The sequence below is a fragment of the Streptomyces sp. NPDC046122 genome (assembly GCF_056429965.1).
Genome location: NZ_JBWKLQ010000005.1, coordinates 1 through 113,798, shown reverse-complemented (window position 1 = coordinate 113,798; position 113,798 = coordinate 1). Strand labels below are relative to the sequence as shown.

General features: G+C 71.6%; 102 protein-coding genes, 2 tRNA genes and 1 pseudogene (1 of these 105 running past the window's edge). 52 read left to right on the top strand and 53 right to left on the bottom strand.

What is annotated here, in order from left to right; translation table 11 throughout:
- Positions 1–1,766, top strand: the 3' portion of a protein-coding gene (locus AC07FK_RS16415) for a PTS fructose transporter subunit IIABC (protein WP_479105563.1). It extends 340 nt beyond the left edge of the window; 1,766 of the gene's 2,106 nt are visible here — the last part of the coding sequence; its start codon lies off the left edge, out of view; its stop codon occupies positions 1,764–1,766.
- 63 nt (positions 1,767–1,829) lie between these two features.
- Here AC07FK_RS16415 and AC07FK_RS16410 read toward each other — a convergent pair whose 3' ends face one another.
- Both AC07FK_RS16410 and AC07FK_RS16405 read right to left on the bottom strand, forming a co-directional pair.
- Positions 1,830–2,606 (bottom strand): DUF6227 family protein, encoded by a 777-nt coding sequence (locus AC07FK_RS16410; protein WP_479105562.1) that lies wholly within the window; start codon positions 2,604–2,606, stop codon positions 1,830–1,832.
- A gap of 144 nt (positions 2,607–2,750) precedes the next feature.
- Positions 2,751–3,848 carry a P1 family peptidase gene (locus AC07FK_RS16405; RefSeq protein WP_479105561.1) on the bottom strand — a complete coding sequence of 366 codons (1,098 nt, stop codon included), beginning with the start codon at positions 3,846–3,848 and terminating at the stop codon, positions 2,751–2,753.
- Between the two features lie 83 nt (positions 3,849–3,931).
- Between AC07FK_RS16405 and AC07FK_RS16400 the strand changes: the two genes are divergently transcribed.
- Positions 3,932–4,156, top strand: a complete 225-nt coding sequence (locus AC07FK_RS16400) for a hypothetical protein (RefSeq protein WP_479105560.1) — start codon at positions 3,932–3,934, stop codon at positions 4,154–4,156.
- Between the two features lie 10 nt (positions 4,157–4,166).
- On the opposite strand, the gene mscL is transcribed toward AC07FK_RS16400, so the two are convergent.
- The 6 genes from mscL to AC07FK_RS16370 form a co-directional block, all read right to left on the bottom strand.
- A complete protein-coding gene (gene mscL / locus AC07FK_RS16395) occupies positions 4,167–4,643 on the bottom strand; it encodes a large conductance mechanosensitive channel protein MscL (protein WP_479105559.1) in 477 nt (158 codons plus the stop codon).
- Positions 4,644–4,796: 153 nt separating this feature from the next.
- Complete coding sequence (locus tag AC07FK_RS16390; RefSeq protein WP_479105558.1) at positions 4,797–5,369, bottom strand: hypothetical protein; 573 nt, start codon at positions 5,367–5,369, stop codon at positions 4,797–4,799.
- A 152-nt stretch (positions 5,370–5,521) separates the two neighbouring features.
- Positions 5,522–6,373 (bottom strand): S-methyl-5'-thioadenosine phosphorylase, encoded by an 852-nt coding sequence (locus AC07FK_RS16385; protein ID WP_479105557.1) that lies wholly within the window; start codon positions 6,371–6,373, stop codon positions 5,522–5,524.
- Positions 6,374–6,453: 80 nt separating this feature from the next.
- The gene (locus tag AC07FK_RS16380) at positions 6,454–6,798 is read right to left on the bottom strand and encodes an FmdB family zinc ribbon protein (RefSeq protein WP_479105556.1); all 345 of its coding nucleotides are present in this window, start codon (positions 6,796–6,798) and stop codon (positions 6,454–6,456) included.
- A gap of 66 nt (positions 6,799–6,864) precedes the next feature.
- Positions 6,865–8,130 carry an MFS transporter gene (locus tag AC07FK_RS16375; RefSeq protein WP_479105555.1) on the bottom strand — a complete coding sequence of 422 codons (1,266 nt, stop codon included), beginning with the start codon at positions 8,128–8,130 and terminating at the stop codon, positions 6,865–6,867.
- 262 nt (positions 8,131–8,392) lie between these two features.
- Positions 8,393–9,898 (bottom strand): potassium/proton antiporter, encoded by a 1,506-nt coding sequence (locus AC07FK_RS16370; RefSeq protein WP_479105851.1) that lies wholly within the window; start codon positions 9,896–9,898, stop codon positions 8,393–8,395.
- Between the two features lie 212 nt (positions 9,899–10,110).
- Between AC07FK_RS16370 and AC07FK_RS16365 the strand changes: the two genes are divergently transcribed.
- Positions 10,111–12,957, top strand: a complete 2,847-nt coding sequence (locus AC07FK_RS16365; RefSeq protein WP_479105554.1) for a penicillin acylase family protein — start codon at positions 10,111–10,113, stop codon at positions 12,955–12,957.
- A 22-nt stretch (positions 12,958–12,979) separates the two neighbouring features.
- Here the strand turns inward: AC07FK_RS16365 and AC07FK_RS16360 are convergent, their stop codons facing one another.
- Complete coding sequence (locus AC07FK_RS16360) at positions 12,980–13,570, bottom strand: 5-formyltetrahydrofolate cyclo-ligase (RefSeq protein WP_479105553.1); 591 nt, start codon at positions 13,568–13,570, stop codon at positions 12,980–12,982.
- A gap of 86 nt (positions 13,571–13,656) precedes the next feature.
- On the opposite strand from AC07FK_RS16360, the gene galU reads away from it, so the two are divergent.
- The 7 genes from galU to AC07FK_RS16325 all read left to right on the top strand — a co-directional run bounded on the left by galU (position 13,657) and on the right by AC07FK_RS16325 (position 19,050).
- Entirely contained in the window at positions 13,657–14,559 is a 903-nt protein-coding gene (gene galU / locus AC07FK_RS16355) for a UTP--glucose-1-phosphate uridylyltransferase GalU (protein WP_479105552.1), read from the top strand.
- 5 nt (positions 14,560–14,564) lie between these two features.
- The gene (glp, locus tag AC07FK_RS16350; RefSeq protein WP_479105551.1) at positions 14,565–15,866 is read left to right on the top strand and encodes a molybdotransferase-like divisome protein Glp; all 1,302 of its coding nucleotides are present in this window, start codon (positions 14,565–14,567) and stop codon (positions 15,864–15,866) included.
- Between the two features lie 62 nt (positions 15,867–15,928).
- Entirely contained in the window at positions 15,929–16,408 is a 480-nt protein-coding gene (gene moaC, locus AC07FK_RS16345) for a cyclic pyranopterin monophosphate synthase MoaC (RefSeq protein WP_453405049.1), read from the top strand.
- Entirely contained in the window at positions 16,405–17,019 is a 615-nt protein-coding gene (locus AC07FK_RS16340; protein ID WP_479105550.1) for a MogA/MoaB family molybdenum cofactor biosynthesis protein, read from the top strand. The genes moaC and AC07FK_RS16340 overlap by 4 nt, the downstream gene beginning before the upstream one ends.
- Complete coding sequence (locus tag AC07FK_RS16335; RefSeq protein WP_479105850.1) at positions 17,016–17,639, top strand: GNAT family N-acetyltransferase; 624 nt, start codon at positions 17,016–17,018, stop codon at positions 17,637–17,639. The genes AC07FK_RS16340 and AC07FK_RS16335 overlap by 4 nt, the downstream gene beginning before the upstream one ends.
- A 164-nt stretch (positions 17,640–17,803) precedes the next feature.
- Positions 17,804–18,916 (top strand): divisome protein SepX/GlpR, encoded by a 1,113-nt coding sequence (gene sepX / locus AC07FK_RS16330; protein WP_479105549.1) that lies wholly within the window; start codon positions 17,804–17,806, stop codon positions 18,914–18,916.
- 60 nt (positions 18,917–18,976) lie between these two features.
- Positions 18,977–19,050, top strand: a tRNA-Ala gene (locus AC07FK_RS16325).
- Positions 19,051–19,179: 129 nt separating this feature from the next.
- On the opposite strand, the gene AC07FK_RS16320 is transcribed toward AC07FK_RS16325, so the two are convergent.
- The gene (locus AC07FK_RS16320) at positions 19,180–19,662 is read right to left on the bottom strand and encodes a GNAT family N-acetyltransferase (RefSeq protein WP_479105548.1); all 483 of its coding nucleotides are present in this window, start codon (positions 19,660–19,662) and stop codon (positions 19,180–19,182) included.
- 66 nt (positions 19,663–19,728) lie between these two features.
- Here AC07FK_RS16320 and AC07FK_RS16315 point away from each other — a divergent pair, with 66 nt between their 5' ends.
- Positions 19,729–20,538 (top strand): exodeoxyribonuclease III, encoded by an 810-nt coding sequence (locus tag AC07FK_RS16315; protein ID WP_479105547.1) that lies wholly within the window; start codon positions 19,729–19,731, stop codon positions 20,536–20,538.
- On the opposite strand, the gene AC07FK_RS16310 is transcribed toward AC07FK_RS16315, so the two are convergent.
- Positions 20,472–21,257 carry a MerR family transcriptional regulator gene (locus tag AC07FK_RS16310; protein ID WP_479105849.1) on the bottom strand — a complete coding sequence of 262 codons (786 nt, stop codon included), beginning with the start codon at positions 21,255–21,257 and terminating at the stop codon, positions 20,472–20,474. The genes AC07FK_RS16315 and AC07FK_RS16310 overlap by 67 nt on opposite strands.
- Before the next feature lie 164 nt (positions 21,258–21,421).
- Between AC07FK_RS16310 and AC07FK_RS16305 the strand changes: the two genes are divergently transcribed.
- The 4 genes from AC07FK_RS16305 (at position 21,422) to AC07FK_RS16290 (ending at position 25,271) form a co-directional block, all read left to right on the top strand.
- Complete coding sequence (locus AC07FK_RS16305) at positions 21,422–22,996, top strand: flavin-containing monooxygenase (RefSeq protein WP_479105546.1); 1,575 nt, start codon at positions 21,422–21,424, stop codon at positions 22,994–22,996.
- An 8-nt stretch (positions 22,997–23,004) separates the two neighbouring features.
- The gene (locus AC07FK_RS16300; RefSeq protein ID WP_479105848.1) at positions 23,005–23,943 is read left to right on the top strand and encodes an alpha/beta fold hydrolase; all 939 of its coding nucleotides are present in this window, start codon (positions 23,005–23,007) and stop codon (positions 23,941–23,943) included.
- Positions 23,940–24,821, top strand: coding sequence for an SDR family oxidoreductase (locus AC07FK_RS16295; RefSeq protein WP_453405042.1), 882 nt, complete (start codon positions 23,940–23,942; stop codon positions 24,819–24,821). Before AC07FK_RS16300 ends, AC07FK_RS16295 begins: the two co-directional genes overlap by 4 nt.
- A gap of 204 nt (positions 24,822–25,025) precedes the next feature.
- A complete protein-coding gene (locus tag AC07FK_RS16290; protein ID WP_479105545.1) occupies positions 25,026–25,271 on the top strand; it encodes a hypothetical protein in 246 nt (81 codons plus the stop codon).
- A 392-nt stretch (positions 25,272–25,663) separates the two neighbouring features.
- Here the strand turns inward: AC07FK_RS16290 and AC07FK_RS16285 are convergent, their stop codons facing one another.
- A complete protein-coding gene (locus AC07FK_RS16285; protein ID WP_479105544.1) occupies positions 25,664–29,170 on the bottom strand; it encodes a S41 family peptidase in 3,507 nt (1,168 codons plus the stop codon).
- 133 nt (positions 29,171–29,303) lie between these two features.
- Here AC07FK_RS16285 and AC07FK_RS16280 point away from each other — a divergent pair, with 133 nt between their 5' ends.
- The gene (locus tag AC07FK_RS16280) at positions 29,304–29,879 is read left to right on the top strand and encodes a TetR/AcrR family transcriptional regulator (protein ID WP_479105543.1); all 576 of its coding nucleotides are present in this window, start codon (positions 29,304–29,306) and stop codon (positions 29,877–29,879) included.
- A gap of 153 nt (positions 29,880–30,032) precedes the next feature.
- Positions 30,033–32,237 (top strand): MMPL family transporter, encoded by a 2,205-nt coding sequence (locus tag AC07FK_RS16275; protein ID WP_479105542.1) that lies wholly within the window; start codon positions 30,033–30,035, stop codon positions 32,235–32,237.
- 129 nt (positions 32,238–32,366) lie between these two features.
- On the opposite strand, the gene AC07FK_RS16270 is transcribed toward AC07FK_RS16275, so the two are convergent.
- Positions 32,367–32,750, bottom strand: coding sequence for an SsgA family sporulation/cell division regulator (locus AC07FK_RS16270; protein ID WP_479105541.1), 384 nt, complete (start codon positions 32,748–32,750; stop codon positions 32,367–32,369).
- Between the two features lie 157 nt (positions 32,751–32,907).
- Between AC07FK_RS16270 and AC07FK_RS16265 the strand changes: the two genes are divergently transcribed.
- The 4 genes from AC07FK_RS16265 to AC07FK_RS16250 all read left to right on the top strand — a co-directional run bounded on the left by AC07FK_RS16265 (position 32,908) and on the right by AC07FK_RS16250 (position 36,808).
- Positions 32,908–33,981, top strand: coding sequence for an energy-coupling factor ABC transporter permease (locus tag AC07FK_RS16265; protein ID WP_479105540.1), 1,074 nt, complete (start codon positions 32,908–32,910; stop codon positions 33,979–33,981).
- A gap of 1 nt (position 33,982) precedes the next feature.
- The gene (gene cbiQ, locus AC07FK_RS16260) at positions 33,983–34,744 is read left to right on the top strand and encodes a cobalt ECF transporter T component CbiQ (RefSeq protein WP_479105539.1); all 762 of its coding nucleotides are present in this window, start codon (positions 33,983–33,985) and stop codon (positions 34,742–34,744) included.
- Positions 34,741–35,496, top strand: coding sequence for an energy-coupling factor ABC transporter ATP-binding protein (locus AC07FK_RS16255; protein WP_479105538.1), 756 nt, complete (start codon positions 34,741–34,743; stop codon positions 35,494–35,496). The genes cbiQ and AC07FK_RS16255 overlap by 4 nt, the downstream gene beginning before the upstream one ends.
- Before the next feature lie 154 nt (positions 35,497–35,650).
- Complete coding sequence (locus AC07FK_RS16250; protein WP_479105847.1) at positions 35,651–36,808, top strand: serine hydrolase domain-containing protein; 1,158 nt, start codon at positions 35,651–35,653, stop codon at positions 36,806–36,808.
- 62 nt (positions 36,809–36,870) lie between these two features.
- On the opposite strand, the gene AC07FK_RS16245 is transcribed toward AC07FK_RS16250, so the two are convergent.
- From AC07FK_RS16245 to AC07FK_RS16175, 15 genes are all read right to left on the bottom strand, one after another.
- Positions 36,871–37,143 carry a hypothetical protein gene (locus AC07FK_RS16245; protein ID WP_479105537.1) on the bottom strand — a complete coding sequence of 91 codons (273 nt, stop codon included), beginning with the start codon at positions 37,141–37,143 and terminating at the stop codon, positions 36,871–36,873.
- Positions 37,144–37,504: 361 nt separating this feature from the next.
- Positions 37,505–39,136, bottom strand: coding sequence for a penicillin-binding transpeptidase domain-containing protein (locus tag AC07FK_RS16240; RefSeq protein ID WP_479105536.1), 1,632 nt, complete (start codon positions 39,134–39,136; stop codon positions 37,505–37,507).
- Positions 39,137–39,321: 185 nt separating this feature from the next.
- A complete protein-coding gene (locus AC07FK_RS16235) occupies positions 39,322–39,573 on the bottom strand; it encodes a DUF1049 domain-containing protein (RefSeq protein WP_479105535.1) in 252 nt (83 codons plus the stop codon).
- Positions 39,574–39,837: 264 nt separating this feature from the next.
- Positions 39,838–40,401 (bottom strand): hypothetical protein, encoded by a 564-nt coding sequence (locus AC07FK_RS16230; RefSeq protein WP_479105534.1) that lies wholly within the window; start codon positions 40,399–40,401, stop codon positions 39,838–39,840.
- 36 nt (positions 40,402–40,437) lie between these two features.
- Positions 40,438–41,685 (bottom strand): tyrosine-type recombinase/integrase, encoded by a 1,248-nt coding sequence (locus AC07FK_RS16225; RefSeq protein ID WP_479105533.1) that lies wholly within the window; start codon positions 41,683–41,685, stop codon positions 40,438–40,440.
- A gap of 71 nt (positions 41,686–41,756) precedes the next feature.
- Positions 41,757–41,999: a helix-turn-helix transcriptional regulator gene (locus tag AC07FK_RS16220; RefSeq protein ID WP_479105532.1), complete on the bottom strand. Its 243-nt coding sequence runs from the start codon at positions 41,997–41,999 to the stop codon at positions 41,757–41,759.
- Positions 42,000–42,434: 435 nt separating this feature from the next.
- A complete protein-coding gene (locus tag AC07FK_RS16215; protein WP_479105531.1) occupies positions 42,435–43,910 on the bottom strand; it encodes an ATP-binding protein in 1,476 nt (491 codons plus the stop codon).
- 2 nt (positions 43,911–43,912) lie between these two features.
- Positions 43,913–44,767 (bottom strand): bifunctional DNA primase/polymerase, encoded by an 855-nt coding sequence (locus AC07FK_RS16210; RefSeq protein ID WP_479105530.1) that lies wholly within the window; start codon positions 44,765–44,767, stop codon positions 43,913–43,915.
- A gap of 96 nt (positions 44,768–44,863) precedes the next feature.
- Positions 44,864–46,708: a P-loop NTPase family protein gene (locus AC07FK_RS16205; protein WP_479105529.1), complete on the bottom strand. Its 1,845-nt coding sequence runs from the start codon at positions 46,706–46,708 to the stop codon at positions 44,864–44,866.
- A gap of 368 nt (positions 46,709–47,076) precedes the next feature.
- Positions 47,077–47,385, bottom strand: a complete 309-nt coding sequence (locus AC07FK_RS16200) for a hypothetical protein (RefSeq protein ID WP_479105528.1) — start codon at positions 47,383–47,385, stop codon at positions 47,077–47,079.
- 16 nt (positions 47,386–47,401) lie between these two features.
- Entirely contained in the window at positions 47,402–47,743 is a 342-nt protein-coding gene (locus AC07FK_RS16195; RefSeq protein WP_479105527.1) for an RRQRL motif-containing zinc-binding protein, read from the bottom strand.
- Entirely contained in the window at positions 47,743–48,729 is a 987-nt protein-coding gene (locus tag AC07FK_RS16190; protein WP_479105526.1) for a DUF2637 domain-containing protein, read from the bottom strand. Before AC07FK_RS16190 ends, AC07FK_RS16195 begins: the two co-directional genes overlap by 1 nt.
- A complete protein-coding gene (locus AC07FK_RS16185; protein WP_479105525.1) occupies positions 48,726–49,259 on the bottom strand; it encodes a hypothetical protein in 534 nt (177 codons plus the stop codon). Before AC07FK_RS16185 ends, AC07FK_RS16190 begins: the two co-directional genes overlap by 4 nt.
- On the bottom strand, positions 49,256–49,525 hold the full coding sequence (locus AC07FK_RS16180; protein WP_479105524.1) for a DUF6284 family protein: 270 nt from the start codon (positions 49,523–49,525) through the stop codon (positions 49,256–49,258). The genes AC07FK_RS16185 and AC07FK_RS16180 overlap by 4 nt, the downstream gene beginning before the upstream one ends.
- Before the next feature lie 107 nt (positions 49,526–49,632).
- Positions 49,633–49,812: a hypothetical protein gene (locus AC07FK_RS16175; protein WP_479105523.1), complete on the bottom strand. Its 180-nt coding sequence runs from the start codon at positions 49,810–49,812 to the stop codon at positions 49,633–49,635.
- 534 nt (positions 49,813–50,346) lie between these two features.
- On the opposite strand from AC07FK_RS16175, the gene AC07FK_RS16170 reads away from it, so the two are divergent.
- Both AC07FK_RS16170 and AC07FK_RS16165 read left to right on the top strand, forming a co-directional pair.
- A complete protein-coding gene (locus AC07FK_RS16170) occupies positions 50,347–51,105 on the top strand; it encodes a helix-turn-helix domain-containing protein (RefSeq protein WP_479105522.1) in 759 nt (252 codons plus the stop codon).
- Between the two features lie 2 nt (positions 51,106–51,107).
- Positions 51,108–51,581 carry an NUDIX domain-containing protein gene (locus tag AC07FK_RS16165; protein ID WP_479105521.1) on the top strand — a complete coding sequence of 158 codons (474 nt, stop codon included), beginning with the start codon at positions 51,108–51,110 and terminating at the stop codon, positions 51,579–51,581.
- Here the strand turns inward: AC07FK_RS16165 and AC07FK_RS16160 are convergent.
- From AC07FK_RS16160 to AC07FK_RS16145, 4 genes are all read right to left on the bottom strand, one after another.
- Positions 51,569–52,138, bottom strand: a complete 570-nt coding sequence (locus AC07FK_RS16160; RefSeq protein WP_479105520.1) for an HD domain-containing protein — start codon at positions 52,136–52,138, stop codon at positions 51,569–51,571. The two genes, AC07FK_RS16165 and AC07FK_RS16160, sit on opposite strands and share 13 nt — an antisense overlap.
- Position 52,139: 1 nt before the next feature.
- Positions 52,140–52,523 (bottom strand): GntR family transcriptional regulator, encoded by a 384-nt coding sequence (locus AC07FK_RS16155; protein WP_479105846.1) that lies wholly within the window; start codon positions 52,521–52,523, stop codon positions 52,140–52,142.
- Between the two features lie 152 nt (positions 52,524–52,675).
- A complete protein-coding gene (locus AC07FK_RS16150) occupies positions 52,676–53,533 on the bottom strand; it encodes a restriction endonuclease (protein ID WP_479105519.1) in 858 nt (285 codons plus the stop codon).
- Positions 53,534–54,150: 617 nt separating this feature from the next.
- Entirely contained in the window at positions 54,151–55,878 is a 1,728-nt protein-coding gene (locus tag AC07FK_RS16145) for a dolichyl-phosphate-mannose--protein mannosyltransferase (protein ID WP_479105518.1), read from the bottom strand.
- 61 nt (positions 55,879–55,939) lie between these two features.
- On the opposite strand from AC07FK_RS16145, the gene rsmI reads away from it, so the two are divergent.
- From rsmI to AC07FK_RS16090, 11 genes are all read left to right on the top strand, one after another.
- Positions 55,940–56,869, top strand: coding sequence for a 16S rRNA (cytidine(1402)-2'-O)-methyltransferase (rsmI, locus tag AC07FK_RS16140; protein ID WP_479105517.1), 930 nt, complete (start codon positions 55,940–55,942; stop codon positions 56,867–56,869).
- A gap of 150 nt (positions 56,870–57,019) precedes the next feature.
- Positions 57,020–57,427, top strand: coding sequence for a hypothetical protein (locus AC07FK_RS16135; protein WP_479105516.1), 408 nt, complete (start codon positions 57,020–57,022; stop codon positions 57,425–57,427).
- Between the two features lie 70 nt (positions 57,428–57,497).
- Entirely contained in the window at positions 57,498–58,367 is an 870-nt protein-coding gene (locus AC07FK_RS16130) for a TatD family hydrolase (protein WP_479105515.1), read from the top strand.
- 264 nt (positions 58,368–58,631) lie between these two features.
- Entirely contained in the window at positions 58,632–59,897 is a 1,266-nt protein-coding gene (locus AC07FK_RS16125) for a ubiquitin-like domain-containing protein (protein WP_479105845.1), read from the top strand.
- Between the two features lie 201 nt (positions 59,898–60,098).
- Positions 60,099–60,986, top strand: a complete 888-nt coding sequence (gene rsmA, locus AC07FK_RS16120) for a 16S rRNA (adenine(1518)-N(6)/adenine(1519)-N(6))-dimethyltransferase RsmA (protein WP_479105514.1) — start codon at positions 60,099–60,101, stop codon at positions 60,984–60,986.
- The gene (locus tag AC07FK_RS16115) at positions 60,983–61,894 is read left to right on the top strand and encodes a 4-(cytidine 5'-diphospho)-2-C-methyl-D-erythritol kinase (RefSeq protein WP_479105513.1); all 912 of its coding nucleotides are present in this window, start codon (positions 60,983–60,985) and stop codon (positions 61,892–61,894) included. The genes rsmA and AC07FK_RS16115 overlap by 4 nt, the downstream gene beginning before the upstream one ends.
- A gap of 49 nt (positions 61,895–61,943) precedes the next feature.
- Positions 61,944–63,266, top strand: coding sequence for an acyltransferase family protein (locus AC07FK_RS16110; RefSeq protein WP_479105512.1), 1,323 nt, complete (start codon positions 61,944–61,946; stop codon positions 63,264–63,266).
- A 102-nt stretch (positions 63,267–63,368) separates the two neighbouring features.
- A complete protein-coding gene (locus AC07FK_RS16105; RefSeq protein ID WP_479105511.1) occupies positions 63,369–65,168 on the top strand; it encodes an ABC-F family ATP-binding cassette domain-containing protein in 1,800 nt (599 codons plus the stop codon).
- A 229-nt stretch (positions 65,169–65,397) separates the two neighbouring features.
- Positions 65,398–67,230, top strand: a complete 1,833-nt coding sequence (locus AC07FK_RS16100; RefSeq protein ID WP_479105510.1) for an outer membrane protein assembly factor BamB family protein — start codon at positions 65,398–65,400, stop codon at positions 67,228–67,230.
- Positions 67,231–67,298: 68 nt separating this feature from the next.
- Positions 67,299–69,047 (top strand): outer membrane protein assembly factor BamB family protein, encoded by a 1,749-nt coding sequence (locus AC07FK_RS16095; protein ID WP_479105509.1) that lies wholly within the window; start codon positions 67,299–67,301, stop codon positions 69,045–69,047.
- A 223-nt stretch (positions 69,048–69,270) separates the two neighbouring features.
- Positions 69,271–69,942, top strand: a complete 672-nt coding sequence (locus AC07FK_RS16090; RefSeq protein WP_479105508.1) for a response regulator transcription factor — start codon at positions 69,271–69,273, stop codon at positions 69,940–69,942.
- 51 nt (positions 69,943–69,993) lie between these two features.
- Here the strand turns inward: AC07FK_RS16090 and AC07FK_RS16085 are convergent, their stop codons facing one another.
- Both AC07FK_RS16085 and AC07FK_RS16080 read right to left on the bottom strand, forming a co-directional pair.
- Positions 69,994–70,272, bottom strand: a complete 279-nt coding sequence (locus AC07FK_RS16085) for a hypothetical protein (protein WP_479105507.1) — start codon at positions 70,270–70,272, stop codon at positions 69,994–69,996.
- A gap of 14 nt (positions 70,273–70,286) precedes the next feature.
- Complete coding sequence (locus tag AC07FK_RS16080; RefSeq protein WP_479105844.1) at positions 70,287–71,957, bottom strand: sodium:solute symporter family protein; 1,671 nt, start codon at positions 71,955–71,957, stop codon at positions 70,287–70,289.
- Positions 71,958–72,150: 193 nt separating this feature from the next.
- Here AC07FK_RS16080 and galT point away from each other — a divergent pair, with 193 nt between their 5' ends.
- The 3 genes from galT to galK are packed head-to-tail and all read left to right on the top strand — an operon-like array spanning position 72,151 to position 75,319.
- Positions 72,151–73,197: a galactose-1-phosphate uridylyltransferase gene (gene galT / locus AC07FK_RS16075; RefSeq protein WP_479105506.1), complete on the top strand. Its 1,047-nt coding sequence runs from the start codon at positions 72,151–72,153 to the stop codon at positions 73,195–73,197.
- Positions 73,194–74,165: a UDP-glucose 4-epimerase GalE gene (galE, locus tag AC07FK_RS16070; RefSeq protein ID WP_479105505.1), complete on the top strand. Its 972-nt coding sequence runs from the start codon at positions 73,194–73,196 to the stop codon at positions 74,163–74,165. The genes galT and galE overlap by 4 nt, the downstream gene beginning before the upstream one ends.
- Complete coding sequence (gene galK / locus AC07FK_RS16065) at positions 74,162–75,319, top strand: galactokinase (RefSeq protein ID WP_479105504.1); 1,158 nt, start codon at positions 74,162–74,164, stop codon at positions 75,317–75,319. The genes galE and galK overlap by 4 nt, the downstream gene beginning before the upstream one ends.
- 78 nt (positions 75,320–75,397) lie before the next feature.
- On the opposite strand, the gene AC07FK_RS16060 is transcribed toward galK, so the two are convergent.
- Positions 75,398–75,844, bottom strand: a complete 447-nt coding sequence (locus tag AC07FK_RS16060) for a GNAT family N-acetyltransferase (protein ID WP_479105503.1) — start codon at positions 75,842–75,844, stop codon at positions 75,398–75,400.
- A gap of 276 nt (positions 75,845–76,120) precedes the next feature.
- Here AC07FK_RS16060 and AC07FK_RS16055 point away from each other — a divergent pair, with 276 nt between their 5' ends.
- Entirely contained in the window at positions 76,121–76,888 is a 768-nt protein-coding gene (locus tag AC07FK_RS16055; RefSeq protein ID WP_479105502.1) for a response regulator transcription factor, read from the top strand.
- Here AC07FK_RS16055 and AC07FK_RS16050 read toward each other — a convergent pair.
- Entirely contained in the window at positions 76,847–77,344 is a 498-nt protein-coding gene (locus tag AC07FK_RS16050) for a MarR family winged helix-turn-helix transcriptional regulator (protein WP_479105501.1), read from the bottom strand. The genes AC07FK_RS16055 and AC07FK_RS16050 overlap by 42 nt on opposite strands.
- A gap of 89 nt (positions 77,345–77,433) precedes the next feature.
- Between AC07FK_RS16050 and AC07FK_RS16045 the strand changes: the two genes are divergently transcribed.
- The 6 genes from AC07FK_RS16045 (at position 77,434) to AC07FK_RS16020 (ending at position 82,252) form a co-directional block, all read left to right on the top strand.
- The gene (locus tag AC07FK_RS16045; protein WP_479105500.1) at positions 77,434–78,234 is read left to right on the top strand and encodes a trans-aconitate 2-methyltransferase; all 801 of its coding nucleotides are present in this window, start codon (positions 77,434–77,436) and stop codon (positions 78,232–78,234) included.
- 144 nt (positions 78,235–78,378) lie between these two features.
- Positions 78,379–78,570 carry a hypothetical protein gene (locus tag AC07FK_RS16040; RefSeq protein ID WP_453402978.1) on the top strand — a complete coding sequence of 64 codons (192 nt, stop codon included), beginning with the start codon at positions 78,379–78,381 and terminating at the stop codon, positions 78,568–78,570.
- 13 nt (positions 78,571–78,583) lie between these two features.
- A complete protein-coding gene (locus AC07FK_RS16035; RefSeq protein WP_479105499.1) occupies positions 78,584–79,291 on the top strand; it encodes a hypothetical protein in 708 nt (235 codons plus the stop codon).
- Entirely contained in the window at positions 79,288–80,244 is a 957-nt protein-coding gene (locus tag AC07FK_RS16030; RefSeq protein ID WP_479105498.1) for a DUF6895 family protein, read from the top strand. Before AC07FK_RS16035 ends, AC07FK_RS16030 begins: the two co-directional genes overlap by 4 nt.
- Positions 80,241–81,176, top strand: a complete 936-nt coding sequence (locus AC07FK_RS16025) for a DUF6895 family protein (RefSeq protein WP_479105497.1) — start codon at positions 80,241–80,243, stop codon at positions 81,174–81,176. The genes AC07FK_RS16030 and AC07FK_RS16025 overlap by 4 nt, the downstream gene beginning before the upstream one ends.
- Complete coding sequence (locus tag AC07FK_RS16020) at positions 81,173–82,252, top strand: serine hydrolase domain-containing protein (RefSeq protein ID WP_479105496.1); 1,080 nt, start codon at positions 81,173–81,175, stop codon at positions 82,250–82,252. The genes AC07FK_RS16025 and AC07FK_RS16020 overlap by 4 nt, the downstream gene beginning before the upstream one ends.
- Positions 82,253–82,294: 42 nt before the next feature.
- Here the strand turns inward: AC07FK_RS16020 and AC07FK_RS16015 are convergent, their stop codons facing one another.
- Complete coding sequence (locus AC07FK_RS16015; RefSeq protein ID WP_479105495.1) at positions 82,295–82,984, bottom strand: TetR family transcriptional regulator; 690 nt, start codon at positions 82,982–82,984, stop codon at positions 82,295–82,297.
- The gene (locus tag AC07FK_RS16010; protein WP_479105494.1) at positions 82,981–83,964 is read right to left on the bottom strand and encodes an acyl-CoA desaturase; all 984 of its coding nucleotides are present in this window, start codon (positions 83,962–83,964) and stop codon (positions 82,981–82,983) included. Before AC07FK_RS16010 ends, AC07FK_RS16015 begins: the two co-directional genes overlap by 4 nt.
- A 219-nt stretch (positions 83,965–84,183) precedes the next feature.
- Between AC07FK_RS16010 and ppc the strand changes: the two genes are divergently transcribed.
- Positions 84,184–86,910, top strand: coding sequence for a phosphoenolpyruvate carboxylase (ppc, locus tag AC07FK_RS16005; RefSeq protein ID WP_479105493.1), 2,727 nt, complete (start codon positions 84,184–84,186; stop codon positions 86,908–86,910).
- 109 nt (positions 86,911–87,019) lie between these two features.
- On the opposite strand, the gene AC07FK_RS16000 is transcribed toward ppc, so the two are convergent.
- From AC07FK_RS16000 to AC07FK_RS15970, 7 genes and pseudogenes are all read right to left on the bottom strand, one after another.
- The gene (locus AC07FK_RS16000) at positions 87,020–87,487 is read right to left on the bottom strand and encodes a hypothetical protein (RefSeq protein WP_479105492.1); all 468 of its coding nucleotides are present in this window, start codon (positions 87,485–87,487) and stop codon (positions 87,020–87,022) included.
- A 66-nt stretch (positions 87,488–87,553) separates the two neighbouring features.
- Complete coding sequence (gene pth, locus AC07FK_RS15995; RefSeq protein WP_479105491.1) at positions 87,554–88,144, bottom strand: aminoacyl-tRNA hydrolase; 591 nt, start codon at positions 88,142–88,144, stop codon at positions 87,554–87,556.
- 137 nt (positions 88,145–88,281) lie between these two features.
- Positions 88,282–88,866, bottom strand: a complete 585-nt coding sequence (locus AC07FK_RS15990) for a 50S ribosomal protein L25/general stress protein Ctc (RefSeq protein ID WP_479105490.1) — start codon at positions 88,864–88,866, stop codon at positions 88,282–88,284.
- Between the two features lie 185 nt (positions 88,867–89,051).
- Positions 89,052–90,029 carry a ribose-phosphate diphosphokinase gene (locus tag AC07FK_RS15985; RefSeq protein WP_138896327.1) on the bottom strand — a complete coding sequence of 326 codons (978 nt, stop codon included), beginning with the start codon at positions 90,027–90,029 and terminating at the stop codon, positions 89,052–89,054.
- A gap of 121 nt (positions 90,030–90,150) precedes the next feature.
- Complete coding sequence (gene glmU / locus AC07FK_RS15980) at positions 90,151–91,602, bottom strand: bifunctional UDP-N-acetylglucosamine diphosphorylase/glucosamine-1-phosphate N-acetyltransferase GlmU (protein ID WP_479105489.1); 1,452 nt, start codon at positions 91,600–91,602, stop codon at positions 90,151–90,153.
- Positions 91,603–91,711: 109 nt separating this feature from the next.
- Positions 91,712–91,783, bottom strand: a tRNA-Gln gene (locus AC07FK_RS15975).
- 26 nt (positions 91,784–91,809) lie between these two features.
- Positions 91,810–92,665: pseudogene (locus AC07FK_RS15970) on the bottom strand (helix-turn-helix domain-containing protein).
- Between the two features lie 156 nt (positions 92,666–92,821).
- Between AC07FK_RS15970 and AC07FK_RS15965 the strand changes: the two are divergent.
- Positions 92,822–94,153, top strand: coding sequence for a sensor histidine kinase (locus AC07FK_RS15965; protein ID WP_479105488.1), 1,332 nt, complete (start codon positions 92,822–92,824; stop codon positions 94,151–94,153).
- A 324-nt stretch (positions 94,154–94,477) separates the two neighbouring features.
- Here AC07FK_RS15965 and AC07FK_RS15960 read toward each other — a convergent pair whose 3' ends face one another.
- Together AC07FK_RS15960 and AC07FK_RS15955 are read right to left on the bottom strand one after the other, a co-directional pair.
- Positions 94,478–95,005 carry an SUKH-3 domain-containing protein gene (locus AC07FK_RS15960; protein WP_479105487.1) on the bottom strand — a complete coding sequence of 176 codons (528 nt, stop codon included), beginning with the start codon at positions 95,003–95,005 and terminating at the stop codon, positions 94,478–94,480.
- A 10-nt stretch (positions 95,006–95,015) separates the two neighbouring features.
- The gene (locus tag AC07FK_RS15955) at positions 95,016–95,615 is read right to left on the bottom strand and encodes a YwqJ-related putative deaminase (protein ID WP_479105486.1); all 600 of its coding nucleotides are present in this window, start codon (positions 95,613–95,615) and stop codon (positions 95,016–95,018) included.
- Between the two features lie 240 nt (positions 95,616–95,855).
- On the opposite strand from AC07FK_RS15955, the gene AC07FK_RS15950 reads away from it, so the two are divergent.
- From AC07FK_RS15950 to AC07FK_RS15940, 3 genes are all read left to right on the top strand, one after another.
- Positions 95,856–96,839 carry an HNH endonuclease gene (locus AC07FK_RS15950; RefSeq protein ID WP_479105485.1) on the top strand — a complete coding sequence of 328 codons (984 nt, stop codon included), beginning with the start codon at positions 95,856–95,858 and terminating at the stop codon, positions 96,837–96,839.
- A 7-nt stretch (positions 96,840–96,846) separates the two neighbouring features.
- Positions 96,847–99,756: an SUKH-4 family immunity protein gene (locus AC07FK_RS15945; RefSeq protein WP_479105484.1), complete on the top strand. Its 2,910-nt coding sequence runs from the start codon at positions 96,847–96,849 to the stop codon at positions 99,754–99,756.
- Positions 99,757–100,098: 342 nt separating this feature from the next.
- The gene (locus AC07FK_RS15940; RefSeq protein ID WP_479105483.1) at positions 100,099–100,992 is read left to right on the top strand and encodes a cellulose-binding protein; all 894 of its coding nucleotides are present in this window, start codon (positions 100,099–100,101) and stop codon (positions 100,990–100,992) included.
- A 294-nt stretch (positions 100,993–101,286) separates the two neighbouring features.
- Here AC07FK_RS15940 and AC07FK_RS15935 read toward each other — a convergent pair whose 3' ends face one another.
- From AC07FK_RS15935 to AC07FK_RS15920, 4 genes are all read right to left on the bottom strand, one after another.
- Positions 101,287–101,676: a thiol-disulfide oxidoreductase DCC family protein gene (locus AC07FK_RS15935; RefSeq protein WP_479105482.1), complete on the bottom strand. Its 390-nt coding sequence runs from the start codon at positions 101,674–101,676 to the stop codon at positions 101,287–101,289.
- Between the two features lie 34 nt (positions 101,677–101,710).
- Positions 101,711–103,339: a sodium/solute symporter gene (locus tag AC07FK_RS15930; protein WP_479105481.1), complete on the bottom strand. Its 1,629-nt coding sequence runs from the start codon at positions 103,337–103,339 to the stop codon at positions 101,711–101,713.
- Entirely contained in the window at positions 103,336–103,722 is a 387-nt protein-coding gene (locus AC07FK_RS15925; protein WP_479105480.1) for a DUF485 domain-containing protein, read from the bottom strand. Before AC07FK_RS15925 ends, AC07FK_RS15930 begins: the two co-directional genes overlap by 4 nt.
- Positions 103,723–103,943: 221 nt before the next feature.
- On the bottom strand, positions 103,944–105,575 hold the full coding sequence (locus tag AC07FK_RS15920; RefSeq protein WP_479105479.1) for an MFS transporter: 1,632 nt from the start codon (positions 105,573–105,575) through the stop codon (positions 103,944–103,946).
- 344 nt (positions 105,576–105,919) lie between these two features.
- Here AC07FK_RS15920 and AC07FK_RS15915 point away from each other — a divergent pair, with 344 nt between their 5' ends.
- The gene (locus tag AC07FK_RS15915) at positions 105,920–106,708 is read left to right on the top strand and encodes an ABC transporter ATP-binding protein (protein ID WP_453402955.1); all 789 of its coding nucleotides are present in this window, start codon (positions 105,920–105,922) and stop codon (positions 106,706–106,708) included.
- Positions 106,705–109,290 (top strand): ABC transporter permease, encoded by a 2,586-nt coding sequence (locus AC07FK_RS15910; protein ID WP_479105478.1) that lies wholly within the window; start codon positions 106,705–106,707, stop codon positions 109,288–109,290. Before AC07FK_RS15915 ends, AC07FK_RS15910 begins: the two co-directional genes overlap by 4 nt.
- A 78-nt stretch (positions 109,291–109,368) precedes the next feature.
- On the opposite strand, the gene AC07FK_RS15905 is transcribed toward AC07FK_RS15910, so the two are convergent.
- Both AC07FK_RS15905 and AC07FK_RS15900 read right to left on the bottom strand, forming a co-directional pair.
- On the bottom strand, positions 109,369–109,743 hold the full coding sequence (locus AC07FK_RS15905) for a type II toxin-antitoxin system VapC family toxin (protein WP_479105477.1): 375 nt from the start codon (positions 109,741–109,743) through the stop codon (positions 109,369–109,371).
- Positions 109,743–109,985, bottom strand: a complete 243-nt coding sequence (locus AC07FK_RS15900) for a type II toxin-antitoxin system Phd/YefM family antitoxin (RefSeq protein ID WP_479105476.1) — start codon at positions 109,983–109,985, stop codon at positions 109,743–109,745. Before AC07FK_RS15900 ends, AC07FK_RS15905 begins: the two co-directional genes overlap by 1 nt.
- Positions 109,986–110,182: 197 nt before the next feature.
- Between AC07FK_RS15900 and mfd the strand changes: the two genes are divergently transcribed.
- A complete protein-coding gene (mfd, locus tag AC07FK_RS15895) occupies positions 110,183–113,713 on the top strand; it encodes a transcription-repair coupling factor (RefSeq protein WP_479105475.1) in 3,531 nt (1,176 codons plus the stop codon).
- Positions 113,714–113,798 lie beyond the last annotated feature (85 nt).

Here is a 113,798-nt window from a genome sequence, read left to right as displayed (position 1 = left end):
TCTCGTCCCTGGCCCGCCACCTGATGGACCCCGACTTCACCGCCGCCCTGCGATCCGCCGGCACCCCGGCATCGGCAGCCGCCCTCATCAGCGGCGAGGACTCCCCGGCCGAACCCGCCGCGCCGCCGGGAGGGGACGTGCCGGGGCACTCCCCGCAGGGCGTCGAACGCAACCACCGGCTATCGACCGCAGCGGTGCCGGAAGGTTCGGCGCCCGAGGAGACGCCCGGGCGCGGCCCCGCCCCCGAAGCCCCCGCCTCCCCGGCCGCGACGGACCGCCGCACGACGGAATCCACCGCCGAACCCGCCGCCGCACCGTTCAGGATCGTCGCCGTGACGTCCTGCCCCACCGGCATCGCCCACACCTACATGGCAGCCGAGGCCCTGGAACGAGCGGCAGCCGGCACCACCGACCTGGCCGTGGAAACCCAGGGCTCGGCAAGCTTCACCCGCCTCGACCCCGCCGTGATCGCCGCCGCCGACGCCGTGATCTTCGCGCACGACGTCCCCGTACGCGACAAGGAGCGCTTCGCGGGCAAGCCGACGGTCGACGTGGGCGTGAAGGCGGCCGTCAACCGACCGGCCGAGCTCATAGCCGAAGCGCGAGCCAAGGCGGAACGCGGTGAGACGACCGAACCCGCGCGGACCGCACCGCTCGACGAGAAGGGCGAGCCCGGCGAGGGCTACGCCACCAAGCTCCGCACATGGCTGATGTCCGGCGTGAGTTACATGGTCCCGTTCGTGGCCGCGGGCGGCCTCCTCATCGCCCTGGGCTTCGCCATCGGCGGCTACGGGATCAACAAGGCCCCCTCCGTCGCGGAGCACTTCGCCTGGACGGACACCAGCAGCTGGGCCGCCCTGATGTTCCAGATCGGCGGCCTCGCCTTCGGTTTCCTGGTCCCCGTCCTGGCCGGTTACATCGCGTACGGCATGGCCGACAGGCCAGGACTCGTCCCCGGCTTCGTGGGCGGCGCGATCGCGGTGGCCGTCAACGCGGGCTTCCTCGGCGGCCTGGTCGCCGGCCTGGTCGCGGGCGCGGTGGTGACGGCGATCCAGAAGGTCCGGGTCCCGACCGCTCTGCGCGGCATCATGCCGGTCGTGGCGATCCCGCTGATCTCCTCGATCGCGGTCGGCTTCCTGATGTTCCTGGTGATCGGCGAGCCGCTCGCGAAGCTGCAGAGCGCGCTCACCGACTGGCTGTCCGGCCTCTCCGGCGCCAACGCGGTCATTCTCGGCGTGGTCCTCGGCCTGATGATGGCGTTCGACCTGGGCGGCCCGCTCAACAAGGTGGCGTACGCCTTCGCCGTCGGCGGTCTGGCCGACCCCAACGAGGGCAGTCTGAAGGTCATGGCCGCCGTCATGGCGGCCGGTATGGTCCCGCCGCTCGCGATGGCCCTGGCGACGACCGTACGGAGCAGGGTCTTCACCAGGACGGAGCGCGAGAACGGCAAGGCGGCCTGGGTGCTGGGCGCCTCGTTCATCACCGAGGGCGCGATTCCGTTCGCGGCGGCGGACCCGCTGCGCGTGATCCCGTCCGCGATGGCCGGCGGGGCGGTGACGGGCGCCCTGTCGATGGCCTTCGAGTGCACCCTGCGCGCCCCGCACGGCGGCATCTTCGTGGTGCCGCTGATCGGCAACCCGTTCCTCTACCTGGTGGCGGTCGTCGCCGGTACGGCGGTCAGCACGACCCTGGTCGTACTCCTCAAGGGCCTGCGCAAGCCGGCGCCGCGACGCGAGACCAGCACCGAGCTGACCCCGGCGGCCTGACCCCGCAGCCCGGCGCCCGAACCGACGCCGCGCGGCACCGCACCCCGCACCCCGCCGCGCGGCTCACCGGACGCGCGCCCGGAGCTCCATCGCCTCCCGGGCCGCCCGCTCCGTCGCGTACACCTCGCACATGTGGCGGCCGTCCGGCGTGGCCGTGTGCTCGACCTCCCAGAGGCTGACCTCGCAGCCGTCCCGCAGCAGGAACGCGTGCTCGTACAGCGTGAAGCCGGCGTCCCGGCCCTCCGGGCCGCACTGGCGGCCGAACGCCTGGGTGATCTGGTGGGCGACGGCCGTGGCCAGCCGGAGCCCGGCGTCCGGCCCCGGCCGGTCCGTGTTCTCGGCCCGGCGCAGGACCCGGCGCGCGTGATCCGCCGAGTTGTCCGGGACGAAGATGCGTGGGGCGGCGGCCGGCCGCGCGGCCATGAGCGCGGCGAGGATCTCCAGGTCGGCGTCGAGCCCCGCGTCACCGCCCTGCGGATCGCGCCCGTCCGCGTCGGCCCCGGCCGAACCGGGCGCACCGCCGCCCGGGCGCGCCAGCCGGGACGCCGCCAGCCGGGCCTCGGCGGCGTCGGTGTAGAGCTCGTGCTGTGTGGTGCCGTCGCGGCCCGCGTTGTGCGTCAGCTCCCACAGGACGAGTGAACTGCCGTCGGACAGCAGGAAGGCGTGCTTGAACGTCTCGCGGTGCAGCCCCGCGCTGTGGTGCGAGGAGTGCAGCGACGTGCTGTGCGCCAGCGCGGTCTCGAGCCGCTCCACAGCGGCGTCGGGCAGGTCGAACGAGTTGAGTGCGCGCCCCAGGAGTCGCTCGAGGTGCTCCTCGGTTGTCTCGTACGGATCGCTCAAGGGTCTCTCCAGGCCGTCGCCGCTTGTTACTTGCCGAGTGCTCAACGTAGCCCCTGGGTCTGACAACGTCGCCGGGGTTGAGCAAAACGAAGGGGGCGCACCCGAGGTTCCCGCGCCCGGTGGTCAACTCCCCGCGGCGGTACGTCAGTAGAGGTCCCGGTACGCCGGGTAAACACCGCCCGCCCCGTCGACTCCTTCCGCCGCCAGCACCGCTTTCACCACCGCCCGCGTCAGCGTGTCGGCCCCCGCCGCCAGCACCTCGTTGAGGGCAGCGGCCTCCGCGTGCACCGCGAACGCCGGCTCCGCCGAGCCACCCGCCGGCGTCCTCGCCCCGGTGGAAAGGGCGAAGACGGTGTCCCCGTCGCTGAGCAGATGCACGGGGCGCACGGCCCGCGCGAGCCCGTCGTGCGCCGTCCCGGCAAGCTTCTGCGCCTGGGCGCGCGTCAGCGCGGCGTCGGTGGCGACGACGGCCAGCGTGGTGTTCAGCGGGGGACGGGCGGAGCTCGCCGCGCGCCGCAGCGTCGCCGCCCGCGCGTCGGCCAGCCTCAGCCGCGCCGCCGCGTGCACCTCCCGCGGCGGATAGGCGACCCGCCCCTGGAAGGAACTCCCGTACAGGGCACCCGTCAGCGGATCGACGACCGAACCGGCGGCGTTGACCACCACGAGCGCCCCCACGGTCACTCCCGAGTCGAGTACGACGGAGGCCGTGCCGACGCCCGCCTTCAGGTCCCCCGCCACCGCCCCTGTGCCCGCGCCCACCCCGCCCTGCGCCACGGACGCCCCGACGCCGGTACGGGCGGCGTCCTCCACGGCGGCCCGCCCCGTCGCGGCGTCCGGCCTGGCCCGCCAGTCGCCGCCGCGCCCCAGGTCGAAGAGGCAGGCGGCCGGAACGACCGGCACCACTTGCGCCGGGTCGGGCCCGACCCGGAATCCCCGGCCCCGCTCCTCCAGCCAGGCCATCACGCCGGACGCGGCGTCGAGACCGTACGCGCTGCCGCCCGTCAGCACGATCGCGTCGACGCGCTGCACCAGATTGCGGGGGTCGAGGGCGTCGGTCTCCCGGGTGCCCGGCCCGCCGCCCCGGACGTCCACGGCGGCCACCGCCCCGCCCTCCGGCGCCAGTACGACGGTGGTGCCGCTGAGCGCCCGCTCACCCGGCACCCGCGCGTGACCCACCCGCAGTCCGGCCACATCGGTCAGGGCGTCGGCCCTCGTCCGGTCTCCCACGATCTGGTCTCCCATCAGGTCTGCGTATCACGCCGGATCCGCCGGGGCCCAGAGGCGGCCGGGCGCACAGGACCGGCATTCCGCCGTACGCTGGAGGTATGAGCACCGCCCCCGCCCACGGACCGCGAGACCCGGAGCCGACGTCCGGACAGAAGGCCGAGAGCACGCCGCGGCCGAAGCCGGCGCTGGACTTCGGCGATCCGCTGGACCAGCAATCGGCGGACGACACGGACCGGGGGTGGGGCGAGCGGCCTCCCGGCAGTGGTGGCGGCGCGGCCGACCTCGCCCGGTTCCTGGACGAGAAGCCGCCGCACCACCTCTGAGCGACCCGGGCTACGGCGTCTTGTCGTGGCCCGAGCCGCGCTGCGCGACCAGGGCGTCCCTGATCTCCTTCAGCAGCTCGATCTCGGTGACCTCCATGATCTCCACGGTGGCGTCCTTCGCCTTGTCCCGGGCGGCCCGCCGTGCCAGGTACTTGGCCATGGGCAGCACCATGAGGAAGTAGACGACCGCGGCGGTGATCAGGAAACTGAGGACCGCGCTGAGGACCAGCCCCCAGTTGATGGGGATGCCCTGCATCACGCCGTTCCCGTCGGGCTTGCACGGCTGCTTCAGGCAGGAGCTGTACTTCTCCAGATCCTGCGTGCCGAACGCGCCGACCAGCGGGTTGATCACGCCCTTCACGATCGAGTTCACGACGTTGGTGAACGCCGCGCCGATGACCACCGCGACAGCCAGGTCGATCACATTGCCGCGCATCAGGAAGGCCTTGAAGCCCGCCAGAACGCTCTGCTTCTTCTCCTCGCTCACGGATGAGCCTCTTCTCGCATGTACCGGGGGCGGAGCAAACAGTTCCGAAACCTACGGCAGCAGGTGACCGCCCTGTCCAATCCCCGCTCCCGCACCGGTGACCTGACAGCTCCTCAGTTCTAGCGGGCGCGTCCGCCGCCCGCGCGGGCCGGGTCAGCACAGCGTCACCGCCAAGAGGGAGGTCGCGCCCACACCGGCCAGCGCGGCGGCTGTGGCGCGCGGCACGGACAGCACCACCAGCGCCCCGCCGCCCTCGCCCCCCGGGCCCCCGCCCGCTTTCGGCACGTCGGCCACCCGCGCACCGGCGGCCACCACGCGGGCGTCCGGAGCCTGCCCGCCCGGCATCGTCGGGCCGGCCGCCGCGGCGATCACGTCGACCCGGTCGCCCCGGCGCAGCAGGCGTACGGTCTCCGCGTCCGCGATGCGCACCGGAGCGGACACCATCTCCACCGCCGGGCGCTCCCGCCGCGGCGCCCGCACTTCGTCGGCCTGCTCCCGCGCCTGTGCCGCCCCGCCCGTGCGCCCCGCGTCGCGCGCCCCCGAGGCTGCCAGCGCGGCGGCGGTCATCGCGAGCCCGGCCGCCATCGCCCGCCTCCTGCGGCGTACCGCACGCCGGAGCCGGTGCCTGCCGCCGCGCACCCGCAGCGGCGCGAAGTCGGGCACACCGTAGGGACCCGGCCCGGCGTCGGGCGCCGGGGGAGCGGGGACGTAGGGGTAGAGGGACACGGCGACCACCGCCTGGCACGAGGATGTCGACGGGAGTCCCGTCCGGACGCTCCTCACGATCCCCGGCCGGCCTGCATCCCGCCGGGCCCTGTGGGCAACCCGCGCACTGTGGACAACTCGGTCACCCACCCCCGTCGCGGCGCCCCCACGGGCTACGGCAGCGCGATCCCCGTGTCCAGGCCGTCCAGCGCGTGCGAGCACAGGCAGTCGCGCGTCCCGTTCTCCGGCAGCTCCGCCACCGCGTCGAAGAGCACCTCGCGCAGCCGGCCCACGTTCGCCGCGAACACGCGCAGCACCTCCTCGTGGGAGACGCCCTCGCCCGCCTCCGCCCCGGCGTCCAGGTCGGTGACCAGCGCCAGCGACGTGTAGCAGAGCCCCAGTTCCCGCGCGAGAATCGCCTCCGGATGCCCGGTCATGCCGACCACCGACCAGCCCGCGGCCGCGTGCCACCGCGACTCGGCCCGCGTCGAGAACCGCGGGCCCTCCACGACGACCAGCGTCCCGCCGTCCACCGGCTCCCACGCGCGCCCGCGCGCCGCGGCCAGCGCGGCCCGGCGCCCCTCGGGGCAGTACGGGTCGGCGAAGGCCACGTGCACGACGTTCGGCAGCTTTCCGTCCACCGGCGTCTCGCCGTCGTAGAACGTCTGCGCGCGCGTCTTCGTACGGTCCACGAGCTGGTCCGGCACGAGCAGGGTCCCGGGCCCGTACTCGACCCGCAGCCCGCCCACCGCGCACGGCCCGAGCACCTGGCGCGCGCCGACGGAACGCAGCGCCCACAGGTTGGCGCGGTAGTTGATGCGGTGCGGCGGCAGGTGGTGGCCGCGCCCGTGGCGGGGGAGGAAGGCCACCCGTCGTCCCGCGATCTCGCCCAGGAAGAGCGAGTCGCTGGGCCTCCCGTACGGGGTGTCGACCTCGACCTCGGTCACGTCCTCCAGGAAGGAGTAGAAGCCGGAGCCGCCGATCACGCCGATCTCCGCGTCGGTCCCTGTGTTCGCGTTCGCCATGGCGGTCACAGTAGCCGGGGCGGGAAACGCCGAGGACCCCGCCGTCGGAAACGGCGGGGTCACCCGGGAAGGGCGGGGGCCTAGGCGGCCGTGGAGCTGCTGGAACCTGAAGACGCCGAAGAAGACGACGACGAGCTCGACGACGCGGCGGACTTCGAGTCGCCGCTCGACGACGACGAAGAGGACGCCGAGGACGACGTTCCGGCCGTCTTCGAGGACGACGTGGCCGGCGTGCTGCTCGACGAGGAGCCGCGGCTGTCGTTCCGGTAGAAACCGGATCCCTTGAAGACGATGCCGACCGCGGAGAACACCTTCTTCAGGCGTCCCTCACAGCTGGGGCACACGGTCAGTGCGTCATCGGTGAACTTCTGCACCGCCTCGAGGCCTTCGCCGCACTCGGTGCACTGGTACTGATAGGTCGGCACTTGCTCCTCCTGGCACTCTCACTCAATGAGTGCTAACGACAATCCATAGTGACGTATTCCGCTGGATCAGTCCACCGTCACAGGCACTCGGTGACTCATGCCACGTGCGGCGACCCGTCCGGGGGCCTTCGGTGCGAGCCGCGAACGCAGCGCCACCAGGGTGGCCAGGGCGAGCGCGGTGCCCGCCAGCGGCACGAGGAATCCCGCGCTCGCGCCGTTCGCGTCGGCCAGCCGTCCCGCGACCGTGACGCCCGCCGCCTGGCCCAGCGCGACCGCGCCGGTCAGCCAGGTGAACGCCTCGGTACGGGCCGAGGCCGGTACCAGCGCCTCGACCATGGTGTAGCCGGTGATCAGCGCGGGCGCGATGCACAGGCCGACCAGCAGCCCCAGACCGGCGAGCAGCGGCACGGAGTGCACTGCCCACAGTCCGGAAGTGGCCAGGGTCAGCGCGGCGTACCCGGCGATCAGACGGCGGCGGGGGCCCGTCTTCCACGCGATCGCGCCGCACACGATGCCGGCGAGCATGTTGCCCGCGGCGAACGTTCCGTACAGCAGCCCGTTCGCGCCCGGACTGCCGATCTCCTCGGAGAACGCGGTCAGCGAGACCTGCATTCCGCCGAAGACCGCTCCGATGCCGAGGAAGGCACCGGCGAGCACCCGTACGCCGGGCACGGAGAGCGCGGAGGCACGCGGTCCGTCGGACAGCGACAGGCGGCCCGCCCGCGGCTGCGTACCGCGCTGCACGGCGAAGAACAGGCCGCCGACCAGCGTGAGCACGGCCTCGGCGATCAGGCCGGCCGCCGGGTGGACACCGGTGCACAGCGCGGTCGCGAGAACGGGTCCCACGACGAAGGTGAACTCGTCCGTCACGGACTCGAAGGCCGCGGCGGTCGACATGAGGGGCGAACCCTCCAGCTTGGCGGCCCAGCGGGCCCGCACCATCGGACCGATCTGCGGAACGGACGCACCCGTCGGAACGGCCGCGGCGAACAGCGCCCACAGCGGCGCTCCGGAGAGCGCCAGCACCGTCAGGGTGACGACGGAAGCGGTGTGCACGAGAACGCCCGGAACGAGTACGGCGCTCTGGCCGAAACGGTCGGCCAGTTTGCCGCTCTGGGGCGCGAACAGTGCCATGGAGACGCCGGTGACGGCGGCGACGGCGCCCGCGCTGCCGTACGAACCGGTGGTGTGCTGCACCAGCAGCACGATGCCGATGGTCAGCATCGCGAAGGGCTGGCGTGCCAGGAACCCGGGTACCAGGTACGTCCAGGCTCCAGGGGTGCGGAGCAGCTGGCCGTAGCCGGGGCGGGTGGTGGTGACCGTGTCGGACACGGTCCTTGCCTTTCTGCCGCCTGGTGACGCTCCCCGTGCACGCGGTGTGTGCGTGCGGGAGCCGCCGAGAGCTGTCCTCTTGCGCAGGACCGGCGGTAGATACCAGGACACCCCCTGCGAAGGGGGCCGGCCGCCGTACGGTCGCGCCAGCTCTGCGTCAGGCAGAGTTGGTCGATCAGTAGACCTTCATGTTACAGGTCATCGCTCGGGGTGCACCTGTGATTGCGTACGGATTACGTCACACCGCCTGTGTTCACGGCGATCAGTGGCGGCTCCCGCCACCCGTGCCCAGCCACCCCGCGAGCTTGCCGCCGAGCGCGACCGCCCGCAGCCGCCGCTCGGTGGCGTCCCGTACCGGATCGGTCGTCACCACGAGCAGCTCGTCGCCGCGCCGCAGCACGGTCGTCGGCAGCGGTACGAAGCTGGTCCCGTCCCGCACGACCAGCGTGACCGCCGCGCCGTGCGGCAGACGCAGCTCGGCCACCTCCACGCCGTGCATCCGCGACTTCTCGGGGACGGCCACCGACAGCAGATGCCCGCGCAGCCGCTCCAGGGGCGCGGACTCGATGCCGAGGTCCGCCGCCTCGGAGGGGTCCTCGCCGAGTTTCAGCCACTTCGCCAGCCAGGGCAGGGTCGGCCCCTGGACGAGGGTGTAGACGACGACGAGGACGAAGACGATGTTGAAGACCCGGTCGCTGCCCTCGATGTCCGTCACCAGCGGGATGGTCGCCAGGATGATCGGCACCGCGCCGCGCAGCCCCGCCCAGGACATCAGGGCCTGCTCCTGCCACGGGATGCGGAACGGCAGCAGGCTGACCAGCACCTCCAGCGGCCGCGCCACCATCGTCAGCACCAGCCCCACCATCACGGCGGACCAGAAGTCGGCCAGCAGCTCGTGCGGCGTCACCAGCAGGCCGAGCAGGACGAACATCCCGATCTGCGCGATCCAGCCCAGCCCGTCGGCGAACCCGCGCGTGGCCGGCCAGTGCGGCAGTTTGGAGTTGCCGAGCACCACGGCGGCCAGATAGACGGCGAGGAACCCGCTGCCGTGCGCGATGGCTCCCGCCGCGTACGCCGACACCGCGATGGCCATGACGGCGATCGGGTACAGGCCGGACGCGGGAAGCGCCACACGCCGCAGCGCGTAGGCGCCGAGCCAGCCCATCGCGAGACCGATGCTCGCGCCGATCGCCAGTTCCAGGGCGATCTTGCCGACCAGGACGTACCAGTCGTCCACCGGACCGGCCGTCGAGAAGGCGACCACCAGGATCACGACGGGTGCGTCGTTGAAACCCGACTCCGCCTCCAGCACGCCCGTGATCCGGGAGGGAAGCGGCACCTTGCGCAGGACGGAGAAGACCGCGGCGGCGTCCGTGGACGAGACGACCGCGCCGATGATGAGGGACTGGCGCCAGTCGAGACCGACGAGGTAGTGCGCCCCCGCGGCCGTGACGCCCACGCTGACCGCGACGCCGACGGTCGACAGCACGACCGCCATGGGCAACGCGGGTCGGACTTCCTTCCACTTCGTGCCGAGACCGCCCTCGGCCAGGATCACCACGAGGGCGGCATAGCCGATCACCTGCGTCAGTTCGGCGTTGTCGAACTTGACGTCGAAGAAGCCGTCCTGCCCTATGGCGATCCCGATCCCGAGGTACAGCAGCAGGCTGGGGAGCCCGCTGCGGGACGAGATGCGGACGGCCGCGACGGCGATGAGCAGGACGAGCGAGCAGATGAGCAGCAGTTCGTTGAGCTGGTGGACAGTCAGCGGCCGTTCCTTCCCGGGCACGCCTGCCGGATCGTTCCTCCGGCGGCCGGTACTTCGTTACCTTACCTAATCTTTAACGTTTTCTTGACGCCGATACGGCGCGGATATCCTTCGTACGATCGCCGTTGGCGGCACCGCGTCGGGGGCGCGGAAGCGCTGCGCCTATGGTTGCTCCAGCACCCAAGGACCACCCTGCCCCTCGAAGGACAGCGATGCCCGCCAACACCACCGCCTCTTCCGGCAAGAAGAAGAAGGGGCGTCGCGCCCGCCTGATCGTGATCGTGCTGGTGTTGGCCCTTGTCGCGGGTGTCGGCTACGGCGCGTTCTGGAGCATCAGCACGGTGCGCGCCTCCTTCCCGCAGACCACCGGGTCGATCGAGCTCGACGGTCTCTCGGGTCCCGTGGACGTCAAGCGTGACGACTTCGGCATCCCGCAGATCTACGCGGACACCGACGAAGACCTCTTCCGCGCCCAGGGCTTCGTCCAGGCGCAGGACCGCTTCTACGAGATGGACGTCCGCCGTCACATGACGTCGGGCCGGCTGTCCGAGATGTTCGGCGCGGACCAGGTCGACACCGACGAATTCCTGCGCACGCTCGGCTGGCGCCGCGTCGCGCAACAGGAGTACGACACCCAGCTGTCGCCGGAGACGAAGAAGAACCTCCAGGCGTACGCCGCCGGCGTCAACGCCTACCTCGAAGGGCGCGAGGGCAAGGACATCTCCGTCGAGTACGCCGCCCTCGGCTTCGTGAACGACTACAAGCCCGAGAAGTGGACGCCCGTCGACTCGGTGGCCTGGCTCAAGGCCATGGCCTGGGACCTGCGCGGCAACATGCAGGACGAGATCGACCGTTCGCTGATGACGAGCAGGCTGAACGCGAAGCAGATCAAGGAGCTGTACCCGGCCTACCCGTACGACCGGAACAAGACGGTCGTAGAGGAGGGCGCGGTCGACGAGACGGCGAAGAAGTACGACCCGAAGGCCACCGGCGCCTCCGGCACGGGCGACGGCACGGGCGACGGCACGGGCACCGGCACCGGCACCGGAACGGGCTCCGGAATCGGCAACGCGTCGGGCACCGGCAACGCGTCGGGCACCGGCAACGCGTCCGGCACCGGCACCGGCACCGGAGTCGGCGCGGGCACGGCCGCCGAGGGCGTCCAGAGCCAGCTGTCCGGCATCTCCGACGCCCTCGACGAGATCCCCGCGCTCTTCGGCCCGAACGGCAGCGGCATCGGCTCCAACTCCTGGGTCGTCTCCGGCCGCTACACGACGACCAAGAAGCCGCTGCTCGCCAACGACCCGCACCTCGCGCCGCAGTTGCCCTCGCTCTGGTACCAGATGGGCCTGCACTGCCGGAAGGTGTCCCCCACCTGCAAGTACGACGCGGCGGGCTACACCTTCTCCGGCATGCCCGGCGTGATAATCGGCCACAACCAGAGCATCGCCTGGGGCTTCACCAACCTGGGCGCCGACGTCACCGACCTCTACCTGGAGAAGGTCTCCGACGACGGCTACTTCTACGACGGCGCCACCAAGCCCTTCACGACCCGGGTGGAGACCATCAAGGTCGCCGGCGGCGGGTCGAAGAAGATCACCATCCGCTCCACCGGCAACGGCCCGCTGCTCTCCGACCGCAGTGGCGAACTCGGCAAGGTCGGCGAGAAGGCCCCGGTCGACAACGCCGCCCCCGACCGCGGTGACGGCTACGGGATCTCCCTCAAGTGGACCGCGCTGATGCCCGGCAAGTCCATGGACGCCGTGTTCGAGCTGAACCGCGCCACGGACTTCAAGAGCTTCCGCGCCGCCGCCGCCCACTTCGAGGTCCCGTCGCAGAACCTCATCTACGCCGACACCGCCGGCAACATCGGCTACCAGGCCCCGGGCCGCATCCCGGTCCGCGGCGCCGGCCACGACGGCACCCTGCCCGCCGCCGGATGGGACCCGCGTTCCCGCTGGAAGGGCTTCATCCCGCAGGACGAGCTGCCGTACGAGTACAACCCCGAGCGCGGCTACATCGTCACCGCCAACCAGGCCGTGATCGACAAGGAGAAGTACCCCTACCTCCTCACCGAGGACTGGGGCTACGGCGCCCGCAGCCAGCGGATCAACGACCTCATCGAGTCGAAGATCGCCGACGGCGGCCGGATCTCCACCGACGACATGCGCACCATGCAGATGGACAACAGCAGCGAGATCGCCAAGCTGCTCACGCCCCACCTGCTCAAGATCGACGTCTCGGACCCGAACGTCCGCGAGACGCAGAAGCTGCTCGAAGGCTGGGACTACACCCAGGAGCCCGACTCGGCGGCCGCCGCGTACTTCAACGCGGTCTGGCGCAACGTCCTCAAGCTCGCCTTCGCCAACAAGCTCCCCAAGGAGCTTCGGGTCAAGGGGCAGTGCCTCTCCGTCCGCCCCGCCGACAGCACGGGCCCGGTCGACGACCCGGACAAGCGGGTGCGCGAGTGCGGGCAGCGCGCCAAGGACTCCGCGCAGCCGGACGGCGGCGACCGCTGGTACGAGGTCGTCCGCACGATGCTCAAGGACGAGAAGAACGAGTGGTGGCAGGCGCCGGGCACCCGCCTGGACAAGCCGACCGACACCCGTGACGAGCTGCTCGGCCGCGCCCTGAAGGACGCCCGCTGGGAGCTGACGGCCAAGCTCGGCAAGGACGTCGACTCCTGGAGCTGGGGTCGCCTGCACCAGCTGGAGCTGAAGAACCAGACGCTCGGCACGAGCGGCCCCGGCCTCGTCCAGTCGCTGCTCAACCGCGGCCCCTGGAACCTGGGCGGCGGCGAGGCGGCGGTCAACGCCACCGGATGGAACGCGGCGGGCGGCTACGAGGTCATCTGGGTGCCGTCCATGCGGATGGTCGTGAACCTCAACGACCTCGACAAGTCCCGCTGGATCAACCTCACCGGCGCGTCGGGTCACGCGTACAGCTCGCACTACACCGACCAGACCGACATGTGGGCGAGGGGCGAGCTGTTCGACTGGCCGTTCAGCGACGAGGCGGTCGAGAAGAGCACCACCGACAAGCTGGTGCTCAGGCCGTAGGGGCGCGGGCGCCCGGCGGGTGTCAGGCCGTGAAGCGCCTGACCCCGCCCGGCGTCACCACGGCGCTCACGGGGTGGTCGTGCGGTTCCCTCGGAACCCGCGCGACCACCTCCGCGTCGTACAGCAGCACCACCAGGTGAGGCCGCGCGCCCGCCGCCTCCAGCCGGGCGAGCACCCGGTCGTACGAGCCGCCGCCGCGCCCGAGCCGCGTTCCGCGCCCGTCCACGGCCAGGCCGGGCAGCAGCACCGCGTCCGCCTCCAGGACGGCCCGTACGCCGAGCCGCGCGCCCCGCGGTTCCAGCAGCCCCAGCCGGGCGCGCTCCAGACGCTCCGCGCCCTCGTACCGCGCCCAGTCCAGATCGTTGTCCGGCAGGAGGACGGGAAGCAGCACCCGCACGCCCCGCGCGCGCAGCGCGTCCAGCAGCGCCCGGGTGCCGGGCTCGCTCCCGATCGACACGTACGCGGCGACCGTGCCGGCCTCCGCGAGCTCCGGCAGCTCCAGTGCCCGGTGGGCCAGAACCATTCCGGCCTTTTCGACGTCACTACTGGTCAACCGGGATCTCATGCCGAGGAGTTCTTTTCGCAACTCCGCCTTGTCAGGCTCTTCACACATCACCGTGGCTCCACAAAACGACTCGTATGAGAAATATTGCCCGGAGCCTCATCTTCCTCCCATACGCAACGGATATCGTTCTGACCATGACTCAGTCACACCCCGGGATCAGCAAGGCTGTCATCCCTGCCGCCGGCCTCGGCACCAGGTTCCTGCCGGCGACAAAGGCCACTCCAAAAGAGATGCTGCCTGTCGTCGACAAGCCGGCCATCCAGTACGTGGTCGAGGAGGCCGTGACCGCGGGGCTCTCCGACGTCCTCATGGTCACCGGCCGCAACAAGCGGCCCCTCGAGGACCACTTCGACCGCAACTACGAGCTGGAGTCGGCCCTCGGCCGCAAGGGCGACGCCGAACGTCTCGCCCGGGTGCAGGAGTCGAGCGACCTCGCCACCATGCACTACGTCCGCCAGGGTGACCCCAAGGGCCTCGGCCACGCCGTGCTGTGCGCCGCGCCGCACGTGGGCGACCAGCCCTTCGCGGTACTCCTCGGCGACGACCTCATCGACCCGCGCGACCCGCTGCTCTCCCGGATGATCGAGATCCAGGGGCAGTACGGCGGAAGCGTCGTCGCGCTGATGGAGGTCGACCCCTCCCAGATCCACCTGTACGGATCCGCGGCCGTCGCGCCGACCGCCGAGAGCGACGTCGTACGCGTCACCGGGCTGATCGAGAAGCCCGACGCCGCCGACGCTCCCAGCAACTACGCCATCATCGGCCGCTATGTGCTGGATCCGGCCGTTTTCGACATACTGCGCAAGACCGAGCCGGGCCGCGGCGGCGAGATCCAGCTCACCGACGCGCTCCAGCACCTGGCCGAGGACGAGAAGGCCGGGGGCCCCGTGCACGGCGTCGTCTTCAAGGGCCGCCGCTATGACACCGGCGACCGGGGCGACTATCTGCGTGCCATTGTGAGACTCGCATGCGAACGTGAGGACCTGGGGCCGGAGTTCCGGACCTGGCTTCGCAGTTACGTGACCGAGGAGATGTAGGCACCTTGAGCAGCACGATCTGGTCTGTCGACGAGCACCTTGAGGACATCCTCGCCGCGGTGAAGCCGCTCGAGCCCATCGAGCTGCAACTTCTCGACGCGCAGGGCTGCGTCCTCGTCGAGGACATCACGGTCCAGATCGCGCTGCCCCCCTTCGACAACAGCTCGATGGACGGATACGCGGTCCGTACGAGCGATGTCGCGGGCGCGAGCGAGGAGTTCCCCGCCGTCCTCACCGTCATTGGTGACGTGGCGGCGGGCAGCGGCGAGACGCTGAGCGTCGGCCCCGGCGAGGCCGCCCGCATCATGACCGGCGCCCCGCTGCCGCCGGGCGCCGAGGCCGTCGTCCCGGTCGAATGGACCGACGGGGGCACGGGCGGCGGACCGGCCGTCACGATGCGCGCCGCGAGCGGCGCCCCCGAGGGAGCGAGCGGCGAGGTCCGGGTCCACCGCCCCGTCGAGGCGCGGGCGCACGTCCGCGCGCGCGGCAGCGACGTCCAGGCCGGCGACCCGGCGCTGGCGGCCGGTACGGTCCTGGGTCCGCCCCAGATCGGCCTGCTCGCCGCGATCGGCCGCGCCACGGTCAGGGTCAGGCCCCGCCCCCGCGTCGTCGTCCTGTCGACCGGCAGCGAACTGGTGCAGCCCGGCGAGCGGTTGGCCGCCGGCCAGATCTTCGACTCCAACAGCTTCGCCCTGACCGCCGCCGCCCGGGACGCGGGCGCCATCGCCTACCGCGTCGGCGCGGTCACCGACGACGCCGACACGCTCCGCGCGACCATCGAGGACCAGCTGATCCGCGCCGACATGATCGTCACGACCGGCGGCGTCAGCGTCGGCGCGTACGACGTGGTCAAGGAAGCGCTGTCGTCCGTGGGGGACGGGGACGAGCCCGGCGGCGGCGTCGACTTCCGCAAGCTCGCCATGCAGCCCGGCAAGCCCCAGGGGTTCGGCTCCATCGGCCCCGAGCACACCCCCCTGCTCGCCCTCCCGGGCAACCCGGTCTCCTCGTACGTCTCCTTCGAGCTCTTCGTGCGCCCGGCGATCCGCGCCCTGATGGGCCTGAAGGACGTGCACCGCCCCACGGCCCGCGCCACGCTGAGCGCCGACAAGCCGCTGGCCTCGCCGTCCGGAAAGCGCCAGTTCCTGCGCGGGACCTACGACGCGCACACGGGCGCCGTCGCCCCCGTCGGCGGCACCGGGTCACACCTGGTCGCGGCTCTCGCCCACGCCGACGCCCTGATCGTCGTCCCGGAGGACACCACCGAGCTGGAGCCCGGCGCCGAGACCGACGTGGTCCTGCTCGGCTGACCGGGGCCGGGTGGGGGTAGCGTGTCTGCCCTCACAGGCCCTGACCGGGAGCGCCACACGTAATGAGTACGCACGATCGGCTCACGCACATCGACGAGGCGGGGGCTGCCCGCATGGTCGACGTCTCGGCGAAGGACGTCACCGCGCGCACCGCGCGCGCCACCGGACGCGTCCTTGTCGCGCCGCGCGTCGTCGAGCTGCTGCGCGGCGAGGGGGTCCCCAAGGGCGACGCCCTCGCCACCGCCCGCATCGCGGGCATCATGGGCGCCAAGCGCACGCCCGACCTGATCCCCCTCTGCCACCCGCTCGCCCTATCCGGCGTGAAGCTGGATCTCGCGGTGGCCGACGACGCCGTGGAGATCGCCGCCACCGTGCGGACGACGGACCGGACGGGCGTCGAGATGGAGGCGCTGACCGCGGTCACCGTCGCCGCGCTCACCGTGATCGACATGGTGAAGGCGGTCGACAAGGCCGCGGTCATCACCGACGTACGCGTCGAGGAGAAGACGGGCGGCAAGTCCGGCGACTGGAGCCGGTCATGAGCCCTCGTGGTGGAGAGGTCTACAGCCACAGCCACAGCCACGAGCCGGCGCCCGATGCCGGCGCCGCACCCGAAACGGCCGCCGCCGCGCCGGGTGAGCCGCGCCGCGCCCTCGTGGTGACGGCCTCCAACCGCGCCTCCGCCGGCGTCTACGAGGACCGGGGCGGACCGATCCTCGCCGAGGGCCTGCGCGGTCTGGGCTTCGCGGTCGAGGGCCCGCAGGTGGTGCCGGACGGCGACCCGGTGGAGCAGGCCCTGCGGGCCGGCGTCGCCGCCGCGTACGACGTCATCCTCACCACGGGCGGCACCGGCATCTCGCCGACCGACCGCACCCCCGAAGCCACCCGGCGCGTGCTGGACTACGACGTCCCGGGCATTCCCGAGGCGATCCGCGCCGAGGGGCTCGGAAAGGTCCCGACCGCCGCGCTCTCCCGTGGGCTGGCCGGCGTGGCGGGCCGGACCCTGATCGTGAACCTGCCGGGCTCCACCGGTGGCGTGTGGGACGGGCTGGCGGTCCTGGAACGCCTCCTGCCGCACGCCGTGGACCAGATCCGGGGCGCCGACCACCCCGGTTCCGGCTCCGGGTCCCCCCTGCCCGGGAGCCAGAGCTGAACGCTTCGTCCTGGCCCGTCGAGCTGGCCGACGGCGATGTCACCCTCCGCCCGATAAAGCTGCGCGACCAGTCCAGCTGGCGCGAGGTGAACCGGCGCAACCGGGAGTGGCTGCGCCCCTGGGAGGCGACCGTCCCGCCGCCCGCGCCGGCGGGCCCGGTGGCGCAGCGTCCCACGTACCGCCAGATGGTCCGCCACCTGCGGTCCGAGGCGAACGCGGGCCGGATGCTGCCCTTCGTCATCGAGTACCGGGGCCGGCTCGTCGGCCAGTTGACGGTCGCCGGGATCACCTGGGGGTCGATGTGCTCGGGGCACGTCGGTTACTGGGTGGACCGCGACGTGGCGGGCCGCGGGGTGATGCCCACGGCGGTCGCGCTCGCCGTCGACCACTGCTTCCGCACGGTCGGTCTGCACCGCATCGAGGTCTGCATTCGCCCCGAGAACACGCCCAGCCGCAGGGTCGTGGAGAAACTCGGATTCCGCCAGGAAGGGCTGCGCCCCCGATATCTCCACATCGACGGCGGGTGGCGTGACCATCTGGTCTACGCGCTCACGGCGGAGGAAGTGCCCGAGGGCATGCTGAACCGCTGGCACCAGGCACGACCTGGCACCGCGCCGTAATGAAATAGGTGTTCGAATTTCGTCGCCAGGTGACTGCAAAAGGGCGCACAAAGCAGCCTGTTGATCCGATCAGTCACAAAAAAGTTCGAGTTATCAGCCAGATCGTGCGACACACCGGCTCAATTGGCGGATGGGCTTGCGCGAACCCCTCTACGGTGTGGGGTGTGAGCAGCAGCGGCCTGATCTACGCAGTCATCGTCGGGGCCTGGGCCGCCTACTTGGTGCCGATGTGGCTCCGCAGGCAGGACGAGCTCAACGAAGCCCGTCCGACGGAACGCTTCAGCACCGCCATCCGGCTGCTGTCCGGACGGGCGGCAATGGAGCGCCGATACGCCAGGGAGCTCCAGGAACGCGCCGCGGGTGAGGCGGAGACCGACGTGGACCCGGACGCCGTCACGGATCGATTGAGTTCCGTCGACGTCCGGGCCTTCGCCGTGCCCCCGGCCCAGGCGGCCGAGCGCCCCGCCGTCCGGGAGGACGCGCGGGAGCAGGCGCGCGAGAGTGCCCGGGAGGGCGCGCGGGAGACCGCGAGGGCGCAACGGCGTGCGCGCGCAGCGAGCGCTGCCGCCGAACGCGCCCGGCGCTCGAAGGTTCTCGCGCGCCGTCGGCGCACCACCGTGATCCTCTTCCTCGCCTTCACTCTCGGCACGATCGTCGCGGCGGTCGGCGGGCTGCGGTTCCTCTGGGCCCCGGCCGTCCCCGCCGTGCTGCTGAGCACGTACATCGTGCATCTGCGGACCACCGAGCGGCGGCGTTTCGCCTTCACCATGGACCGGCGCAGGGCGGAGGCGGCGGCGCAGCGGCTGCGCGAGCGCCGTCCGCACCCGGGCCGTCGGCCGGTCTCCGCGGAGCCGGACGAGGAGCCTGTCGTACGCCCCGAACCCGAGCCGGCGCCCGCGGTCTCGCCGCAGGAGGCCGGCCGCCGCGCGCTGGTGGAGCAGACGGACCACGCGGAGTGGGTGGACCAGCAGCGCGAACGTGAGCGCGGCGCGGCCTGCGGCGAGAGCTGGGACCCGGTCCCGGTCCCGCTGCCGACGTACGTCACCGCCCCCGTGGCGCCGCGCGCCACCGGCAGCGTCGACTTCGGCGACCCGGGCACCTGGAGCTCCGCCCGCTCCAGCACGGCCGAGCCGACCCCCGCCCCCGAAGCGCCGCCCGTCGCCGACCCCGCTCAGGGCCGCCGGACGAACCCAGGCCGACGCGACCGGGGCCGTGGACGCACGCCGCTCTTCGACCAGTACGAGGACGGGGACCGGCCCCGGGCCGTCAACGAATGATCTTCGGAGAGCGGATTACCGAGCACCCCGATCGAGGTGCTAAAGTTTCACTCGTTGCAAGGGCCTGTGGCGCAGTCTGGTAGCGCACCTCGTTCGCATCGAGGGGGTCTGGGGTTCAAATCCCCACAGGTCCACCGCAGCTCAGAGCCCCAGTCGGAGAGATCCGGCTGGGGCTCTTTGGTGTGCCGTACCGCAAAGGCATCCGGGTGGCGTACGCCACAGAAGGCTCTTCGGTGGCGTACGCCACAGGGGCTGAGGGAGCGTCACAGCTCCAGCGGCTTGGCGAAGCAGCGGCTGTCCTCGTACTCGCGGAAGTGGCCGAACTTCGCGGTGGGGGCGTAACCGCTCGACACGTAGAGGGCGATGGCCTCCGGCTGCTGCGTGCCCGTCTCCAGCACCATCCGGGTGCGGCCGGCCGCGCGGGCGTCGTCCTCCAGGGCGGCGAGGATCCGGCGGGCCAGGCCGATGCCGCGGCTCTCGGGCCGGACGTACATGCGCTTGATCTCGGCGTCGCCGTCCGCGTACCCCTCGCCGTTCTCGTCCTGGGAACGCCAGGCGCCGGAGGCGACCGGGCGCTCCTCGGCGTCGTACGCGATGAGGAAGAGGCCCACCGGGGGGCGGAACATGGAGGGATCGAGCGGTGTCGTGTCGCCCTCGCCGTTGTAGCGCTGGATGTACTCCTGCTGCACTTCGGCATCGAGCTTCATCGCGTCGGGGTGGTCGTACGGGCGCGGATGTATATGCATGCGTATCAGCGTACTTCTATGCGGGTCCGGTGCCGGACGATTTCCCGGTGTCTGTATTGTGCCGGGATGCTCACTGTGACCTCCGTGAATGTTAACGGCCTGCGTGCCGCCGCCAAGAAGGGCTTTGTGCCCTGGTTGGCCGAAACCGACGCCGATGTGATCTGCCTCCAGGAGGTGCGGGCGGAGCCGCAGCAGCTCCCGGAGGAGGTCCGCGACCCGGACGGCTGGCACGTCGTGCACGCGCCGGCCGCGGCCAAGGGGCGGGCGGGCGTCTCGCTCTACACGCGGCGCGAGCCGGACCGGGTGCGGGTCGGATTCGGCAGCGCCGAGTTCGACGGGAGCGGGCGGTACGTCGAGGCGGACCTGCCGGGCGTCACGGTCGCCAGCCTGTACCTGCCCTCCGGTGAGGTCGGCACCGAGCGGCAGGACGAGAAGGTCCGGTTCATGGACGAGTTCCTGCCGTACCTGAAGGGCCTGAAGGAGAGCGCGGCCGCGGGCGGCCGTGAAGTGCTCGTCTGCGGCGACTGGAACATCGCCCACCAGGAGGCCGACCTCAGGAACTGGAAGGCCAACCGCAAGTCCTCCGGCTTCCTGCCGGAGGAGCGCGCCTGGCTGTCACGGGTGTTCGACGAGGCGGGATACGTCGACGTGGTGCGCGCGCTGCACCCCGGGCAGGAGGGGCCGTACACCTGGTGGTCGTACCGCGGGAAGGCCTTCGACAACGACTCGGGATGGCGTATCGACTACGCGGTGGCGACGCCGGGCCTCGCGGGCCGGGCGGCCAAGGCGTACGTCGAACGGGCGGCCAGTTATGACCTGCGCTGGTCGGACCACGCGCCGGTGACCGCGGTCTTCGGGCAGCCGCTCGGCGGCTGACCGCCGGAGTCGGGCGCGGGGGCGTCCTTCTCGGCCCTGAGCAGGCGGTCGAGCGCCATGGAGAGCTCGGCCTCGACGACGCTCTTGGCGAGGGGGCGCAGGCGTTCCAGGGCCGACTGGCGCCGGGCGGCCGCGCCGCCGCCGGCCGGTCCGCCCTCCGTCCGCGCCTCCTCCCCGGCGAGGTGGGAGCGGACCATGGCGGCGAAGATCTCCGCCATGGCCGTCGTGTGCTCACGCACCTCGCGGCCCGCCTGGAGCACGGCGGCCAGCGGCACCCCCTCGCGCACCAGGGCCGCCGACACGTCCAGCAGGCGGCGGCTGATGTGGACGATCTCCTCGCCGTCAGTGGCGAGATAACCGAGGTCGAGGGCGGCGGCGAGGTTCTCCGCGGTGACCTCGCCCGCGAAGTGGTCGGCGAGGTCCTCGGGCGTGAGCCGGACCGGCGTCTCCTCGGTCCAGGTGACGGGAGCGGCGTCCTCGCCCACGCCGAAGAGCTCGCCGACGCCGCGGCCGCTCTCGAAGGTGCTGGCGAGGTCCGCGATGCCGTTGAGGGTGTGGCCGCGCTCCAGCAGCGCCGCGATGGTGCGCAGCCGGGCCAGGTGGCGGTCGTCGTACCAGGCGATCCGGCCCTCGCGGCGCGGTGGCGGCAGCAGCTTGCGCTCGCGGTAGAAGCGCAGGGTGCGCACCGTGATGCCGGCCTTCCTGGCCAGCTCCTCCATGCGGTACTCGCGGGCTTCTGCGGCTTCGTCCACGTGGGAAGCCTATGTTCTACCGCCGGTAACTTTCTCCGGTCCGACCCCTACCCATGAGTACGGCCCTGCTCTACTCTCCAGATCGTGCCAGTGATTGCTGGCAGAGTCGTGGGAGCGCGGGAGGCGTCGGCATGGCCGAGCACGAGCACGTACGAGTGGCGGTGATCGGATCCGGATTCGGCGGCCTGGGCGCAGCCGTCCGGCTGCGCCGCGAGGGGATCACCGACTTCGTCGTCCTGGAGCGCGCCGACGCGGTGGGCGGCACCTGGCGCGACAACAGCTATCCGGGCTGCGCGTGCGACGTGCCGTCCCACCTGTACTCGTTCTCGTTCGCGCCCAACCCCGACTGGCCCCGCACCTTCTCCGGCCAGGAGCACATCAGGGCGTACCTGGAGCACGTCACCGACACCTTCGGGCTGCGGCCGCACATCCGGCTCGACCACGAAGTGAAGATGATGCGCTGGGACGGCGACGCGCTGCGCTGGGAGATCGAGACCGCGCGCGGGAAGCTGAGCGCCGACGTCGTGGTGTCCGCGACCGGGCCCCTGTCGGACCCTAAGGTCCCCGACGTCCCGGGGCTCGACGGCTTCCCCGGCAAGGTCTTCCACTCGGCGCGGTGGGACCACGACTACGACCTGCGCGGCAAGCGCGTCGCGATGATCGGCACGGGTGCCTCGGCGATCCAGATCGTGCCGTCGATCCAGCCCGATGTGGCGAAGCTGACTGTCTTCCAGCGGACCGCGCCGTGGGTCATGCCGCGCATGGACCGGACGATCACCGGGCCGGAGCGCTGGCTGCACCGGCAGCTGCCGTTCACCGCGAAGGCCCGGCGCGGACTGCTCTTCGGCATCAGGGAGTTGCAGGTCACCGCTTTCACCAAGCATCCCAACCAGCTGGGGGCCGTCGAGGCGCTCGCCAAGGCCAACATGGCCAAAGCGATCAAGGACCCGGAGCTGCGGGCCAAGCTGACGCCGTCGTACCGGATCGGCTGCAAGCGCATCCTGCTGTCCAGTTCGTACTACCCGGCGCTCGCGCAGCGCAATGTTGACGTGGTGGCCTCCGGGCTGAAGGAGGTGCGCGGGTCGACGGTCGTGGCGGCCGACGGGACGGAGGCCGAGGTCGACGCGATCGTCTTCGGCACGGGCTTCCACGTCACCGACATGCCGATCGCCGAACGCGTCGTCGGTGCGGACGGCATCACGCTCGCCGAGGCGTGGAAGGACGGGATGGAGTCGCTGCGCGGCGCGACCGCGGCCGGCTTCCCCAACTGGATGACGATCATCGGCCCCAACACGGGCCTGGGGAACAGCTCGATGATCCTGATGATCGAGTCCCAGCTCAACTACCTGGCCGACTACATGCGCCAGTTGCGGGTGCTGGGCGGCCGGGCGGCGCTCGCGGCGCGGCCGTCCGCCGTGCACGCGTGGAACCGGCGGGTGCAGGACCGGATGAAGCGGACCGTGTGGAACACGGGCGGCTGCGACAGCTGGTACCTGGACGCGAACGGACGCAACACGACGATCTGGCCCGGCACGCCGAGCGAGTTCCGGCGCGCGACGCGGGTGGTCAACCTCGCGGAGTACGAGGTCGTCCGCGCGGCGGCGGACGGCCCGGTGGTCGTCGCCGCCGGGGCCGGGGCCGGGGATACGGCCGGGACCGGTCACGGCGAGGGCGCCGCGACCGAGACCGCGGAGGCTGTCGCGTGAGCCGGCTGATGAAGGGCGCGGGTGAGCCGCTCATCGCCTCGCGCGAGCTGACCGCCGTCTCCGCCGACGGCTCGCGCCTGCATGTGGAGGTGTACGGCCCCGAAGGCGCCCCCGCGCTCGTCCTGGCGCACGGCTGGACCTGTTCGACGCTCTTCTGGTCGGCGCAGATACGCGAGCTGGTCGGCGCGGGCGATCACCGCGTCGTGGTCTACGACCAGCGGGGCCACGGGCGTTCGCCGGCGGTCGGGCGCGACGGCTACAGCACCGACGCGCTGGCCGACGACCTCGAAGCGGTGCTCGCCGCCGCGCTCGCGCCGGGCGAGCGGGCCGTCGTGGCCGGGCACTCCATGGGCGGCATGACGATCATGGCGGCCGCCGGGCGGCCCGGGTTCCGTGAGCACGCGGCGGCTGTTCTGCTGTGCAGCACGGGCAGTGCGCGGCTGGTCGCCGAGTCGCTCGTACTGCCGCTGCGCGCCGGGCGGCTGCGGACGCGGATCACGCGGGCGGTGCTGGGTGCGCGGGCGCCACTGGGGCCCGTCACGCCGCTGTCCATGAAGATCCTCAAGTACGCGACGATGGGGCCCGGGGCCTCGCCGGAGCGGGTGGCGCAGTGCGCCCGCATCGTCCACGCCTGTCCACGTGCGGCGCGGGTGGCCTGGTCGCACGTTCTGGGAGAGCTCGATCTCACCACGGGCATAGGGGAGTTGACCGTGCCCACCGCCGTCGTCGCGGGGACCGCCGACCGGCTGACGCCGCCCGTCCACGCCCGCGAGATCGAGGCCGCGCTGCCGCATTCGCTGGGGCTCACCGTGCTGACCGGGGTCGGGCACATGACGCCGGTGGAAGCGCCGGAGGCCGTCACGGCGAAGCTCCGGGAACTGGTCAGCACGTACGTCGCACTTCCGGCCGTGGTGGCCGACCAGGAAGAGAAGGAGCAGGCCGTATGAGCAGCAGGCAGAGCCTCGAAGGACAGGTCGCGGTCGTCACGGGTGCGGCGCGCGGAGTGGGCGAGCTGCTGGCCCGCAAGCTGTCGGCGCGCGGCGCGAAGGTGGCGCTGGTCGGCCTGGAGCCGGACGAGCTGAAGGCGGTGGCGGGCCGGCTCCACGCCGAGGCGCACTGGTGGCACGCCGACGTCACCGACCACGAGGCGATGGCGCGGGTCGCGCGGGAGGTGAAGGAGCGGTTCGGGAAGGTCGACATCGTCGTCGCCAACGCGGGCGTCGCCTCCGGTGGGCCGTTCGTGGACTCCGACCCGGTCGCCTGGCGGCGGGTCATCGAAGTCAACCTGATCGGCGGGGCGGTGACGGGACGGGCGTTCCTGCCGGTGCTCATGGAGAGCCGGGGGTACTTCCTGCAGATCGCGTCGCTGGCCGCGATCACCCCGGCGCCGATGATGACGGCGTACTGCGCGTCCAAGTCGGGCGTCGAGGCGTTCGCGCACTCGCTGCGGGCGGAGGTCGGGTACCGGGGTGTGCGGGTCGGCGTCGGATACCTGTCGTGGACCGACACCGACATGGTGCGGGGCGCGGACCGGGACGACGTGATGCGGGAGCTGCGGCAGCGGCTGCCGTGGCCCTCGAACCGGACGTACCCGCTCGGTCCGGCGGTGGACCGGATCGTGGCCGGGATAGAGCGGCGCTCGTCGCACGTGTACGCCCAGTGGTGGCTGCGGGGGATGCAGTCCGTACGGGGGTACCTGCCCGCGCTCATCGGGGTGGTGGGCCAGCGGGAGATGAAGCGGTTCGAGCCGCGGCTGGCGGGGGTTTCGACCGGGCTCGTGGGGGCGGGGGGCGAGGCGGACGAGAAGGCGCGGGCGGAGCGGTAGGGGGTGGGGGCGGCTTCGAGGCCGGCTCCCGGGGCGGGTCGGATTCGGGTCGGGGTGCGGCTTCGAGTTCGGCTCGGGGTGCGGCTTCGAGTTCGGCCGGAGTGATCGAAATGCGCTGAATGTCCGGTCGTGTCAGTCTGGTCGAGGTTCCACCGGGGGCGGAAACGTCCGCCCCCCCCGCACACCCCAATAGGAGCGACCCTCATGGGTATTGCAGACCAGTTCAAGGACAAGGCGCAGGAGCTCGCGGACCAGGCGAAGCAGGCCAAGCAGCGGAAGCAGGGCGACCAGGGCGCGCAGCGCGAGCCGGGCGACCGTGTTTCGCGCGGTGCGACGCCGGACGCGGCGTCGGAGCGGATGCGCCGGGCGCGGGAGGACCGCGACCTGGGCGTGGGCGAGGACACGCTCCTCGACGACGAGCGGGACGCGGGCCAGGAGCGTTACCGGTAACTGGTCTTGACGTGGGGCCGTGCAGCGCGGTTTCGCGCTGCACGGCCTCGCGGAGGGGAAGAGCGCACCCGGATCACCACGGGTGCGCTCTTTCGCGTGGCGGCGGTGGGTGGGTGGTGGCAGTGGGCGGCCCGCTGCGGGGGCCCGCGAGTGCGAGGGGCTTCGCCCGGCGCTCCCGTCCGCCCGCGCCGTGCCCCTGCCCCACACCGCCCGCGTGCTGGAGGGGGCGGCGAAAGCGCGGGTTTCCGTCGGGGTGCGAGCCGTTGGCGCGTGGCTGCTTCGTGCCGCTGGCCGCAGGCCGGTGCGCTGCGCCTGCCCGGTCTCCCCTCCGACGGCTGGGCGGGGTGGCCGACATGACGGGCGCGGCGTCGGCGGGTCGTCGCGCGAGCCGGTCAGGTGCTGCGCGGCGGCAGGGGCGGGCGGGTCTTGTCCGGGACGTCCGTGTAGGTCGGCGGCGTGGCCGCCGGGCGCTCCGCCAGCAGGTCCAGCGCCACCTGCACCGCGTCGCCGAGCTGTGCCTGGCGCCCCTCCGCCCAGTCCAGCGGCGTGCGCAGCACCGCGATGTCCGGCTCCACGCCGTGGTTCTCCACCGACCAGCCGTACGCGTCGAACCACGCCGCGTTCATCGGCACCGTGATCACCGTGCCGTCGCCCAGCGTGTGGCGGCCGGTCATGCCCACCACTCCGCCCCACGTGCGCTGTCCCACCACCGGCCCCAGGCCGAGCAGTTTGAACGCCGCCGTGATCATGTCGCCGTCCGACGACGTCGCCTCGTCGGCGAGCGCCACCACCGGCCCCCGGGGGCCGTTCGAGGCGTACGACACCGGGTCCGCGTTCCGCGTCAGGTCCCATCCGATGATCGTGCGGGTGAGTTTCTCGACGACCAGCTCGCTGATGTTGCCGCCCGCGTTGCCGCGCACGTCGACGATCAGGGCCGGGCGCGACACCTCCATCCGCAGGTCGCGGTTGAACTGCGCCCAGCCCGAGCCGCCCATGTCGGGGATGTGCAGGTAGCCGCACTTGCCGTCGCTCAACTCCCTCACCACCTCCCGGCGTTTGGCGACCCAGTCCTGGTAACGCAGGGGGCGCTCGTCGATCAGCGGGACGATCGCGACCCGGCGCGCCGGGCCGCCGCCCTCCGCCGGCCGGAACGTCAGCTCCACCGTCGTGCCCCCGGCCGCCGCCAGGAGGGGGTACGGGCCCGCCACCGGATCCACCGGCCGGCCGTCCACGTGCGTGAGGACCGCGCCCTCCCGGATGCCCGTACCGGCGAGCGGCGACCGTGCCTTGGAGTCGGACGACTCGCCGGGCAGGATGCGGCGTACCAGCCACTCCCCTTCGCGGCACACGAAGTTCGCGCCGAGCAGTCCCATGGCCCGCTGGTAGTGCGGCGGGCCCTCGTTGCGGCGCGCGGCGGCGACGTAGGCGTGCGAGGTGCCCAGCTCGCCCAGGACCTCACGCAGCAGGTCGGCGAACTCGTCGGGCGTGGCGACGCGTTCGAGCAGCGGACGGTACTGGTCGAGGATCGCGTCCCAGTCGATGCCGCCCATCCGCGGCTCCCAGAAGTACGCCCGCACGATGCGGCCCGCCTCCGCGTACGCCTGCCGCCACTGCGCCTCGGGGTCGACCTGGTGCAGGATGCGCCGCAGGTCCAGGTAGACCGTGCTGTCGCTGTCGCCGGACTCGGTGGCGGGGACGGCACGCAGCTCGCCCTCGTCCATGACCACCAGCCGTGAACCGTCGCCGCTGACCGTGAACCAGTCCAGGTGGTCGACGAGTTCCGTCTTGCGCGCCTTGGTGAGGTTGAAGTGTTCGAGGGTCGGGCGGCCCGACATGTCCGCCGGGTTGGCGAACGTCTCGCCGAGCGCCCCCGAGATGGGCCAGCGCAGCCAGACCAGTCCGCCGCCGGAGACGGGCTGCAGCCCCGAATACTTGCTCGCGGCCACCGGGAACGGCGTCACCCGGTTCGGCAGGCCCTCCACCTCGACCAGGACCGTCATGCCGTCGGTGCTCTCGCTCTCCTCGCCCTCCACCGGGTCGAGTCCGCCCGCCGCCGGCCGGCCCTCCGCGGACAGCGCGAAGGGCGACGGTGTCGCGGAGGAGAGCGGTACGAGGTAGGGGCGGCAGCCCAGGGGGAACGACAGGTCGCCGGTGTGGACGTCGTACACCGGGTCGAAGCCGCGCCAGGAGAGGAACGCCAGATAGCGGCCGTCGCTCGTGAAGACCGGGTTCTCGTCCTCGAAGCGGCCGTTGGTGACCTCGATGATGTGCTTCGTCTCGATCTTCGCCATCTTGATCTGGCGCAGGGTGCGGCCGATGCCGGGGTGCGACCAGGTCAGCCAGGCCCCGTCCGGGGAGAACGCCAGGTCGCGGACCGGGCCGTTGGTGGAGCGCGTCAGTTCGGTGACGTCGTCCGTCGCGTCCGCGTCGGCCGAGGCGTCGACGAGGAGCAGCCGGCCGTCGTGCGAGGCGATCGCGATGCGTTCGCCCTCCGGGTCCGACACCAGCTCGTGCACGCGCCCGAGCCTGCCGGAGGCCAGCCGTCGCCGCTCGCGGTCGCCGCTCGCGCGGGGCAGGTACGCGATCTCGATGGCGTCCTCGCCCTCGGCGTCCGTGATGTACGCGACCTGGCCGCCGCCGCCCAGCATCTGGGGCAGCCGGGCCCGTACGCCCGGGACGTCCGTGATCGTGCGGGCCGGGCCGTCGCGGTGGGTCAGCCAGTACAGGCTGCCCCGGACCACCACCGCGCTCGCGCGGCCCGTCGTGTCGACCGAGAGGCCGTCGACGTTGGCCGCCGCCGGGACGTGGTAGGCGCGCCGGCCCGCGCGGGGGCCGCCCAGGCGGACGTCCAGGCGGCGCGGTTTCGCACCGGGGGACAAGTCGTCCACCAGCCACAGGTCGCCCGCGCACTGGTAGACGACGCGGGCGCCGTCGCTGGAGGCGTGCCGGGCGTAGAACGCGTCGTGGTCGGTGTGGCGGCGCAGGTCGGTGCCGTCGTACGCGCAGGAGTAGAGGTTGCCGACGCCCTCGTGGTCCGAGAGGAACGCGATGCGTCCGTCGACGAACATCGGGCAGTCGAGGTGTCCGCCGATGTCCGGGAGCAGTTGCCGGCCGTGCAGCCACAGGCGGCCCGTCGCGCCGCCCCGGTAGCGCTTCCACGCGGCGGGCTCGTGCGGGGGCTTTCCGGTGAGCAGCAGCGTACGGCGCTCGCCCTCGACGTCCGCGACCGCGATGTCGGAGACCGGGCCCCAGGGCAGCTTGGAGCCTGGGCTGCCGTCCGTGGGAAGCGTGTACGCCCACGAGAAGTGCGAGAACGGCTGGCCGTGGGAGGCGACCGCGAGGATGTGCGCGGGGTGGTCTGGGCCGTCGGGGGTCCAGCCGCAGACGCGGGTGTCCAGCGAGCCCCAGTGGCTGAGCCTGCGGGCGGGGCCGCCGTCCACGGGGGCGAGGTGGACCTCGGGGTCCAGGCTGCGCCAGGTGGTGAACGCGATGTGGCGGCCGTCGGGGGAGAAGCGGGGGTGGGACACCTTCGTGCGGTCGACGGTGATGCGCCAGGCGCGGTCGGGCTGTTTGCCGGGCGGGACGACGGGGGCCAGCCAGAGGTCGTCCTCCGCGGCGAAGCACAGGAGGTCGCCGTGGAGGTGGGGGAACCGCAGGTAGGCGGCGCTGCCGTCGGGGACCTCCGGGTCGGTGCGGCGGGGGCCCGCGGGGGCTTCCGGGTCGGTGCCGCGCCGGGGCGTCTCCTCGGGCATCGAACGTTCGGCTACCGCTGCGTTTCCGTCGGGGTGGTTGCGTTCGACGCCCTGCGGGGAGCGCCCCGGCACGTCCCCTCCCGCCACGGTGGGCTGCTCGGCGGGCGTGGATTCTTGAGGGCCGACGGACCCGGGTGCGTCGCTCACCCCCCAATGCTTTCCCCGGGCCGTGGGCGCGGCAACTTGTGGCGCGGAACACCATCGAAACGGTTTCGTTTCGGTGAGGGCGGGCGTACCTTGGGTGTACGAAACCGTTTCGTTCGCTGGGAGGTGGGTCGGCATGGCACGCACGCGGCTCACGCCCGAGCGGGAGAGCGAGCTGTACGAGGCCGTACTGGACCTGTTGCGCGAGGTCGGCTACGACGCGGTCACCATGGACGCCGTCGCGGCCCGCACGCGGTCCAGCAAGGCCACCCTCTACCGCCAGTGGGGCAGCAAGCCGGAGCTCGTCGTCAGGGCCCTGCGGCACAACAAGCCCGTCAGTCTCGCGGACATCGACACCGGCACTCTGCGGGGCGATTTCCACGCACTGGTGGAGCGGACCGACGACTGTCAGATGGAACGGGACTCCGCGCTGATGCGGGGCCTCGCCCAGGCCGTGCACGAGAACCCGGATCTCCACCAGGCGCTGCGGGAGCTGCTCATCGCACCCGAGCTCACCGGGCTCGACGGCTTGCTGCGGCGTGCCGTCGACCGGGGGGAGATCCCCGCCGAGACCGCCGCCCTGCGGTACGTCCCGCACATGCTGGTCGGCGCCTTCGTCGCCCAGGAACTCATCGAGGGCCGGTCGCCCGACCGGGCCTTCCTCGCCGACTACATCGATGCCGTGGTGCTGCCCGCGCTGGGCGCCGCCTGATGGTCCCGGTGTAGTGCCCCACGCGGCGCCGCGGAGTCCCCGCCCGGCGTCCGTCCCCGTAGAAAACGCTCCACCTGACGCGTACCGCTCTCGTCGTCGGGCTGGTCACCCCTGCCCTGTACGTACCAACGACCTGACCGGGAGAACGCCCTCGTGGCCACTTTCCTCTACAAGATGGGCCGGTTCGCCTTCCGCCGCCGCCCCTTCGTCGCCCTCGCGTGGACAGTCCTGCTGGTGCTCGCCGGTCTCGGCGCCGCCTCCGCTTCCACCGCCACCTCCAGCTCGTTCTCCATACCGGGGACCGAAGCGCAGAAGGCGTTCGATCTGCTCGACGAGCGCTTCCCCGGCGCCGCCGCCGACGGCGCCACCGCCCGCGTGGTGTTCAAGGCTCCCGAAGGGGAGCGGATGACCGACGCCGGACACAAGGCCGAAGTGGAGAAGGTGGTCGCCGGGCTGCGGTCGGGTTCCGACCAGGTCGCCTCGGTCGTCGATCCGTACGCCGGCAAGGCCGTGAGCCGCGACGGCACGACGGCCTACACCCAGGTCTCGTACAAGGTCAGCGGCATGGAGCTGACCGACGGGACGCGGGACGCGCTCGTGGAAGCCGGTGACGAGGCCCGGGAGACCGGGCTGACCGTCGAGATCGGCGGTGACGCGCTGCAGGCCGTGCCGGAGACCGGTTCGGGGGAGATCATCGGCGTGGCGGTCGCCGCCGTCGTGCTGGTGATCACCTTCGGATCGCTCGTCGCGGCCGGGCTGCCGCTGCTCACCGCGATCATCGGGGTGGGGATCGGCGTCTCCACCATCACCGCGCTGGCGAACGTCCTGGACCTCGGCTCCACCACCTCGACGCTCGCGATGATGATCGGCCTCGCGGTCGGCATCGACTACGCGCTGTTCATCGTCTCCCGCTACCGGGCCGAGCTGGCCGAGGGGCGCGAGCCGGAGGACGCGGCCGGCCGGGCCGTGGGAACGGCCGGGTCCGCCGTCGTCTTCGCCGGCCTGACCGTGGTGATCGCGCTGGTCGGACTCGCCGTGGTCAACATCCCGATGCTGACGAAGATGGGCTTCGCCGCGGCCGGCACGGTCGTGATCGCCGTACTCATCGCCCTGACGCTGGTTCCCGCGCTGCTCGGATTCGCGGGCAAGAAGGTCTTCGGCCGCAAGGCCCGCAAGCGGCAGGGGCAGGCCGCCGAGGCCGGCAAGCCCAACATGGGGACGCGCTGGGCGCGCTTCGTGCTGCGCCGGCCGGTCGCCGTGCTGCTCACCGCCGTGGTCGGGCTGGGCGTCGTCGCCGTACCCGCCGCCTCGCTGGAGATGGGACTGCCCGACGACGGCTCCCAGCCGGTCAGCACCACGCAGCGCAAGGCGTACGACCTGCTGTCGGACGGCTTCGGGCCCGGCTTCAACGGGCCGCTGATGGTCGTCGTCGACGTGGCGGACGCCGAGCGGCCCAAGGACGCGGTCGGCCATGTCACCGACGTCGTCAAGAAGATGGACGGTGTCGCCGCCACCGTGCCCGGGCCGCTGAACAAGGCCGGCGACACGTCCGTCGTCACCGTCGTGCCCAAGGACCGGCCCAGCTCCGAGGGGACCGAGGATCTGGTGCGCTCCATCCGCGGGGCCGGCGCCGGCATCACGTCCGACACCGGGGCCGAGGTGCTGGTCACCGGGGCCACGGCCATGAACATCGACTTCTCGCAGAAGATGAACGACGCGCTGCTGCCGTATCTGGCGCTCGTAGTCGGGCTCGCGTTCCTGCTGCTGATGCTGGTGTTCCGCTCGGTCCTCGTACCGCTCAAGGCCGCTCTCGGCTTCCTGCTGTCCGTGGTGGCGGCGCTCGGCGCGGTCGTCGCGGTCTTCCAGTGGGGCTGGCTCGCGGACGTGGTGGGCGTCGAGCAGACCGGACCCGTGATGTCGATGATGCCGATCTTCATGGTGGGCGTCGTCTTCGGTCTCGCCATGGACTACGAGGTCTTCCTCGTCACCCGCATGCGGGAGGCGTACGTCCACGGGGAGCGCCCCGGGCAGGCGATCGTCACCGGCTTCCGGCACGGCGCGCGGGTCGTCACCGCCGCGGCCGTCATCATGATCGCCGTCTTCGCCGGGTTCATCGGATCGAGTGAGTCCATGGTCAAGATGATCGGCTTCGGGCTGGCCATCGCCGTCTTCTTCGACGCCTTCGTCGTGCGGATGGCCATCGTGCCCGCCGTGCTCGCGCTGCTCGGCAACAAGGCGTGGTGGCTGCCGCGCCGGCTGGACAAGGCGCTGCCGAACGTCGACGTCGAGGGCGAGCAGCTGCGCAAGGAGCTGGGCGACGACGACGCCGGGGCCGGGCGCGAGCTGGTGCGCGCCTAGGCGCCGAAGAGCTCCGGGGCCGCTCGACGAGCGGACGGCGGCCCCGGTCGCGCACCGGCTCGTGGGGACGGGACCCGGTGCGACGGTGAGGTCCCTCCGGCCGTGACGGCCGGAGGGACCTCACCGTTTTCAGTGGGCGGCCTCCGTGGTCACGGGTTCCTCGGCGGCGTGCGTGCGGCGCAGGAAGCGGAGCAGCGGCGCCCGGTCGAACTGGATCACGGCCATGCCCTGTTCCGAACGCAGCTCCATCACGGCCTGCACCCGGCCGCAGGGCCACACCCGTACATCGCCGCTGTCGGTTTCGGCCGGACGGGTCATGCCGGCCTCCAGCAGGGCGCGGGTGAAGACCCACTCGTTCTCGGCGCCGTCGGGCGAGACGTCCGGTGGGAAGACCAGGCGGACCACGAGCGGGTCCTCCTGCGGGTCGTATCGGAGGGCCACGGGGACGGCGTGCCGCTGGGGACCGTCCGTGACGAGGCAGGCCCGTGCGTGGTCCTCAATGGTCGGGGGCATCGGGCGGCTCCTAAGGTTCGGGGCTTATGTCCTCTAATGTCCCATATTTTGGGGCGTGCGCCCCGCTTCATTTGTGACCCGTGCGCTCTTGCGACCTGTTTGCAAGAAGGCACTATCATCGAACGGTTCATCACACCGCAGGAAGCGGAGCCTCCCCATGCATGTCCCCGACGGATTCATCGACACACCTGTCTCGGCTGTGGCGGGCGTCGCAGCCGTGGCGGCGGTCGCCGTCAGCCTGCGCGGAGCGCGCCGTGAGCTGGACGAGCGGACCGCCCCGCTCGCCGGGCTCGTCGCCGCGTTCATCTTCGCCGTGCAGATGCTGAACTTCCCCGTCGCGGCCGGCACCAGCGGGCATCTGCTCGGGGGCGCGCTGGCCGCGATACTCGTCGGCCCGTTCACCGGCGTGCTCTGCATCTCCGTCGTGCTGCTGATGCAGGGCATCCTCTTCGCCGACGGCGGGCTCACGGCGCTGGGCGTCAACATCACCGTCATGGGCGTCGTGACGGTGATCGTCGCGTACGTGCTCTTCCGCGGGCTCGTGAAGGTGCTGCCGCGCCGCCGCTCGTCGGTCACCGCCTCGGCGTTCGTCGCCGCGCTGGTCTCCGTTCCGGCCGCCGCCGCGGCCTTCACGCTGATCTACGCCGTCGGCGGGACGACGGACGTGCCGATCGGCAAGGTGCTGACCGCCATGGTCGGCGTGCACGTCCTCATCGGCATCGGCGAGGCCGCGATCACCGCGCTGACCGTGGGCGCCGTCATCGCCGTACGCCCCGACCTGGTGCACGGCGCGCGCGGGCTCTCCGCACCGCTCAAGCTGCTCGTCGGCGGCGAGCTGGTGGACGCGGCTCCCGCCGACGCCCCGGCTCCCGTCGCCGCCCGCTCCACCCGCACGGTGTGGGGCGCCGGACTGGCCTCCGCGCTCGTCCTGGCCGGAATCGTCTCGTTCTACGCCTCCGCCAGCCCCGACGGCCTGGAGAAGGTCGCCGCCGACCAGGGCATCGACCAGAAGGTAGAGGACCACGCCGCCGCCGACTCCCCGCTCGCCGACTACAGCGTCAGCGGCATCGGCGACGGCCGGATCTCCGGCGGCCTCGCGGGCGTCGTGGGCGTCGGCGCGACCGTCGCGGCCGGCAGCGGCGTCTTCTGGGCGGTACGGCGCCGGCGCGGGCAGGACCGGCCGGCCGCCGTCGTGACGCCGGCGCGCACCGAGGACAAGGAAACCGCCTGACATGGGCGCGGGCCACGCCCACAAGCTCTACCGGCACGGGCACTCGCCGGTCCACGCGCTGCCGCCGCACTGCAAGCTCGCCGCAGTCTTCTGCTTCGTCCTCGTCGTCGTCTCCACGCCGCGCGAGGCGATGTGGGCCTTCGGCCTGTACGCCGCGCTGCTCGCCGGCGTCGCGTACGCGGCCCGGGTGCCGGCCGGATACCTGCTCAAGCGGCTGCTCATCGAGGTGCCCTTCGTGGCGTTCGCCGTGCTGATGCCCTTCGTGGCCCAGGGGGAGCGGGTGGAGGTGCTCGGCATGTCGCTGAGCGTCTCGGGCCTGTGGGGCGCCTGGAACGTCCTGGCGAAGGGGACCCTCGGCGTCGCCGCGTCCGTCCTGCTCGCTTCGACGACCGAGCTGAGGTCGCTGCTGCTGGGGCTCCAGCGGCTGAAGCTGCCGCCGATGCTCGTGCAGATCGCGTCGTTCATGATCCGCTACGGCGACGTGATCACGGACGAGATGCGCCGGATGTCGATCGCCCGGCGCTCGCGCGGCTTCGAGGCGCGCGGCGTGCGGCACTGGGGCGTCCTGGGCAAGACGGCGGGTGCGCTGTTCATCCGCTCCTACGAGAGAGGCGAGCGGGTGCACCTGGCCATGGTCAGCAGGGGGTACACCGGCACCATGCCGGTGATCGACGAAGTGACCGCGACGCGGGCCCAGTGGTCCCGGGCGGCGGCCCTCCCGGTGTCGGCGCTGGCGGTCTGTCTGCTGGGATGGACGCTATGACCACCACCCTGTCTCTTGAGGTCAGCGGCCTCGCGTACGCCTATCCGGACGGCCACCAGGCACTCTTCGGCGTCGACCTGAACGTGGCGCGCGGCGAGCGCGTGGCGCTGCTCGGACCGAACGGCGCGGGCAAGACGACGCTCGTACTGCACCTCAACGGCATCCTCTCGGCGGGCGCCGGTTCCGTGACCGTCGCGGGGCTCCCCGTCGGCAGGCAGCACCTCGCGGAGATCCGCCGCCGGGTCGGCATCGTCTTCCAGGACCCCGACGACCAGCTCTTCATGCCGACGGTCCGCGAGGACGTCGCCTTCGGCCCCGCCGCGGCCGGGATGCGCGGCGCGGAGCTGGAGGCGTGCGTGACGGCCGCGCTGGAGCGGGTGGGCATGGCCGAGTACGCCGACCGGCCGCCGCACCACCTGTCATTCGGCCAGCGGCGCCGGGTGGCCGTCGCGACCGTACTGGCGATGGAACCGGAGATCCTGGTCCTGGACGAGCCGTCGTCCAACCTCGACCCGGCGTCGCGCCGCGAACTGGCCGACATCCTGCGGTCCCTGGACGTGACGGTGCTGATGGTCACCCACGACCTGCCGTACGCGCTCGAACTGTGCCCCCGTTCGGTGATCCTCAGCGGCGGCGTGATCGTCGCGGACGGGCGAACGCAGGAGCTGCTGTCGGACGACGCGGTGATGCGGGCGCACCGGCTGGAGCTGCCGTTCGGGTTCGACCCGCGCTCGGTGCGGGTGGAGGCGTAGGGGGCGCCGGCCGGGCGGTGCGGGGCCTGCACGGCCCCCGTGCGGCAACGTGCGCGCCGTACGGGCGCTTTCGCACGAACGGCGCTCCCGGGACCCCCCGCCTCCCCGCCGGCGGGGCCGTTGCACCATGGGGGGCATGAGCGCGAGCACGGTAGTGGATGCACAGGGCACGGTGGCTGCCGGATTCGAACCGGTCAGGGACGCGTTCGTGCGCAACTTCGCGCGGCGCGGCGAACGCGGCGCGGCGGTGGCCGTCTACCGGCACGGCTGCAAGGTGGTCGACCTCTGGGCCGGCACCCGCGACGTGGACGGCACGGAGCCGTGGGCCGTCGACACCGCCCAGATCGTGCGTTCGGCCACGAAGGGCGTCGCCGCCGCCGTGCCGCTGCTCCTCCACCAGCGCGGCCAGATCGACCTGGACGCCCCCGTGGCGACGTACTGGCCGGAGTTCAAGGCGAACGGCAAGGAGCGCGTGCTCGTACGGCACCTGCTGTCCCACCGCGCCGGCGTACCGGTGCTCGACCGCCCGCTGACGCCCGCCGAGGCGATCGACGGCGTCAGCGGGCCGCGCGCCGTCGCCGCCCAGGCGCCCGCCTGGACGCCCGGCGCCGACCACGGCTACCACGCCCAGACGTACAGCTGGCTGATCGGTGAGCTCGTGAAGCGCGTGACGGGACGGACCGTCGGGCGGTGGATCGCCGAGGAGATAGCCCGGCCGCTGGGGCTCGACTTCTGGGTCGGGCTGCCGGCGGACGAGGCGCACCGGGTCGGCCGCGTGGGGCCCGTCGCCCCGCCGCCCCCGGACGGCGGGGCGCTGCGGCTGCGGCCCAAGCGGAGCGTGAGCGAGGCGTACGCCGATCCCGCGTCGCTCACCCGGCGCGCCTTCGGGGCGATCGACCCGCTCCCGGACGAGAACGACCCCGCGTACCGGGCGGCCGAACTTCCCGCGTCCGGCGGGATCTCCACCGCGCGGGCGCTGGCGCGGTGCTACGCGGCGATGATCGGCGAGGTCGACGGTCACCGGCTGTTCGCCCCGGCCACGCTCACGCTCGCGCGCACCGAGGAGTCGGCAGGAGCGGACCGTGTCCTGGTCGTCGGCACCCGCTTCGGGCTCGGCTTCATGCTGCACGGCTCCGGCGCGCCGCTGCTCGCGCCCGGCTCGTTCGGGCACCCGGGCCGGGGCGGCTCCCTCGGATTCGCCGATCCCGAGTCGGGGATCGCCTTCGGGTACGTGACCAACGGGCTCCAGAAGGGCGTCACCGCGGACCCGCGCGCCCAGGCCCTCGTGCGCGCGGTGCGGTCGGCCGTGTGATCCCGGGCGGGGCCAGGGGCACGCGGTGGGCCTCCCGGGGGCACGCCCGGCCGGCGGGCCGCTCAGCCCACCACCACCGTCAGCGTCTTCGTCACGGAGATCTTCCTGCTCTCGGGCGACACGGGACGGTCGTCGTACCCGCAGCGGTGGCAGCCGAACAGCCCGACCCTGGTCGTGCCCTTCCCCTGTGCGGTGAAGCCGTACCGGTCCTGCCGTTCCGCGGCCGGGTAGCCGGTGGTCCGCACCGGTCCGGGCGCCGGACCCGCCACCGCGCCGTCCGGCTCCCCGGTGACCTTCCACGTGGAGCCGGGCTGGTCGCCGTAGCGATTGGCCACCAGGGAACGCTCGCCGGGGCGCACGGTGACGGTGCCCGCGAAATCCCCGTCGAGCCTGCCGGACCGGTCCGACTCGTACGCCTCGTCGAGATCCGCTTAGGGGGCGCTCGTCACGACGCCGCCCTGGATGCCGTCCTCGACCCGGACCGGGTACGACGGCGCCCGCGCCGCTCAACGCCGGCACCGCGGCACCGCCCGCGAGGCCCCCGCAGGGCCGCCTCCTGCGCAGTTTCGGCATCGTGCCCCCACGACTCGCTGATCGCCACGACGAAGAACGCGCCTGCGGCTTCGCCGCGTTCGCGCCGGACGGGCAGGTTCCGAGCGGCCTGGGTTCCGGACGGTACACGCGCCGTGACGTCCCTCAGCCCGCCCGCAGTACCGCCGCCACCAGCGGGCCCGCCGCGTCGCCCCCGTGGCCGCCCGACTCCACGGACGCGGCGGCGGCCACGTCGTCGCTGAACCCGGCGAACCAGCTGTTGGACGTGCCCTGCCCGTCGACCTCCGCCGATCCGGTCTTCGCGCCCTTGTCGCCGCCGACCGACGCCATCGCCGCGGTACCCGTGCCGAAGGACGCCGTCGCCGTCTGCCGCATCATGGCGACCAACTGGCTGTGCACGGACGGAGCAAGGGAGCGGGACGCCTTGGCCAGTTCGCGGCCGTCGAGCGACTGCGGCACGATGACCGGCTGCCGGAACGTGCCGGCCTTGGCGGTGGCCGTGACCGAAGCGATGTTGAGGGCGTTCATCTGGACCGTGCCCTGCCCGATGTACTGCGCCGCCGCCTCGCCGCCGGAGGACTCCGGGATCGTCCCGTCGGCCGTGACGATCCCGGTCTGCCAGTTCAGGCCCAGACCGAACACCTCACGCGCCGTGCGGGGGAGCGCCGCGTCGTCCTCGGTGTCGTCGATCAGCTTGACGAAGGCGGTGTTGCAGGAGCGGGCGAAACTGGTGGCGAAGGTGCCGTCCGCGATGGAGAAATCGTCCAGGTTCTTGAAGGTGCGGCCCATGTACATCGCGGTCGGCGGGCACTCGGCCTTGCGGTCCGCGCCCGTCAGGCCCTTCTCCATCAGCATCGCGGCCGTCACGATCTTCAGCGTGGAACCGGGGGCCTGCTTGCCGAGGACCGCCGCGTTGTACCCGTCCGTGCGGTTGTTGGCGACGGCCAGGATCTCGCCCGTGCTCGGCTCGATCGCCGCGACCGACGCCTGGCTGTACTTCTTCACCGCCGTCTCGGCCGCCGCCTGCACGCCCGCGTCCAGCGTCGTCGGCAGTTTCCCCGCCCTGCCCTTGACGAGGGTGAGCAGCGGGCGCGGGGCGACACCGTTGTCGCTGCCGCTCTCGACGGTCAGCTCGACGCCCGGCGTTCCGCCCGCCTTCTCCCCGTACTTCTCCCGCAGCGTGTCCAGGACGGGCCCCAGCGACGGGTACTTCTCCTTCGTCAGCTCGGCGCCGCGCCGGTCGACCGCCTTGATGGACGGGGCGGAGGCCGGCCCCGTCCGCAGCACCTCGCCGTCCTTCAGACCGGGGTGGAGTACGGACGACTTCCAGTCGACCAGGGCCTTGCCCGTGGTGAGGCCGCGCACGACCGTCAGCTCCGACGCGTACGAGAAGGACTTGCTCGCGCCCTTGTACGTCACGGTGGCGTCGGCGGTGAACGGCACCGTGGCCCCCACCGCCGTGCCGGGCTTCAGCTCCACCTCGCCGATGTGCGCCGCGTCCCGGTACGCGGACAGGGCGGACTGCGCGGCAGCGGCGTCGTCGGTCAGATCGGCGGCCAGGCGGGCGTCGCCCTTCGCCCAGGCGGCGAGAAAGTCCTCGGCGGTCCGCGCGACCTCGTCGGCGCTCGGCGGGCCGGTCTTCTTCGGCGCCGACAAGGTGCCGACGTCCGCACCGCCGGTCTCGTCGCTCACCATGGAGTACGCCCCGTAGCCCACCCCTCCTGCCATGGCCAGGAACACTCCGCCGACTATGGCGACCTTCGCTCCACTGCGCATGCTGTGCAGTCCCCTCCCCAGGAGTCCCTCCTGAACTGAACGTGTTCAAGAAGTGCTGTATCGCACTGTACGGGACGTGAGTTGCCCCTGGGGTGAGCGTTACAGGACCGGGACGGACGCACCCCTGCCCGGCCGGGGCTCGCCGCCGTACCCGGGGAGGCGGGAACGCGGCGCTCGGGAGGACGTTATCGCCGGGCGCGGCGGCGGGCGATGATCAGGCCGAGCAGGATGCCGACGAGCAGCGTGACCGTGAGGACACTCCACATGGGGAGCGTGACGGTCTCGATCCAGAGCTTGATGGTCACCGAGCCGGTATTGGTGGCGATGAACCAGATGGCCAGGGCAGCCAGGACCACGAAGCCAATGGTGCGCAGTCGCATGTCCCGTCCCTTGACCGTCACGGATGAGGGGGCATGCTGCTTTTTGGTGTGGTCCATGAAACCATTGTCCGAGGGTTGGGACGGACGGGCGAATTGTTCAGGTTCCGCCCGCTGCCCTCGTGACGTGCCGGGCCGGCTAGACCCAGGTGTCGAACCAGATGCGGTCGCGCCAGGCGTCTATCGGGATCGTCTGCCCGGTGTAGATCGGCCAGAAGTAAATGAAGTTCCGTCGATAGGTGCTGGCAGCGCTCGGACCAGGGCGTTTACCGTCAGGCGTAGCCATGTCTCGACATTCGGGCCGTCTGTGGGCCGTGATCTCTGTTAGGAAGGCGTCGTCAGAGTCGCACGAGCGACGTGCTGGTAGTTACGCCAGGCGTCCCGTCCCTCGTCTACGCACTCTTCCCAGGCGGCCTGATGTGCCTCGATCGCGGCTTGGTCGCTGCCGCCCACCGTGTCAGGCCACCTGTTCGCGCAACGATGTATCTCTAGGGCCGACGTCGTTACGCCCTGGGACGCGGCCACGAGTTCATCAGGCCCCCAGAGCTGGGTTGCAGCGTTGGCGTTGTTCAGCACAATGAAATGCTCGAACAGCGCCACCAGGTCATCGTGCGCCACCAGTTCCTCCTGCGTGATCGCGGCATGGCAGGCCCCCATAGGGTCGAGGAACGCCGTCCAAGCGCTGGAGATATCGCTGCACACTTGCCTGCGCTGGTCCCGGACCCAGTGGCTGTGCTCCGCAACTGATTGATGCTGCACCTGTGTTAGTGCAGCATCAATCGTCTTCTGAGCACCTGTTCGGGCACCGTACGCCGTGGCCAGGCCGCCTATCCCGGCGCCTACCAGACCAGCTACGCCAGCGAAGACAGCAGCGATTCCTTGATCCATAGGATCATTCTCGTCTGAGGGGTTCTCCTTTGAGTCTCAATCGGCGAACTTGGTGGTGATGGCGGAGTCATACAGGGCGTCGACAGCCTTCCGGGTTCGTCCTTCACTGCTCGGCATGAGGTGCGTGTAGATCCGCAATGTGAAGCCGGGGTCACTGTGGCCGAGGTAGGCGCTCAAGGCGCGAATGTTCTCGCCGGCGTCCAGCAGAACGGATGCGTAGAAGTGCCGAAGCGCGTGCATTCCGTCCTCTGGTGCTGCTGCGTACCGCTCACCAGGCTTGGGCTGCGGGATGATGCCCGCTGCTGCAAGGGCGGGTTTCCACATGTGGTCGTTGAAGTGGCTGACCCGCACGTGGGCGCCGGATGCTCCGCTGAAGAGGAGCGTCCTGGTCACGTGCGGCCCGTCGGGGGTGCGCCACGGCAAGGTCACCTTCACCGGGGCGTACCGCTCCGAATGAGCGCGAAGAGCGTTCCCTACGGCCGCTGGAAGTGGCACGTTACGGAGCTTGCCGCCCTTGGGCGGAGCGAACACAAACTTGCCCCGGATGCGCTTCAACTGGTGGTTGACCGACAGCCACCCGCCGGCGTAGTCGAGTTCTTCCTCTGAGAGACCGAATACTTCCCCTTGTCGCAGGCCGCAGCCGCTCGCGACGTCCACCGTCGCCCGCAGGTGTTCGGGTAACGCTGCGCGCACGGCGAACACCTGAGAGCTGTTCCAGGGGTTCACTCTGGGCGCGCCCGCCTTTGGGATCTGAACTGATCGTGCGCGGCACGGGTTCTTGCTCAGCAACGTGTCGTCCACCGCCGCGTTGAAGGCGGCGGACACGGTTCCGAAGATGATTCGGCGGTGCGAAGACAGCGGGACAGCGGCTTCCAGCTCACCCAGCCAGGTTCGGATATGACCGGGCTGGAACGAGGCGAGCGGGCGGGTTCCGATGTACGGGTACGCGTGAAGTCGCAACCGGCGCTCGGCTGCCTCGCGGCTGTTGATCTCGGTCGTGTGGGTGGCCACCCACTTCTCTGCGAACTGCTGAAAGGTAATTCGGGCCGCTCGTGGGTCGATGTACTGGCCGCGTGACATGTCAGCGGCAGTCTCGGTGAGCCACCTCTCTGCCAAGCGCTTCTGCTTGTCCGGGAAGGATTTGGACTTCTCGGTACCGTCAGGGCCGACATAGCGGGCCCGGTAGCGGAGCCCGAGCCCGTAGCGGTTGGTCTTCACTCGGATGGACTTGCCGTCGGCGGTGGTCTCGGTCTTGAACCAGCGGTCTTGGATGTGGCCGGCCAAAGGATGCTCCTGTGGGCATGCAGCAGGGGCACGACCTGTGTCGGTCGTGCCCCTGCTGGTTGGTGGGGTTGTTAGGCGGCGGCGGTGTCGGTGTTGCTCTCGACCCAGGACCGGACGGCGGCGGGGTCGTAGCGCAGGTACTTGCCGATGCGGATGGCGGGTGGGCCGACGCCCGTCTTGCGCCAGGTGTAGAGCGTCTCGGTGCTCGGCAGGCTGAACATCTCGATGAGGTCGTCGGGGGTGAGGTAGCGGTCAGGGAGACCGACGCGCAGGGTCGTCTGCGGGTCGGACTCGGGAGTGCGTTTCGGGGCCACGATGCGACTCCTTGGGGAGGGCTACGGCTGTACCTGTCCTAAGTGCGGATTTCTGCGTCACAGCGTCACCCGCGTCATACGGGTGTCTGACCTGCGGCTTTGTGTGACGCGGCGGTGTGGGGGTGCGTCATGGGTGCGTCACGGGCTGTGTCATCGGGTGACGCAGGTGACGCAGGATGACGCAGGGGCCGTCCTCTGCGTCACGCCTGTAGCCGCAGCTCAGTGGCTGTTTTTCTGTCCGCGTGACGCAGGTGACGCAGCGTCTTCCTACTTAGGACAAAAGAGGGGGTGTCTGTAGTTGTTCGGTGCCCCTCAGGACGTGAATGAGGAGCCGCTGCGCGGCGCGACTACCGGGCGGCGTTCCGCCGAACAGCAAGAAGAGCACGCCGCGCGGGGGTGCTCTTCTTGCTTGTCCGGGCGAGCGCGCGGTGCAGGTCAGAACACGACAGGCTGCTCGTGTGAGGGCGGCGTGGATGGGCGCGTCATTTCGAGGTAGCGGCCTTCGCGCGTGCGGCCGCTGTCGATGAGGACCCCCCGGGCTGCCAGCGTCGGTTGGAGGCGCTTGAGCCGGTCGGAGAGGACTTTGCCGGTGGTCGGCCACCCCTTGGGCAGGGGCCGCAGTTCCTCGCCGCTGTAAAGGCGGCTGAGGCAGTGCAACCACTCGGTGGAGGTCATCCGCTGCTCGCCGCCCGGCGCGAGGCCGGCGGCGTACGTGAGGACGGTCTGCGCGAGCAGATCCCCTTCGATCACGTCGTCGTTCAGGTCGTCCAGGCTGGCCCGGTAGGCGGGAAGCGCTCCGAGGCCGGTTGCCGCATCGAGCTGCGCGCACAGATGGGCGAAGTCCGCCATCCGCAGATCGGTAGGAGTCTCCGCCTCGGCCGCGCGAACCTTGACCGCGAGGTCCAGGAGAGAGCCGAGGACTACGGGCAGCGCCTCTTCGAACTCCGCCCACAGCTCCGCCTCGGTGCGCCTCATGCGGGGCCGCTCCAGTCGCAAGGGCAGGAGCCGTTCCGCGAGGTCGGGCCGGATGACGCCGACATCAATGCCGGTCAGGAGTAGGGGGCGGCGATAGCGGGCCCGGTGCACGTCCCCGTCGGTGAACAGGGCGCGCTTGACGCTCTCAGCTCCGGTGACGATGCAGCACATGGCGTCGGACAGGTCCGGCGTCATGTGGGAGAGGTTGTCCAGGGCGGTGACCCACCCGGCCGCGACCGCCGCGATCAGATTCTCCTCGTCCTTCGGGGCCCGGCGCAGGTCACCGCTCATGCCTTCGATGATCCGCACGAGCATGCGGCCCCCGGTGGACTTGCCCGCGCCCTGCGGCCCGGTGAGGAACGGTGCGGGTACGGGCACGGACGGTCCGAGGCAGCCGATGAGCCAGGCGATGGCCAGGCATTCGGTCTCGGCGTTGGCGAAGTTGCACAGCCGCATCAGGTGGTCGATGCCCTTGCCGTCGGTGTCCTTGGCCGGCAGGGGGAGTTCCCCGGTGAGCTGGGTACGTCGCCAGCACACCTCGCGAGGGTCGGGAACGGTGATGTCCCAGCCGGTGGGGTGGATACGGACGGACTGCCCGTCGTCGCGGCCCAGGTCCAGCCACGTCGCCCCGTCGAGCCCGGGGGCGACGCGGATGTGGACGGGCTGCACGTCCTCCGTCAGGGCAAGAGCTTCGATCAGGTCCAGCGCCTCCTTCAGGGCGGTCCCGTTGAACATGCCGCGCCCGTCTTTGAACAGGCCCACCATGAGTTCCTGGCGGTGGCTGCCCGTCGTCCCCTGGGAGCGGATCGGGCGGGCCACAGGGTGGCCGTTCTTCTGCGCGTACACGGTCCCGTCGGCGGTGCGGAAGTACCGGAAGTGAGATTGCGCGTAGTCGGTGATGACCTCGCGGGCCGGGTTCTTTTCGTCCTCAGACATGGTCACAGTCCCAACCGGGTGAGGGCGTTGGTCCACGCTTCGGTGCAGTGCCGGAGGGATTCGCCCTTGGCCTGCGCGACGGTGAAGAGACGCCCGACGTGGGCGTCGGTGAGGCAGCCGCACCGGCCATGGGTGGACAGTACGGCCAGGAAGGTGCGGTAGACGGTGCTGTGCACCGCCTCACGGGCTTCGGTGATGCGCTGCTCGGCCATGGCGATGCCCCGCTCCAGGTAGGCCGGGGTGCGGTGGGGGCACTCCCCACCCTTCGCCCGCGCGGGCAGAGGGACGGCAGCCGGTCGGACTGCGCGGATCTCCCTCACGGCCAGGGCGCGCACGGCGTCCGGCAGGTAGGCCATGGTGCCGGTGCCGAACCCGAGCCAGCGGGCATAGGCCATGGTGGACTTGATGTCCACGCCGGGACGGACCGCGTTCGCGGACTGCATCGCACCGAGGTAGAGCCAGTGCTCGCCCCGGGTGGTGGGCACGGTCTGCGTGGTCGGCAGGTTCTCGCGGGCCCACGTGATCGCGTCGGCGTTGTCCAGGTCTACGACCGTCAGCCCCGCCCCGCCCGGGTGGTAGGCGACCGCACTTGCGCGCAGCCATGCGCGACGCCAGGGAGCGGAGGTGATGACGTCCGGGTCCGTTGTGGCGGCTGCCCACGCGTGGCACGGACCGGGGCAGGCACAGGGCCCGGGGGTCTTCATGTTCGGCCGGCCGCCGCAGGCGTTGCCGGTGCAGCGGGGGCAGTTGCCGAACGGCACCTTCCCGGCTCGTAACGGCAGCGCGGGCACGCCGGAGGCGGCCAGGGAGAGAGCGACCCGCAGGTGCTCTCCCCGAATGTCGGTCGGTTGGGTCATGCTGGATTCCTCCACAGGTCTGTTCAGGGCAGGTGGATTGGCGGCGGCCCCGGTTCTTGGTCGGATGGGGGCCGCCGTTGTCGTTCGCTTGAGTGGTCAGGCCGCTTGCTGGCCGGGCAGGAGCCTGCCGTCGGCGGTCCTGTGCAGGGCTCCGCTGGCGGTGAGGGTCTTGATCTCGCGGGAGACGGTGCCCTTGTTCAGGCCGGTCGCGTCGGCCGCGTCCTTGGCGGTACGCGCCCCGGACTGCACAGCGGCGAGCACCTTGTCCCGGTTGGTCGATGCCCCAGACGGGGCGGCCGTCTCCTTGACCAGGTGCAGCGGCGTTCGCGCCGACGAGCCGCCCGGGGTCTGCGTGGGGGTCCAGATCGACTTGGGCAGGGCGCGGACGCCCGCGTCGTCCAGGGTCCAGGTGCGCAGCATGCGCGGCCCGTAGCTCTTGAGGTAGCCGTGCCCCCGGTACTCGCGGCCGTCCGGGATTTGGTGCGGGGCGTAGTGTGCGCAGTCGTCCAGCGCGACCTGGGCTTGGGTCGTGCCGGCCACCCGCAGCGAGAACCGCGTCAGGAGGTTCGGTGCGATCAGCTTGTGCACGCCGGGCGCGCCGCCGTCGGTGAGCGGGTACTGGGTGGCCCACCACAGGACGACGCCGCGCGAGCGACCGAGCGAGGACAGCTCGATCAGCCGTTGGAGCCGGTCCTTGTCCTTGGTGATCAGGGCCAGGATCACCTGTCCCTCGTCCACGACGACGGTGAGCTGATGGCCGTCCCACACGCTGATCCCGCGCTTCTTCATGTCGACCTTGCGACGGGTCATCTCCGCGTGCGCCTCGTCCACGGCGTCCGTGATCTCGTCGCGTTCCACGGCGACGCGGCACGCGGACTCCCAGATGTTGGCCTCTTCGCCCTTGCCGTCGATGAGCAGCAGGTCACCGCGCAGGTGGGCGGTCGCCATGAGCGGACGGAACGACCAGGACTTGCCGGTGCCGGACGCGCCGGACACCAACAGCCGCTCATCAAACGGGATCAGAACCTCATCACCGGTCTCGGTGTCCAGACCGAGGCTCATCGCCATCGGATCGGACGGAATACGGTCCGGAGTCCACAGCGAGGAAACGCCCGCGGCTGCCGACCTCGTCGCCAGCGTGAGGACAGCCCATCCGCCGCGTGAGGCGGACGTGATCCGTATGCGCAACGCGGTGCGGGCACCGAGCAGCGCACGGACCGAGTCGGCCTTGTCCGCGAGCGTCTTGACCGTCCACGTCCCGTCCAGACGGATCTCACACCGGACACCGCCCGGTTCCATGGCCGGGGGCGCGGTGACCGTGCCCGACAGGCCACGATCAGGGGCGTGCTCCACCCAGTACGACGGGTCAAGACGCTCCATGAGCTGACGCTCTTCCAGCGACAGCGACTCATCCACCGGCACGCGCAGCTTGCGCCGACCGAGCGCGAGACCGGCCACGTTCGCCCCGATCAGCACTGCCGACGTGGCGGCCGGCCAGATGGTCAGGTGCGAGGTGGACATGAGTGCGGACGTGACGACGCTGGGCACGGCGTGCAGCGAGTGCGCCTGGATCGCGCGAGCCTTGAGCGTGCTCGGGTAGTTCACCTGCGCGGCCTTGAGCTTGGCGCGGGTGTCGCGCTCGTGCCGCGCGGCGGCCTTGCTCGCCACGCGTGCGGCGCGGCGACCCGCTGCCAGCGGATTGCGGGACGCGGCGCGCGCCGTGAGTTGCTGCGACTTGGCGGTGGCGTGCGTGGAACGCGCAGAGTTGTGCTCCTTCTGCGCGGCCATGAGCGCCTTCAAGTGCTCGGGGGTGCGCAGCTTGTTACGCCGGTCCGCCTCAAGGTCCCAGCGGGCCGCGAACGGAACACAGACAGGTGCCAGTGAATCCAGGGCGCTGTTGGTGGTGTTGGTGGTGGTCGACCATGCTTGCTTCCAGTCCACGAAAGGGTCCTCCAAGACCGTGGATGAGGGCCGGTGCGCCGTTGCGTGGCGTCACCGGCCCGCCCGAGTTGCGGGGGCCGGTGCTGTCGGTTGCGTCGACAGCACCGGTTGAACCCCTGCAACCACGTCTGACCTGCGATGTTGCAGAGTTGAGCGGTGGGGAGGGGTGGGGGCCCTACGCGCACGCGCGCGTAGGGCGGCGGAGAATCGGGCCGTGCAACCCCCTGGCGAGGCCCTGAACGGCCGTTCATGAGCCGGGGGGTCTCGACCCACGCGGGAGGGGGTCTGGCCGCTCTGCGGGCCGTCTACGGCTCCGACCCCGTTCTGGAGCGAGCGGGGCCCGTGGGCCGATGGGCACTCCGCCCGGCTCAGCTCTTGCGGCGGGTGAGGCGGAGGGTGATGCCGCCGATGCCGAGCGGTCCGGCCACGCTGGCGATGGCGACGGCGGTGTGGACGGCGAAGTCGAGCAGCGCGAGGAACGCGGCCACGAGGCCGAACACCCCCGCGACTCCCGCGCCCGCGATGATGACGGGGAACAGGTAGTGGCGCAGCGGGCGCCCGCTCTGGTCTGTGGTGTGCACGACGATGACGACGGGTTGCCCGGTGGCTTCGGCGCGGCGGTAGGCGTCGGCGGGTATGTGCGGGGCGATGATCCCCGGCGGGTCACGGTGGGCCATGAGATTCTCCCTCGGATCAGTTGCGGTCGGCGCAGGGGACACAGGCACCGAGCGAGGTGGGGATGACGTATCCGGCATCACGGCGGCAGGCCGGGCAGATGCGCCGGGCGCGGTTGGCCCGGGCGAGCGCCGCCCGGCGGGCCGGTGTCATCGGCCGGACGGGCTTCGCGCAGTCGATGCGGTAGAGGTAGGCGACCAGCGGGTCCCGCCGTCGGCGGGGACGCTGGACTTCGGCGGCCACGTCCTGACCACCCGGGCGCAGCCCCATCGCGCGGAGCTGCCGGCGCGTGGCCAGACCGTCAGGAGCGAGCCGCCACCGGTACACGGGAAGCGAGCCGCTGGCCGGTGCGGCGGGCATCAGCGGCCCATGCCGGCCAGATCAACCGGCACCCCGTTGAGGCCCCGGAGTTCGGCGTACCGGGTGGAGACCCAGCCGACCGACCAGCCGCACAGTTCGGCGGCGGTGCGCACCGACATGCCCTCCGCGTGAGCGGCGGCCACGATGGCGCGGGCATCATCCTCGGGCAGCTTCTCGCTGACGGGCCCGGCGGACAGCAGCGCGGCCCGTTCACGCGCGGCCCGCTCCTCCCGCTCCTGCCGTTCACGACGCTCCCGCTCGGCACGCTCCCGCTGCTCCCGTTCGACACGTTCGGCGTTCTCGCGTTCACGCTCCCGCTCACGCTGTTCAAGCTCGCGCGCAAGGCGTTCACGCGCCTCCCGCTCGGCTTGCTCCCGCTCGCGTTCCTCGCGCCGTGCGGCGGCTTCCCGCTCAGCCTGCTCACGGAGCAGGCGGGCTTCGTGTTCACGCTGTTCACGCTCCAACTTGGCGGCGTGCTCACGCTCCTCGCGGGCTTCCTGACGGGCGCGCTCGGCCCGCTCGCGGGCCGCCTGCTCCCGCCGCTCCCGCTCGGCCTTCTGTTCGGCTTCCAGGCCCGCCACGGCGCTGGCGATGGCGCGCCGGTAGGCCAGGCTGGTCTCGGCCGTGACGATCAGGAGCAGCGGCGCAACGGAGTGGACGGCCACGCCGACCAGGTCTTTCTTCAGCGCGGAGTCGGCGGTGTTGAGCGCGAGGGTCATGAGGCCGGTCATCCACCGCAGGGTGATGGGCCACCTGCCGCCGTGCCCGCCCAGGCGGGCGAGCACGTCATCGAGCTTGACCACGATGACGACGGCGGCATCTACCACGAGCGGCAGGATCGGTGCCGTCCAGTCCCACTCATCGGCCGTGTGCTCGGCCATCAGCGGCGTCACGGTGAGGATGGAGTAGAGCATCGCCCCGCACACGATCATCCACGTGCCGCCCGACAGGGCGCGCTCTGCTGAACGGGTCTGAACACTGTTCACGCCGCACCCCCCAGCGTCCTCGGAGCGGGCGGGTAGGCGCGGTGGAATCCGTTGGTCGCGGGGTTGTAGATGAACGCCTCGCAGCGCCACGTGGACGCCCACGCCGGGCGTTCACTGCAGGGCTTCCACACGTGATCGGCCGGGAAGCCGTGGGTGGCGGTGTCGGCGTGCGCGTCGTCGCGAGAGGCGTAGACGGCGTGCGGTTCGCCGTGGTGCATGAGCACCGTCAGCGTCTCGCCCTCGCGCGGCGCGAGGCTCAGTTCCTCGCGCAGGCGGCGGATCTCGATGTCCTTTAACAGCAGCTCCTGCTGCGCGTCGGACAGCTCCTCCACCGCGCGGGACAGGAGGGCGCCCACCTCCGTCGTGGTCGCCTCGGCCCGCTCCGCGCGGTCGGTGACCGCGTACAGCTCCCGCACATGCCGACCGAACGCCTCGTTCGCAGCCCCGCTGGTCTGCCGGGCCTGCTCGTTCGCGGTGCGGGCGTCGTCCTCAAGCCGTGCGAGGCGGGCCCGGGTGACGATGCGGATCACGCGGCACCCCCCGGCACGCTCGCGCCGGCCGTGCGGTTGGCCAGCTCCCGGCGGGCGGCCAGCACCCGGTTCCGGGCCCGGCGGATGCGCCGGTTGTCCATCTCGTTCGGGGCGTGGTCGAGGGCGATGATCTGCGCGTCGACCAGGTCGACACCCGCGAGGATCACGGGCATCTCCTGCTCGATCGCGCCCAGCTCCGCGTTCGTCGGCTCCATGAAGTCCGCGAACGCGGTAACAGCGTCCTGAACAGTGACGATGTGGTTCATGGGTCGTGGTCTCCCTAGAAGGTGAAACGGCCCGAACAGAGCCCCCGGAGTTGCACCTCCGGGGGCTCGCGCCGTTCATCGGGTGTAGGTGGGGCAGGCAGGTATGCCTACTTCTGGGTGATCGTGATGTTGCCGGTCGGCTCGTATCCCCTGCTGCGCAAGCTGCTCTCGACCGCCTTCCTGGCGGCCTGCGGTGAGGATGCGCTCAACGTGCCGTTCGCGCTCGTGATCTCCCCAGGGGTCAGGGTGTCGGCGAGCTTTTCGGCGGTGAAGGTGTACTTCGGCACGAGGTTCTCCCCTCGGTTTCGGGTCCGGCTCGTTCCGGCTCCGTCAGCGTTGCTCGTAAGAGACGAGCAACGGAGGCAACCGGCCGCAGCAGGAAACGCTGCAGTGGAGTTGAGCAGTGCGAATGTCCCCTTCAGGTCTGCCGTTCCCGTGTCAGGTAGAGCGGCCATGCCTGGCGAAGGCGTATGGGGACGTGACCTTTCGGTCTAAGCCCTCCGGGGCTGACAAGGGACCCGGGACCCTCCCCCCGTCCGATGCGGGGCTCCTGGCCGTGCAATCCGGAACAGGACGAACAGAACCGTTCCAGTCGACCGGTTCGCTGTCCGAGGACCGCAACCGATGCAGTACCTGTATTACAGGTACTGCATGATGGTCCCGTCAAGTAGGTCGGCGGAACTTCTTGCTGTCGCGCCGGGACTTCCTGGCGCACAATCAGAATTGCTCCAGGTCGGAGGCGTTGGTTACCCCGCCCATGGACACCTTGGGTTGATCTGGCTACCGTCAAGAGCTCCCAAGACGTCCCACCGGGGGTGGAGATGCCCAACGAACGCTTACGCTCGGCGCTCTTGGCTCAGGGCCTGACCGTGCAGCAACTCGCAGAGGCGATCGAGGTCAACCCGAAGACGGTCGAACGCTGGATCACGCAGGGGAAAGTGCCGTACCGGCGCCACCAGTACGCCACTGCCTCCATGCTGAAGGTCGATGTCACGACGCTGTGGGAGGACGCTCGCGCGGTCGACACTTCTACGGACCTGAGCCGGGCGGAAATCCTCACCGTGTACCCGCACCGGCACATGGTCCCGGCCGGTCTGTGGCGCGAGATGTACGGACGCGCGTCACACCGCATCGACGTGCTCGCCTACGCCGGACTGTGGCTGTCCGAGGACCCGCAGTTCATCGCACTCCTTCGCATGAAGTCGGAGGCCGGGGCACAGGTCCGCATCTTGCTCGGGGACCCCGGGTGCCCGGCAGTCCGGCAGCGCGGCATAGACGAGGGCCACCGCATCATGGACGGAAAGATCCGCAACGCCCTGGTGAACTACCGACCGCTCTTCACTACCCACCCGGACATCAGCTTCCGGCTGCACGAGGCGACGCTCTACAACTCGCTCTATCGCGCCGATGACGAAATGTTGATGAACACTCACGTCTACGGCATCGGCGCGTACCTCGCCCCCGTCCTGCACCTGCGGCGGCTTCCCGGTGGCGGCCTCTTCGACACCTACGCCAATAGCATCGAACAGACTTGGACAGGTGGCCGCGAGGTCACGGACAACGACATCACGGGAGCTTGAGCATGGGACGCATTGACTACCTGCATGACCCCGACGCCCCGCCGGCCAACTCTGTCGTGCCGTCCGTCGTGGCGTTCGTCCAGAACGACGCAGGTCAGGTGCTGTTGATCCAGCGCTCAGACAACGGTCGGTGGGCCCTGCCCGGGGGTGGTCACGACGTTGGTGAGTCCATCAGCGACACAGTGGTGCGCGAGGTCTGGGAAGAGACCGGTATTAAGGCTGAGGTCGTCGACATGTCCGGGATCTACACCGATCCCGGACACGTGATGCTGTACGACGATGGCGAAGCCAGGCAGCAGTTCAGCATCTGCTTCCGTGCCCGCCCGATCGGTGGCGAAGTCCGCACGAGCGACGAGACGACACAGGTCCGTTGGGTGGACCCAACGGAGCTGTCGGAGTACGACGTTCACCCGACCATGCGGCTCAGGATGGAGCACGCGATGGACCGGGCGCGGAGGGGGCCCTACATCGGTTGACGCCCCGTAGCGAGTCGTTCGAGGACGCGCGCCGTGCTGGCCAGAATCTCCGGCTCAGCGCGGCGGATGAACGTGCCAATTAGGCTGTCCGGACCGTAGCGACCAGCGATCTCGTTCACGCGGTCGACCGGATTCGTTGGAGTGCCGTCCGGAGTCGTGTTCATATCGCAGTAACAGAGCGCGTCATTGAGATGCGGGCTCTCGCGAGGGAACTCGCTTTCAAGCTCTTCGCGCATGCCTCTCGCTTCTGCTTCCATCCAGGCACACGAGTGGTGCGCCACCAGATGAACGACCCGCTCGTCGGCCTGTGCCACGTCCCGCAGGTATCGGGCACCGTCCAGTGGATGGAACCCGGTCTTTGCAAGATCGGGCGCGTAGCCGATGTCATGGAGCACTGCGGCCGCTTCCATGAGCTCCGCGTCCGGGCCGAGGATCGGGGCGATCGTTCGGGCACGCTCTGCCACCCCGAGCGAGTGCTTCCACCTACGCGGCAGCGGATGTGCAAGCAGGGACTCGGCGAGAGGGTATGCCCACTCGGTCAGTTCCGTAGTGCTCAAGCTAGGGACGCTCCTTTCGACTGGGCGCTGCCCGCACTCTGCGCACCTTGCCTTGACCGCCTTCTGACAGCAGGCCGGCAGCTTCTAGTTTGTCCAGAGCCTTGGTCACCGTCGGCCGCGAGACTCCGAACATCGCGCTCAATGCGGAGGCACTGGGGAACTCTGCCCCAGCCTCCAGCATTTCAGTCGAGATCAGGTCGGTAATCCGGTCCGCCAACGGTCGTCGGTCTTGCGATGATTCCCCGGCCCTGACCACTCGCCAGCGACCACCTGGCACGGGTTCCGCCAGCCCTTCCTCTCGGAGAACACCGAACGCTCGGAGTGCTGTCCCACGCGAGATTCCGTGGTCCCGCCTCAGGTCCGCCACTGATGGCAGTTCCGTCATCTCGGGGTCGGACTCGATCTGCGCCTTCACCACATCAGCGATCTTCAGGAAGGTCCCCCGAGGGCTAGGCTGCTGCGACACACGCTCTCCTTCTCTGTCCGTTCCCAGGTTCACGCCTCGAACACTCTATTCTGCATAAAGCCCTGGCCTCCTTAATCGGAAAGGATTAGGTCAACGTTCAGGTGCAATTGGAGAAGCTGCTTCAATCCATCGCCGTCGATGAGCTCTACTCGATGCCGTGCAGCAAAATCCTTGGCTGGCTTGCTAAATCTCCCCGTCGTCACGAAGATTCCCTTCGTCGCCTGCTCCGACTCGATCGCTGCGCTGAAAGAATGAACGTGGGAGGACGGGATTGGTGACCGGGTTCTGTGCTTCATTTGGATCAGGACGGGACCACCGACCACTGGATCATTGTTCATAACGACGGCATCCCCTCCCCGGTCAATGGCTGAGTTCTGGCTGACCCACGTGTCAAACCCCATTGAGGCAAACAGATTCTGAATTATTGATTCGAACTCGAATCCGCTCAAGGTGTTTACGTCAATTGTGCGAACGTGGTGGATGTGGGGTGTTTCGATAACGAACGTATCCTGACTGGCTTGGTACACCCTTCCACTACCGGTATGTGTGTGTGTACTGTCCTCTGGATCGCCATGTTTTGGCTCGGGGGTGTCGCTGCCCTCTTGCCTCTGCTGTGCCTGAGGCGGCGGAGTCTTACCCCAAGGCCCCATAGCCATGAGTAGAGTCCAGTTCAGTTGCATGGACGCGCGTAGTTCTCGCTCCAGTGCTATTTGGGCTTCAAGGGATGCGATGAGTCGCTCGGTGAGTCCTGGATCGGATGTTTGGCGGCTCGTCCTTCCCTCGCTTAAAGGGCCGGACTGGGCTCTTTGTAGCAGGGAGAGGGCCTGCTCGATTTTCTTTGATCGGATACCGGGGCTTATCTCTGTGGCCACAATGAGTGCTCTAATGAACTCTTCCTTCGGGATTGCTCCACTTAGGTTGACGCTCATCAGGCTTTTGGAGAATTTAGTTTCTGCGGACAGCGTGGAAAGCGTTTTTCCGCTCGCATCGACTTGACGCCTAAGGAATACGGCTAGATTGTGCGCCTCGCGAGTCTCTGCGCGGATGGCACTCCACGGCCGGCCGTTGCGCTTCGCGTTCGTCATCGCCCCCCCGCTGGTGTTGTCCACTCGTTCGGGACAACAGCAATGTTGTTCGCAGCCTATATGCGGTTCCCTGCCGAACAAGTCCTGTCTGCGTGAGAACAATGTGCGACATCCCTACGGTCGCTACCCATCGGCCCAACATCCGCAACCTGCGGTCGCATCTGAGGTCGTCCATGGAGGAGGTACGTGTGGAGAAGAGGGAGTGCGGCCGGTGTGGGGGGTGCCGGGACGCTGGCGGCCGAGGGGCGGTAGCCATGCAGGCTCTGGCCTTGTTGGTCGCAATCGCAGCTCTGTTGGAGCAGTTCATGCGGTAAAGGTCGGCCGATCCCGGTATCCAAGAAGGGGTAGCTCCGCCGGGCCGTCTGTGGGCCGTCGAGTGGCGACCACAGACGACCGGCGATGACTGGCAACCACCACAACGGGCCCGGCGTCTAGCGGCGTCGGGCCCGTTGTCATGCCTGCTAGACCCAGGTGTCGAACCAGATGCGATCGCGCCAGGCGTCTATCGGGATCGTCTGTCCGGTGTAGATCGGCCAGAAGTAAATGAAGTTCCAGATGATGAGGAGTACGAGCACTCCCGCGCCGACCGCTCCCGCCACCCGGCGCCGTTCGTGCGCGTGCGGCGGGCCCAGCATCGCGCCGATCATCATCGCCACCGCCAGGCACAGGAACGGCAGGAAGACGACGGCGTAGAACAGGAAGATCGTGCGCTCCTGGTAGAAGAACCAGGGCACCCAGCCCGCAGCGACGCCGCACGCGATCGCCCCCGCCCGCCAGTCGCGCCGCAGCGCCCAGCGCCACAGCACGTACAGGACCGCGAAGCACGCCGCCCACCACAGCAGCGGGGTGCCCAGCGCCAGGACCTCCTGGGCGCAGTCGCTCGTCTCCTTCGCCGGGCAGCCCTCCTTGCCGGGCTTCGGCGACTCGTAGAAGTACGAGACCGGGCGGCCCAGGACGATCCAGCTCCACGGGTTCGACTGGTACGTGTGACCCGACGTCAGGTTGATGTGGAAGCTGTAGACCTCGGTCTCGTAGTGCCACAGGCTGCGCAGCCAGTCGGGCAGCCAGGTGAAGGAGCCGCCCTTGCCGGCCCCCTGCGCCCAGTCCCGGTAGTAGCCGCCCCGGGTGACGATCCAGCCCGTCCAGGAGGCGACGTACGTCACGAAGGTGACCACGACCATCGACACGAACGCCGGAGCGGCGTCCCGCTTCAGTACGGCGGCGTACGGCGCGGCCGCGCCCGCCGTCCGGCGCGCGCCCGCGTCCCACAGGACCGTCATCAGGCCGAACGCCGCCAGGATGTACAGGCCGTTCCACTTCGTGCCGAAGGCGAGGCCCAGGCACACGCCCGCCGCGATCCGCCACGGCCGCCACCCCAGCCGCAGCCGCCGCGCGATCTCGGCGTCCGGGCGCAGTACGCCCTCGTCGTCCGTCGGCAGCGCCGCCGCGAGCCTGCGCCGCGACCGGTCCCGGTCGACCAGCAGGCAGCCGAACGCGCCCAGGACGAAGAACATCAGCACCTGGTCGAGCAGCGCCGTGCGGCTCATCACGAAGTGCAGGCCGTCCACCGCGAGCAGCGCGCCCGCCAGGCATCCCAGGAACGTCGAGCGGAACAGCCGGCGTCCGATCCGGCACAGCATGAGGACCGACAGCGTGCCGAGGACGCAGACCATGAACCGCCAGCCGAACGGCGTGAACCCGAAGAGCTGTTCACCGATGCCGATGACCCACTTGCCGACCGGCGGGTGCACCACATAACCGGGATCGGCCGGGACCGTGACCCCCGACGGGTCGGCCAGGACCGACTTGTCGATGTCCTTCGGCCACTGGCCCTCGTACCCCTGGTGGATGAGCGCCCAGGCGTCCTTCGCGTAATACGTCTCGTCGAATATCACCGCCTTGGGGCTGCCCAGGTTCCAGAACCGCAGCAGGCCGGCGACCAGCGCGACCAGCAGCGGCCCGCCCCACGCGCTCCACCGCACCAGGTGGCCGGCGAGCACGGGCGGCACGCCGAGCACTCTCCAGACCTGCGTGCCGGGCCTGCTGTACGGCGGAACGAGCCGTTCGCGCAGCCCGATGTGGCCGCCGGGCCCCGGTGCGTAGCCGTATCGGCGCAGTCGCTGCTGCCACGACGGCGGCTGGTCCCCGGGGGCCCGGCCCTGCTGGGCTTCTGACGCGGTACTGGTCACCGCGCCATCGTAGGGAACACATCTGTGCGCGTCGTGTGCGCGCCCTGCGAGGATGGCACTTGTGACTGGAACGACTGGAACGACTCGAACGGCTGGAACGGCCGCGGCGCCCGGAGCGGCCGGAACGCTCGTGCTCGCGGGGACGCCCATCGGGGACGTGGCCGACGCGCCGCCCCGCCTCGCCGCCGAACTCGCGACGGCCGACGTCGTGGCGGCCGAGGACACCCGGCGACTGCGCCGCCTGACCCAGGCGCTCGGCGTGCAGACGACGGGGCGGGTCGTGTCGTACTTCGAGGGCAACGAGAGCGCCCGTACGCCCGAACTCGTCGAGGCGCTGGAGGACGGCAAGCGGGTGCTGCTCGTCACCGACGCCGGCATGCCGTCCGTCTCCGACCCGGGCTACCGGCTGGTCGCCGCGGCCGTCGAGAAGGACATCAGGGTCACGGCGGTGCCCGGCCCGTCGGCCGTACTGACCGCGCTCGCCCTCTCCGGCCTGCCCGTCGACCGCTTCTGTTTCGAGGGCTTCCTGCCGCGCAAGGCCGGCGAGCGCCTCGGAAAGCTGCGCGAGGTCGCGGACGAGCGGCGGACGATGGTGTTCTTCGAGGCCCCGCACCGGCTCGACGACACCCTGGCGGCGATGGCCGAGGTCTTCGGCGACGAGCGCAGGGCCGCCGTGTGCCGCGAGCTGACCAAGACGTACGAGGAAGTGAAGCGCGGCCCGCTGAAGGCGCTCGCCGAATGGGCGGCCGAAGGGGTGCGCGGCGAGATCACCGTCGTCGTCGAAGGCGCCTCCCCGATGGTGCGGGAACTGGACCCGGCGGAGCTGGTGCAACGGGTGCGGGTGCGCGAGGAGGCGGGGGAGCGGCGCAAGGAGGCCATCGCCGCCGTCGCCGCCGAGGCGGGGCTGCCCAAACGCGACGTCTTCGATGCCGTCGTCGCGGCAAAGAATGCGGCACGGACGGGCCCCGCGGACGGCAAGGGACTATCGTGAATAGCTAAAGCCGTCCCAAGCGAACACCGCGCACAGACCGCGCACCGGGCCTTTTTCCATGGAAAGGCCAAGACCGGTCCATATCTCGACAGGCACCGATGCGCTCCCGCCGAAACAGGCGTCCACTGGACCCAGTGGAAAGGAGCTGGCATGAGCGAGATCGCAGACACCGCCGGCACGGGAACCACCGTTCACGAGGCGTATGCCTTCGCCTGCATGAGGTGCGGGCACGGCTGGGAGCAGTCGTTCGAGATACACCACCACGTCGACGGCAACGGCCACGCGTTCGTGGTCTACACGGCTGACGGTCAGCGGGTCCCCTCGCCGCTCTCCCGCCCCACCTGCCTCAACTGTGGCGGGCACGTCGTGCGGATCATGAAGGCGGGCCAGGTCTCGTCGATCACGGAGATGCTGCGGTCCGCCGTGGTGGATGCCCCCATGGCGGGACCGGTGGTCGGAATCCCCGGCCGGGTGATGGAGGACGCCCCCGGTCCGGTGCGGGTGAAGCACGAGTGGCACCTGTCGGATCTGCTGCATCTGGGCCGGCACCGCAAGTGAACGGGGGCGCCGCCGCCGCGTCCCCACCGGCGCCGGGAGCGGGCTCCACGGTTTTCGTACGATCGTGACCATGAGCCCCAAGGACGCCCCCCCGCCGCTGCCCGAACCTCTCCGGGGAGAGGTCGCCGATTCGCACACCCACCTGGACATGCAGGACGGCACCGTCGAGGAGGCCCTCGCCAAGGCCGCCTCGGTCGGGGTCACGACCGTCGTCCAGGTGGGCTGTGACGTGAAGGGCTCGCGGTGGGCGGCCGAGACCGCGGCGGCCCACGAGAACGTGCACGCCGCCGTCGCCCTGCATCCCAACGAAGCCCCGCGCATCGTCCTCGGCGACCCCGACGGCTGGTCCCGCCAGGGCGCGCGCGTCGCGGGCGGGGACGGGGCCCTCGACGACGCGCTCACCGAGATCGACCGGCTGGCCTCCCTGCCGTACGTACGGGGGGTCGGCGAGACCGGTCTCGACTACTTCCGTACGGGCCCCGGGGGCATGGCCGCCCAGGAGCGGTCCTTCCGGGCCCACATCGAGATCGCCAAGCGCCACGGCAAGGCGCTCGTCATCCACGACCGGGAGGCGCACGCCGATGTGCTGCGCGTCCTGGAGGAGGAGGGCGCTCCGGAGCGCACCGTCTTCCACTGCTACTCGGGTGACGCCGCCATGGCCGAGATCTGCGCGCGCAAGGGCTACTACATGTCCTTCGCCGGCAACATGACCTTCAAGAACGCGCAGCCGCTGCGGGACGCGCTCGCCGTCGCGCCGCTGGAGCTGGTGCTCGTGGAGACGGACGCGCCGTTCCTGACGCCGGCGCCGTACCGCGGACGGCCCAACGCGCCCTACCTCATTCCGGTCACCGTGCGCGCGATGGCCGCTGTCCGGGGCATCGAGGAGGACGTTCTGGCCGGGGCGCTCGCGGCGAACACGGCCCGCGCGTTCGACTACTGACGGGTCGTTCCCCGCCCCCCGCCTGTTCACTCTTCGTGGCCGTGTTGCTTTGGAGAGTGACGACAGCTCCGCTAGTGTCCCGGGCCGCAGCGTCATCGGGGCGGACCGGACTACTGGAGCGTCGTGGGTTATTCGCAGGGCAGTCACCGGGCGGTGCGTGGCAGCGGCCGCCGGGCGGTGGAGAGGGCCGGGACGGTTCCCGTGGCCGAAGCCGGGGCCGAGGCACGGGTTGAGGCCGCGGGCAGGGGCGGAGCCGGGGTCGCGGTGGGGGAGTACGGGGAGCGCGGGGGGCACCGCGCCGACACGTACGCGGCCTCGTACGAGCTGCGGGACGCCCGGCTGCCGCGCCAGGGTGCGCGGGACGGCGCGGGTGAGGCGCGCGCCGGCGGCAGGGCGGAGGCCCGCCGGGCCGCCCGGCGGCGCAAGGGGGCCGAGCGGCCCGAGGCGCTGCGGCGGCTCGTGCCGCAGGCGCTGGTCGTCGCGTTCCTCGCCGGCGGCACCTCGGCCTTCGTCGCCAGCGACAAGGCGGTCAGGCTGAGCGTCGACGGCGTACCCCGCACGATGCACACCTTCGCCGACGACGTCACCGAGCTGCTGGAGGACGAGGGCGTGCAGGTGGGGGCGCACGACCTCGTCGCCCCCGCCCCCGGCGCGGAACTCTCCAGCGGCGACGAGGTCGTGGTGCGGTACGGCCGTCCCGTGACGCTGACCCTCGACGGGCAGCGGCACCGGGTCTGGACGACCGCCCGCACGGTCGAGGGCGCACTGCGCCAGCTCGGGGTGCGCGCCGAGGGCGCGTACCTCTCCGTCTCGCGCTCCCTGCGGATCGGGCGGGCCGGGCTCAGCCTGGACGTGCGCACCGAGCGGACCGTGACGTTCATGGCGGACGGCCGTGAACGCACCATCCGTACGAACGCCGCGACCGTCGGGGAGGCGCTGGCGGAGGCCGGCATCAGCCTGCGCGGCCAGGACACCACCTCCGTGCCGTCCGGCAGCTTCCCGCGCGACGGGCAGACGGTCACCGTGATGCGGATCCGGGGGGCGAAGGAAGTGCGCGAGGAGCCGATCCCGTTCGACGTGGTGCGGACCGAGGACCCCACGCTCTTCGAGGGCACGGAGGTCGTGGAACGGGCGGGCGAGGTCGGGTCGCGGCGGGTGACGTACTTCGTGCGTACGGTCAACGGGGTGCGGCAGCAGCCGAGGAGGATCGCGGAGGAGATCGCGCGGGAGCCGGTCGCGCGGCTCGTGAAGGTCGGCACCAAGGAGAAGCCGGCATCCGTGGCCGGGGCCGACGGGCTCAACTGGAGCGGGCTCGCGCACTGCGAGTCCGGGGGGCGGCCGGGGGCGGTGGACGCGACCGGGAACTACGGCGGGCTGTACCAGTTCGACACGCGGACGTGGCAGTCGCTGGGCGGGAGCGGGCGGCCGCAGGAGGCGAGCGCGGAGGAGCAGACGTACCGGGCGAAGAAGCTGTACGTGCAGCGGGGGGCCAGCCCTTGGCCGCACTGCGGGGGGCGGCTGCGGGGGTGAGCCGGCTGCGCGGCGGGGCCGGGTGCGGGCGGCGCTGCGCGGCGGGGCCCGGTGCGGGGGCGTTGCTCGGTCGGGCCCCGTGCGGGGGCGGGGGGCTCTGGGGTCGGCGCCGTGCCGGGGCGTCTCCTCGGGTGCTGTGGGGTGGGCGGTGGGACATGGCTGGGGTCGGGTGGAGGGGCGGGGGGCCTTTAGGCTTGAGCGGTGAGCAGCACTGAGCCTTCTGAGACGCCTTCCCCGCACGACCTGCTGGGTCCCGCCGACATCCGGGAGCTGGCGGCGGCGCTCGGCGTACGCCCGACCAAGCAGCGCGGCCAGAACTTCGTCATCGACGCCAACACGGTCCGGCGGATCGTGCGGACGGCCGGGGTGCGGGCCGACGACGTGGTCGTCGAGGTGGGGCCGGGGCTGGGGTCGCTGACGCTCGCGCTGCTGGAGGCGGCCGAGCGGGTCGTGGCCGTGGAGATCGACGACGTGCTCGCCGCCGCGCTGCCCGCCACGATCGCGGCGCGGATGCCGGAGCGGGCCGACCGGTTCGCGCTGGTGCACTCCGACGCGATGCACGTCACCGAGCTGCCGGGGCCGCCGCCGACCGCGCTGGTCGCCAACCTTCCGTACAACGTGGCCGTTCCGGTGCTGCTCACCATGCTGGAGCGCTTCCCCAGCATCGAGCGGACGCTGGTGATGGTCCAGTCGGAGGTCGCCGACCGCCTCGCCGCCCGGCCCGGCAACAAGGTGTACGGCGTGCCCTCGGTGAAGGCGTGCTGGTACGCCGACGTCAAGCGCGCCGGAGCGATCGGCCGCAACGTCTTCTGGCCCGCGCCCAATGTCGACTCGGGCCTGGTGTCGCTCGTGCGGCGGGCCGAACCCGTCAAGACCGCCGCCACGAAGGCGGAGGTCTTCGCGGTGGTCGACGCGGCGTTCGCCCAGCGCCGCAAGACGCTGCGGGCCGCGCTCGCGGGCTGGGCCGGATCGGCCCCGGCGGCGGAGGCCGCGCTGGTCGCGGCCGGCATCTCGCCGCAGGCACGGGGCGAGATGCTGACGGTGGAGGAGTTCGCGCGTATCGCCGAGCACAAGGGAGCAGGAGCATGACGGTCACGGTCCGGGTACCGGCGAAGGTCAACGTGCAGCTGGCGGTCGGCGGGGCGCGGCCGGACGGCTTCCACGACCTCGCGAACGTCTTCCTCGCGGTGGGCCTCTACGACACGGTCACCGCCACGCCGTCGGAATCGCTGCGCGTCACCTGCTCGGGGCCGGACGCCGGCCAGGTCCCCCTCGACGTCACGAACCTGGCCGCCCGGGCCGCCGTCGCGCTGGCCGCGCGGCACGGCCTGTCGCCGGACGTGCACCTGCACATCGAGAAGGACATCCCGGTCGCGGGCGGCATGGCGGGCGGCAGCGCGGACGGCGCGGGCGCGCTGCTGGCGTGCGACAGGCTGTGGGGGACGGGCTCGTCGCGGAGCGAGCTGCTGGACATCTGCGCCGAGCTGGGCAGTGACGTGCCGTTCAGTCTCGTGGGCGGGGCCGCGCTGGGGACCGGTCGCGGGGAGAAACTGTCCACGATCGAGGTGGGCGGGGCGTTCCACTGGGTGTTCGCGGTGGCGGACGGCGGTCTTTCGACGCCCGCCGTGTACGGGGAGTTCGACCGCCTGACGGCCGGCACCGGTGTTCCGGCCCCCACGGCCTCCCCGGTGCTGCTGGACGCCCTGCGCACGGGTGACGCGGCGGCGCTGGCCGGGGCCCTGGTGAACGACCTCCAGCCGGCGGCCCTGTCCCTGCGCCCCTCCCTCGCCGCCACCCTCGCGGTGGGCACCGAGGCGGGCGCACTGGCGGGCCTGGTGTCGGGGTCGGGCCCGACCACGGCGTTCCTGGCGAAGGACGCGGAGGCCGCCGAGACGGTCGCGGCGGCCCTCGTCGCCTCGGGCACCTGCCGCACGGCTCGGGTCGCCCGGTCCCCGGCGGTGGGCGCGACGGTCGTCGACGTACTCAGCCGGGACTGAGTACCGGAGCCCTTACGGGCCGGCGGGCGGCGGCGAGACCGTACCCCGCATGGGAAACAGTGTGCGCGAGCTCGCCGGCCGGACACCCGCCGGGCGCGACCGGTACGTCGATCTGCTGCGCGTCGCCTCGCTCGCCGTGGTCGTCGCCGGCCACTGGCTGATGGCCGCCGTGTCCGGCGACGGGCAGGTGGGGAACCTCCTCGCCGTCCTGCCGGAGCTCCAGATCCTCACGTGGGCGCTGCAGGTCATGCCGGTGTTCTTCTTCGTCGGCGGGTTCTCGCACGCGCTCTCCTACCGGTCCCTGAGCCGCAGGCACGAGGCGGTGTACTCCGTGTTCGTGCGCGCCCGGCTCCAGCGGCTGCTGCGGCCGACCATGGTGTTCGTCCTGGTCTGGGGCGTCGCCGCGCTCGTCCTCGGCGGGCGGGACGGGCTCACGGGGGTCGCGTTGCGGCTCGTCGCCCAGCCGCTGTGGTTCATCGGCATCTACCTGGCGATGGTGGCCTTCACGCCGCTCCTGCTGAAGCTGCACGAGCGGCACGGCTGGGGGGCCTTCGCCGGGCTCGCCCTCGCCGCCGCCGCGGTCGACGTGCTGCGCTTCGCGGCCGGGGTGCCGTACGTCGAGTTCCTCAACTTCGCCTTCGTGTGGCTCGCCGTCCACCAGCTCGGCTTCCTGCGCGCCGACGGGCGCATCGGCAGGCCCGCCGTGCTCGCCGCCGGCGGGCTGGCCGCCGCGGCCGCGCTGGTCGCCCTCGGGCCGTATCCGCTGAGCATGGTGGGCATGCCGGGCGAGAAGGTCAGCAACATGGCTCCGCCCACGCTGGCCCTGCTCGCCCACGGGCTGTGGCTGGTCGGCGCGGTCGAGCTGCTGCGCGGTCCCGGTGCGCGCCTGGTCGCGCGCCCGCGCGTCTGGCGCGGCGTCGTGGCCGCGAACGGTGTGGCCATGACGGCGTTCCTGTGGCACCTGACGGCGATGCTCGGCGTCTACGGCGCGATGCTCGCCCTGGACCTGCCGCTGCCCGCGCCGGCGAGCGCCGCCTGGTGGGCGCAGGTACCGGTGCGCTTCGCGGTGGCGGCGGGGCTGACCGCGCTGTGCGTGGCGGCGTTCCGGACCTTCGAGCGGCCCGCGCCGGGCAGTCGGCCCCCGGCCGCTCCCGGGCGACTCGCGGGCCCTGCGGCGGCCCTCGGCGTCACGCTGAGCCTGCTCGGGGTCCTCGGGCTCTCGATGGTCGGGTTCGGGGGGCTGCTGGAGGGGCGTACGGCCGTCCTCGTCGCCGTACGGATCAGCGCTCCCGCGGCGGTGCTGCTGGCCCTCGCGGGCTGGCTGCTGGTCGAGACGGCGGGGCGACTCCCGCGGGCGGCGCGGGCCGTCTGAGGCGGGGGCGGGAGGCCCGGCGCACCGGGTGGGCGTCGGAGGGGTCCGGCGGGCGACTACGCTTGAGCGTCTGTCCCTTTCCCGTCCCTGGAGCGCGCACCCATGGCCGTCAACCTGGTCAATGTCGAGGCAGTCAGCAAGGTGTACGGCACCCGTGCCCTGCTCGACGGCGTGTCCCTCGGCGTGTCGGAGGGCGACCGGATCGGCGTCGTCGGCCGTAACGGCGACGGCAAGACGACCCTCATCCGGATGCTCGCCAAGCTGGAGGAGGCCGACAGCGGCCGCATCACGCACAACGGCGGCCTGCGTCTGGGCGTCCTCACCCAGCACGACTCGCTCGACCCCACCGCGACCGTCCGCCAGGAGATCATCGGCGACCTCGCGGACCACGAGTGGGCCGGCACCGCCAAGATCCGCGACGTACTGAACGGCCTGTTCGGCGGGCTCAGCCTGCCCGGCTTCGAGCACGGGCTCGAAACCGTCATCGGGCCGCTGTCGGGCGGTGAGCGCCGCCGTATCGCGCTCGCCAAGCTGCTCATCGAGGAGCAGGACCTGCTGGTCCTCGACGAGCCCACCAACCACCTCGACGTCGAGGGCATCGCCTGGCTCGCCCAGCACCTCCAGGTCCGCCGTTCCGCGCTCGTCTGCGTCACCCACGACCGCTGGTTCCTCGACCAGGTCTGCACCCGCATGTGGGACGTGCAGCGCGGCGCCGTCCACGAGTACGAGGGCGGTTACTCCGACTACGTCTTCGCCCGCGCCGAGCGCGAACGCATCGCCGCGACCGAGGAGACCAAGCGGCAGAACCTGGTCCGCAAGGAGCTGGCGTGGCTGCGCCGCGGCGCTCCGGCCCGTACGTCGAAGCCGCGCTTCCGCGTGGAGGCGGCCAACGAGCTCATCGCCGACGTGCCGCCGCCGCGCGACACCTCCGAGCTGATGAAGTTCGCCAACTCCCGCCTCGGCAAGACGGTCTTCGACCTCGAGGACGTCACCGTCCAGGCCGGGCCGAAGGTGCTCCTCGAGCACCTGACATGGCAGCTCGGTCCCGGCGACCGCGTCGGCCTCGTCGGCGTCAACGGCGCGGGCAAGACGTCGCTGCTGCGCGTCCTGGCCGAGGCGTCGCGCACCCAGGGCGACGCCCAGCCGGTCGCCGGCAAGGTCGTCGTCGGCAGGACGGTGAAGCTCGCGTACCTCTCGCAGGAGGTCGGCGAACTCGATCCGAAGCTGCGCGTGCTGGAAGCCGTGCAGCGCGTCCGGGACCGGGTGGACCTCGGCAAGGGCCGCGAGATGACGGCGGGCCAGCTGTGCGAGCAGTTCGGCTTCACCAAGGAGAAGCAGTGGACGCCCGTCGGCGACCTGTCCGGCGGTGAGCGGCGGCGGCTGCAGATCCTGCGGCTGCTGATGGACGAGCCCAACGTGCTGTTCCTCGACGAGCCGACCAACGACCTCGACATCGAGACGCTGACGCAGCTCGAAGACCTGCTGGACGGCTGGCCCGGGTCGATGGTCGTCATCTCGCACGACCGGTTCTTCATCGAGCGGACCACGGACAAGGTGTACGCGCTGCTGGGCGACCGGACGCTGCGCAACCTGCCGCGCGGCATCGACGAGTACCTGGAGCGCAGGCAGCAGGCGATCGACTCCGCGGCCCCCGCGCCCGCCCCGGCCGCGCCCGCGAAGAAGAAGGCGTCCGGTGACGCGCGCGCCGCCCAGAAGGAGATGCAGAAGATCGAGCGCCAGCTCGGCAAGCTCTCCGACAAGGAGACGAAGCTGCACGCCCAAATCGCCGACAACGCCACGGACTTCGAGAAGGTGGCCCTGCTCGACGCCGAACTGCGCGAGCTCGTCGCCGGGCGCGACGAGCTGGAGATGCGCTGGATGGAACTCGCCGAGGACGCGTAGCCGATGTGTGAAGCCGCATAACGAGCGCGTCACGGGCCGGTCCTCCCTTGGGAACAGGGGCGGACCGGGCCCTGGTTCGCGGGGCCCCAAGTGATAGAAAGAAGCCCCGCTCGACTGTCGTAGAACTGCGGGGCTCAAGCCCGATTCGCTCCTTTCCGGGGGTGTTGCGCCGCCGGAATTGCGGGGGAGACCGAACGGGCGGCGGTCTCGTGTGAAGAGGTAAGCGCTGATGTCTCAGCCGCCCAACCAGCCGCCGCAGGGCGGCTTCGGAGCCCCCCAGGACCCCCGGCAGCAGCCGCCCCAGCCGCCCCAGCCGCCTGCCCAGCCGCCGCAGATGCCGCCGGCCCCGCCGGCCGCGCAGCCGCAGCAGCCCCCGGCGCAGCCCGGATACGGCTACCCGCAGGCGCCGCAGCAGGCGCCGCAGCCCGGGTACGGCTACCCGGGCCAGCCGGGTCAACAGCCCGGCCAGGCTGGCCCGTACGGCCAGCAGCAGCCCGGACCGTACGGTCAGCAGCCCGGTCCCTACGGTCAGCAGCCCGGCCCGTACGGGCAGCAGCAGCCGGGTCCCTACGGCGGTTACCCGGGCGCGCCCGCTCCGGGCAGCGGCAGCGGCGGCGGCCCCTTCAAGGGCAAGACCGCGGTCATCATCGGCGCGGCCCTCGCCGCGGTCCTCGTCGTCGCCGGCGGCGTCTACATCGCCACCAGCGACGACGGCGGCGGCAAGAAGAAGAGGCCCGTCGCCGGGGGCAGCAGCGACGCCAAGCAGGGCGGCGGCCTGCCCACCGGCGACACCGGCGGCGAACCGACCGGTGACCGCGACGCGGGCGACGACCTCAACGCCGGGCGCCAGTCGGGCGAGTCCAAGGTCCTGTGGCTCCAGAAGAACGACGTGGACCTGCCGCGCAACGGCGCCGACGTCTACGGCCCGTGGTTCACCGACGGCCTCGTCGTCAAGGCGATGTACAAGAAGGTCGCCGCCTACGACACGACCGACGGCAAGGAGAAGTGGAGCCTTCCGCTCTCCACCCAGATCTGCGCGGCGCCCGTCCGGGCCGCCGAAGACGGCAAGATCGTCATCGGCGTCAAGGACGGCACCACCGACAAGGCCAAGTGCAGCCAGCTGCAGATGGTCGACCTCAAGACGGGCAAGGCGGGCTGGAAGGCCGAGGTGAAGAAGGAGGGGCTGTTCGACCTGCTCTCCGACATCACGATCGCCGTCAGCGGCGACACCGTCATCGCCGGGCGTACCGGTCACTCCACCGCCTACAGCCTGAAGGACGGCAAGGTCCTGTGGGGCAAGCTCCCCGGTGAGTGCCAGCCGTACGCCTTCACCAGCAGCGCCAAGCTGATCGCAGCCGCCGCCTGCTCCACCGGCGAGGCCGCCAAGAACCACGAGCGGATCCAGGAGCACGACCCGGCCACCGGCAAGGTCAGGTGGAGCTACCCGCTGGCCAAGGGCTGGCAGGTCGACAGGGTCTACTCCGTCTCCCCGCTCGTGGTGTCCGTGCAGGAGCGCGAGAAGAAGAAGTGGAGCGTCATCGCCCTGACCGACAAGGGCAAGCTGCGCTCGGAGATCGACGGCGGCAAGGACAAGTTCCAGCCCCAGTGCGGCGGCAGCTTCGTCATCTTCGGCCGCAACCTCGAAGGGTGCACCGGCGTCGCCGCCGACGCGAACTCCTTCTACATGGCGACCGCCGAGCAGTCGAGCGGCCTGGAGCGCAGCAACGAGGTCGTCGCCTTCAACCTCGACACCGGCAAGCCGAAGTGGCGCTCCAAGGGCGAGCGCCCCATGATGCCGCTGAAGATGGAGGGCGGTGACGTCCTGGTCCACATCGACGCGTCGTACGACAAGGCGGGCGCACTCGCCACCATCGCCCCGTCGGGCGGCAAGCCGAAGACGCTGATGCAGAACCCGCAGTCGACCGCCGAGATCGAGAACGGCTTCTTCAGCACGAAGATCGCCTACGAGGGCGGCCGGCTGTACGTCGTCGCGTCCCGCGTCAGCGCCTCCAACGACGAGGAGGAGAAGGAGACGAAGACCATGATGGTCTTCGGCAAGTGACGGCCGGTGACTGAGTTCCGGGTCCTCTTCCCCGTCTTCGATTCCCCTTCTCCCGAGGTACGCACGCCATGACACAGCCACCGCCCCCGCCGCCGAACGAGCCCCCGCAGGGCGGGTTCGGCGCTCCGACGCCCCCGCCCGCGGGCGGCTTCGGCGCCCCGACTCCGCCCCCGCCCGCCGACCAGCCGGGTTACGGCTACCCGCAGACGCCCCCTGCCCAGCAGCCGGGCTACGGCTACCCGGCCCAGCCCGGTCAGCCCGCCCACCAGCCCGGTTACGGCTACCCGGGCCAGCCCGGCCAGCCCGGTCCGTACGGGCAGCAGCAGCCTCCGTACGGCTACCCGCAGGGCATGCCCCCGCAGGGCGGCGGCGGTGGGAAGAAGATCAACAGCACTACGGCGATCGTCGTCGCGGCGGTGGTCGCGGTGGCGCTGATCGTCGGCTTCGGCGTCTGGTACGCGTCCGGCGACGGAGGCGGCCAGGACGACCCCGGCCGCAACACCACCGCAGGTGCCACCGGCGGCGGCGGTGGCGGCGGCGACGCCAAGCCCGCCCCCGACGGCGCGGGCAAGGAGGAGAAGCCGGCCAACGCCGGCGCCAAGGTCCTCTTCCAGCTACCCGCACCGAAGGTGACGGACTCGGTCGCCGGGGTCAACGGCTCCTGGATCACCGACAAGGCGTACGTCAAGAGCGGTCTCAACGAGGTCGTGGGCCATGACCTCGACAAGGGCACCGAGCTCTGGTCGATCCCGCTCTCGGGCCAGGTCTGCGCGGCCTCGCCGCACGTCACCAAGGACAACAGGACCGCGGTGCTGTTCGCCGGGCCGATGCCCTCGGGGGCGACGTACGCGCCGTGCACCGAGGTCGGCGTGATCGACATCGGCACGGGCAAGCTGGTGTGGCAGAAGTCGGTCAAGGACGGTGACGACAAGATCACCTTCAGCGAGATCACGATCGGCGGCGACGCGGTCGGCGTCGGCGGCACCCGGGGCGGCGCCGCCTTCGACGTCGCCACCGGAAAGGTCCGCTGGCAGCCGAAGCCCAACGCCGAACAGTGCCGCGACGTCGGCTACGCCGGCGGGGAGGGACTGGCCACGGTCCGCAGCTGCGGGTCGATCAGCGCCCCGCAGCTCTCCATCGAGTACCTGAACCCGAAGACCGGCGCGCCGCTGGCGAAGTACAAGATGCCCAGCGGCGTCGACCAGGCGAGCATCGTCTCCACCAAGCCGCTGGTGGCCGCCGCCGACGTCGGCGACACCGCGGGCGACGGCAGCGGCGTGTCCGACTTCTTCTCGATCGACGAGAAGACCGGCAAGCTGCGCGCCAGGATCGCGGCCGACGCCGAGAAGTACGCGCCGCGGTGCCGGGACACCGAGGGCTGCACCAAGGTCGTCGTCGGCAACGGCAAGATCTACGTGCCGACCGAGGAGCACGAGGGCGGCAGCGAGGGCGGCCGGACGAACGAGATCGTCTCCTTCGACCTTGCCACCGGCAAGCTCACCAGCGACCGCGCCGACGCGGGCGACCGCTACACGATGCACCCCGTCCGGATGGACGGCGGCAACGTGATCGCCTACAAGTACCCGCCGTATGACAAGGGCGGCCAGGTCGTGAGCATCGACGGCGGTTCCCTCCAGCAGACGCTGCTGCTGGAGGCCCCGGCCGACCGGGCGGTGCGCGAGGTGGCGACGAGCTTCACGGTGGACGCCGCCGAGTTCCGGTACGCCGACGGGCGTCTGTTCATGGCGACGCGCCTGATGGGCCAGGAGCGCCCCGGCTTCAAGCGCTACCTGGCGATCGGCTTCGGCGCGCGCTGACGCGTCCGGCGCACGGCTCGCGGCGGCCCCGGCAGTGGCAACTCCACTGCCGGGGCCGTCCCTTTCCCACACCGGCCCGGCAAGTAGTCCTGAATCGCGTGGAATTCGACAATCCGAGGGGCTTCTCGCCGGTAGGGGGCGCGCAACCTCGAACAAGCGTGTAGCTTGCCGGGTCAGGAGGGCCGGGGGGCCAGCTCCAGGGGCCGGGGTATGGGGGGTTTGCATGGGCGTGCGGCTCATGGTGGTCGACGACCACCGATTGCTCGCCGAGGCGCTCGCCTCGGCGCTCAAGCTGCGCGGGCACCGGGTGCTCGCTGCGGCCGCCCCGACCTCGGGGGCGGCGGAACTGGTCGTCAGCAGGGCTCCGGAGGTCTGCCTCTTCGGTACGGCGTCCCCCGCCGAGGCGGGGGTCTTCGACCCCATCGTCCGGATCAAGCGTGAACGGCCGCAGGTGGCCGTCGTCGTGCTCGGCCCGGTGCCGAGCCCGCGCGGCATCGCCGCCGCCCTGGCCGCCGGAGCGTCCGGTTACGTACGCCACGACGAGCGCATCGAGGGTGTCGAGCGCGCGATGGTGAAGGCGCGCGCGGGGGAGGCGGCGGTGGCGCCGCAGCTCCTCCAGGACGCGTTCGCCGAGCTGCTGAACCCCGCGGCGCAGCCCGACGACGAGGGCCGGCGGCTGCTGCGGATGCTGACGCCGCGCGAGGTAGAGGTCCTGATGCGGGTCGCGGACGGCGAGGACACCCGGCTGATCGCTGCCGGCATGGGCATCGCGCCGAGTACCGCCCGTACGCACGTCCAGCGGGTCCTGATGAAGCTCGGCGTCGGCTCCCGTCTGGAGGCGGCGGCGCTCGCGGCCCGCACGGGGCTGCTGGACCGTGCGTCACAGGAGGGCTGACCCCACCTCGGGGACAGCCCTCCGGGACAGCCCTTCGGGGAGCGGGCCGGGCTACTCGCCGGGCTCCGCCGCGGGCGCGGCGATCGGGCGCAGCTTCAGCCAGACCAGGAAGAAGAGGCCGAGCGCCAGCATGGCCAGCCCCGTCCACAGGTTGATGTTGATGTCCTGCGCCTTCTTCAGATCCGCGTCGGACGCGGTCAGTCCGGCGATCGTGACGATCACGCCGTAGACGACGAACAGGCCGCCGATGATGCGCCGGATGTCGAACAGGCGGGCCGCCGTGGCGGACTTGCGCTCCAGTGCGGAGACTTCGTGATGCAGTTCGGACATGTTCTGGCCTCCGGTCAGAAGGAGTACGGGACGTAGCACAGGGCGGCGACGACGATCGCGCCCCAGCCGAGCAGGGCGGGCTTGCGGTACCACGCGTCGTCGCCCTCGGCGGGCGGCTCGTCGAGACCCGGGGAGCGCGTGCCGTACACCAGGCCCGCCAGCTCCGCCTCCGGCTTCGGCGCGGTGAAGAGGGTGACGACGACCATGACGACCGCGCCCGCGACGAAGCCGACGATCGCGGAGACGAAGTTGGCGCCCTGGTCGGTCGGGATGTCGACGATCCCCTGCTTGTAGATCCAGAAGTAGTTCACCATCGCGGCTCCGGTGCCCGCGACCAGACCCCAGACGCCGGACTTCATCGAGGCCCGCTTCCAGAACATGCCGATGATGAAGACCACGAACATCGGGACGTTGAAGAAGGAGAAGAGCGTCTGGAGGTAGCTCATGATGTTGGAGAAGCTGGACGCGATGAAGGCCGTGCCGATGGAGGCCAGCACGCCGATCGCCGTGATCAGCCGGCCGAAGCGCAGGTAGTACGCGTCGTCGCGGCCGGGCTTCACGTACTTCGCCCAGATGTCGCTGGTGAAGACGGTGTTGAACGACGACACGTTCGCCGCCATGCCCGCCATGAACGCGGCCAGCAGACCGGTCACCGCGATGCCCAGCACGCCGTTGGGCAGCAGCTCCTGCATGAGCAGCGGGATGGCGTCGTTGTACGTCAGGTCCGAGCCCGCGGTGCCGATCTTCGGCACGATCACGGCGGCGACCAGGCCCGGGATCATCACCAGGAACACGATGAAGATCTTGGGGAAGGCGGCGATCAGCGGCGTGCGCTTCGCGGCGGAGAGGTTCTTCGCCGACAGGGCGCGCTGCACCTCGGCGAAGTTGGTCGTCCAGTAGCCGAAGGAGAGCACGAAGCCGAGGCCGAGGACGATCGTCAGCCAGTTGGCGCCGAGCGGGTTGGCGTCGCCTATGCCCGTACCGCCCCAGGCGGTCAGGAACTCGTCGCCGTGACTGGCCTCCAGCGAGCCGGTCAGGCCGTCCCAGCCGCCGACGCGCTTCAGGCCGAGGACGGTGAGCGGGATCAGCGCGGCGAGGATCACGAAGAACTGGAGCACCTCGTTGTAGATCGCCGAGGAGAGCCCGCCGACCGTGATGTACGCGAGGACGAAGAAGCCGGCGACGACGATCGATATCCACTGCGGCCAGCCCAGCAGCGCCTCGACGACGATCGACAGGGCGTAGAGGTTCACGCCGGCGATGAGGATGGCGGCGAAGGCGAAGAGGACCGAGCTCAGCAGGTGCGCCGACTTGTCGAAGCGCTGGAGCAGGAACTCGGGGACCGACCGGACCTTCGAGCCGTAGTAGAAGGGCATCATCACCAGGCCCAGGAAGACCATGGCGGGGATGGCGCCGATCCAGTACCAGTGGACGACGGCCACGCCGTACTGCGCGCCGGTGGCGGCCATGCCGAGGATCTCGGTGGCGCCCAGGTTGGCGGCGACGAACGCGAGCCCGGTGACCCAGGCCGGCAGGGACCGGCCCGAGAGGAAGAAGTCGAGGCTGGTCTTCACGCTGGCCCGGGCGGCGAACCCGATGCCCAGGACCACGGCGAAGTAGATCGCCAGAATCGTGTAATCGAGCCCGTTGGTGGGGAGCCGTAGCCCTTCGGCCAGGTAGTGCATGGAGACCTGCTTCGTCTTCGTCGGGGACACGGATCGAGACGGAACCTACGCGTCCGGGTAGCGAAACTGAATACTTCTGGTGGTGTTCTTTGTTTGATCGTGATGGAACGCGGCTGGCCTGTGCGTTGACTGGACTGTTGGCTCGTGGTTAGTTGTGTTTGTTTATGTTGGATGTGGTGTGAGGAGCCCGCGCGTGAAGAAGACGTCGACCCGGCTGGCCGACGGCCGGGAGCTGCTCTACTACGACGCCCGCGACGACGCCGTGCGCGACGCCGTGGACCCGCGCCCGCTCGACCCGGTCGCCACCACCTCGCAGATCCGCCGCGACCCGCTCCTCGGCGACCACGTCGCCATCGCCTCGCACCGCCAGGGCCGCACCTACCACCCGCCCGCCGACGAGTGCCCGCTGTGCCCGTCGGGCGCGGGCCGGCACAGCGAGATCCCGGCAGCCTCCTACGACGTGGCCGTCTTCGAGAACCGCTTCCCCTCCCTCGCCGGGGACGCCGGACGCTGCGAAGTGGTCTGCTTCACCTCCGACCACGACGCGTCCTTCGCCGACCTCACCGAGGAACGGGCCGGTCTGGTCCTGGAGGCGTGGACCGACAGGACGAGGGAGCTGGCGGGGCTGCCGGGCGTCCGGCAGGTGTTCTGCTTCGAGAACCGGGGCGTGGAGATCGGCGTCACCCTCGGCCACCCGCACGGCCAGATCTACGCCTACCCCTTCGTCACCCCGCGCACGGACCTGATGCTGCGCTCCGCGGCCGCGCACCTGGCCGAGACCGGCCGCAACCTCTTCGACGACGTCGTGGCGCGCGAGCGCGCCGAGGGCACCCGGGTCGTCCTGGAGGGCGAACACTGGGTGGCGTTCGTGCCGTACGCCGCGCACTGGCCGTACGAGGTGCACCTCTACCCGAAGCGGCGCGTGCGCGACCTGCCGGCCCTCGACGACGACGCGCGCACAGAGTTCCCACGGATCTATCTGGAACTGTTGCGCAGGTTCGACCGGATCTTCGGCCCCGGTGAGCCGCCGACGCCGTACATCTCCGCCTGGCACCAGGCCCCGTTCGGCCCTTCGGAGTTCGCACCCGAGTTCGGGCTGCACCTCGAGCTCTTCACCGTCCGACGTACTTCGGGAAAGCTGAAGTTTCTCGCGGGTTCCGAATCCGGCATGAATGTGTTCATCAACGATGTGCCGCCGGAGACCGCGGCAGCGCGACTGAGAGAGGTAGCGAGCGAGTGAGTCAGCACAAGTACCTGGTCACCGGTGGCGCGGGATACGTCGGCAGCGTGGTCGCCGCCCACCTCCTGGAGGCCGGCCACGAGGTGACCGTCCTCGACGACCTCTCCACCGGCTTCCGCGAGGGCGTCCCGGCCGGCGCGGAGTTCGTCGAGGGCCGCGTCCAGGACGCCGCGCGCTGGCTCGACCCCTCGTACGACGGCGTCCTGCACTTCGCCGCGTTCTCCCAGGTCGGCGAGTCCGTCGCCGACCCCGAGAAGTACTGGACGAACAACGTCGGCGGGACGATGGCGCTGCTCGCCGCGATGCGGGACGCGGGCGTCCGCAAGCTGGTCTTCTCCTCGACGGCGGCGACGTACGGGGAGCCGCTCTCCACGCCCGTCACGGAGACCGCGCCGACCGCGCCGACCAGTCCGTACGGCGCGTCCAAGCTGGCCGTCGACCACATGATCAGCGGCGAGAGCACCGCCCACGGCCTGGCGGCCGTCTCGCTGCGCTACTTCAACGTCGCCGGCGCCTACGGGAGCTGCGGCGAGCGCCACGACCCCGAGTCGCACCTCATCCCGCTCGTCCTCCAGGTCGCGCAGGGCCGGCGCGAGTCGATCGCGGTGTACGGCGACGACTACCCGACCCCGGACGGCACCTGCGTCCGCGACTACATCCACGTCGCCGACCTCGCCGAGGCCCACCTGCTGGCGCTGGAGGCGGCCGAGGCGGGCACGCACCTGATCTGCAACCTCGGCAACGGCAACGGCTTCTCGGTCCGCGAGGTCGTGGAGACCGTGCGCGAGGTCACCGGGCACCCGATCCCCGAGACCTCCGCGCCGCGCCGCGCCGGCGACCCCGCCGTGCTCGTCGCCTCCGCCGAGACGGCGCGCGAGAAGCTCGGCTGGAAGCCGTCCCGCGCGGACCTCGCGGGCATCGTCGCGGACGCCTGGGCGTTCGCCCGCAGGGAGGAACGGGACGTATGACCGACGCAGACGCCGTCGCGCGGGCGTTCACCGCGCTGTACGGCGCCGCACCCGACGGAGTGTGGGCGGCGCCCGGCCGGGTCAACCTCATCGGCGAGTACACCGACTTCAACGACGGCTTCGTGATGCCGCTCGCCCTGCCCCACACGGCGGTCGCCGCGGTCGCCCGGCGCGACGACGGCGTGCTGCGGCTGCACTCGGCGGACATCGACGGCGGCGTCGTCGAGCTGCGCGTCGACGCACTGGCGCCGCCGCTCGCCGGCGGCGGGTGGGCGGCGTACCCGGCCGGTGTGGTGTGGGCCCTGCGCGAGGCGGGCCACGCCGTCGGGGGCGCGGACCTGCACCTCACGTCGACGGTGCCGACGGGCGCCGGGCTCTCGTCGTCCGCCGCGCTGGAGGTGGTCACGGCCCTCGCCCTGAACGACCTGTACGCGCTGGGGCTCTCCGGAGCCGAACTCGCGGTGCTCGCGCAACGTGCCGAGAACGCGTTCGTCGGCGTGCCCTGCGGGGTCATGGACCAGACGGCGTCGGCCTGCTGCACGGAGGGCCACGCGCTGCACCTGGACACCCGGAACCTCGCGCGCCGACAGGTCCCGTTCGACCTGTCGGCGCACGGCCTGGAACTCCTGGTCGTCGACACGCGCGTCCAGCACGCGCTGGGCGACGGCGCGTACGCCGAGCGGCGCGAGGGATGCGAGGCGGGCGCCCGGGCGCTGGGGGTGGCGGCGCTGCGCGACGTGCCGTACGCGGGACTCGGACAGGCGCTGGCGTCGCTGTCCGACGAGCGGACCCGCCGCTGCGTACGCCACGTGGTGACGGAGAACCACCGCGTGGAGCGGGTGATCGCCCACCTGGACGCGGGCGCGCCGCGCGCGGTGGGCCCGCTGCTGACCGAGGGCCACGCGTCGCTCCGTGACGACCTGCGGGTCTCGTGCGCGGAGCTGGACCTCGTGGTGGAGACGGCGAACGCGGCGGGGGCGCTGGGGGCGCGGATGACCGGGGGCGGGTTCGGCGGCTCGGCGATCGTCCTGGTGGAGTCGCCGGCGGCGGGCACGGTCACGAAGTCGGTCGGGGCGGCGTTCGAGGCGGCCGGCCTCGCCCCGCCCCGTGTCTTCCCCGCCGTGCCGTCCCGCGGCGCACACCGCTCGGCGTGAGGCGGGGGCCTCTCGCCACCGCGCCCCGGCCGCAGCCGGGGCGCGAGGCCCGGTCCTTCCCGGCGCCTCGCCCCCGCTTCACCCGAGCCGCTTCGTCAGGATGTACTCCGTCACCCCCGGCGGATAGTCCTCGACGCGGCCGACGACCTCGTAGCCCAGCTTCCGGTAGAACTCCGGCGCCTGGAACTCCCACGTCTCCAGCCGCGCGTATCCGCACCCCCGTTCCTCGCGGGCCGTCGACTCGGCCCGCGCCAGCAGCCGGGACCCCAGCCCCGCGCCCCGGTGCGCGTCCGCCACCCACAGCAGGCCCACGTGCAGCCAGTGGCCCCATGTGAAACCGTCGAGCCCCGCCACCAGTTCGCCGCTCTCCTGATCCAACGCCCAGACCTGGAGTGGAACTTCGTCCTCCGCCGGGGTCCCCCGCAGTGCGGCCATCGCCGCCGAGCGCCCGGCGTTGGTGTGGTCCAGACGTTCGCCCAACACAGCACGTCGTTCTCTGTCGACTTCTGTCTCAATGCGAAACATGAGCCTCACCTTAAACACCGCAGCCCATCAGTTCTGTGAATAACCTTCCGCTCCCCGCCCCCGCCCGTACGCTGAAGCAGAGCGCCGGTGGGGGCCGGTGCTCGATCAGGGGGCGAGACGGTCGGGTACGTCGTCCGGGTGCGGGCAGTGGTCAGTGCGTCACGGCGGCGGCCGTGCGGCTGGCACTCCCCGCCCCGGACGCCGTACCCGCACACGGTCCGCCTCCCCGGGGGTCCAGGGGGGACCGCTCGGGACCTACGCGGCATGGGGGTGTCTGTGGCTCGTATCCGGGTACTGGTGGTGGACGATCACCGCATCTTCGCCGAGTCGCTCGCCGCGGCCCTCGCAGCGGAGCCCGACGTCGACGTGGCCGCGGCCGGCAGCGGCCCGGCCGCCCTGCGCGCGCTGGAGCGGGCGGCGGCGGAGGGCCGCAGATTCGACGTGATGCTCGTCGACGCCGACCTCGGCGCCTCAGCCGTGCCGCCCGCCCGCGCCGTCGAGGTGCCCGAGCAGGGCGGGGACAGCCCGGTGGACGGCATATCCCTGGTCGCGGGCGTGCGGACCGGGCAGCTCGCCGTCCGCTCGGTCGTACTGGCGGAGAAGGACGACCCGCGCCGCGCCGCCCTCGCCCTCCAGGCCGGGGCCGCCGGCTGGGTGGCCAAGGACTGCTCGCTGCAACGCCTGCTGGCCGTCATCCGCGGCGTACTGCGCGACGAGACGCACCTGCCCCCGGCCCTCCTCACCGGCGTACTGCGGGAGTTGACGGCCGCCCGCAAGCACCGCACCGAGAGCGAGCGGCTGGTGGAGTCGCTGACTCCGCGCGAGCGCGAGGTGCTGCGCTGCATGGTGGCCGGGCTCGGCCGCAAGGCCGTGGCCGAACGGCTCTTCCTCTCCCCGCACACCGTCCGCACGCACATGCAGAACGTACTGGGCAAGCTCGGCGTCCACTCGACGCTCGCCGCCGTCGCCCTCGCGCGCCGCGCGGGCGTCGGTCCGGCCGACCTAACCCGGGATGTTGTCGAACGGGGCGGTCAACTGGCGTAGCAGCCCGGCCAGTTCGCCGCGCTGTGACCGGGAGAGCTCACTGAGGATCGCCCGCTCCTGCGCGAGCAGCCCGGCGAGCGCCTGGTCCGCGCGATCGCGTCCCTCGGCCGTGAGCCGTACGAGCACGCCGCGCCGGTCGCTGGGATCGGGCAGCCGCTCGACGAGCCCCTTCTTGGCGAGCCGGTCGATGCGGTTGGTCATGGTGCCCGAGGTGACGAGGGTCTGCGTCAGCAGCTGGCCCGGCGAGAGCTGGTACGGGTCCCCGGCGCGCCGCAGTGACGTGAGCACGTCGAATTCCCACGGCTCGAGCTGATGCTCGGAGAAGGCGATGCGGCGGGCGCGGTCGAGGTGGCGGGCGAGTCTGGAGACGCGGCTGAGCACCTCGAGTGGTTCCACGTCGAGGTCGGGGCGCTCGCGGCGCCATGCAGCGACCAGTCGGTCGACCTCGTCCTCCATGCCGATCAGTGTAGTTGGTCTGTCGACATGAAGTCTCTTGGTGTCGAGTCTCTTGACATCAAGAAACTTTCGCAGTGAGGCTGCCCCACATGACCGTACGACCGATCTGGGACCCCCGTCAGTACCTCCGTCACGCCGGCCACCGCACGCGGCCCTTCCTCGACCTCCTGGCCCGCGTCGACGCCCCCGCCCCCACCCGCGTCGCCGACCTCGGCTGCGGCGCCGGCAACGTCACCGCACTGCTCGCCGACCGCTGGCCCGCCGCCCATGTCACGGGCTACGACAACGCGCCCGAGATGCTGGAGCGGGCCCGGGCGTACGCGCGTCCGCTCCTGGACTTCGAGCCCGCCGACGCAGCGACCTGGGCGCCCGGCGCGTCGACGTACGACGTGATCGTCTCGAACGCCCTGCTCCAGTGGGTCCCGGACCACGCCGACCGCTTCCCGGTCTGGCTGGACGCGCTCACCCCCGGCGGGACCCTCGCCTTCCAGGTGCCGGGCAACTTCTCCGCGCCCAGTCACACCGCCCTGGCCGCCCTGCGTGAATCCCCGCGCTGGCGCGGCCGGCTGGGCCGGGCGGGCGAACGCGCCGCGGCCGTACTGGAGCCGCGGGAGTACCTCGCCCGCCTCGCCGCGCAGGGCTGCGAGGCCGACGTGTGGGAGACGACGTACCTTCAGATCCTGCACGGCGAGGACCCCGTGCTCGACTGGGTGAAGGGCACGGCCCTGCGGCCGGTCCTGACCGCCCTCGCGGACGATCCGGAGGCGAGCGCGGCGTTCGTCGCGGAGTACGCCGAGGCGCTGCGCGCCGCGTACCCGGCGGGCCCCCACGGCACGGTGTTTCCCTTCCGGCGCGTCTTCGCGGTCGCCCGGAAGGCGGCGTCCGGCTGAGCTGACCGGCGGTCAGGCGGGGAGCTGTTGCGTCGTCAACCAACGGCGTTTTCCCGCGCCCACCTCGCCCGTTTTCTACGGTTTGCAACCAAATGGGGCCCATGCAACGCTGGTTATTCAGCCGCAACAAGAGGAGATGGTCCCATGATCATGGACCGCACTTCCCACGTCGAGACCGCAGCGCTGAGCGCCGAAGTCGAGGGGCTGCTGGACTCCGCGGAGCCAGAGGGCGTCTTCCGGGACACCCGTGAGTGCAAGGGTGCGTTCCTGCTCGCACTCCTGCTTCTCGGCTCACCGCCCACCCCCCGCCCGAAGACGGACCCGAAGGCCCGTTGAGGAGGAGGAAGCGTTGGCTGAACGAGCGCAAGGAGCGGAAACCATTCCGCTGAGCGCCGTGGTCGCCGATGCCGCGAACGGAGTCGTCCTCGCCCTCCGGGGCGGGGGCGACCCCTACGCGCTGTCCAGCCTGCTGCGGCAGGGGGACGCGCTGGCGTCAGCGGCGATCCGGGTGCTGGGCGCGGACGCGCTCGCCCCGTACGCGCTGGACCACCGGGCAGCACCCGGTGGTGACAACGACGAAGCCGTCGTCCGGGAGGCGTTGGCCGCCTACCCGCCGGGCCCCGACGCCTCGGCCGTGTCGGTCTGGAGCTACCGGGGCCTGGTCGAGGCCGCGCACGCCTTCCTGCCCGGGGGCGCCGGCCGCTTTCCCCCGGCCCCGCCGGCCGCGTCGGCCTGGCTGACCAACGATCCCTGGCCAAAGCTTTCCCATCGGGTGTCGCAACTCGCCGCCCTCGCCCTGCCGGGCCTCGCGCAGGACCTCGCCGACGCGCTGGCGCCGCGCACCGACGACCTGGCGCGCGGGTTCGTCCGCGCCGTACGCCGCAGGGACTGGCTCCAGTCCGCGGGCCTCGGGCGGTGGCTGGCCCGGCTGCCCGGCGTCCCGCCGACCCTGGGGCTCGACACCGGACTGGCGTTCGTCCGGCAGATGAGCGCCGGCGACCCCCGGGTGGCGCTCCACGTCGTGGCCGCACGGCAGTTCTACGGACGGGGTGGGTGAGCGGCGACCTGGCCGCCCCGGCGCCGCTGCTCGACCGTGTGGTCGGCGGCGGGCTGGGGTGGCTGGACGCGGCACGCGACGACTTCCGGCTGCCCCCCAACGCCACCACGGACGCCGACCCCAACCTCACCCTCAAGCCCCTCGGTGAACTGGCCGAGCTGTCGTACCTGATCAGCACGTCACACCCGCGCGACGACCTGCGCCGCGCGGCCGCCGGGCTGTTCGACTTCGCCTGGAGCGAGACCCGCGACGGGGAACTGTTCGCCGAGCTGGTCCGCGGCGAACCGCACGCGACCTACCCGGTGGAGATCTACGGGGTCTTCGCCCGGGCCGGGCTGCGCAACACGGCCGTCGACCGGCTGCTGGCGGCGACGACCGCGCTGCGCGGCTGGCGCGTGGCGCGCGAGGACCACACCCGTACGCTCGGCGTGCTCAACGCGGAACGCCGGATCGGCCTGCCGCCCCACGCCGACTTCGCGACGGCGCTGGACCTCACCCACCTCGGCCTGATGCCCGAGCCGTGGGCGCTGGACCGCAAAGGGGCGTACGGCCTCACCCACGACGTCTTCCACCTCACCGACTGGGGCCGCGCCTCCGGCAGGCTGTCCCCGGCGCACGCCGACTACCTGCGGCTCTGGCTCCCGGCCTGGCTGGAGAACTGGCTGGACGAGGAACTGTGGGACTTGGCCGCCGAGTTGCTCGCCGTCAGCGCCTGCGTGCCCGCCGCCCCGTACGACGCGGTGGCCTGGCAGCGGCTGGCCGCCGCGCAGGAGGCCGACGGCCGTGTGCCCGACCTGGGGGCGGGGCCGGATCCCGGCGACCGCGCCGCGACCTTCTCGTCCTGCTACCACTCCACCCTGGCGACCGCCTTCGCCGGCACTCTCACCCGCATCGCCCTGGATGCGGCCGGGGACGCGCGGGCGCCGGTCCACGCAAGCGAGGTGACCCCATGAGCCCCACGGCAGCCGCGACCGCGACCGCCCCTCCCGCGCTGCTGCACGGCGTCGGAGACCGCGCCCTGATGTGGCTCGACGCCCACCGCGAGCAGTTCCGACTGACTCCCGAGGACCGCGCCACCGGCCGGGGCGTCGTCGAACGGCTCAAACCCATCGGCGAGTTGGCCGTCAACATGCGCGTCCTGTTCCGCGAGGGCGTGGCCGGCTCGCGCCAGCACGCCCGCGCCGGGCAGCTCCTGGACTTCACCTGGCGCGAGCTGCTGGACGGCGGAAACGTACTGGCCGCCCTCCAGCACGACGAGCCCTTCTCCCCGGTGCCCCTGGAGATCTACTCGACCTTCCACGAACTCGGCTTCCGCCACCCGGGCCTGGAGTCCGCCGTGGAGGTCTGCCGCCGCACCCTCACCTGGCCGTCCCTCGACATGGTGCCCAACCGGCGGCTCAGCGTGCTGAACGCCGAACGCAGGATCGGCCTCCCGCCGAGCGGCGACTTCGACGACGCCCTGAGCCGGACCTGGCTGAGCCGGCTGCCCGAACCGTGGACGGTGCAGTACCACATCGCGTACGACATCACGCACACCGTCTTCCACCTCACCGACTGGGGCGCCGAGCCCGGCCGCATCCCCCCGCGGACGGCCGAGTACCTCGCGCTGTACCTGCCCGCCTGGACCGAGGACTGGGCCGACCTCGAACACTGGGACCTGCTCGGCGAACTCCTCGTCGTCGACACCTGCCTGCCCCGGCCCGCCCTCGACGCGCGGGTGTGGGAGAGGTATGCCGCCGCGCAGAGCGACGACGGTGCGATGCCCCTCCAGCACGGCATGCCGGACGGAGACGCGGAGGACGTCTTCGACGTCGTCCACCACCCCACCCTGGTCGCCGCCTTCGCCTCCGCGATGGCCACCTCCCGCGCGATGTCCGCCACGTGACCAGCCGCCTCGCGACCGCCCCGACGCCCGACGCCGGGCTCGCGCTGCGCCTCGCGGACGCGGCCACCGCGGTCGACGCCCCAGACGTGGTGCTCGCCGTCACCCGCCGCGGCCGGCGCACCACCATGAGCGGCGGCAACGCTCCCGCCCCGGCCGTGCCGCGCCACGCGCTGCGCTACGAACTCGGCTCGGTCAGCAAGACCTTCACCGTCCTGCTCCTCGCCGCCCTCGCGCGCTCCGGCGCCCTGGGCCTCGACGACCCGCTCGCCGCCCACCTGCCGGGACTGCCCCTGCGCCACCCCGCCTCGCGCCGCATCACCCTGCGCCACCTGGCCACCCACACGGCGGGCCTGCCGCGCATCCCCGGCGACCTGATCCCCAGCGCCCTGCTCCACCCGTACACCGACGCCTACGCCACGTACGACACGGAGCGTCTCCTGCGCACCTTCGCCCGCACCCGGCCCCATCACGACCCCGGCACCCGCTGGCGCTACTCCAACTTCGGGGTCGCGCTGCTGGGCCCGGTCATGGCCCGGGCCACAGGCGTCGACTGCCCCACGCTGCTCGCCCGCCACGTGCTGCGCCCGCTGGGGATGGCGGAGACGACCCTCGGGCCCGGCGACCCCGCGACGACCGCGGTCGGGCACCGCAGGAACGGCAGCACGCCCGTGCCGGGGATCGGCATGGGGCCGTTCGTGGCCGCCGGAGCCGTACGCTCCACCCCCGGCGACCTGCTCACGTACCTCGAAGCGCACCTGGGGGCGACGGCCGAGGAGCTCCCGCAGGCCGGATCCGTCCCGCTGCGCGGGGCGCTGCGGGACGTCCAGGTCCCGCAGCTGCGCCGGGGGCCGCGCCGCCGGGACACGCACACGCTGACCTGGTTCCACCACCCGGGGCCCGGTGGGCCGCTGCTGTTCCACGCCGGGGCCACCTTCGGCCAGCAGGCGTTCCTCGGCTTCCATCCCGCCTCGGGGACCGGCGTCGCCGCGCTGGCGACCCGCCGGGGGGACAGGTGCCGCCTGGTGGAGACGGCGTACGGACTGCTGTCCGGCCTCGCCGCCGGTCCCGCGGTCTGAGGCCGCCGGTCCCGCGGTCCTCAGGCCGCCGGCCGGACTCTGTCAGCTCTTCCTGTGACCTATGAGGCGGGGCTTGGCCTCCAGGTTCTCCAGGCCGTGCCAGCACAGGTTCACCAGGTGCGCCGCGACCTCCGCCTTCTTCGGCTTGCGGACGTCGAGCCACCACTGGCCCGTCAGTGCCACCATGCCGACCAGCGCCTGGGCGTACAGCGGGGCGAGCTTGGGGTCGAAGCCGCGGGCCTTGAACTCCAGGCCCAGGATGTCCTCGACCTGGGTGGCGATGTCGCTGATCAGCGAGGCGAACGACCCCGTGGACTGCGCCACGGGGGAGTCGCGGACCAGGATGCGGAAGCCGTCCGTGTACGTCTCGATGTAGTCGAGCAGCGCGAACGCGGCCTGTTCGAGCAGCTCGCGCGGATGCCCGGCCGTCAGCGCGCCGGTGACCATGTCGAGCAGACGGCCCATCTCCCGGTCGACCACGACGGCGTACAGGCCCTCCTTGCCGCCGAAGTGCTCGTACACCACGGGCTTGGAGACTCCGGCCTTCGCCGCGATCTCCTCCACCGACGTGCCCTCGAAGCCCTTCTCGGCGAAGAGGGTGCGACCGATGTCCAGCAGCTGTTCGCGGCGCTCCTTGCCGGTCATGCGCACGCGGCGGGCCCGCCGGCTCGGAGTGGGCCTGCTCTTCTCGCTGTTCGTACTGCTGCCGTCGATCGCCACATCACCCATCATGCCGCTTCGGTGGCCTCACTCTTGCGCCGGGAGTCGATCCGCTCCGCGCTCGGCCACCGCACGTCGTACGCCCAGCCGGCCTTCTCGAACCAGCGGATCAGACGGGCGCTGGAGTCGATCTGCCCGCGCATCACACCGTGGCGGGCGGACGTGGGGTCGGCGTGGTGCAGGTTGTGCCACGACTCGCCGCAGGACAGCACGGCCAGCCACCAGACGTTCCCGGACTTGTCACGCGACTTGAAGGGGCGCTTGCCAACCGCGTGGCAGATGGAGTTGATCGACCACGTCACGTGGTGCAGCAGGGCCACGCGCACCAGCGAGCCCCAGAAGAACGCCGTGAAGGCGCCCCACCACGACATCGTGACCAGACCGCCGACCAGCGGCGGGATGGCCAGCGACAGGATCGTCCAGTAGGCGAAGTCGCGGGAGATGCGGCGCAGCGCCGGGTCCTTGATCAGGTCCGGTGCGTACTTCTCCTGCGAGGTCTGCTCCTCGTCGAACATCCATGCGATGTGAGCCCACCACAGCCCCTTCATCAGCGCCGGGAGCGTTTCGCCGAACCGCCAGGGGGAGTGGGGGTCCCCTTCGGCGTCCGAGAACTTGTGGTGCTTGCGGTGGTCGGCGACCCAGCGGACCAGGGGCCCCTCGACGGCCATCGAGCCCATGATCGCCAGAGCGATGCGCAGCGGGCGCTTGGCCTTGAAGGAACCGTGGGTGAAGTAGCGGTGGAAGCCGATCGTGATGCCGTGGCACCCGAGGTAGTACATGAAGACCATCAGGCCCAGATCGAGCCAGCTCACCCCCCAGCCCCACGCCAGCGGCACGGCCGCCAGCAGGGCGAGGAAGGGCACGGTGATGAAGAGGAGAAGCGCCAGCTGTTCGATGGAGCGCTTGGACTCCCCGCCGCGGGTCGCGGAGGGGGCCGATGTGTCGCCGCCCGCCTCGCGGGCGTCTTCGAGCACGTCGGAACGAGTGGTCATGGGGATCCCCTGGGGGGTGAGGGATGTGTCGGATGCACTGGCCGTGAAAGCTCTGGCTACGGATGCGTAACCTACGGCGTCGTAAGTATGGCAGCGCTGCGCCCGGCGGCAAGAGGCCGAGGGGAAAGGCTTCGGCCGCGCCGCATATCCTGGGTGCCGTCGGACAGCGTGGTCCACAAAACCTCCAGACGTGCTGAAACACTGCAAGGAGCCGCACCTGTGAGCAGTGCCGACCAGAACTCCAACACCAGCGCGGAGCTGCGTGCCGACATCCGCCGTCTCGGCGATCTGCTGGGCGAGACCCTCGTCCGGCAGGAGGGCCCGGAACTCCTCGAGCTGGTCGAGCGGGTGCGCGCCCTGACGCGCACCGACGGCGAAGCCGCCGCCGAACTGCTCGGAGACACCGACCTGGAGACCGCAGCCCGGCTGGTGCGCGCCTTCTCGACCTATTTCCATCTTGCCAACGTCACCGAGCAGGTGCACCGCGGCCGTGAGATGCGCGCCAAGCGAGCCGAAGAGGGCGGACTTCTCGCCCGTACGGCGGACAAGCTCAAGGACGCCGACCCCGAGCACCTGCGCCACACCGTCAAGAACCTCAACGTCAGGCCCGTCTTCACGGCGCACCCGACCGAGGCCGCGCGCCGGTCCGTACTGAACAAGCTCCGGCGCATCGCCGAGCTTCTCGAAACGCCCGTGATTGCCTCCGACCGGCGCAGGCACGACCTCCGTCTGGCGGAATCGATCGACCTCATCTGGCAGACGGACGAGCTGCGCGTCGTACGCCCGGAACCGGCGGACGAGGCCCGCAACGCCATCTACTACCTCGACGAGCTGCACGCCGGCGCGGTGGGCGACGTCCTGGAGGACCTCGCCGCCGAGCTGGAGCGCGTCGGCGTGGAGCTGCCCCCCGGCACCCGGCCGCTCACCTTCGGCACCTGGATCGGCGGCGACCGCGACGGCAACCCGAACGTCACCCCCGCCGTGACCTGGGACGTCCTGATCCTCCAGCACGAGCACGGCATCTCCGACGCCCTGGAGCTCATCGACCAGCTGCGCGGGCAGCTGTCGAACTCCATCCGCTACACGGGCGCCACCGAGGAACTGCTGGCCTCCCTCCAGGAGGACCTGGAGCGGCTGCCCATCAGCCCCCGCTACAAGCGCCTGAACGCCGAGGAGCCCTACCGGCTCAAGGCCACCTGCATCCGCCAGAAGCTGATCAACACGCGCGAACGCCTTGCCAGCGGCACCGCGCACCAGCCCGGCATCGACTACCTCGGCACCGGCGAGCTCCTCGCCGACCTCACGCTCATCCAGACCTCGCTGCGCGAGCACCGCGGTGGCCTGTTCGCCGACGGGCGCATGGACCGTACGATCCGCACCCTCGCGGCGTTCGGCCTCCAGCTCGCCACGATGGACGTGCGCGAGCACGCCGACGCGCACCACCACGCCCTCGGGCAGCTCTTCGACCGGCTCGGCGAGGAGTCCTGGCGGTACGCCGACATGCCGCGCGAGTACCGCCAGAAGCTCCTCGCGAAGGAGCTGCGCTCCCGGCGGCCGCTGGCCCCGACGCCCCCGCCGCTGGACGCGGCCGGGCACAAGACCCTCGGCGTGTTCACCACGGTCAAGGAGGCGCTGGAGCGCTTCGGGCCCGAGGTCGTCGAGTCGTACATCATCTCGATGTGCCAGGGCGCCGACGACGTCTTCGCCGCCGCCGTCCTCGCCCGCGAGGCGGGCCTCGTCGACCTGCACGCGGGCTGGGCGAAGATCGGCATCGTGCCGCTGCTCGAGACCACGGACGAGCTGCGCGCGGCCGACGTCATCCTGGACGAGATGCTGGCGGACCCCTCGTACCGGCGGCTCGTCTCCCTGCGCGGCGACGTGCAGGAGGTCATGCTCGGCTACTCCGACTCCTCCAAGTTCGGCGGCATCACCACCAGCCAGTGGGAGATCCACCGCGCCCAGCGCCGCCTGCGCGACGTCGCCCACCGGTACGGCGTACGCCTGCGGCTCTTCCACGGCCGCGGCGGCACCGTCGGCCGCGGCGGCGGCCCCTCCCACGACGCGATCCTCGCGCAGCCGTGGGGCACGCTGGAGGGCGAGATCAAGGTGACCGAGCAGGGCGAGGTCATCTCCGACAAGTACCTCGTGCCGTCCCTGGCCAGGGAGAACCTGGAGCTGACGGTCGCCGCCACCCTCCAGGCGTCCGCGCTGCACACCTCGCCGCGCCAGTCCGACGAGGCGCTGGCGCGCTGGGACGCGGCCATGGACACGGTGTCCGAGGCCGCCCACACGGCGTACCGCAAGCTCGTCGAGGACCCGGACCTGCCGGCGTACTTCCTCGCCTCGACCCCCGTCGACCAGCTCGCCGACCTGCACCTGGGCTCGCGGCCCTCCCGCCGCCCCGGGTCCGGCGTCTCACTCGACGGCCTGCGCGCCATCCCGTGGGTGTTCGGCTGGACCCAGTCCCGGCAGATCGTGCCCGGCTGGTACGGCGTCGGATCCGGCCTCAAGGCCCTGCGCGAGGCGGGACTGGAGAGCGTCCTGGAGGAGATGCAGGAGAACTGGCACTTCTTCCGCAACTTCCTGTCCAACGTCGAGATGACGCTCGCCAAGACCGACCTGCGCATCGCGCAGCACTACGTCGACACACTCGTCCCGGACGAGCTGAAGCACGTCTTCGACGCCATCCGCGCCGAGCACGAGCTCACGGTGGCGGAGGTCCTGCGGATCACGGGCAACGAGCAACTCCTCGGCTCCAGCCCGGTGCTCCAGCAGACGTTCGCCATCCGTGACGCCTACCTGGACCCGATCTCCTACCTCCAGGTCTCGCTGCTCGCGCGTCAGCGCGCGGCGGCCGAGCGCGGCGAGGAGGCGGACCCGCTGCTGGCGCGGGCGCTGCTGCTCACCGTCAACGGCGTCGCGGCCGGCCTGCGCAACACCGGCTGACCTCCACCGGCCCCGGCCCGCCGCCCCGCACCCACCGGTGCGGGGCGGCGGGCCTTCGCCGTGCCGGAGGGGTGCGCGGAAGGTGCCGTACGGGAACCCCCGGGGGCGGCTACAGCGCCAGGAACGCCGCGCCCAGCAGGACGCCGCCCGTCAGCGCCGCGCCCCACGCCAGGCGGGTCAGGCGCAGGCCACCGGCGACGACCAGCGCCGCGAGCAGCAGGGCGCCGCCCAGCGGGGCCCAGGCGTGCAGGATGCCGGGGGCTCCGGCGCGTACCGCCTCGGCCGTGCCCGGCTTCAGGACGACCGGCAGCTCGGCGCCCTTCTTCACCGCGACCGACTTCTCGATCGTCACGCGCGCGTGGTCGGGCGTGGGGCCGTCGGGCGTGTACGGCCCCGTGCACGTCTCGCCGCCGCACGCCGCGACCGTCATCGTCCCGTGCTCCCGGCCCTTGGAGAGCATCACGTGCTGGGCCGTGCCCCAGGAGGAACGGACGCCTGCGACGAGCAGCAGCAGGGCGATGCCTGCCATCGCCGCACGCCGGGCGTACAGGAGGGCTTGGGTCCGCTTCGAGGCCATGGACCGCGATCCTTGGCCATGTGACCGCGCTCGGTCAACCTCAGGCCACGACCGGCGGGCGGAATGTCATGAGTTGTAGGCGCTCTGCGCGCGCTCCAGCCCCTCGGTCACCAGGCACTCCACCGCGTCCGCGGCCCGGTCCACGAAGTAGTCCAGTTCCTTGCGCTCCGCCGAAGAGAAGTCCTTCAGTACGAAGTCGGCCACCTGCATCCGGCCCGGCGGCCGCCCGATCCCGAAGCGCACCCGGTGGTAGTCGGGCCCCATCGACTTCGTCATCGACTTGAGGCCGTTGTGCCCGTTGTCGCCGCCGCCCAGCTTGACGCGCAGCGTGCCGTAGTCGATGTCCAGCTCGTCGTGGACCGCCACGATCCGCTCCGTCGGCACCTTGTAGAAGTCGCGCAGCGCCGTCACCGGCCCGCCCGACAGGTTCATGTACGACTGCGGCTTGGCCAGCACCACCCGCCGGCCCGCCGGGCCCGGCGGACCCACGCGCCCCTCGACCACCTGGGCCCGGGCCTTGTGCGCCTTGAACTTCGCCCGCATGCGCTCCGCGAGCAGGTCGGCGACCATGAAGCCGACATTGTGCCGGTTGGCCGCGTAGTCGGGACCCGGATTGCCCAGACCCACGATCAGCCAGGGTTCGGCTGCGTCCGTCATCTGCATGTCTCCTTCGTACGCCGGTTCCCGCGGCGGTTCCTGTGCCGGTCCTGGACCGGTTCACACGCCAGCCGCCGCCCCGCACCCGAAGGCGCGGAACGGCGGCTGGACGGTGACGACGAGCCGAACGGCGAGGCTCAGGCCTCGGAGCCCTCGGACTCACCCTCGGCCGGGGCCTCCTCGGCCTGCGGGGCCAGAACCTGGATCACGATGGCGTCCGGGTCGGTGACCAGCGTGGTGCCCTCGGGCAGCGGAACGTCCTTCGCGTGGATCGAGACGCCGGCCTCGAGGCCCGCGATGGAGACCGTGACGGACTCGGGGATGTGCGTGGCCTCGGTCTCGACCGACAGCGTGTTCAGCACGTTCTCGAGCAGGTTGCCGCCCGGGGCCAGCTCGCCCTCGGTGTGGACCGCGACCTCGACCGTGACCTTCTCGCCGCGCTTGACCGCGAGCAGGTCGACGTGCGTGATGTTGCGCTTGATGGCGTGACGCTGAATGGCCTTGGGGATGACGAGCTCGGTCTTGCCGTCGACGTCGAGGCTGAGCAGCGCGTTGCTGGTCTTGAGCGCCATCATGAGCTCGTGACCCGGCAGCGTGACGTGTACGGGGTCGGCGCCGTGGCCGTAGATGACACCGGGAACCTTGTTGGCACGACGGGTCTGACGGGCAGCGCCCTTGCCGAACTCGGTCCGGACTTCAGCGGCGATCTTGATCTCAGCCATGGTGCACTCCTCGCGGGTGACGAAAACGGATGGGTCACCCGGCCACGAAACGGCCTGCTACGAAGAGCGCGTCGATAACGGATGCGCCGTACTGCATGAGTACGGCCTCCCTCGCCGAGCAACTCGGGGAGTCTACCCGGCGGGAAGGCCGTACCAGAAATCGATCTACGGAAGGACCCGTACCGCTACGACTGCTCCTCGAACAGGCTCGTGACCGAACCGTCCTCGAAGACCTCACGCACCGCACGCGCGATCGTCGGCGCCATCGACAGCACCGTGATCTTGTCGAGCTCCAGTTCGCCCGGGGTCGGCAGCGTGTTCGTCAGAACGAACTCGCTGACCTTCGAGTTCTTCAGCCGGTCCGCCGCCGGACCCGACAGGATGCCGTGCGTCGCGGTGACGATGACGTCCTCCGCGCCGTTCGCGAACAGCGCCTCCGCGGCGGCGCAGATCGTGCCACCCGTGTCGATCATGTCGTCGACCAGGACGCAGACCCGGCCCTTGACCTCACCCACGACCTCGTGGACGGTCACCTGGTTCGCCACGTCCTTGTCGCGGCGCTTGTGGACGATCGCCAGCGGCGCGTCCAGACGGTCGCACCAGCGGTCGGCGACGCGCACCCGGCCGGCGTCCGGGGAGACGATCGTCAGCTTCGAACGGTCCACCTTCGCGCCGACGTAGTCCGCCAGCACCGGCAGGGCCGACAGGTGGTCCACCGGACCGTCGAAGAAGCCCTGGATCTGGTCCGTGTGCAGATCCACCGTGAGAATGCGGTCGGCGCCCGCGGTCTTCAGCAGGTCCGCGATCAAACGGGCCGAAATCGGCTCACGGCCACGGTGCTTCTTGTCCTGGCGGGCATAGCCGTACGACGGAATGATCACCGTGATGCTCCGGGCGGAGGCCCGCTTCAGAGCATCGATCATGATCAGCTGTTCCATGATCCACTTATTGATCGGAGCCGTGTGGCTCTGAATCAGGAAGCAGTCCGCGCCGCGCGCCGACTCCTGGAAGCGGACGTAGATCTCACCGTTGGCGAAGTCGAAAGCCTTCGTCGGCACGAGGCCGACACCCAACTGGTGCGCGACCTCCTCGGCCAGCTCGGGGTGGGCGCGGCCGGAGAAGAGCATCAGCTTCTTCTCGCCGGTCGTCTTGATCCCGGTCACAGCACTGTCTCCTCGGACGTGAATCATTGCTGCTGCGCCCGCACGCCGTTGCATCGCATACGAGCCAGCCGAATTGTGTGCACCTATCACGGTACGCCGAGAACGACGCACCTGTTTCCGGTCAGCTTTCGCCGTCGGCCCCATCGGCCGCCGACTGAGCCGCCTGCGCGGCAGCGCTTCCCGGACGCTTCCGGGCCACCCAACCCTCGATATTCCTTTGCTGCCCACGGGCAACGGCGAGGGAACCGGGCGGCACATCCTTGGTGATGACGGAGCCGGCGGCGGTGTACGCGCCGTCCCCGACCGTGACAGGCGCCACAAACATGTTGTCCGAGCCCGTCCGGCAGTGAGAACCGATCGTCGTGTGGTGCTTGGCCTCACCGTCGTAGTTCACGAAGACGCTCGCGGCGCCGATGTTCGTGTACTCGCCGATGGTCGCGTCACCGACGTACGACAGGTGCGGCACCTTCGTACCCTCGCCGACCACGGCGTTCTTCATCTCGACGTACGCACCGGCCTTCGACTTCGGACCGAGCCTCGTGCCGGGCCGCAGATAGGCGTACGGGCCCACACTCGCCCCCGCGCCGACCTCCGCGCCCTCCGCGACCGTGTTGTCCACCCGGGCCCCCGCACGGACGACCGTGTCGGTCAGCCGCGAGTTCGGGCCCACCTCGCACCCCTCGCCCAGATGCGTCGCACCCAGCAACTGCGTACCCGGGTGCACCACCGCGTCCTGATCGAACGTCACCATGACGTCGATGAACGTCGAAGCCGGATCGACGACCGTCACACCGCCGAGCATCGCGCGCTCCAGCAGACGGGCGTTCAGCAGCCCACGCGCCTCCGCGAGCTGGACACGGTTGTTGATCCCCAGGATCTCCCGGTGATCGGCGGCCACGGCCGCCCCCACCCGGTGACCCGCCTCCCGCAGGATCCCGAGCACGTCCGTGAGGTACTCCTCACCCTGGCTGTTGTCCGTACGCACCTTGCCCAGCGCCTCGGCGAGCAGCCGCCCGTCGAACGCGAACACACCCGAGTTGATCTCGTTGATCGCCCGCTGCGCGTCGGTCGCGTCCTTGTGCTCGACGATCGCCGTGACCGCCCCGCTGTCCCGGTCCCGCACGATCCGCCCGTACCCCGTCGAGTCCGGCACCTCGGCGGTCAGCACGGTGCACGCGTTGCCGTCGGCGGCGTGCGTCCCGGCCAGCCGGGCCAGGGTGTCGCCCGTCAGCAGCGGCGTGTCGCCGCAGACGACGACCACAGTGCCGTCGACGCCGCCGCCCAGCTGCTCCAGCCCCATGCGCACGGCGTGGCCGGTGCCCTTCTGCTGCTCCTGCACGGCGGTGCGCACACCGGCGTCGATCCCGGAGAGATGCGCGGCGACCTGCTCGCGGGCGTGGCCGACGACCACGACGAGGTGCTCGGGTTCCAGCTCGCGGGAGGCGGCGACGACATGCCCGACGAGCGAACGCCCGCTGATCTCGTGCAGAACCTTGGGGGTGGCCGACTTCATGCGGGTGCCCTCACCCGCTGCGAGGACGACGACGGCGGCGGCCGGGCGGTTGGCGCTCACGGGGATGCCCTTCGGCTTCGGGTGGTGGACACCCGCAGGATACCGGGGGGTGTCATGGCCGAAACGCGGGCGGGTCCTGACCGGTGTGGTCAGGACCCGCGCGTAGGTGCTCCCCTGCCAGGACTTGAACCCGGACTTAAGGCACCAAAAGCCTCAGTGCTGCCAATTACACCACAGGGGAACAAACCGAACGAACCGGACATTTGTTCAGGTCGCCCGATCGGCACCCAACACTATGCCGTACCAGGCCCCCTCCATGCGACGGTAGAGGTCGGCGCTTTTCAAGACATAGATGACCAGGCATCCCCGGTATGCGTCTCCGGTGTTCTTTCGTGTGGTTCTAGGCAGGTGCTTCTTGAGCGTCGCGCGTTGGAAGTCTGTGACGTCCACGCCGGCCAGGTCGGCCCAGAACCGTTCGGCCTCGCGGACGTCGGCGGACTCGTGGATGCTCACCCGGAACTGCATGCGACTGCGCGTGACCCCGAGCATTTCGAGCCAGCGCGGGTACACCCGGATTACGTTCGGGTCGCTGTTGATGAACTGGAGAACTTCCGACCGCCGGTACTCCTTGTCCTTGGTCCCCTCGGCCCAGTAGAGGCTGACGCCGAGCAGGAACAGCTCTCGATCCGAGACCGCGCCGACCTCCTCGCGTGCCATGCGCTTCGTCTCCCGGCGCTTCTCTTCGTCGACTGCGCGGCGGCGGGCGAGCCCCGCGTTCATGAGGGCGTGGCGCTCCTCGTCCGTGTAGCGGGGCTCGGGTTTGGGGAGGTCGCGCACCCAGAGGGAGATGGACCTCTTCGAGCATCCCAGCTCCGCTTGGATCTGGTCATAGGTCAGCCCTTGTGAGCGAAGTTCCCGTGCCTTCGCCCGCAGGTCGTCCTTGGCGTTCGGCCGCTTCGTCCAATCCGATGCAGGCTCGCCCTTGACCAGGCGCTGCAGCATGTCGTTGTTGGACCTTCAGGTGATCGCGAATCTGTCGCAGGCTGAGGCCCTGGCGTCGCAGGGTGACGGCCTGTTCGCTGGGGCTTTCGAAGTCGGCGTACTTGTCGTGGGGTGCGGTCACGCGGGCAGCCTTGTCCGGAATGCGGACGTTCGGCTCGAAAGCCTGGTCGATTCAGTCCTTCGTGCGGACGACGCCCGTTTCGCGTGACGATCACCGCGTTCCGTGCCCCGGCGGTCTCCCGGATATCGGGTGGCGGCCGCCCGTAGGGTGGATGGCATGACCGTAACGGGGGCAGACCAGGACGCCACGGGCATGACCGCCCGGCGCTACTGGTGGTGGGACAGGCGGCGCAGCGTCGTTCTGGACGTGGGGCTGGCGTTGGTTTCGGCGCTCGAGTGCGCTCTGGAAGGTGTGAGGTTCGCGGGGGACGCGGGGCTGCCGGTTCCGCTGGGGGTGGTGTTCGGGCTGGTCGCGGGGTCGGTCCTGGTGGTGCGGCGGCGGTGGCCGATCGCGGTGGTACTGGTGTCGATCGCCGTGACGCCGGCCGAGATGGCCTTCCTGATGGGCATCGTGTCGCTGTACACGCTGGCCGCGTCGGAGGTGCCGCGCCGGATCACCGTCGTTCTGGCGGGGATGTCGCTGACCGGCACGCTGATCGTGACGTACGTGCGGACGCAGCAGGACGTGGCGAGCGCGACGGACGGCGACTACCGGCCGGGCCCCTGGTACGTGCCGCTGGTCTCGCTCTTCATGTCGCTCGGCCTGACCGGGCCGCCGGTGCTGTACGGGCTCTATATAGGGGCCCGCCGCAGACTGATGGAGAGCTTGCGGGAGCGCGCGGATTCGCTGGAGCGGGAGTTGTCGCTGCTGGCGGACCGGGCGGAGGAGCGGGCCGAGTGGGCGCGTACCGAGGAGCGGACGCGGATCGCGCGCGAGATGCACGACGTGGTCGCGCACCGGGTGAGCCTGATGGTGGTGCACGCGGCGGCGCTCCAGGCGGTGGCGTTGAAGGATCCCGCCAAGGCGGTGAAGAACGCGGCGCTGGTCGGGGACATGGGGCGGCAGGCGCTGACGGAGCTGCGGCAGATGCTCGGCGTGCTGCGTTCGGGGGACGCGGGGGAGCGCGGGGGCGGGGTGGCCGGGGACGTGCCGCTGGCCGCGGTGGGCGCCGCCGCTGCCGCCGCCGCGGCGGCCGAGGCGGAGGACGGACCGTGCCTGGCGGATCTGGAGGCGCTGGTGGGGCAGTCGCGGCAGGCGGGGATGGTGGTGGAGTTCTCGGTGGAGGGCGATCCGGTCGACTGCGGGGCGCTGGTCGAGCAGACGGCGTACCGCGTGGTGCAGGAGGCCCTGACCAATGTGCACAAGCACGCGGCGGGCGCCAAGACGTGGGTGCGGTTGGCGCATCGCGGCTCGGAGGTGGCCATGCAGGTGGAGAACGGGCCGTCGGACGGCGGTACGGCGGACGCCGGGCTGCCGAGCGGGGGGAACGGGCTGGTGGGGATGCGCGAGCGGGTGACGGCGCTGGGGGGCGTCTTCGTGTCGGGCCCGACGGACGCGGGCGGCTTCCGCGTCTCGGCGGTCCTCCCGGCGAGCCCCAGGAAGGCCTGACAGGCTCCGGCCGCGGAGCCCGGGTGCAGCGGCGCTTGAGTTCTCCCCTCCCGGTGAACTGTGCCGGGCCAGCCCGGCCAAGCCGCCGCGCACCCTCCCGCGGTGCCGGGAGGGGACGTGCCGGGGCGCTCCCCGCAGGGCGTTGAACGCAACCACCCTGAAGCGACCGCAGCCACACCCGAACGTTCGACGCCCGAGGAGACGCCCCGGCGCGGCACCGACGCCAAGGCCCCCGGCCCCAGTCCCGATCGAGTAGCGCCGCCCGCCCCATCAGCCCCCCCGCGCGCCGCAGCCCCAGGGCCGTACCGCGCTGCCCGGGACGCCCTACGCCGGTGGCAGGCGGCTGGGCTGGGTGCCGGTCACGAGGGTGGCCAGGGCGTGGTCGACGTCCGGGCCCAGGTACCAGTCACCGGTGTGGTCCAGGCTGTAGACGCGGCCCTCCGTGTCGATCGCGAGCACCGCCTGCCCGTCGTCGCCGTCGCCGCCCAGTTCGGTGCCCAGGGGGCACACCTCGGTGCCGAGCGCCCGGCCGAGGTCGGCGAGGGTCCGCGCGTGGTGCAGTCCGCCGAGCGGGTCGAAACGTACCGGTGTCGGCGCGATCTGCCGGCCGGGCCCGGGTGGCGCGACGAGGAGGCCGCCGAACTCGGCCCACGCCTCGACCGCCGCGGGGAAGACGCTGTGCCGGTGGCCCGCGGGGGAGGTGTGGGCGCGCAGGGTGTCGGCCCAGTGCTCCGCCTGCCGTATGTCCCAGCGTCCCGGCTGCCAGCCGGCCGCGCGCAGGGCGGCGTCCACCGCCACCGGGAAGCGGGTGGTGTTGGTGTGGTGACTCGGGGTGGGACGGGGGCCCGGCATCGGTTGCGGGTCAGCCCTTCTCGGTAGGGGGCGCGGTCAGGTCCACGGCGCGTACGCCGAAGTGGGCGAGCATCGGCGTACAGGAGCGGCACGGCGGGGCGTAGCTGCCGTGCAGCGGGTCGCCGTCCTCGCGGATGCGGCGGGCCGTGAGTTTGGAGTGCTTGAGGGAACGGCGGGCCTCGCCGGTGGTCAGCGGCTTGCGGGAGGCGCGCCTGGAGCGTGCCCCCTCGGTGGCGGTGATGTGCCGGGAGAGGAGGATCGCCTCCGGGCAGCGGCCGGTGAAGCGTTCGCGCTGGCCGCTGGTGAGGGTGTCGAGGAAGTCCTGGACGAGGGGGTGGAGCGGGGGCGGCTGGTCGCCCCGGCCGGCGGTGCACGTCAGGGTGCCGGCGCCGCGCACGGACAGGGCGGCGGCGACGGTGGGCAGGATGCCGTCGCGACGGTGAGTGAGCGCGGGTACGCGGGCGGGTTCACTGCTGCTCCAGCTGAGGCGCGGGTCTCCGGCCGCCGCGGTGGCGGCGGCCGGAGCGCCGGGCGTCGCCGCCGTGGGTGTCGCTGTCGTGGTCGTGGCCGGGCCCGTCGGTGTCGTAGCGGCTGTCTGAGCAGTGTGCATGGTGGTGCTCCCCTCCCGTGCCCGCGGCGGGCAGCCGCTGACGTGCACGCCCCCGCGTTGCTGAGACAGCCTGCCAAATGTGTCCACTGGTACGGAAGCTGGGTCGGTGAATCGTGTACGTGTGTCGCACGGCGGTGACCCGGGTGTGACGGTTCGTTACGCAAGGCGAGGGGCGGGGCCGCCTGTTGCCCCACCGCATAGGCTGTGCGAACCAGCCAGACGCAGCAGGGGGCATCCGCCATGACGACAGGTCGGCTCGGGCAGCAAGCCGCGCCACCGAACGCGGCCTACGCCGGGCAGCTCGTGCATTTCCCGGACCCGGTCCGGGCCTCTCGCCACCCCCAGGGTGTGCGCGTGGACGAAGCCGGCTTCCCGGTCTTCACGCCGTACGCGCGGGCCGCCGCGGAGATCGCCGAGCCTCCGGAGGGCTTCGGCGTCGACGAACTGCGCCTCACGGACTACGTGTCGGCCAACGCGGCGCTGGCCGCCGCCGGGCACGAGCTGTGGGACACCATTCCGGCGGTCGCCACCCCGCACGGCTGGACCTGGCACCACGTGCCGAACACCCGGCGGATGGAGCTCGTACCCGTGGAGGTGAAGGCGCTGCTGCGCCACCACGGCGGGCTCACGACGGCCGCCGTCGACCAGGAGAAGCGCGGCACGCGCCCGCTGCAGGAGACGCGGCCGGCCCACTTCGGGCTGCCGAAGGGTTCCGTGTCGGTGACCGAGCAGCAGATCCTCGGCGTGGAGGAGGACCTCGGTTTCCGGCTTCCCGGGGCGTACCGGTCCTTCCTGAAGGCGGCGGGCGGCTGCGCGCCGGTGGGCACGGCGCTGGACGCGGAGCTGGGGCTGCTGGTCGACCAGCCGTTCTTCACGGTGCGGGACGAGGCCGCGGTGAACGACCTGGTGTACGTCAACAAGTGCCTGCGCGACCACATGACCAAGGACTACCTGGGTGTCGCTTTCGTGCAGGGCGGTCTGCTGGCCGTGAAGGTGCGGGGCGAGGCCGTGGGATCGGTGTGGTTCGTGGCGTACGACGACGCGCGGGACCGCGACGGCTGGACGGTGCACGAGCGGGTGGAGCGGCTGCTGCTGCCCTGCGGTGAGGACTTCGACGCCTTCCTCCAGCGGCTGGCGGGCAGTCCGCCGGAGCTGGAGACGGTGGCGAACCTGATGGTCGACGGCGGCTTCGCGCGCGCCGTCCCTGTTTCGGACGAGGGGTGACGGTCCGGTGGTGACCTTCGCGCAGGCGCAGGAGCGCGCGGAAGAGTGGGTCAACGGGGATGTGCCCGTGCCGTCGCACCGTGAGGTGCGGGTGCGCGAGTTCGAACTCGGATTCGTGGTGTGGGCGGAGGACCGCGCGGGCGGTCCGGTGTCGGACGGCGGCAGGCAGCGCCTGGTCATCGCCCGCGACAGTGGAGAGGCCACGCTGTGGCCGGGGCTGCCGGTGGGTGAGGTGATCCGCCGGTACGAGGAGGAGTACGGGACGCCGGAACCGTCGCCGGCGGCGGACGCCGGGCCGGCTTCGGCGCAGCGGGTGGACCTGGAGCAGACGTCGTTCCTGTTGACGCCGCCGGAGTGGCTCCAGGACGCGGCGGACCGGGCGGGCATTCCGGATGACCGGGGTGCGGACGCCGGCGCCGGTTCCGGTGCGCCGTCGGACGCGCCGCCCGCTCCGGCCTCCGGCGCCGGTTCGTCCGACGCGAGTGGGGACTGGCCTCTGGCGGGCGCCGCCGGTGCGCGCGACGAGGGGGCGCGCGGCGGGGCCGGTTCGCCGGCCGCGAGCGGCGACTGGGCCGCCGCCGTGAGCGCGGGCGCGGCTTCCGCCACGGCGGGCGGCGCGCACGGGGTGCGGGCGCCGCAGGACACGGCCGGATCCCCCGTGACGGGTGGCGACATGGCTGGTGGCAGTGGCAGTGGCAGTGGCAGTGGCGGTGGCGGCTGGAGCGGTGCTGGTGGCGGTCCGGCGTCCGGTGACGCCGGTCCGGCTGCCGGAGACGGGAGTCGGGGCGGTTCCGGTGCCCGCGGGGGGTCGGACGACGCCAGTTGGGGCGGTGCCCGGAGTGGGAACGCCTCGCAGGCTGAGCGCGGCTCGGGAAGCGCGTCCTGGCCCGATGCGGGCGGCGGAGACCGCCAGGCCACGCCGTCCGGCGGCGTGCCCGCGACGCCCGCCGGGGCGACGCCCTGGGCGGGGATCGACACCAGCTCGGCCACCGGCTCGGACGACGCCTCGGTCCCGCTGCCGGCGACGGTCTTCGCGCCGCCGCTGTCCGGATCCGACGACGACGACACCCCGCCGCCCGGCGTGCCGCCGGAGGCGAAGACGGCGCTGATGTCCGGTGGCAGCGGTCTGCCCCGGACGACGGTGGCCCCGCTGATCCCCGGTGAGGCCCCGCAGCCTCCGGTGGCGCCCGGGCGGCCCGCCGTCCCGCCGCCCGGCGCCGAGGAGTTCTCCGACGCCGCGACCGGCAGGGCCGGCGTGCCGGGCGGTGGGCCCGGGGGCGGTGCGACGCCTCCGCCGCCGGGCACGCCCGGCGCCGTTCCGCCGTCCGCGCCGGGCACCCCCGGTGCGCCGGCGGGCGGCTACGTGCCGACGCAGCTCGTTTCGGCGCTGGGACCCGACGGCCCCCAGCCGCCCGGTCCTCCCGCCCCGCCGACGCCTCCCGGTGCGCCCGGTGGGGGTGTTCATCATGCGGCGACGATGTTGGCCGACCCGAGTCAGGGTGGTGGGATGCCGGGGGTTCCGCAGCCTCCGGGGCCGCCGGGTGCTCCTGGTCAGCCGACGCCGCCCGGTCCTCCTGGTCCGCCTGGTGCGCCCGGTGGCGGTGTTCATCATGCGGCGACGATGTTCGCCGACCCGAGTCAGGGTGGTGGGATGCCGGGGGTTCCGCAGCCTCCGGGGCCGCCGGGTGCTCCTGGTCAGCCGACGCCGCCCGGTCCGCCCGGTCCTCCCGGTGCGCCCGGTGGCGGTGTTCACCATGCGGCGACGATGTTCGCCGACCCGAGTCAGGGCGGCGGCATGCCCGGCGCTCCCCAGCCGCCCGGTCCTCCCGGCCCGCCCGGGATGCCGCCCGGCGCGGCGCCGATGCCTCCGCCGATGCCGCAGGCTCCGCAGCACCAGGGCTACGGATACCCGCAGCCCCAGCCGACCGGGCTGCCGACGGTCGGCCCCGGCTACCAGGCCGTACTGCGCTACCGCGCGCAGGACGGCAGTGAGCAGCAGCTCATCCGCCGTTCCGCGCCCGGAACCCCGCACCCGGAGTGGCAGATCCTGCACGAGCTGCGCGCCATGAACGTGCCGCCGCAGCAGGTGCTGGAGCTGCACACCGAGCTGGAGTCGTGCGAGCTGCCGGGCGGTTACTGTGCCCGGATGATCCGCGAGACCTGGCCGCAGGTGCGGATCACGAGCGTGGCGCCGTATGGAAGGGACCACGCCAGCCGTCAGCAGGGCATGCGGCATCTCCTGACGCACCAGGGGGAGTTGCACCAGGTGGCGGACGGGCCGGCGCGTCCCGCGCCGGTGCGGGTGCCGCTGCCGCCGCCGGGTCAGCTGATGCAGGCGCCGCCCATCCCGCCGGAGGGGGTCGCGCACGAACTGCTGGGCGCCTTCGGGCCGCAGGGCGTGTTCCGCTTCGACCAGGCCGCGGTGTCGCGCCAGGGAGTGCCGGAGATCGTGGCGCGTACGCTCGTCTGGGCGGGACTGCCCGTCGATTTCGGGCCGTTCTTCTGGGCCCAGGCGGTGCCCGGCCAGCCGGTGCCGACGCTCGCGGAACTCGCGGCGCAGCGTGGGGTGCAGCCGGCGTCGGACGCGGGTTCGTACCTGGTCATGGGCAGTGACTTCGGCCGGGCGATCTGTGTGCAGTACGGCACGGCGAACATCGTGGCCGTGCCGGTGGAGGCGGGGCCGGGCGGCCGGCCCGTGCCGCCGCAGTTCGTGAACACCGGGCTGCCGGAGTTCACCCGTTCGCTGGCGCTGCTGGGCCACATGTGGCGGCTGCGTTTCGGCCTCACGCCCGAGCAGGCCGGCCGGTGGACGGTCGACTTCCAGGCGCAGCTGGCCGCGCTCGACCCGGCGGCGCTGGCGTCGCCGGAGAGCTGGTGGTCGGTGCTGCTGGAGCAGATGTGGGACGGCCTGCTCTGACGGTCAGAGGCGGTGGACGGTCCGGGACCTGACGGTTCACGGGCCCGGCGGTCCGACGGGGCACAGCGAGGGCGCCCGACCTGGGGACAGGTCGGGCGCCCTTTCCGTTGCCCGTACGACGCTCTCCGCCCCGGACGGGGATCGCGCCGGGCCAGTGGTGCCGGGGCGGCGGCTGAAAAGCTGTGCGACGCGCTGCGGGGCGACGCCTCGAATTCCGACTTTCGGCGGCAATTGGCGCATCCTTGACCGGACGGTCGGGCGGAGTGTCGGGTTTTGAGCGCTTGAACCGGATCCGCCAAGATTGCGACGGATTGTGTTGCGCGTCGGAGAGAGGCTTCAAGGATGAGTGCATCGGTTACACCGTCACCTCACGGCTTCGTCGCCGGACGGGGCCGCGGCTACCGTCCGGACCAGGTGGAGCGGTACGCCGCCGGCCTCTCGCAGGAGCGCGACGCCGCGTGGGAGCGCGCCGCACGTCTGACCGTCCTCAGCAAGGAGATGGAGGCCGAGGCGGCGCGGATGCGCGAACAGGCCGACGCGCTCGCCCCGCAGACGTACGAGAGTCTCGGCGAGCGCGCGCAGCACCTGCTGGCGGTGGTCGAGGAGGAGGCGGCGGAGCTGTCGGCCACCGCGCGCGACCGTGCCCAGGCGCTCCGCGAGGAGGCCGAGGCGGCGGCCACGGCCACCCGTGACGCGGCCCGCGCGCACGCGGAGACGGTGCTGGCGGACGCGGACGCCCGCGCCCGGCAGATCCTCCTCGGCGCCCAGCGCACCGCCGACGAGGTCAGGACCGGGGCCCGCGGGGACGTGAAGGCGTGGCGGGCGGAGGCTCTCGCGGCGCTCAAGGAGACGCGGCAGCGGGCGGCGGGCCTGCTCGCCGACCAGGAGCGGGAGCACGCGGAGCGCTGGGAGAGCGCCGAGCGTGAATACGCCGCGCGGGCCGCCGAGTTGGACGCCCGTCACGCCGAACTGGAGGCCCGGGCCGAGGGCGCTCTCGCGGACGCGCGGCGGATCCTGGCCGAGGCGGAGGAGGCGGCCCGGCACGGCCAGGAGAACGCGGAGGCGCGGGCGGCCGAGCTGCTCGCGGAGGCGCGGGTGCGCGAGGAGCGCGTCGTACGCGACATGGAGCGGGTCCTGCGGGAGCACGACGACGCGCGCGAGGAGATGCAGGCCCACATGAGTCACGTGCGCACCAGCCTGGCCACGCTGACGGGCCGCGCCCCGGCGGAGGGCTGAGCCTCGTCGACCGGTCGGGTCCCGGCAGGGGAGCCCGGCGTGCGCGGTGGCCGCTCGGCCGACGGCTCGGCGTCCGCCGGATTGGCTGGTCACGCCGGCGGGACGGGTTGACGGCGGAGGGCTCAGCCCCGTTGAGCGGCTGAGTCCCGGCCGGGCTGGTCGCGTTGGCCGGTCGAGTCCCGGCGGAGGTCTGAGTCGCGCCCTGACCCGGTCGCGCCCCGGCCGAGTGCCGCCCCCGGCCGACGGCCCCCGGCCTCCCGGTGAAGGCAGGGGTCGTGTCCCGTCCCGGGACGGTCAGGCGGGCGGGCGGTGGTCGGGCGGGAGGGCGCAGGCGGGGGTGCCGCCCGGGAGGCGGGCGCGGTTGTTCGCGATCAGCCGGTACGTTCCGTGGGCCGCCCAGCGCAGGGGCGGCAGCGTGAGCAGCGCGCCCAGGACGGCCCACCCCCGGCCCGCGCTCAGCAGCAGCCTGGCGACGGCCTGCGCGCCGCCGTGCACCGCGCCGGTGGGCGTCACCCACAGCGCCTCGTGCTCGGCCCGCCGCCGTGTGACGCCGAGGGCGCCCAGATCCGCGAACTGCCACGGCGTGACCGTGCACCGGGGCCGCACCCACCGCTGGGCGCGGTGCACCGAGGTGGTGCAGAAGGCGCAGTCGCCGTCGTACACGAGCACGGGCTGGGTCCGCATGCCTCCATGGTGCCTGCCCCGGTGGGCGTACGGGCTACTTCGCGGGCGGCTCGGCCGGCGTGCCGCCTCCCGCGCCCGCCAGGATGTACGCCTCCACCGCCTCGTACTGGCGGCGCTGCCGCTCGCCCTCGCCCCGGCGCCCGGCCACCGTGCCCAGCCAGCCCATGAGGAAGCCGAAGGGGATCGACACCAGGCCGGTGGTGGTGAAGGGGTACCAGTTGAAGTCCTGGGCCGGGAACACCGCGTGCGGGGAGCCCGAGACCAGATTGGTGCCCGTCATCAGCACGGCGACGCACAGCGTTCCGCCGATGAGGGTGCTCAGCAGGCCCGTGCGGGTGAAGCGGCGCCAGAACAGGCTGTAGACCAGGGCGGGGGCCAGTGCGGAGGCGCCGATGCAGAAGGACAGGGTGACCAACGGCTGTACGTTCCCGTGGCGGGCCAGGACCGCGAGGACGATGGCGGGGACGCCGACGCCGACCGCCGCCCCGCGCGCCAGTGCCATCTCCGTCGCGTCGCGCGGCCGGGAGGAGGCGCGGACGCCGTGGGCGAAGAGGTCGTGGGCGAGGGAGTTCGCACAGGCCAGGATCATCCCGGCGACGGACGCGAGCAGCGTCAGGAAGATCGCCGTCGTGACGCAGGTGAAGACCAGCGTTTCGAGTGTGGAGCCTCCGCCGCCCACGAGCGCCCGGCCGACCAGGAGGATCGACGTATTGCCCTGCGGGTCGGACGCGGTGATCGCCCCCCGGCCGACGAGGGCCGCCGCGCCGAACCCGATCACGGCGATGAGCAGGCAGAAGAAGACCACGGCCGAGACCGCCCAGGACATCGAGCGGCGTACGGCCAGGGCGTCGCGGGAGCTGTACATGCGCATCGTGATGTGCGGCAGGCAGGCGGCGCCGAGCACGACCGTCAGTTCGGAGCTGACCATGTCGAGCCCGCTGCCGCCGAACTGGAGCCCGGGGCGCAGGAAGGCGTCGCCGGCCCCGCTGCCGGTTTTCGCCGCGCCGAGGAGCTGCGCGGTGCTCCAGTCGAAGCGGTGCAGGACCAGGACGGCGAGGACCACGCCGGTGCCGAGGAGGAAGACCGTCTTGATGATCTGGATGAGGGCGGTGCCCTTCATGCCGCCGATCGCGGCGTAACTGATCATCAGTACGCCGAGGACGACGATGCAGCCCGTCCGGAAGCCGGAGCCGTCGAAGCCGAGGATGAAGGAGAGGAGGTCGCCCGCGCCGGCGAGCTGGACGACCATCATCGGGAGCAGCGCGGCGAGGGTGACGGCGCCGGCGGTGACGCGCACGGCGCGGCTCGGCGCGCGGCGGGCGAAGGCGTCGCCCAGGGTGAACCGGCCCGCGTTGCGCAGGGGTTCGGCCAGCAGGAACATCAGGAGGACGAGGGACAGTGCCGTGCTGAGGGCCAGTACGAGGCCGTCGTAGCCGGTGAGGGAGATGACGCCGACGGTGCCGAGGACGGTGGCCGCCGAGATGTAGTCGCCGGCGATGGCGAGGCCGTTGCGCCCGGGGGACAGGGAGCGGTAGCCGGTGTAGAACTCGGCGAGGTCGTCGCGGTCGGGGCCGGTCATGACGCACAGCAGGAGCGTCACCGTGGCCACGGCGATGAAGGCGACCAGGGACATCTCCTGGGCGGACTCGCTGAACCCGGTCACGGCGTCCGCCTCGCGCGGCTCTGCCCGCGCAGCTGCGCGGCGAGCGGGTCGACCCGGGTGCGGGCGGAGCGCTCGTACACGGCGATGGCCACGAGGGTGACGGGGAGCTGGCACAGGCCGAGCAGGAGGCCGGTGGTGAGGCCGCCGGGGAGTTCGCGGCCCATCAGGCCGGGCGCGAAGCCGGAGAGGACGAGGAAGAGCGTGAAGTAGCCGAGTGCGGTGAGCGTGGCCACGCGGCGCAGGCGGCGGTACGCCGAACGGAGCCTGCGCAGGTCGCCGTGGTGGCCGGGGACGAACGGGTGCGCGGGAGCGGGCAGAGGGGGGACGGGAGGGGCGGGCCGGGAGCTCTGCCAGGGGTACAGGTATTCCGGGTAATGCGACATGTGCGGCTTGCTCCTTGCGCGGCGGGGTCCGGGCGGACTGCAGGGAGACGCGCGTCCGGGCCGGGGAGCGGCGGCGGGGCGCTGGTGGGGTCGCGTACGTTACCCAGGGGTATTCGCGGCGGCGAGGCTTTCGTACGAACTGGCGTGGCGGATCGGTGGTTACCGCAGGTAAGGAGAACGTTGTTCATTCTTACTGCGGGTAACCGGCCGCCGAGGGGCGTTCACTGGCCGGCCGGTGTCTCCTCCGTGATCACCGGGAAACGGCGCGGGGCCACGAAGATCAGCGCGAGCAGCGCCAGGCCGCCCGCCACGGCGGCCCCGACGTAGACGTGGTCGACGGCCGTGTCCACCGCCCGGCGCAGGTAGTCGGCCGCCTCGGCGCTGAGCGAGCCGGGGTCGGCGAGCGCGTGCGAGACGGAGTCGAGGTCGCCGGGGAGGCCGTCGCGGATGCCGTCGGGCGCGGCGGCGAGCCGGGACGCGAGCGTGGCGTTGGCGACGGCGCCGAAGAGGGCCGCGCCGACGGACTGGCCGACCTGGCGGCAGAAGAGCACGGAGGCGGTCGTCGTGCCGCGCTCCGCGTAGCCGACCGTCGACTGCACGCCGACGATCAGGGGGAGCTGGAAGAGGCCGAGCGCCGCGCCGAGCAGCAGCATGATCAGCGCGGGCTGCCAGGCCGCACCCGGGTAGGGCAGGAGCGGGAAGGCGAGCAGGATCAGCGTCGAGCAGGAGATGCCGATGATCGCGGTCAGACGGAAGCCGATCCGGGTGTACGCGTGCTGGCTGAGTGCCGCCGACAGCGGCCAGCTGAGCGTCATGACCGACATGACGAAACCGGCGGCGATCGGGCCGAGGCCGAGGACGGCCTGGGCGTAGGTCGGCAGGAAGACGGTCGGCGCGACCATCAGGAGGCCCAGCGCGCCCAGCGCGAGGTTGACGGCGGCGATGGTGCGCCTGCGCCACACCCAGCCGGGGATGACCGGCTCGGCGGCGCGGCGTTCGACGACGACGGTGACGGCGGCGAGCAGCGCGCTCGCGCCGAAGAGGGCGAGGGAGGGCGCGGAGAGCCAGGGCCAGGCGACCCCGCCCTGCACGAGGGCGAAGAGCAGCAGGCCGCCGCAGGCGAAGACCGCCAGCGCGCCGGCCCAGTCGATGCGGGGGGCCGGCCTCTTCCCGGCGTCCGGGCGGGACGGTTCGTGCAGGTGGCGGGCGATGAGCCACAGCGCGATCACGCCGACCGGCAGGTTGATGAGGAAGATCCAGCGCCAGTCGGCGTACGCGGCGAGCAGCCCGCCGACCGCCGGGCCCGCGACGGCCGACACGGCCCACACGGTCGACAGCCTCGCCTGGATCTTCGGGCGTTCCTTCAGGGGGTACAGGTCGGCGGCGATCGTCTGGACCGTGCCCTGGATGGCGCCGCCGCCCAGGCCCTGGACGACGCGGAAGGCGATGAGGCTGCCCATGTTCCAGGCGCACGCGCACAGCAGTGAGCCGAGGAGGAAGAGGGCTATGCCGGCGATCAGGACCGGCTTGCGGCCGAAGGTGTCGGAGAGCTTCCCGTACACCGGCAGGGTGACCGTGACGGCGAGGAGGTAGCCGGAGAAGAGCCAGGAGAAGACGGCGAACCCGCCGAGGTCGCCGACGATCTGGGGGACGGCGGTGGACACGATCGTGCCGTCGAGCGCGGCGAGCGCCATGCCGAGCATGAGCGCGGCGACGACGGGACCGCGCCGGGCGGCTCCGGGGGCGGCGAGGGGACCGGGCGGCCGGGCGCCGGCGCTGCTGCCCGCGTCACCCGTGCTGCCCGTGCTCCCCGCACCGCCCGTACTTCCCGCACTGCTTCCGGCGCCGCTCACCAAGATCCCTTCACCGTGCACGTATCTGGCCCACGCCACCTTCTCACTTGCAGGTCACGCAGGGGGAGGGTGCAGGCTGCCCGGAGTCGGGGTCCACCTGAGGGTGGACGGCCCCTAGGGGCTTCTCCTTACTTCTGCCCAGGGGGCGTTCGTCCCGGTGGAGGACGAGGACGACCCGGCCGTTCTTTAGCTTGGTCTTACGGCCCGCCGCACCACCGGGGGTGGGGCTGGCACCAGGGCGGATACGGAGATGCGCACCAGTGTGCGGGGGGTCTCCGGCCGCCAGACTCGACGTACTCGATCGCCGCCGAACGGCGCGCGGCTCACCACTGAGGAGATTCACCGTGACAACGGCTATGACCATTCCCAGGCACGGGGGCACTGGAGGGCGTACGGCCGTTGCCGCGAGGGCGCGGCAGCTCGTCAAGGCGTACGGGTCGGGGGAGACCCGCGTCGTCGCGCTCGACCACGTCGACGTGGATATCAACCGGGGGCAGTTCACCGCCATCATGGGCCCGTCGGGCTCCGGCAAGTCCACCCTCATGCACTGCCTCGCGGGCCTGGACACCGTGACCTCGGGCGAGATCCACCTCGACGAGACCGAGATCACCGGGCTCAAGGACAAGAAGCTCACGCAGCTGCGCAGGGACCGGATCGGTTTCATATTCCAGGCGTTCAACCTGCTGCCCACTCTGAACGCCCTGGAGAACATCACGCTGCCGATGGACATCGCGGGCCGCAAGCCGGACGCCGCGTGGCTCAACCGCGTGGTGGAGACGGTCGGCCTGTCGGACCGCCTCAAGCACCGGCCCACGCAGCTGTCCGGCGGCCAGCAGCAGCGCGTCGCCGTGGCGCGGGCGCTGGCCGCGCGCCCCGAGATCATCTTCGGTGACGAGCCGACCGGAAACCTCGACTCCCGTGCCGGGGCGGAGGTGCTGGACTTCCTGCGCAAGTCCGTCGACGAACTGGGCCAGACCATCGTGATGGTCACGCACGACCCGGTCGCCGCCTCCTACGCGGACCGCGTGCTGTACCTCGCGGACGGCAGGATCGTGGACGAGATGTTCTCGCCGACCGCCGACCAGGTCCTCGACCGCATGAAGGACTTCGACGCGCGCGGGCGGACGTCATGACCGTCGTCAGGACCTCGCTGCGCAACTTCCTCGCGCACAAGGGGCGGATGGCGCTCTCCGCCGTCGCCGTCCTGCTCTCGGTGGCGTTCGTGTGCGGCACGCTCGTCTTCACCGACACCATGAACACGACGTTCGACAAGCTCTTCGCCGCCACCTCCGCCGACGTCACCGTCAGCCCGAAGGCCGCCGAGGACGACGACCAGGGTCCGCGCACCGGCCGGCCCGAGGCGCTTCCCGCCTCGCTCGTCCAGCGGGTGACCGAGGCCGACGGCGTGAAGTCCGCCGAGGGCGCGGTCGTCAGCATGTCCGTCACCGTCGTCGACGGCGACAACAAGAAGATGGGCTCCGACAACGGGGCGCCGACCATCGCCGGCAACTGGACGCGCAACGAGCTGAAGTCGATGGACATCACCTCCGGGCGCGCCCCGCGCGGCCCCACCGAGGTGATGGTCGACGCCGACACCGCCGACAAGCACGGTCTCGAACTGGGCGACGAGCTGCGCACCATCGCCGTCACCGGCGACATCGAGGCCCGGATCTCCGGCATCGCCTCCTTCAAGATGACCAACCCGGGCGCGACTGTCGTCTACTTCGACACCGCGACCGCCCAGCGCAAGCTGCTGGGCCGGGCGGACGCCTTCACACACGTCTCGCTGACCGCCGAAGAGGGCGTCAGCGACACGCAGTTGAAGCAGCGCGTCGCGACCGCGCTCGACGGGGCGGCCGGCGGCCCGTACAAGCTCCAGACCGCGAAGGAGGCCGCGGACTCGGGCCGCGAGGAAGTCGGCTCGTTCCTCGGCGTGATGAAGTACGCGATGCTCGGCTTCGCCGGGATCGCCTTCCTCGTCGGCATCTTCCTCATCGTCAACACCTTCTCGATGCTGGTCACCCAGCGCACCCGTGAGATCGGCCTGATGCGGGCCATCGGCTCCAGCCGCAGCCAGGTCAACCGGGGCGTGCTGACGGAGGCGCTGCTGCTCGGCGTCGTCGGCTCGATCCTCGGCGTGGGCGCCGGCGTCGGCCTCGCGGTCGGCCTGATGAAGCTCATGGGATCCATGGGCATGGAGCTGTCCACCAAGGACCTGACGGTGGCCTGGACCACTCCGGTCGTCGGGCTCGCGCTCGGCATCGTCGTCACCGTCGTCGCCGCCTACATCCCCGCACGACGCGCCGGAAAGATCTCCCCGATGGCCGCCCTGCGCGACGCCGGGACCCCGGCGGACGGCCGGGCCGGCTGGACGCGGGCCACCATCGGCCTGGTCCTGACCGCCGCGGGCGGCGCGCTGCTCTACCTGACGACGCAGGCCGACGAGGCCGCGGAGGGCTCGCTGTTCCTCGGCGGTGGCGTCGTGCTCACCCTGCTCGGCTTCATCGTCGTCGGCCCGCTCCTCGCGGGCGGCGTGGTCCGGGTGCTCAGCGCCGTGCTGCTGCGGGTGTTCGGCCCCGTGGGCCGGATGGCAGAGCGCAACGCGCTGCGCAATCCGCGGCGTACGGGAGCGACCGGCGCGGCGCTGATGATCGGCCTCGCGCTGGTCGCCTGCCTCTCCGTCGTCGGGTCCTCCATGGTCGCCTCGGCCACCGAGGAGCTCGACAAGTCGGTCGGCGCGGACTTCATCATCGAGAGCGGTCCCAGCGGCCCGATCGTGCCGGCCGCCGAGAAGGCGCTGCGCGCGGCGCCCGACATCGAGCACGTCACCGGCTACAAAATGATCAAGGCGGAGCTCACCTCTCCCGACGGGAAGACGGAGACCGAGGAACTGGTGGCGGCCGACCCGACGTACGCGCAGGACCTGCGGCGCGAGACCGTCGCCGGTGAGCTGGCCGCGGCGTACGGCAAGAACGCCATGTCGGTCGGCAGCGACTACGCCGAGCGGCACGGCATCAAGGCGGGCGACACGATGACCGTCGCGTTCGAGGGCGGCGAGACCGCGAAGCTGAAGATCGCGGCGATCACCTCGGACGAGTCGAACGTCGACAAGGGGGCGATGTACACCAACATCACGACCGCCGAGCGGTACCTGCCGGCCGACCGCGTCCCGCCGAACCTGATCATGTTCGCGAAGGCGGTGGACGGCAAGGAGGATGCCGCGTACGCCGGGCTCAAGAAGTCGCTGGCGGACTACCCGCAGTTCACCGTGCAGGACCAGACCGACTTCAAGCAGGGACTGAAGGACGAGATCGGGCAGCTGCTCAACATCGTCTACGGCCTGCTGGCCCTCGCGATCATCGTCGCCGTGCTCGGCGTGGTGAACACCCTCGCCCTGTCGGTCGTCGAGCGGACCAGGGAGATCGGCCTCATGCGGGCCATCGGCCTCTCACGCCGCCAGCTGCGCCGCATGATCCGCCTGGAGTCCGTGGTCATCGCCCTCTTCGGCGCCCTGCTCGGCCTCGGCCTGGGCATGGGCTGGGGCACGACGGCCCAGAAGCTGCTGGCCCTGGAGGGCCTCGGGGTCCTGGAGATCCCGTGGCCCACGATCCTCACGGTCTTCGTGGGATCGGCCTTCGTCGGCCTGTTCGCGGCCCTGGTCCCGGCCTTCCGGGCGGGCCGGATGAACGTACTGAACGCGATCGCCACGGAGTAGCGGTGGTGCGGGCGGTGCGGTGACGGGCCCGGCCTCGGGTGTTCCTTGCGGACATCCCGAGGCCGGGCCGCGTCGTGGTCAGGCTGTCATGACCTGTACGTCGTACTGAGGGATCCACTTGTCGCGGGTCACGACGGTCAGACCCTCCGTCTGAGCCTGCGCGATGATCACCCGGTCGAAGGGATCCCGGTGATGAGGGGGCAACCTGCCTGCCCTCACGCCGTGCCCGGCGGTGACAGGGAGGCTCGTCAGCTGACAGTCCCGGACACGTTCCGCCAGATCATCTGGGCCTGGAAGCTTCCCGATCGACTGTTTGACGGCGATCTCCCAGGGTGTCGCGGCACTGATGAACACAGCCGGCTCGGTGTCGATGAGGTCTTTGACCTCGTCGGAGAGCTCGGGAGAGTCCGCCAGCCACCACAGTGCGACGTGGGTATCGAGCAAGAGACGCATCAGCGCATCCCGAAGGCTTCCGCGATGTCATCCGGCAGCTCGTCGAAGTCGTCCGGGATGTGGATCAGACCCCGGAGCGCCCCCCGCCCGGTGCGCCGGACCTTGGGGCGTAGCGGTACGACCTTGGCAATGGGCTCGCCTGCCCGGCTGATCACGACTTCCTCGCCGGTCTCGACCTGCTGCAGTATCCGCGAGAAATGTGTCTTCGCCTCGTGGATGTTGTACTGCCGGGCTGGTTCCATAGCTGCCTCGCCTGGGCCATACCGGACTAGGTTCCTAGTCCGCACCCAGCCTAGCCTGCGTACCGCCGTCCGAGCCACAGCGCTCCCTCGCGCGGGTGTCACACCGGCGTCGTACGCTGGAGCCCCCGGCCCGTGAGACGTGTCGGGCCCTTCGCGTTGTCCACCTCGTCACCTCGTTACCCGGACGGAAGCCCTTCATGAGCCTGCACGGTCTGCTGGATGCCGTAGTACGAGACCCGGCGCTCGCCGAAGCGGTGAGGGCCGCCACCGACGGCAACCGCATGCACATCGACCTGGTCGGCCCGCCCGCCGCGCGCCCGTTCGCGGTGGCCGCGCTGGCCCGCGAGACCGGACGTACCGTGCTCGCCGTCACCGCGACCGGACGCGAGGCCGAGGACCTGGCCGCGGCGCTGCGCACGCTGCTGCCGGAGGAGGGGATCGTCGACTACCCGTCGTGGGAGACGCTGCCGCACGAGCGCCTGTCGCCGCGCAGCGACACGATGGGCCGGCGCCTCGCCGTCCTGCGCCGCCTCGCGCACCCGCACGCCGACGACCCGTCCGCGGGGCCCGTGAGCGTGATCGTGGCCCCCGTGCGGTCCGTGCTCCAGCCGCAGGTCAAGGGCCTGGGCGACCTGGAGCCGGTGGCGCTGCGGACGGGGCAGAGCGCGGACCTGGGCGAGGTCACGGCGGCGCTGGCGGCAGCGGCGTACTCGCGGGTCGAACTGGTCGAGAAGCGCGGCGAGTTCGCGGTGCGCGGCGGCATCCTCGACGTCTTCCCGCCGACCGAGGAGCACCCGCTTCGCGTGGAGTTCTGGGGCGACGACGTCGAGGAGATCCGGTACTTCAAGGTGGCCGACCAGCGGTCCCTGGAGGTCGCCGAACACGGCCTGTGGGCGCCGCCCTGCCGCGAGCTGCTGCTCACCGACAGCGTGCGCGAGCGGGCCGCCGCCCTCGCCGAGGCCCACCCGGAGCTGGGCGAACTGCTCGGCAAGATCGCCGAGGGCATCGCCGTGGAGGGCATGGAGTCCCTCGCCCCGGTGCTCGTGGACGACATGGAGCTGCTGCTCGACGTACTGCCCAAGGGCTCCATGGCGCTGGTCTGCGACCCGGAGCGGGTGCGGACCAGGGCGGCGGACCTGGTGGCGACCTCCCAGGAGTTCCTCCAGGCGTCCTGGGCGGCCACCGCCGGCGGCGGCGACGCCCCGATCGACGTGGGCGCGGCCTCGCTGCGCGGCATCGCGGACGTCCGGGAACGGGCCCGCGAGCTGGACATGCTGTGGTGGTCCGTGGCCCCGTTCGCCGCCGACGAGGAGCTCTCCGACGACACGCTCAAGCTGGGCATGCACGCACCCGAGGCGTACCGGGGCGACACGGCGAGGGCGCTCGCCGACACCAAGGGCTGGCTGGCCGACGGCTGGCGCACCGTCTACATCACCGAGGGCCACGGCCCGGCGGCCCGCACCGCGGAGGTCCTCGGCGGCGAGGGCATCCCGGCCCGCCTGGCGGCGGACCTCGCCGAGATCACCCCGTCGGTCGTCCACGTCGCCTGCGGCTCGATCGACAACGGCTTCGTCGACCCCGGGCTGCGGCTGGCCGTACTGACCGAGACCGACCTGACCGGCCAGCGCACCGCCAGCAAGGAACTGGGCCGCATGCCGGCCCGCCGCCGCAAGACCATCGACCCGCTGACGCTCCAGGCGGGCGACTTCATCGTCCACGAGCAGCACGGCGTCGGCCGCTACATCGAGATGGTCCAGCGCACCGTCCAGGGCGCGACCCGCGAGTACCTGCTCGTCGAGTACGCCCCCGCCAAGCGCGGCCAGCCCGGCGACCGCCTCTACATCCCCACCGACCAGCTGGAGCAGGTCACCAAGTACGTCGGCGGGGAGGCCCCCACCCTCCACCGGCTCGGCGGCGCGGACTGGACGAAGACGAAGGCGCGCGCGAAGAAGGCGGTCAAGGAGATCGCCGCCGACCTGATCAAGCTGTACTCGGCGCGCATGGCGGCCCCCGGCCACACCTTCGGCCCGGACACCCCGTGGCAGCGCGAGCTGGAGGACGCCTTCCCGTACGTCGAGACGCCCGACCAGCTGTCCACCATCGCCGAGGTCAAGGAGGACATGGAGAAGTCCGTCCCCATGGACCGTCTGATCTGCGGCGACGTCGGCTACGGCAAGACGGAGATCGCGGTACGGGCCGCCTTCAAGGCGGTGCAGGACGGCAAGCAGGTCGCCGTCCTCGTGCCCACGACGCTGCTGGTGCAGCAGCACTTCGGGACGTTCTCCGAGCGGTACGCGCAGTTCCCGGTCGTCGTGAAGGCGCTCAGCCGCTTCCAGTCCGACACCGAGGCGAAGGCGACGCTGGAGGGCCTGAAGGAGGGCGCCGTCGACGTCGTCATCGGCACCCACCGGCTGTTCTCCTCCGAGACGAAGTTCAAGGACCTGGGCCTGGTCATCGTCGACGAGGAGCAGCGCTTCGGCGTCGAGCACAAGGAGCAGCTGAAGAAGCTCCGCGCCAACGTCGACGTCCTGACGATGTCCGCCACCCCCATCCCCCGTACGCTCGAAATGGCCGTCACCGGCATCCGCGAGATGTCGACGATCACCACGCCGCCGGAGGAGCGCCATCCGGTGCTGACCTTCGTCGGTCCGTACGAGCAGAAGCAGATCGGCGCCGCGATCCGCCGCGAACTGCTGCGCGAGGGCCAGGTCTTCTACATCCACAACCGGGTCGAGTCGATCGACCGGGCGGCGGCGAAGCTCCGCGAGATCGTGCCCGAGGCGCGGATCGCGACGGCGCACGGCCAGATGGGCGAGAGCCAGCTGGAGCAGGTCGTCGTCGACTTCTGGGAGAAGAAGTTCGACGTACTGGTCTCGACGACGATCGTCGAGTCGGGCATCGACATCTCCAACGCCAACACGCTGATCGTCGAGCGCGGCGACAACTTCGGCCTCTCCCAGCTCCACCAGCTGCGCGGCCGGGTGGGCCGTGGCCGCGACCGCGGCTACGCGTACTTCCTCTACCCGCCGGAGAAGCCGCTGACGGAGACCGCGCACGAGCGTCTGGCGACGATCGCCCAGCACACCGAGATGGGCGCGGGCATGTACGTGGCCATGAAGGACCTGGAGATCCGCGGCGCGGGCAACCTGCTGGGCGGCGAGCAGTCCGGTCACATCGCGGGCGTCGGCTTCGACCTCTACATCCGCATGGTCGGCGAGGCCGTCGCGGACTACCGGGCTGCGGTGGACGGCCAGGCCGAGGAGGAGCCCGCCCTTGAGGTCAAGATCGAGCTCCCGGTGGACGCGCATGTTCCGCACGACTACGCGCCGGGCGAGCGGCTGCGCCTCCAGGCGTACCGGGCGATCGCCTCGGCGAACTCCGAGGACGACATCAGGGCCGTACGGGAGGAACTCACCGACCGCTACGGCAAGCTTCCCGAGCCGGTGGAGAACCTGCTGCTGGTCGCCGGGCTGCGGATGCTGGCGCGGGCCTGCGGCGTCGCGGACATCACCCTGGCCGGACCCAACATCCGCTTCGGCCCGGTGGAGCTGCGCGAGTCGCAGGAGCTGCGCCTCAAGCGCCTCTACCCGCGCACGGTGATGAAGCCGGCCACCCAGCAGATCCTGGTGCCGCGTCCCACGACGGGGCAGATCGGCGGCAAGCCGGTGGTGGGCCGCGAACTGCTGGCGTGGACCGGCGAGTTCCTCACGACCATCCTGGGCTCGTAGTCCTGCGGCGGGGGGGGGGGGGGGGGGGGGGGGGGGGGGGGGGGGGAGGGGGGGGAAGGGGGGGGGGGGGGGGGAGGAGAGAGGA

What these genes read in the sequence shown, in the direction of transcription:
- AC07FK_RS16405 (WP_479105561.1), bottom strand. Translation starts at nt 3,848, where the DNA reads ATGGGAGACCAGATCGTGGGAGACCGGACGAGGGCCGACGCCCTGACC.
- AC07FK_RS16400 (WP_479105560.1), top strand. Translation starts at nt 3,932, where the DNA reads ATGAGCACCGCCCCCGCCCACGGACCGCGAGACCCGGAGCCGACGTCC.
- AC07FK_RS16385 (WP_479105557.1), bottom strand. Translation starts at nt 6,373, where the DNA reads ATGGCGAACGCGAACACAGGGACCGACGCGGAGATCGGCGTGATCGGC.
- AC07FK_RS16365 (WP_479105554.1), top strand. Translation starts at nt 10,111, where the DNA reads ATGCCCGCCAACACCACCGCCTCTTCCGGCAAGAAGAAGAAGGGGCGT.
- AC07FK_RS16360 (WP_479105553.1), bottom strand. Translation starts at nt 13,570, where the DNA reads ATGTGTGAAGAGCCTGACAAGGCGGAGTTGCGAAAAGAACTCCTCGGC.
- galU (WP_479105552.1), top strand. Translation starts at nt 13,657, where the DNA reads ATGACTCAGTCACACCCCGGGATCAGCAAGGCTGTCATCCCTGCCGCC.
- moaC (WP_453405049.1), top strand. Translation starts at nt 15,929, where the DNA reads ATGAGTACGCACGATCGGCTCACGCACATCGACGAGGCGGGGGCTGCC.
- AC07FK_RS16340 (WP_479105550.1), top strand. Translation starts at nt 16,405, where the DNA reads ATGAGCCCTCGTGGTGGAGAGGTCTACAGCCACAGCCACAGCCACGAG.
- AC07FK_RS16320 (WP_479105548.1), bottom strand. Translation starts at nt 19,662, where the DNA reads ATGCATATACATCCGCGCCCGTACGACCACCCCGACGCGATGAAGCTC.
- AC07FK_RS16315 (WP_479105547.1), top strand. Translation starts at nt 19,729, where the DNA reads ATGCTCACTGTGACCTCCGTGAATGTTAACGGCCTGCGTGCCGCCGCC.
- AC07FK_RS16310 (WP_479105849.1), bottom strand. Translation starts at nt 21,257, where the DNA reads ATGGAGGAGCTGGCCAGGAAGGCCGGCATCACGGTGCGCACCCTGCGC.
- AC07FK_RS16305 (WP_479105546.1), top strand. Translation starts at nt 21,422, where the DNA reads ATGGCCGAGCACGAGCACGTACGAGTGGCGGTGATCGGATCCGGATTC.
- AC07FK_RS16300 (WP_479105848.1), top strand. Translation starts at nt 23,005, where the DNA reads ATGAAGGGCGCGGGTGAGCCGCTCATCGCCTCGCGCGAGCTGACCGCC.
- AC07FK_RS16295 (WP_453405042.1), top strand. Translation starts at nt 23,940, where the DNA reads ATGAGCAGCAGGCAGAGCCTCGAAGGACAGGTCGCGGTCGTCACGGGT.
- AC07FK_RS16290 (WP_479105545.1), top strand. Translation starts at nt 25,026, where the DNA reads ATGGGTATTGCAGACCAGTTCAAGGACAAGGCGCAGGAGCTCGCGGAC.
- AC07FK_RS16280 (WP_479105543.1), top strand. Translation starts at nt 29,304, where the DNA reads ATGGCACGCACGCGGCTCACGCCCGAGCGGGAGAGCGAGCTGTACGAG.
- AC07FK_RS16270 (WP_479105541.1), bottom strand. Translation starts at nt 32,750, where the DNA reads ATGCCCCCGACCATTGAGGACCACGCACGGGCCTGCCTCGTCACGGAC.
- AC07FK_RS16265 (WP_479105540.1), top strand. Translation starts at nt 32,908, where the DNA reads ATGCATGTCCCCGACGGATTCATCGACACACCTGTCTCGGCTGTGGCG.
- cbiQ (WP_479105539.1), top strand. Translation starts at nt 33,983, where the DNA reads ATGGGCGCGGGCCACGCCCACAAGCTCTACCGGCACGGGCACTCGCCG.
- AC07FK_RS16255 (WP_479105538.1), top strand. Translation starts at nt 34,741, where the DNA reads ATGACCACCACCCTGTCTCTTGAGGTCAGCGGCCTCGCGTACGCCTAT.
- AC07FK_RS16240 (WP_479105536.1), bottom strand. Translation starts at nt 39,136, where the DNA reads ATGCGCAGTGGAGCGAAGGTCGCCATAGTCGGCGGAGTGTTCCTGGCC.
- AC07FK_RS16235 (WP_479105535.1), bottom strand. Translation starts at nt 39,573, where the DNA reads ATGGACCACACCAAAAAGCAGCATGCCCCCTCATCCGTGACGGTCAAG.
- AC07FK_RS16230 (WP_479105534.1), bottom strand. Translation starts at nt 40,401, where the DNA reads ATGGATCAAGGAATCGCTGCTGTCTTCGCTGGCGTAGCTGGTCTGGTA.
- AC07FK_RS16215 (WP_479105531.1), bottom strand. Translation starts at nt 43,910, where the DNA reads ATGTCTGAGGACGAAAAGAACCCGGCCCGCGAGGTCATCACCGACTAC.
- AC07FK_RS16210 (WP_479105530.1), bottom strand. Translation starts at nt 44,767, where the DNA reads ATGACCCAACCGACCGACATTCGGGGAGAGCACCTGCGGGTCGCTCTC.
- AC07FK_RS16200 (WP_479105528.1), bottom strand. Translation starts at nt 47,385, where the DNA reads ATGGCCCACCGTGACCCGCCGGGGATCATCGCCCCGCACATACCCGCC.
- AC07FK_RS16195 (WP_479105527.1), bottom strand. Translation starts at nt 47,743, where the DNA reads ATGCCCGCCGCACCGGCCAGCGGCTCGCTTCCCGTGTACCGGTGGCGG.
- AC07FK_RS16180 (WP_479105524.1), bottom strand. Translation starts at nt 49,525, where the DNA reads ATGAACCACATCGTCACTGTTCAGGACGCTGTTACCGCGTTCGCGGAC.
- AC07FK_RS16170 (WP_479105522.1), top strand. Translation starts at nt 50,347, where the DNA reads ATGCCCAACGAACGCTTACGCTCGGCGCTCTTGGCTCAGGGCCTGACC.
- AC07FK_RS16165 (WP_479105521.1), top strand. Translation starts at nt 51,108, where the DNA reads ATGGGACGCATTGACTACCTGCATGACCCCGACGCCCCGCCGGCCAAC.
- AC07FK_RS16155 (WP_479105846.1), bottom strand. Translation starts at nt 52,523, where the DNA reads ATGACGGAACTGCCATCAGTGGCGGACCTGAGGCGGGACCACGGAATC.
- AC07FK_RS16150 (WP_479105519.1), bottom strand. Translation starts at nt 53,533, where the DNA reads ATGAGCGTCAACCTAAGTGGAGCAATCCCGAAGGAAGAGTTCATTAGA.
- AC07FK_RS16135 (WP_479105516.1), top strand. Translation starts at nt 57,020, where the DNA reads ATGAGCGAGATCGCAGACACCGCCGGCACGGGAACCACCGTTCACGAG.
- AC07FK_RS16130 (WP_479105515.1), top strand. Translation starts at nt 57,498, where the DNA reads ATGAGCCCCAAGGACGCCCCCCCGCCGCTGCCCGAACCTCTCCGGGGA.
- AC07FK_RS16115 (WP_479105513.1), top strand. Translation starts at nt 60,983, where the DNA reads ATGACGGTCACGGTCCGGGTACCGGCGAAGGTCAACGTGCAGCTGGCG.
- AC07FK_RS16110 (WP_479105512.1), top strand. Translation starts at nt 61,944, where the DNA reads ATGGGAAACAGTGTGCGCGAGCTCGCCGGCCGGACACCCGCCGGGCGC.
- AC07FK_RS16105 (WP_479105511.1), top strand. Translation starts at nt 63,369, where the DNA reads ATGGCCGTCAACCTGGTCAATGTCGAGGCAGTCAGCAAGGTGTACGGC.
- AC07FK_RS16100 (WP_479105510.1), top strand. Translation starts at nt 65,398, where the DNA reads ATGTCTCAGCCGCCCAACCAGCCGCCGCAGGGCGGCTTCGGAGCCCCC.
- AC07FK_RS16095 (WP_479105509.1), top strand. Translation starts at nt 67,299, where the DNA reads ATGACACAGCCACCGCCCCCGCCGCCGAACGAGCCCCCGCAGGGCGGG.
- AC07FK_RS16090 (WP_479105508.1), top strand. Translation starts at nt 69,271, where the DNA reads ATGGGCGTGCGGCTCATGGTGGTCGACGACCACCGATTGCTCGCCGAG.
- AC07FK_RS16085 (WP_479105507.1), bottom strand. Translation starts at nt 70,272, where the DNA reads ATGTCCGAACTGCATCACGAAGTCTCCGCACTGGAGCGCAAGTCCGCC.
- AC07FK_RS16080 (WP_479105844.1), bottom strand. Translation starts at nt 71,957, where the DNA reads ATGCACTACCTGGCCGAAGGGCTACGGCTCCCCACCAACGGGCTCGAT.
- galK (WP_479105504.1), top strand. Translation starts at nt 74,162, where the DNA reads ATGACCGACGCAGACGCCGTCGCGCGGGCGTTCACCGCGCTGTACGGC.
- AC07FK_RS16060 (WP_479105503.1), bottom strand. Translation starts at nt 75,844, where the DNA reads ATGTTTCGCATTGAGACAGAAGTCGACAGAGAACGACGTGCTGTGTTG.
- AC07FK_RS16050 (WP_479105501.1), bottom strand. Translation starts at nt 77,344, where the DNA reads ATGGAGGACGAGGTCGACCGACTGGTCGCTGCATGGCGCCGCGAGCGC.
- AC07FK_RS16045 (WP_479105500.1), top strand. Translation starts at nt 77,434, where the DNA reads ATGACCGTACGACCGATCTGGGACCCCCGTCAGTACCTCCGTCACGCC.
- AC07FK_RS16040 (WP_453402978.1), top strand. Translation starts at nt 78,379, where the DNA reads ATGATCATGGACCGCACTTCCCACGTCGAGACCGCAGCGCTGAGCGCC.
- AC07FK_RS16025 (WP_479105497.1), top strand. Translation starts at nt 80,241, where the DNA reads ATGAGCCCCACGGCAGCCGCGACCGCGACCGCCCCTCCCGCGCTGCTG.
- AC07FK_RS16015 (WP_479105495.1), bottom strand. Translation starts at nt 82,984, where the DNA reads ATGATGGGTGATGTGGCGATCGACGGCAGCAGTACGAACAGCGAGAAG.
- AC07FK_RS16010 (WP_479105494.1), bottom strand. Translation starts at nt 83,964, where the DNA reads ATGACCACTCGTTCCGACGTGCTCGAAGACGCCCGCGAGGCGGGCGGC.
- AC07FK_RS16000 (WP_479105492.1), bottom strand. Translation starts at nt 87,487, where the DNA reads ATGGCCTCGAAGCGGACCCAAGCCCTCCTGTACGCCCGGCGTGCGGCG.
- pth (WP_479105491.1), bottom strand. Translation starts at nt 88,144, where the DNA reads ATGACGGACGCAGCCGAACCCTGGCTGATCGTGGGTCTGGGCAATCCG.
- AC07FK_RS15990 (WP_479105490.1), bottom strand. Translation starts at nt 88,866, where the DNA reads ATGGCTGAGATCAAGATCGCCGCTGAAGTCCGGACCGAGTTCGGCAAG.
- AC07FK_RS15965 (WP_479105488.1), top strand. Translation starts at nt 92,822, where the DNA reads ATGACCGTAACGGGGGCAGACCAGGACGCCACGGGCATGACCGCCCGG.
- AC07FK_RS15960 (WP_479105487.1), bottom strand. Translation starts at nt 95,005, where the DNA reads ATGCCGGGCCCCCGTCCCACCCCGAGTCACCACACCAACACCACCCGC.
- AC07FK_RS15955 (WP_479105486.1), bottom strand. Translation starts at nt 95,615, where the DNA reads ATGCACACTGCTCAGACAGCCGCTACGACACCGACGGGCCCGGCCACG.
- AC07FK_RS15950 (WP_479105485.1), top strand. Translation starts at nt 95,856, where the DNA reads ATGACGACAGGTCGGCTCGGGCAGCAAGCCGCGCCACCGAACGCGGCC.
- AC07FK_RS15940 (WP_479105483.1), top strand. Translation starts at nt 100,099, where the DNA reads ATGAGTGCATCGGTTACACCGTCACCTCACGGCTTCGTCGCCGGACGG.
- AC07FK_RS15935 (WP_479105482.1), bottom strand. Translation starts at nt 101,676, where the DNA reads ATGCGGACCCAGCCCGTGCTCGTGTACGACGGCGACTGCGCCTTCTGC.
- AC07FK_RS15925 (WP_479105480.1), bottom strand. Translation starts at nt 103,722, where the DNA reads ATGTCGCATTACCCGGAATACCTGTACCCCTGGCAGAGCTCCCGGCCC.
- AC07FK_RS15910 (WP_479105478.1), top strand. Translation starts at nt 106,705, where the DNA reads ATGACCGTCGTCAGGACCTCGCTGCGCAACTTCCTCGCGCACAAGGGG.
- AC07FK_RS15905 (WP_479105477.1), bottom strand. Translation starts at nt 109,743, where the DNA reads ATGCGTCTCTTGCTCGATACCCACGTCGCACTGTGGTGGCTGGCGGAC.
- AC07FK_RS15900 (WP_479105476.1), bottom strand. Translation starts at nt 109,985, where the DNA reads ATGGAACCAGCCCGGCAGTACAACATCCACGAGGCGAAGACACATTTC.
- mfd (WP_479105475.1), top strand. Translation starts at nt 110,183, where the DNA reads ATGAGCCTGCACGGTCTGCTGGATGCCGTAGTACGAGACCCGGCGCTC.